This window comes from Streptomyces sp. NPDC051684, assembly GCF_044453445.1.
GTDB lineage: Bacteria > Actinomycetota > Actinomycetes > Streptomycetales > Streptomycetaceae > Streptomyces.
The window spans coordinates 168,888-273,494 of the sequence record NZ_JBITCS010000008.1 but is presented as its reverse complement, the minus strand read 5'-3'; the positions used below and the strand labels follow the sequence as shown (position 1 = coordinate 273,494).

Annotated in this window: 97 protein-coding genes, 1 tRNA gene and 5 pseudogenes (1 of these 103 cut by a window edge); 55 read left to right on the top strand and 48 right to left on the bottom strand. The window is 71.8% G+C overall.

From position 1 onward, the window contains the following. Positions 1 to 87: 87 nt before the first annotated feature. Positions 88 to 1,005 (bottom strand): lytic polysaccharide monooxygenase, encoded by a 918-nt coding sequence (locus tag ACIA8D_RS13115; RefSeq protein WP_399231510.1) that lies wholly within the window; start codon positions 1,003 to 1,005, stop codon positions 88 to 90. Positions 1,006 to 1,185: 180 nt separating this feature from the next. Then, positions 1,186 to 1,875, bottom strand: a complete 690-nt coding sequence (locus tag ACIA8D_RS13110; protein ID WP_399231529.1) for a response regulator — start codon at positions 1,873 to 1,875, stop codon at positions 1,186 to 1,188. Positions 1,876 to 2,030: 155 nt separating this feature from the next. On the opposite strand from ACIA8D_RS13110, the gene ACIA8D_RS13105 reads away from it, so the two are divergent. The 4 genes from ACIA8D_RS13105 to ACIA8D_RS13090 are packed head-to-tail and all read left to right on the top strand — an operon-like array spanning position 2,031 to position 5,545. Next, positions 2,031 to 3,014 carry a Bug family tripartite tricarboxylate transporter substrate binding protein gene (locus tag ACIA8D_RS13105; RefSeq protein ID WP_399231527.1) on the top strand — a complete coding sequence of 328 codons (984 nt, stop codon included), beginning with the start codon at positions 2,031 to 2,033 and terminating at the stop codon, positions 3,012 to 3,014. Next, positions 3,011 to 3,559 (top strand): tripartite tricarboxylate transporter TctB family protein, encoded by a 549-nt coding sequence (locus ACIA8D_RS13100; RefSeq protein WP_399231508.1) that lies wholly within the window; start codon positions 3,011 to 3,013, stop codon positions 3,557 to 3,559. The genes ACIA8D_RS13105 and ACIA8D_RS13100 overlap by 4 nt, the downstream gene beginning before the upstream one ends. Before the next feature lie 4 nt (positions 3,560 to 3,563). Then, positions 3,564 to 5,072, top strand: a complete 1,509-nt coding sequence (locus tag ACIA8D_RS13095; protein ID WP_399231506.1) for a tripartite tricarboxylate transporter permease — start codon at positions 3,564 to 3,566, stop codon at positions 5,070 to 5,072. Then, complete coding sequence (locus ACIA8D_RS13090) at positions 5,069 to 5,545, top strand: GNAT family N-acetyltransferase (protein ID WP_399231505.1); 477 nt, start codon at positions 5,069 to 5,071, stop codon at positions 5,543 to 5,545. Before ACIA8D_RS13095 ends, ACIA8D_RS13090 begins: the two co-directional genes overlap by 4 nt. Positions 5,546 to 5,555: 10 nt before the next feature. Here the strand turns inward: ACIA8D_RS13090 and ACIA8D_RS13085 are convergent, their stop codons facing one another. After that, positions 5,556 to 5,693, bottom strand: a complete 138-nt coding sequence (locus ACIA8D_RS13085) for a hypothetical protein (protein WP_399231503.1) — start codon at positions 5,691 to 5,693, stop codon at positions 5,556 to 5,558. A 108-nt stretch (positions 5,694 to 5,801) separates the two neighbouring features. Here ACIA8D_RS13085 and ACIA8D_RS13080 point away from each other — a divergent pair, with 108 nt between their 5' ends. Next, on the top strand, positions 5,802 to 6,413 hold the full coding sequence (locus tag ACIA8D_RS13080) for a class I SAM-dependent methyltransferase (protein ID WP_399231501.1): 612 nt from the start codon (positions 5,802 to 5,804) through the stop codon (positions 6,411 to 6,413). 4 nt (positions 6,414 to 6,417) lie between these two features. Here the strand turns inward: ACIA8D_RS13080 and ACIA8D_RS13075 are convergent. Further along, positions 6,418 to 6,953, bottom strand: a pseudogene (locus ACIA8D_RS13075) (DUF402 domain-containing protein). Then, entirely contained in the window at positions 6,931 to 7,866 is a 936-nt protein-coding gene (locus tag ACIA8D_RS13070) for a GNAT family N-acetyltransferase (protein ID WP_399231499.1), read from the bottom strand. The pseudogene ACIA8D_RS13075 and the gene ACIA8D_RS13070 overlap by 23 nt, the downstream one beginning before the upstream one ends. Before the next feature lie 76 nt (positions 7,867 to 7,942). Between ACIA8D_RS13070 and ACIA8D_RS13065 the strand changes: the two genes are divergently transcribed. Further along, the gene (locus ACIA8D_RS13065) at positions 7,943 to 8,308 is read left to right on the top strand and encodes a GntR family transcriptional regulator (protein WP_399231525.1); all 366 of its coding nucleotides are present in this window, start codon (positions 7,943 to 7,945) and stop codon (positions 8,306 to 8,308) included. Between the two features lie 196 nt (positions 8,309 to 8,504). Here ACIA8D_RS13065 and ACIA8D_RS13060 read toward each other — a convergent pair whose 3' ends face one another. Next, positions 8,505 to 9,599, bottom strand: coding sequence for a DUF5925 domain-containing protein (locus tag ACIA8D_RS13060; RefSeq protein ID WP_399231497.1), 1,095 nt, complete (start codon positions 9,597 to 9,599; stop codon positions 8,505 to 8,507). Positions 9,600 to 9,761: 162 nt separating this feature from the next. On the opposite strand from ACIA8D_RS13060, the gene ACIA8D_RS13055 reads away from it, so the two are divergent. Beyond that, complete coding sequence (locus ACIA8D_RS13055; protein WP_399231495.1) at positions 9,762 to 11,183, top strand: xylan 1,4-beta-xylosidase; 1,422 nt, start codon at positions 9,762 to 9,764, stop codon at positions 11,181 to 11,183. Between the two features lie 104 nt (positions 11,184 to 11,287). On the opposite strand, the gene ACIA8D_RS13050 is transcribed toward ACIA8D_RS13055, so the two are convergent. The 5 genes from ACIA8D_RS13050 to ACIA8D_RS13030 form a co-directional block, all read right to left on the bottom strand. Further along, positions 11,288 to 15,235, bottom strand: coding sequence for a lipopolysaccharide biosynthesis protein (locus ACIA8D_RS13050; RefSeq protein WP_399231493.1), 3,948 nt, complete (start codon positions 15,233 to 15,235; stop codon positions 11,288 to 11,290). Then, positions 15,228 to 16,040 (bottom strand): polysaccharide deacetylase family protein, encoded by an 813-nt coding sequence (locus tag ACIA8D_RS13045; RefSeq protein WP_399231523.1) that lies wholly within the window; start codon positions 16,038 to 16,040, stop codon positions 15,228 to 15,230. Before ACIA8D_RS13045 ends, ACIA8D_RS13050 begins: the two co-directional genes overlap by 8 nt. Positions 16,041 to 16,084: 44 nt before the next feature. Continuing rightward, complete coding sequence (locus ACIA8D_RS13040) at positions 16,085 to 17,077, bottom strand: glycosyltransferase family 2 protein (protein WP_399231492.1); 993 nt, start codon at positions 17,075 to 17,077, stop codon at positions 16,085 to 16,087. Positions 17,078 to 17,169: 92 nt separating this feature from the next. Next, on the bottom strand, positions 17,170 to 18,000 hold the full coding sequence (locus ACIA8D_RS13035; RefSeq protein WP_399231489.1) for a glycosyltransferase family 2 protein: 831 nt from the start codon (positions 17,998 to 18,000) through the stop codon (positions 17,170 to 17,172). A gap of 395 nt (positions 18,001 to 18,395) precedes the next feature. After that, entirely contained in the window at positions 18,396 to 18,806 is a 411-nt protein-coding gene (locus tag ACIA8D_RS13030; protein WP_399231488.1) for a hypothetical protein, read from the bottom strand. A gap of 224 nt (positions 18,807 to 19,030) precedes the next feature. On the opposite strand from ACIA8D_RS13030, the gene ACIA8D_RS13025 reads away from it, so the two are divergent. Next, positions 19,031 to 19,840 (top strand): SGNH/GDSL hydrolase family protein, encoded by an 810-nt coding sequence (locus ACIA8D_RS13025; RefSeq protein ID WP_399231486.1) that lies wholly within the window; start codon positions 19,031 to 19,033, stop codon positions 19,838 to 19,840. Between the two features lie 22 nt (positions 19,841 to 19,862). Here the strand turns inward: ACIA8D_RS13025 and ACIA8D_RS13020 are convergent, their stop codons facing one another. Continuing rightward, entirely contained in the window at positions 19,863 to 21,557 is a 1,695-nt protein-coding gene (locus ACIA8D_RS13020) for a serine/threonine-protein kinase (RefSeq protein WP_399231484.1), read from the bottom strand. A 49-nt stretch (positions 21,558 to 21,606) separates the two neighbouring features. Then, complete coding sequence (locus ACIA8D_RS13015) at positions 21,607 to 21,843, bottom strand: hypothetical protein (RefSeq protein ID WP_399231482.1); 237 nt, start codon at positions 21,841 to 21,843, stop codon at positions 21,607 to 21,609. Between ACIA8D_RS13015 and ACIA8D_RS13010 the strand changes: the two are divergent. From ACIA8D_RS13010 to ACIA8D_RS12995, 4 genes and pseudogenes are all read left to right on the top strand, one after another. After that, positions 21,843 to 22,133: pseudogene (locus ACIA8D_RS13010) on the top strand (sigma-70 family RNA polymerase sigma factor); the annotation flags it as partial. The gene ACIA8D_RS13015 and the pseudogene ACIA8D_RS13010 sit on opposite strands and share 1 nt — an antisense overlap. Further along, positions 22,130 to 22,800 (top strand): annotated as a pseudogene (locus ACIA8D_RS13005) (anti-sigma factor domain-containing protein). The pseudogenes ACIA8D_RS13010 and ACIA8D_RS13005, both read left to right, overlap by 4 nt. A 126-nt stretch (positions 22,801 to 22,926) precedes the next feature. After that, positions 22,927 to 23,196, top strand: a complete 270-nt coding sequence (locus ACIA8D_RS13000; protein WP_399231480.1) for a hypothetical protein — start codon at positions 22,927 to 22,929, stop codon at positions 23,194 to 23,196. Between the two features lie 272 nt (positions 23,197 to 23,468). Next, the gene (locus ACIA8D_RS12995; RefSeq protein ID WP_399231478.1) at positions 23,469 to 25,208 is read left to right on the top strand and encodes an amidohydrolase; all 1,740 of its coding nucleotides are present in this window, start codon (positions 23,469 to 23,471) and stop codon (positions 25,206 to 25,208) included. 15 nt (positions 25,209 to 25,223) lie between these two features. Here the strand turns inward: ACIA8D_RS12995 and ACIA8D_RS12990 are convergent, their stop codons facing one another. Then, entirely contained in the window at positions 25,224 to 26,009 is a 786-nt protein-coding gene (locus ACIA8D_RS12990) for an ABC transporter permease (protein ID WP_399231477.1), read from the bottom strand. Further along, positions 26,006 to 26,983: an ATP-binding cassette domain-containing protein gene (locus ACIA8D_RS12985; RefSeq protein ID WP_399231474.1), complete on the bottom strand. Its 978-nt coding sequence runs from the start codon at positions 26,981 to 26,983 to the stop codon at positions 26,006 to 26,008. The genes ACIA8D_RS12990 and ACIA8D_RS12985 overlap by 4 nt, the downstream gene beginning before the upstream one ends. Before the next feature lie 63 nt (positions 26,984 to 27,046). Here ACIA8D_RS12985 and ACIA8D_RS12980 point away from each other — a divergent pair, with 63 nt between their 5' ends. Continuing rightward, on the top strand, positions 27,047 to 27,757 hold the full coding sequence (locus tag ACIA8D_RS12980) for a TetR/AcrR family transcriptional regulator (RefSeq protein WP_399231472.1): 711 nt from the start codon (positions 27,047 to 27,049) through the stop codon (positions 27,755 to 27,757). A 48-nt stretch (positions 27,758 to 27,805) separates the two neighbouring features. On the opposite strand, the gene ACIA8D_RS12975 is transcribed toward ACIA8D_RS12980, so the two are convergent. From ACIA8D_RS12975 to hmgA, 3 genes are all read right to left on the bottom strand, one after another. Then, positions 27,806 to 29,008: a type ISP restriction/modification enzyme gene (locus ACIA8D_RS12975; RefSeq protein ID WP_399231470.1), complete on the bottom strand. Its 1,203-nt coding sequence runs from the start codon at positions 29,006 to 29,008 to the stop codon at positions 27,806 to 27,808. Positions 29,009 to 29,225: 217 nt separating this feature from the next. Further along, positions 29,226 to 29,975 carry a GntR family transcriptional regulator gene (locus tag ACIA8D_RS12970; RefSeq protein WP_399231468.1) on the bottom strand — a complete coding sequence of 250 codons (750 nt, stop codon included), beginning with the start codon at positions 29,973 to 29,975 and terminating at the stop codon, positions 29,226 to 29,228. A gap of 53 nt (positions 29,976 to 30,028) precedes the next feature. Continuing rightward, the gene (gene hmgA, locus ACIA8D_RS12965; protein WP_399231467.1) at positions 30,029 to 31,366 is read right to left on the bottom strand and encodes a homogentisate 1,2-dioxygenase; all 1,338 of its coding nucleotides are present in this window, start codon (positions 31,364 to 31,366) and stop codon (positions 30,029 to 30,031) included. A gap of 176 nt (positions 31,367 to 31,542) precedes the next feature. Between hmgA and ACIA8D_RS12960 the strand changes: the two genes are divergently transcribed. The 6 genes from ACIA8D_RS12960 to ACIA8D_RS12935 all read left to right on the top strand — a co-directional run bounded on the left by ACIA8D_RS12960 (position 31,543) and on the right by ACIA8D_RS12935 (position 37,278). Next, the gene (locus ACIA8D_RS12960; protein ID WP_399231465.1) at positions 31,543 to 32,028 is read left to right on the top strand and encodes a hypothetical protein; all 486 of its coding nucleotides are present in this window, start codon (positions 31,543 to 31,545) and stop codon (positions 32,026 to 32,028) included. Positions 32,029 to 32,038: 10 nt separating this feature from the next. Continuing rightward, positions 32,039 to 32,650 carry a TetR family transcriptional regulator gene (locus ACIA8D_RS12955; protein ID WP_399231463.1) on the top strand — a complete coding sequence of 204 codons (612 nt, stop codon included), beginning with the start codon at positions 32,039 to 32,041 and terminating at the stop codon, positions 32,648 to 32,650. A 156-nt stretch (positions 32,651 to 32,806) separates the two neighbouring features. Next, positions 32,807 to 34,210 carry a CitMHS family transporter gene (locus tag ACIA8D_RS12950; protein ID WP_399231461.1) on the top strand — a complete coding sequence of 468 codons (1,404 nt, stop codon included), beginning with the start codon at positions 32,807 to 32,809 and terminating at the stop codon, positions 34,208 to 34,210. 42 nt (positions 34,211 to 34,252) lie between these two features. After that, on the top strand, positions 34,253 to 35,467 hold the full coding sequence (locus ACIA8D_RS12945) for an MFS transporter (protein WP_399231460.1): 1,215 nt from the start codon (positions 34,253 to 34,255) through the stop codon (positions 35,465 to 35,467). Positions 35,468 to 35,587: 120 nt separating this feature from the next. Next, a complete protein-coding gene (locus ACIA8D_RS12940; RefSeq protein WP_399231458.1) occupies positions 35,588 to 36,670 on the top strand; it encodes a Zn-dependent alcohol dehydrogenase in 1,083 nt (360 codons plus the stop codon). 122 nt (positions 36,671 to 36,792) lie between these two features. Next, the gene (locus ACIA8D_RS12935; RefSeq protein WP_399231456.1) at positions 36,793 to 37,278 is read left to right on the top strand and encodes a VOC family protein; all 486 of its coding nucleotides are present in this window, start codon (positions 36,793 to 36,795) and stop codon (positions 37,276 to 37,278) included. Between the two features lie 110 nt (positions 37,279 to 37,388). Here the strand turns inward: ACIA8D_RS12935 and ACIA8D_RS12930 are convergent, their stop codons facing one another. The 3 genes from ACIA8D_RS12930 to ACIA8D_RS12920 form a co-directional block, all read right to left on the bottom strand. After that, positions 37,389 to 38,375: an urea transporter gene (locus ACIA8D_RS12930; protein ID WP_399231454.1), complete on the bottom strand. Its 987-nt coding sequence runs from the start codon at positions 38,373 to 38,375 to the stop codon at positions 37,389 to 37,391. 105 nt (positions 38,376 to 38,480) lie between these two features. Beyond that, entirely contained in the window at positions 38,481 to 39,203 is a 723-nt protein-coding gene (locus tag ACIA8D_RS12925) for an ArsR/SmtB family transcription factor (RefSeq protein WP_399231452.1), read from the bottom strand. Positions 39,204 to 39,264: 61 nt separating this feature from the next. Then, the gene (locus ACIA8D_RS12920; RefSeq protein WP_399231451.1) at positions 39,265 to 39,930 is read right to left on the bottom strand and encodes a TetR/AcrR family transcriptional regulator; all 666 of its coding nucleotides are present in this window, start codon (positions 39,928 to 39,930) and stop codon (positions 39,265 to 39,267) included. A gap of 80 nt (positions 39,931 to 40,010) precedes the next feature. Here ACIA8D_RS12920 and ACIA8D_RS12915 point away from each other — a divergent pair, with 80 nt between their 5' ends. Together ACIA8D_RS12915 and ACIA8D_RS12910 are read left to right on the top strand one after the other, a co-directional pair. Further along, positions 40,011 to 41,171, top strand: coding sequence for an acyl-CoA dehydrogenase family protein (locus ACIA8D_RS12915; protein WP_399231449.1), 1,161 nt, complete (start codon positions 40,011 to 40,013; stop codon positions 41,169 to 41,171). A 69-nt stretch (positions 41,172 to 41,240) separates the two neighbouring features. Beyond that, entirely contained in the window at positions 41,241 to 41,531 is a 291-nt protein-coding gene (locus ACIA8D_RS12910; protein WP_399231448.1) for a YiaA/YiaB family inner membrane protein, read from the top strand. 26 nt (positions 41,532 to 41,557) lie between these two features. On the opposite strand, the gene ACIA8D_RS12905 is transcribed toward ACIA8D_RS12910, so the two are convergent. Further along, positions 41,558 to 42,907 carry a M20 family metallopeptidase gene (locus ACIA8D_RS12905; protein ID WP_399231446.1) on the bottom strand — a complete coding sequence of 450 codons (1,350 nt, stop codon included), beginning with the start codon at positions 42,905 to 42,907 and terminating at the stop codon, positions 41,558 to 41,560. Further along, positions 42,904 to 44,292, bottom strand: a complete 1,389-nt coding sequence (locus ACIA8D_RS12900; RefSeq protein WP_399231444.1) for an MFS transporter — start codon at positions 44,290 to 44,292, stop codon at positions 42,904 to 42,906. Before ACIA8D_RS12900 ends, ACIA8D_RS12905 begins: the two co-directional genes overlap by 4 nt. 241 nt (positions 44,293 to 44,533) lie before the next feature. Between ACIA8D_RS12900 and ACIA8D_RS12895 the strand changes: the two genes are divergently transcribed. From ACIA8D_RS12895 to ACIA8D_RS12885, 3 genes are all read left to right on the top strand, one after another. Next, positions 44,534 to 45,310: a FadR/GntR family transcriptional regulator gene (locus tag ACIA8D_RS12895; RefSeq protein WP_399231443.1), complete on the top strand. Its 777-nt coding sequence runs from the start codon at positions 44,534 to 44,536 to the stop codon at positions 45,308 to 45,310. Between the two features lie 141 nt (positions 45,311 to 45,451). Next, entirely contained in the window at positions 45,452 to 46,810 is a 1,359-nt protein-coding gene (locus ACIA8D_RS12890; RefSeq protein ID WP_399231441.1) for a pyridoxal phosphate-dependent decarboxylase family protein, read from the top strand. Between the two features lie 95 nt (positions 46,811 to 46,905). Beyond that, positions 46,906 to 47,544 carry a TetR/AcrR family transcriptional regulator gene (locus ACIA8D_RS12885; protein ID WP_399231439.1) on the top strand — a complete coding sequence of 213 codons (639 nt, stop codon included), beginning with the start codon at positions 46,906 to 46,908 and terminating at the stop codon, positions 47,542 to 47,544. Between the two features lie 3 nt (positions 47,545 to 47,547). On the opposite strand, the gene ACIA8D_RS12880 is transcribed toward ACIA8D_RS12885, so the two are convergent. Continuing rightward, entirely contained in the window at positions 47,548 to 48,009 is a 462-nt protein-coding gene (locus ACIA8D_RS12880) for a MaoC family dehydratase (protein WP_399231437.1), read from the bottom strand. Between the two features lie 102 nt (positions 48,010 to 48,111). Here ACIA8D_RS12880 and soxR point away from each other — a divergent pair, with 102 nt between their 5' ends. After that, entirely contained in the window at positions 48,112 to 48,585 is a 474-nt protein-coding gene (soxR, locus tag ACIA8D_RS12875) for a redox-sensitive transcriptional activator SoxR (protein ID WP_399231435.1), read from the top strand. Here the strand turns inward: soxR and ACIA8D_RS12870 are convergent. Both ACIA8D_RS12870 and ACIA8D_RS12865 read right to left on the bottom strand, forming a co-directional pair. Beyond that, positions 48,536 to 49,843: a uracil-xanthine permease family protein gene (locus tag ACIA8D_RS12870; RefSeq protein ID WP_399231433.1), complete on the bottom strand. Its 1,308-nt coding sequence runs from the start codon at positions 49,841 to 49,843 to the stop codon at positions 48,536 to 48,538. The two genes, soxR and ACIA8D_RS12870, sit on opposite strands and share 50 nt — an antisense overlap. 20 nt (positions 49,844 to 49,863) lie before the next feature. Further along, positions 49,864 to 50,982, bottom strand: coding sequence for an aryl-sulfate sulfotransferase (locus ACIA8D_RS12865; protein WP_399231431.1), 1,119 nt, complete (start codon positions 50,980 to 50,982; stop codon positions 49,864 to 49,866). A gap of 132 nt (positions 50,983 to 51,114) precedes the next feature. On the opposite strand from ACIA8D_RS12865, the gene ACIA8D_RS12860 reads away from it, so the two are divergent. From ACIA8D_RS12860 to ACIA8D_RS12850, 3 genes are all read left to right on the top strand, one after another. Then, positions 51,115 to 51,627, top strand: a complete 513-nt coding sequence (locus ACIA8D_RS12860; RefSeq protein ID WP_399231429.1) for a helix-turn-helix domain-containing protein — start codon at positions 51,115 to 51,117, stop codon at positions 51,625 to 51,627. 77 nt (positions 51,628 to 51,704) lie between these two features. Then, entirely contained in the window at positions 51,705 to 52,217 is a 513-nt protein-coding gene (locus ACIA8D_RS12855) for a hypothetical protein (protein WP_399231427.1), read from the top strand. A 91-nt stretch (positions 52,218 to 52,308) separates the two neighbouring features. Then, positions 52,309 to 53,961: an Imm49 family immunity protein gene (locus tag ACIA8D_RS12850; RefSeq protein WP_399231426.1), complete on the top strand. Its 1,653-nt coding sequence runs from the start codon at positions 52,309 to 52,311 to the stop codon at positions 53,959 to 53,961. Between the two features lie 82 nt (positions 53,962 to 54,043). Here ACIA8D_RS12850 and ACIA8D_RS12845 read toward each other — a convergent pair whose 3' ends face one another. Then, positions 54,044 to 54,646, bottom strand: a complete 603-nt coding sequence (locus ACIA8D_RS12845; RefSeq protein WP_399231424.1) for a hypothetical protein — start codon at positions 54,644 to 54,646, stop codon at positions 54,044 to 54,046. 258 nt (positions 54,647 to 54,904) lie between these two features. On the opposite strand from ACIA8D_RS12845, the gene ACIA8D_RS12840 reads away from it, so the two are divergent. Beyond that, on the top strand, positions 54,905 to 57,739 hold the full coding sequence (locus ACIA8D_RS12840; RefSeq protein ID WP_399231422.1) for a penicillin acylase family protein: 2,835 nt from the start codon (positions 54,905 to 54,907) through the stop codon (positions 57,737 to 57,739). A 27-nt stretch (positions 57,740 to 57,766) separates the two neighbouring features. On the opposite strand, the gene ACIA8D_RS12835 is transcribed toward ACIA8D_RS12840, so the two are convergent. From ACIA8D_RS12835 to ACIA8D_RS12825, 3 genes are all read right to left on the bottom strand, one after another. Further along, positions 57,767 to 59,059 carry a serine-threonine protein kinase gene (locus tag ACIA8D_RS12835; RefSeq protein ID WP_399231421.1) on the bottom strand — a complete coding sequence of 431 codons (1,293 nt, stop codon included), beginning with the start codon at positions 59,057 to 59,059 and terminating at the stop codon, positions 57,767 to 57,769. A gap of 101 nt (positions 59,060 to 59,160) precedes the next feature. Further along, entirely contained in the window at positions 59,161 to 60,486 is a 1,326-nt protein-coding gene (locus ACIA8D_RS12830) for an MFS transporter (RefSeq protein WP_399231419.1), read from the bottom strand. Between the two features lie 84 nt (positions 60,487 to 60,570). Beyond that, positions 60,571 to 61,821, bottom strand: coding sequence for an exo-beta-N-acetylmuramidase NamZ domain-containing protein (locus ACIA8D_RS12825; RefSeq protein WP_399231417.1), 1,251 nt, complete (start codon positions 61,819 to 61,821; stop codon positions 60,571 to 60,573). A 163-nt stretch (positions 61,822 to 61,984) separates the two neighbouring features. Here ACIA8D_RS12825 and ACIA8D_RS12820 point away from each other — a divergent pair, with 163 nt between their 5' ends. Next, a complete protein-coding gene (locus ACIA8D_RS12820; protein WP_399231415.1) occupies positions 61,985 to 63,673 on the top strand; it encodes a class I adenylate-forming enzyme family protein in 1,689 nt (562 codons plus the stop codon). 26 nt (positions 63,674 to 63,699) lie between these two features. After that, the gene (locus ACIA8D_RS12815; RefSeq protein ID WP_399231414.1) at positions 63,700 to 64,293 is read left to right on the top strand and encodes a TetR/AcrR family transcriptional regulator; all 594 of its coding nucleotides are present in this window, start codon (positions 63,700 to 63,702) and stop codon (positions 64,291 to 64,293) included. Between the two features lie 13 nt (positions 64,294 to 64,306). Here the strand turns inward: ACIA8D_RS12815 and ACIA8D_RS12810 are convergent, their stop codons facing one another. Further along, entirely contained in the window at positions 64,307 to 65,335 is a 1,029-nt protein-coding gene (locus tag ACIA8D_RS12810; protein ID WP_399231412.1) for a phosphotransferase family protein, read from the bottom strand. 201 nt (positions 65,336 to 65,536) lie between these two features. Here ACIA8D_RS12810 and ACIA8D_RS12805 point away from each other — a divergent pair, with 201 nt between their 5' ends. After that, entirely contained in the window at positions 65,537 to 66,472 is a 936-nt protein-coding gene (locus tag ACIA8D_RS12805) for an NADP-dependent oxidoreductase (RefSeq protein ID WP_399231411.1), read from the top strand. 27 nt (positions 66,473 to 66,499) lie between these two features. On the opposite strand, the gene ACIA8D_RS12800 is transcribed toward ACIA8D_RS12805, so the two are convergent. From ACIA8D_RS12800 to ACIA8D_RS12785, 4 genes are read right to left on the bottom strand one after another with little or no spacing between them, the layout of a single operon-like run. After that, positions 66,500 to 66,826, bottom strand: a complete 327-nt coding sequence (locus ACIA8D_RS12800) for a DUF202 domain-containing protein (protein ID WP_399231409.1) — start codon at positions 66,824 to 66,826, stop codon at positions 66,500 to 66,502. Then, positions 66,823 to 67,215, bottom strand: a complete 393-nt coding sequence (locus ACIA8D_RS12795; protein ID WP_399231407.1) for a YidH family protein — start codon at positions 67,213 to 67,215, stop codon at positions 66,823 to 66,825. The genes ACIA8D_RS12800 and ACIA8D_RS12795 overlap by 4 nt, the downstream gene beginning before the upstream one ends. A 39-nt stretch (positions 67,216 to 67,254) precedes the next feature. Further along, positions 67,255 to 67,776, bottom strand: a complete 522-nt coding sequence (locus ACIA8D_RS12790; RefSeq protein WP_399231405.1) for an NUDIX hydrolase — start codon at positions 67,774 to 67,776, stop codon at positions 67,255 to 67,257. 22 nt (positions 67,777 to 67,798) lie between these two features. Beyond that, entirely contained in the window at positions 67,799 to 68,689 is an 891-nt protein-coding gene (locus tag ACIA8D_RS12785; RefSeq protein ID WP_399231403.1) for a DMT family transporter, read from the bottom strand. 218 nt (positions 68,690 to 68,907) lie between these two features. Here ACIA8D_RS12785 and ACIA8D_RS12780 point away from each other — a divergent pair, with 218 nt between their 5' ends. The 4 genes from ACIA8D_RS12780 (at position 68,908) to ACIA8D_RS12765 (ending at position 73,044) form a co-directional block, all read left to right on the top strand. Continuing rightward, positions 68,908 to 69,885, top strand: coding sequence for a hypothetical protein (locus ACIA8D_RS12780; RefSeq protein ID WP_399231401.1), 978 nt, complete (start codon positions 68,908 to 68,910; stop codon positions 69,883 to 69,885). A gap of 91 nt (positions 69,886 to 69,976) precedes the next feature. Then, positions 69,977 to 71,530 (top strand): APC family permease, encoded by a 1,554-nt coding sequence (locus ACIA8D_RS12775; RefSeq protein WP_399231399.1) that lies wholly within the window; start codon positions 69,977 to 69,979, stop codon positions 71,528 to 71,530. A 259-nt stretch (positions 71,531 to 71,789) separates the two neighbouring features. Continuing rightward, a complete protein-coding gene (locus ACIA8D_RS12770) occupies positions 71,790 to 72,443 on the top strand; it encodes a molybdopterin-dependent oxidoreductase (protein ID WP_399231522.1) in 654 nt (217 codons plus the stop codon). After that, on the top strand, positions 72,427 to 73,044 hold the full coding sequence (locus tag ACIA8D_RS12765) for a cytochrome b/b6 domain-containing protein (RefSeq protein ID WP_399231397.1): 618 nt from the start codon (positions 72,427 to 72,429) through the stop codon (positions 73,042 to 73,044). The genes ACIA8D_RS12770 and ACIA8D_RS12765 overlap by 17 nt, the downstream gene beginning before the upstream one ends. Positions 73,045 to 73,122: 78 nt before the next feature. On the opposite strand, the gene ACIA8D_RS12760 is transcribed toward ACIA8D_RS12765, so the two are convergent. Continuing rightward, a complete protein-coding gene (locus ACIA8D_RS12760; protein WP_399231396.1) occupies positions 73,123 to 74,529 on the bottom strand; it encodes a gluconate:H+ symporter in 1,407 nt (468 codons plus the stop codon). Between the two features lie 54 nt (positions 74,530 to 74,583). Then, positions 74,584 to 75,108, bottom strand: coding sequence for a gluconokinase (locus ACIA8D_RS12755; protein WP_399231395.1), 525 nt, complete (start codon positions 75,106 to 75,108; stop codon positions 74,584 to 74,586). A gap of 130 nt (positions 75,109 to 75,238) precedes the next feature. Here ACIA8D_RS12755 and ACIA8D_RS12750 point away from each other — a divergent pair, with 130 nt between their 5' ends. Then, a complete protein-coding gene (locus ACIA8D_RS12750; protein ID WP_399231393.1) occupies positions 75,239 to 75,940 on the top strand; it encodes a FadR/GntR family transcriptional regulator in 702 nt (233 codons plus the stop codon). Between the two features lie 50 nt (positions 75,941 to 75,990). On the opposite strand, the gene ACIA8D_RS12745 is transcribed toward ACIA8D_RS12750, so the two are convergent. The 5 genes and pseudogenes from ACIA8D_RS12745 to ACIA8D_RS12725 form a co-directional block, all read right to left on the bottom strand. Further along, a complete protein-coding gene (locus ACIA8D_RS12745) occupies positions 75,991 to 76,371 on the bottom strand; it encodes a YchJ family protein (protein WP_399231391.1) in 381 nt (126 codons plus the stop codon). Between the two features lie 41 nt (positions 76,372 to 76,412). Continuing rightward, positions 76,413 to 76,916: an amino acid permease gene (locus ACIA8D_RS12740; protein ID WP_399231390.1), complete on the bottom strand. Its 504-nt coding sequence runs from the start codon at positions 76,914 to 76,916 to the stop codon at positions 76,413 to 76,415. Further along, the gene (locus ACIA8D_RS12735; protein WP_399231520.1) at positions 76,886 to 77,002 is read right to left on the bottom strand and encodes a hypothetical protein; all 117 of its coding nucleotides are present in this window, start codon (positions 77,000 to 77,002) and stop codon (positions 76,886 to 76,888) included. Before ACIA8D_RS12735 ends, ACIA8D_RS12740 begins: the two co-directional genes overlap by 31 nt. A 33-nt stretch (positions 77,003 to 77,035) precedes the next feature. Further along, positions 77,036 to 77,733: pseudogene (locus tag ACIA8D_RS12730) on the bottom strand (amino acid permease). 83 nt (positions 77,734 to 77,816) lie between these two features. Next, complete coding sequence (locus tag ACIA8D_RS12725; protein WP_399231388.1) at positions 77,817 to 78,554, bottom strand: gamma-glutamyl-gamma-aminobutyrate hydrolase family protein; 738 nt, start codon at positions 78,552 to 78,554, stop codon at positions 77,817 to 77,819. 90 nt (positions 78,555 to 78,644) lie between these two features. On the opposite strand from ACIA8D_RS12725, the gene ACIA8D_RS12720 reads away from it, so the two are divergent. After that, positions 78,645 to 79,376: a FadR/GntR family transcriptional regulator gene (locus ACIA8D_RS12720; protein WP_399231386.1), complete on the top strand. Its 732-nt coding sequence runs from the start codon at positions 78,645 to 78,647 to the stop codon at positions 79,374 to 79,376. 16 nt (positions 79,377 to 79,392) lie between these two features. On the opposite strand, the gene ACIA8D_RS12715 is transcribed toward ACIA8D_RS12720, so the two are convergent. After that, positions 79,393 to 80,322: a helix-turn-helix domain-containing protein gene (locus ACIA8D_RS12715; RefSeq protein ID WP_399231384.1), complete on the bottom strand. Its 930-nt coding sequence runs from the start codon at positions 80,320 to 80,322 to the stop codon at positions 79,393 to 79,395. A gap of 184 nt (positions 80,323 to 80,506) precedes the next feature. On the opposite strand from ACIA8D_RS12715, the gene tkt reads away from it, so the two are divergent. Genes tkt through gnd form a run of 6 tightly spaced genes read left to right on the top strand, consistent with a single transcriptional unit; the run spans position 80,507 to position 88,797 of the window. After that, positions 80,507 to 82,603: a transketolase gene (gene tkt, locus ACIA8D_RS12710; protein WP_399231383.1), complete on the top strand. Its 2,097-nt coding sequence runs from the start codon at positions 80,507 to 80,509 to the stop codon at positions 82,601 to 82,603. Between the two features lie 58 nt (positions 82,604 to 82,661). Beyond that, positions 82,662 to 83,783, top strand: coding sequence for a transaldolase (gene tal / locus ACIA8D_RS12705; RefSeq protein ID WP_399231381.1), 1,122 nt, complete (start codon positions 82,662 to 82,664; stop codon positions 83,781 to 83,783). Continuing rightward, positions 83,780 to 85,312: a glucose-6-phosphate dehydrogenase gene (gene zwf, locus ACIA8D_RS12700; protein ID WP_399231379.1), complete on the top strand. Its 1,533-nt coding sequence runs from the start codon at positions 83,780 to 83,782 to the stop codon at positions 85,310 to 85,312. Before tal ends, zwf begins: the two co-directional genes overlap by 4 nt. After that, a complete protein-coding gene (gene opcA / locus ACIA8D_RS12695; protein ID WP_399231377.1) occupies positions 85,309 to 86,256 on the top strand; it encodes a glucose-6-phosphate dehydrogenase assembly protein OpcA in 948 nt (315 codons plus the stop codon). The genes zwf and opcA overlap by 4 nt, the downstream gene beginning before the upstream one ends. Further along, positions 86,249 to 87,901 carry a glucose-6-phosphate isomerase gene (gene pgi, locus ACIA8D_RS12690; RefSeq protein WP_399231376.1) on the top strand — a complete coding sequence of 551 codons (1,653 nt, stop codon included), beginning with the start codon at positions 86,249 to 86,251 and terminating at the stop codon, positions 87,899 to 87,901. Before opcA ends, pgi begins: the two co-directional genes overlap by 8 nt. A gap of 20 nt (positions 87,902 to 87,921) precedes the next feature. Further along, on the top strand, positions 87,922 to 88,797 hold the full coding sequence (gnd, locus tag ACIA8D_RS12685) for a phosphogluconate dehydrogenase (NAD(+)-dependent, decarboxylating) (protein ID WP_399231374.1): 876 nt from the start codon (positions 87,922 to 87,924) through the stop codon (positions 88,795 to 88,797). Between the two features lie 66 nt (positions 88,798 to 88,863). Here gnd and ACIA8D_RS12680 read toward each other — a convergent pair whose 3' ends face one another. Continuing rightward, the gene (locus tag ACIA8D_RS12680; RefSeq protein ID WP_399231373.1) at positions 88,864 to 90,684 is read right to left on the bottom strand and encodes a serine/threonine protein kinase; all 1,821 of its coding nucleotides are present in this window, start codon (positions 90,682 to 90,684) and stop codon (positions 88,864 to 88,866) included. A 216-nt stretch (positions 90,685 to 90,900) separates the two neighbouring features. Between ACIA8D_RS12680 and ACIA8D_RS12675 the strand changes: the two genes are divergently transcribed. The 5 genes and pseudogenes from ACIA8D_RS12675 to ACIA8D_RS12655 all read left to right on the top strand — a co-directional run bounded on the left by ACIA8D_RS12675 (position 90,901) and on the right by ACIA8D_RS12655 (position 95,211). Continuing rightward, a complete protein-coding gene (locus ACIA8D_RS12675) occupies positions 90,901 to 91,764 on the top strand; it encodes an ROK family protein (RefSeq protein ID WP_399231371.1) in 864 nt (287 codons plus the stop codon). Between the two features lie 96 nt (positions 91,765 to 91,860). Beyond that, positions 91,861 to 92,037, top strand: a complete 177-nt coding sequence (locus ACIA8D_RS12670) for a hypothetical protein (RefSeq protein WP_399231369.1) — start codon at positions 91,861 to 91,863, stop codon at positions 92,035 to 92,037. After that, positions 92,030 to 92,906 (top strand): annotated as a pseudogene (locus ACIA8D_RS12665) (ABC transporter ATP-binding protein); the annotation flags it as partial. The gene ACIA8D_RS12670 and the pseudogene ACIA8D_RS12665, both read left to right, overlap by 8 nt. 95 nt (positions 92,907 to 93,001) lie before the next feature. Then, the gene (locus ACIA8D_RS12660) at positions 93,002 to 93,991 is read left to right on the top strand and encodes an ABC transporter ATP-binding protein (RefSeq protein ID WP_399231518.1); all 990 of its coding nucleotides are present in this window, start codon (positions 93,002 to 93,004) and stop codon (positions 93,989 to 93,991) included. After that, positions 93,988 to 95,211 (top strand): ROK family protein, encoded by a 1,224-nt coding sequence (locus ACIA8D_RS12655; RefSeq protein ID WP_399231367.1) that lies wholly within the window; start codon positions 93,988 to 93,990, stop codon positions 95,209 to 95,211. Before ACIA8D_RS12660 ends, ACIA8D_RS12655 begins: the two co-directional genes overlap by 4 nt. 17 nt (positions 95,212 to 95,228) lie before the next feature. On the opposite strand, the gene ACIA8D_RS12650 is transcribed toward ACIA8D_RS12655, so the two are convergent. Beyond that, positions 95,229 to 95,313 (bottom strand) — tRNA-Leu (locus ACIA8D_RS12650). Between the two features lie 196 nt (positions 95,314 to 95,509). Between ACIA8D_RS12650 and ACIA8D_RS12645 the strand changes: the two genes are divergently transcribed. From ACIA8D_RS12645 to ACIA8D_RS12635, 3 genes are all read left to right on the top strand, one after another. Further along, complete coding sequence (locus tag ACIA8D_RS12645) at positions 95,510 to 96,835, top strand: M20/M25/M40 family metallo-hydrolase (protein ID WP_399231365.1); 1,326 nt, start codon at positions 95,510 to 95,512, stop codon at positions 96,833 to 96,835. 151 nt (positions 96,836 to 96,986) lie between these two features. After that, positions 96,987 to 97,220: a chaplin ChpH gene (gene chpH, locus ACIA8D_RS12640; protein ID WP_399231363.1), complete on the top strand. Its 234-nt coding sequence runs from the start codon at positions 96,987 to 96,989 to the stop codon at positions 97,218 to 97,220. A gap of 136 nt (positions 97,221 to 97,356) precedes the next feature. Further along, a complete protein-coding gene (locus ACIA8D_RS12635; protein WP_399231361.1) occupies positions 97,357 to 98,076 on the top strand; it encodes a chaplin family protein in 720 nt (239 codons plus the stop codon). A gap of 85 nt (positions 98,077 to 98,161) precedes the next feature. Here ACIA8D_RS12635 and ACIA8D_RS12630 read toward each other — a convergent pair whose 3' ends face one another. Then, on the bottom strand, positions 98,162 to 98,350 hold the full coding sequence (locus tag ACIA8D_RS12630) for a DUF5703 family protein (RefSeq protein ID WP_399231360.1): 189 nt from the start codon (positions 98,348 to 98,350) through the stop codon (positions 98,162 to 98,164). A gap of 47 nt (positions 98,351 to 98,397) precedes the next feature. Here ACIA8D_RS12630 and ACIA8D_RS12625 point away from each other — a divergent pair, with 47 nt between their 5' ends. Continuing rightward, a complete protein-coding gene (locus ACIA8D_RS12625; protein WP_399231358.1) occupies positions 98,398 to 99,075 on the top strand; it encodes a hypothetical protein in 678 nt (225 codons plus the stop codon). A gap of 601 nt (positions 99,076 to 99,676) precedes the next feature. Here ACIA8D_RS12625 and ACIA8D_RS12620 read toward each other — a convergent pair. Both ACIA8D_RS12620 and ACIA8D_RS12615 read right to left on the bottom strand, forming a co-directional pair. Further along, complete coding sequence (locus ACIA8D_RS12620; protein ID WP_399231356.1) at positions 99,677 to 101,980, bottom strand: helix-hairpin-helix domain-containing protein; 2,304 nt, start codon at positions 101,978 to 101,980, stop codon at positions 99,677 to 99,679. Further along, on the bottom strand, positions 101,977 to 102,960 hold the full coding sequence (locus ACIA8D_RS12615; protein ID WP_399231354.1) for an aldo/keto reductase: 984 nt from the start codon (positions 102,958 to 102,960) through the stop codon (positions 101,977 to 101,979). The genes ACIA8D_RS12620 and ACIA8D_RS12615 overlap by 4 nt, the downstream gene beginning before the upstream one ends. A 144-nt stretch (positions 102,961 to 103,104) precedes the next feature. Here ACIA8D_RS12615 and ACIA8D_RS12610 point away from each other — a divergent pair, with 144 nt between their 5' ends. Both ACIA8D_RS12610 and ACIA8D_RS12605 read left to right on the top strand, forming a co-directional pair. Next, the gene (locus ACIA8D_RS12610; RefSeq protein ID WP_399231353.1) at positions 103,105 to 104,166 is read left to right on the top strand and encodes an LLM class F420-dependent oxidoreductase; all 1,062 of its coding nucleotides are present in this window, start codon (positions 103,105 to 103,107) and stop codon (positions 104,164 to 104,166) included. Positions 104,167 to 104,394: 228 nt separating this feature from the next. Then, positions 104,395 to 104,607 carry the beginning of a ferritin-like domain-containing protein gene (locus ACIA8D_RS12605; protein ID WP_399231351.1) on the top strand. 576 nt of this gene lie beyond the right edge of the window, so the window shows 213 of its 789 coding nt (coding positions 1–213); it begins with the start codon at positions 104,395 to 104,397; its stop codon lies off the right edge, out of view.

The window sequence follows — 104,607 nt, the reverse complement described above, 5'->3', positions numbered from 1 at the left end:
GACGCTCCGCGTCGCCTCCCTCCTCCGCCTTGCGATCGCACGCACCAGGCCCCGCTCCCTGATCCGGCCTGATCCAAACGACAAGCCCTAGCGGCCGTGGCGGCCAGCCGTCGCGCGGCGGCGCATCGAGGCGAACAGGCCCGCCGCGCCGATCGCCAGGGCGGCCGCGCCGCCCATCGCGATGTACGGGGTGGTGGAGTCGCCGCCCGTCTCCGCCAGGTTCTGCGAATGCCCCTGCGCGGCGGGCGAGTTGGTGTGGTCGCCCATGTCCATGCCGCTGTGGTCGACCGTCGACTTGTCGGCGTCCGCGGCGATCTGCTCGTCGGACGGCTCGGAGGGTTCGGACGCCGCGCCGGAGGCGGCCGCGCCGCCGTACGTCACGTCCGAACAGGAGTAGAACGCCTCCGGGCTGTCCGAACGCTGCCAGATCCCGTAGACCAGCTGGCGGCCCGTGCGGTCCGGGAGCTTGCCGGAGAACGTGTAGTAGCCGCCCGAGGCCGTCGGGTCCGTCTTCGTCGCGACCGGGTTCTCCAGGTCCAGGTCGGACCACTTCAGCGGCTTCGACGGGTCGTAGCCCTGCTTCGTCATGTAGAGGTTGAAGGTGCCCTTGTGCTGGGCCGTCACCTTGTACTTGAAGGTGTACGAGCCCGCCGAGACCTTCGTCGCGGGCCAGTCGTCGCGGGCCAGGTCCATGCCCTTGAACTCCTCGGAGTTCGCCGAGCACAGCTTGCCGTCCGGGATGTTCTCCTGGTGCTTGCCGGCCGCCTCGCCGTCCCGGATGCCGTTCCAGTCGTACAGGGCCTGCGGGCCGCCCTCGGCGACCGCCGCCTTGCACGCCGCCGACGTGGGGCTCTCGGCGCCCTCCGCGTAACAGGCGGCGACCCGGCTGGCCGGATCGCCGAGCGTGCCGTGCGCAGCCGCCGGCGTCGCGGACAGGGCGGTCAGGGCGAGGGGGATCGCGCCGACCGTGGTGAGCGCGGCGATCTTGCGGCGCGTTGCGGACATGAGGGTGCTCCTTGCTCGAGTGCGTTGGGGGGTTCGGCAAGGAAGTTAGCCCGAAAAAACGCCCTGTTCGGCGCCTGGGAGCGCTCCGAGTGGATCTTTATGGCCCCCTTAAGACGCCACTCAGACTCCGCTCAGGACACCCCCGCGTACGCCCCTCGGGACGCCCTTTCGTCGCCTCCCTCAGGACACCCACCGGTACCGCCGCTCGGGGCGCCCCGTCCCGCCGTACCGGAGCGTCACCCGCGCCCGGCCCGTGTCCGTGAAGAACTCCAGATAGCGGCGCGCGCTCACCCGCGACAGCGTGCCCGCCTCCTGGGCGCACTCCGTCGCCGAGAGCCCCGCCGGATGCGCCCGCAGCGTCCGCTCCACCAGGTCCGCGGTGTGCGCGGCGAGCCCCTTCGGCAGTTCCCGCGAACCCGGCGGACGGGCGCCGAAGATCTGGTCGACGTCCTCCTGACGGGCCTCGTCGAGATCGTCGAGGCGGGTCCGCAGCGCCGCCACATGCCGCAACTGCTCCTGGAGCGCCGCCTGGTTGAACGGCTTGATCAGATAGTGCAGCGCCCCCGCCCGCAGCGCCGCCCGCACCACCTCCGCGTCCCGCGCCGCCGTGATGAACAGCGCGTCCACCGGCGACCGAGTCGGATCCCGCTCCTCCGCGGCCCGCAGCGCACGCAGCACCTCGATGCCGTCCATGTCCGGCAAGTACACGTCGAGCAGCACCAGATCGGGACGCAGCGCCTCGGCCGCCCGCAGCGCCTCCGCGCCGCTGTGCGCCACCCCGGCCACCACGAACCCGTCCATCGCGGACACGAACCGGCTGTGCAGCTTCGCGACCATGAAGTCGTCGTCCACGATCAAGACTTTGATCAAGACCTTTGTCACGGGCGCAGGTTAGGCGCGCGACCACAACGACCACAACGTTCGTTGCTTGCGGAAGGGAGACAGCTTGTTAACGCGTGGGCAACATGTGGGCCACCTCACAACCAAACCGCCGTCAAGACGAACACAAGAAGTAGGTGGCACACGTGCGCCTGCGCACACCCCTCGCCCCGCTCGGGGCCGCACTGCTCGTCCTGGTGGGGCCGCCGCTGCTCACCACGGGCAGCGGCGCCGATACCGGCACCCAGATCCCCGGCCTGCGCCTCATGGTCCCCAACACCCCCGGCGGCGGCTACGACATCACCGCGCGCACCGCCGCCAAGAACGCCGAGGACGCCGGACTCACCCACAACATCGAGGTGTTCAACCTGCCGGGCGCCGGCGGCACCGTCGGCCTCACCCGCCTCGTCGGCGAACACGGCAACGGCAAGCTCGCCATGTCCATGGGCCTCGGCGTCGTCGGAGCCGCCCGCTCCAACCACTCCCCGAAGACCCTCGCCGACACCACGCCCATCGCCCGGCTCACCGAGGAGCCCGATGTCGTCGTGGTCGCGAAGGACTCCCCGTACAAGAACATCAAGCAGCTCATCGACGCCTGGAAGAAGAACCCCGGCAAGCTGCCCGTCGGCGGCGGCTCCTCGCCCGGCGGCCCCGACCACCTGGCGCCCATGCTGATGGCGCGCGCCGCCGGCATCCAGCCCAAGGCGGTCAACTACGTCCCGTTCGACGGCGGCGGCGAACTCCTCGCCTCCATCCTCGGCAACAAGGTCGCCTTCGGCGTCTCCGGCGTCGGCGAGTACCTCGACCAGATCAAGAGCGGCGAACTGCGCCTCCTCGCCGTCACCGGCCCCGAACGCGCCGCGGGACTCGACGGGCCCACCCTCAAGGAGTCCGGCTACGACGTCGACTTCACCAACTGGCGCGGCATCGTCGCCCCGCCCGGCCTCTCCGGCACCCAGCGCGACAAACTCACCCACCTCGTACGGAAGTTGCACGCCTCCAAGGAGTGGAAGAAGTCGCTGAGGACGAACGGCTGGGGCGACGCCTTCCTCGTCGGCGACGACTTCGGGACCTTCCTCGACGCCGAGGACAAGCGCGTCGTGTCCGTACTGAAGGAGCTTGGCCTGTGAACCCGGTAGAGCCCGCGACCGCCACCGACACCCGCCCCGACGAGGGCACCCGCACGTCCTGGCTGCGCGCGCACTCCGAACTCGGCGTCTGTGTCCTCCTGTTGGTCCTCGGGGTGCTCGTCCTCACCGACGCGCTCACCATGGACGTCGACATCACCCAGCGCGGACCCGTCGGACCGAAGACCGTGCCGATCGTCGTCGGCATCGGGCTCCTCGCCGTCGCCGTCCTGCTCGCCGTCGACGTGCTGCGCGGCGGCAGGGGAGAGGCCGAGGCGGGCGAGGACATCGACCTGTCCGAACCCGCCGACTGGCGCACCGTGCTGCTGCTCGCCGGCGTCTTCCTCGCCACTGCCGTCCTCATCGAACCGCTCGGCTTCCCGCTCGCGGGCGCCCTGCTGTTCTGGGGCGCGGCCTACGCGCTCGGCAGCCGCCACCTCACCCGCGACCCCCTGATCGCCGCGGGCCTCTCCCTGCTCACCTTCGTTCTCTTCAACAACCTGCTCGGCGTTCCCCTGCCGGGCGGCCCCCTGATGGGAGTGCTGTGACCCGATGAACGCCCTCAACTCCCTCCTCGACGGCTTCGGCACGGCCCTCACGCCCGTCAACCTGCTCTGGGCGGCGATCGGCGTCCTGCTCGGCACGGCCATCGGCGTGCTCCCCGGCATCGGCCCCGCCATGGCCGTCGCCCTGCTGCTCCCGGTGACGTACGGACTCGAACCCACCGGCGCGTTCATCATGTTCGCGGGCATCTACTACGGCGCCATGTTCGGCGGCTCGACGACCTCGATCCTGCTCAACACCCCCGGCGAGAGCGCCGCCGTGGTCGCCGCCATGGAGGGCAACCCCATGGCGAAGGCCGGACGCGGCGCACAGGCCCTCGCGGCCGCCGCCGTCGGACACTTCGCCGGCGGCATGATCGGCACGATCCTGCTGGTGGCGCTGGCCCCCAAGGTCGCCTCGCTCGCCGTCGACATCGGCGCGCCCGACTACTTCGCCATCATGGTCCTCGCGTTCATCGCGGTGACCTCGGTGCTCGGCTCGTCCCGCGTACGGGGCCTCGCGTCCTTGCTCATCGGCCTCACCATCGGCCTGGTGGGGTTGGACCAGGTGACGGGCCAACAGCGGCTCACCTTCGGCTCGTTGCAGCTCGCCGACGGCATCGACGTCGTCATCGTCGCGGTCGGCCTCTTCGCCATCGGCGAAGCCCTGTGGGTGGCCGCCCATCTGCGCCGCACGAGCGGCGAGGCGATCCCCGTCGGCCGCCCCTGGCTCGGCGGCTCCGACGTGAAGCGCACCTGGAAGTCCTGGCTGCGCGGCCCGCTCATCGGCTTCCCGTTCGGCGCGATCCCCGCGGGCGGCGCCGAGATCCCCACGTTCCTCTCCTACGTCACCGAGAAGCGCCTGTCCAAGCACAAGGACGAATGGGGCAAGGGCGCCATCGAGGGCGTGGCGGGCCCCGAGTCGGCGGCCTCGGCATCGGCCGCGGGCACGCTGGTCTCGATGCTCACCCTCGGCCTGCCGACCACGGCCGTCGCCGCCGTCATGCTCGCGGCCTTCCAGCAGTACGGCATCCAGCCCGGCCCGCTGCTCTTCGAACGCGAACCGGAGCTGGTCTGGGGCCTCATCGCGTCCCTCTTCGTCGGCATGGTGCTGCTCCTGGCGCTGAACCTCCCCCTGGCCCCCGTCTGGGCGAAGCTGCTGCGCATCCCCCGCCCGTACCTCTACGCCGGCATCCTCTTCTTCGCGGCGGTCGGCGCGTACGCGGTGGGCGGCGAGGCCATCGACCTCGTCATCCTGCTGATCATCGGCCTCATCGGCTTCGGCATGCGCCGCTACGGACTGCCCGTGCTGCCCGCCGTCATCGGTGTCATCCTCGGGCCGAACGCCGAGCAACAGCTGCGCCGCGCCCTCCAGATCAGCGACGGCAGCGTCAGCGGCCTGGTCAACACGCCGTTCTCCGTCACGGTCTACGCGGTGGTCCTGCTCATCGTGGCGTGGCCGCTGCTGAAGAAGTTGGTGGTGCGCGGGAGGGGAAGTGACGTAGACAGGACGGTATGACCAACAAGAGCGGAGAACCCGCGATCCGCCGGGCGACGGCCGCCGACGTGCCCACCGTCAAGGCGGTCACGGACGCGGCGTACCACCACTACATCGCCCGCATCGGCGTCGTACCGGCACCCATGGAGGCAGACCACGCGGCGAACGTGGCGGCGGGCCTGGTGCACGTCACGGGCGACCCGGACGTGACCGGCCTGGTCGTCGTCGAGGCGCGCCCCGACCATCTCTTCCTCGACAGCATCGCGGTCCACCCCGACGCCCACGGGCAGGGGGTGGGCCGCCGCCTGCTCGCTTTCGTGGACGAGCACGCGCGCGTACTGGGCCTCCCCGAGGTGCGGCTCTACACGAACGCACTCATGTGGGAGAACCAGGAGCTGTACCCGCGGTACGGATACGAGGTCGTGGAGCGTCGCGCGGACGGCCCCTACGACCGGGTCCACTACCGCAAGCGGCTGGGTCTGAGCGGCATCTGACCGGCCCCGCTCACTCGTCGGGCCACCAGGTCCTGCGGACGTCCTTGCGCACTTCCGGACGCTCGCGCTTGAGGTCGGCCGCGTCCTCGCGCAGCCGACGCCCGATGCTGCTCGATCCGGTCGGCTTGTGCATGGTCACTCGGCGCATGATGCCTCCTGTACCTACACGGGTTCCAACGTGGTGCCGTTGTAGACCTGTTCCCGGAGGGTCCCCCTTCGAAGCGCAATTGTCAGTGGTGCTTGTCACGATGGGGGCATGACGACATTTGGGGGAACGGCCTCGGAGCCGGTCGACTGGGACGCGGCGGCGGGGGACTTCGACGACGAGCCGGATCACGGGCTGCGGGATCCGGAAGTCCGTGCGGCGTGGGCCGTGCGGCTTGCGGGATGGCTGCCGGAGAGAGCCTGTGACGTGCTCGACCTCGGGTGCGGGACGGGCAGTCTGTCACTCCTCGCGGCCGAGCGGGGGCACCGGGTGACCGGGGTGGACAGCGCGCCGCGGATGCTGGAGCTCGCCCGGCGCAAGCTGGCCGGGCGTGACGCGGAGTTCCTGCTCGGGGACGCGGCGGAGCCGCCGGTGGAGCAGGGGGCGTACGACGTGGTGCTCGCCCGGCATGTGCTGTGGATGCTGCCGGACACGGGGGCCGTGCTGCGGCGCTGGGTGTCGCTGTTGCGGCCCGGCGGGCGGCTCGTCCTGGTGGAGGGGGTGTGGGGCGAGCTGAGCCCGGTCGGGATACCGGCGGCGCGCCTGACGGACGCGCTCGCGCCGCTCGTCGCAGACGTCCGGCGGGAGCCACTGTCGGACGACGCCCGGCTGTGGGGGCGGGAGGTCGCGGACGAGCGGTACGCGGTCGTCGCCGTCACGTGAGCGGTCAGTGGGCCAGGAGGGCGGTCAACCCGCCCTGCTTGGCGAGGCGTTCGAGGTCGTCGAGGGCCCGGACCGCGTTCCGCGCGGCCTCCGGGTCCCGCTCGGCGAGGCCGCTCTCGGCGAACTCGTCCTCGTCCAGGCGGATCACCTGCTCGCCGTCCGCCGACACCCACAGATCGAGGTCGAGGTCCTCGCAGCGGATGTCGCCGTCGGTGGTGCGCACGGCGGGGCGGGCGATGTCGCAGTACCAGCCCTTGAGCGAGCCGTCCGCCGCGCGGACCTCCTTCACGGAGTACGAGGGGGTACCCCCTGCTCCTTAAGAGCTTGGGGGAGGTCCCGCCAGTAGTGCTCGGTGAAGACGTCGCCGGGGGCGAACCGGACGAAGCCGAAGTCCCGTACGCCGTCGCCCGCCCAGGGGCCGCGGACCGTGACGCGCGTGCCGTCGTCGTGGAGGAGCTCCACCGGGTAACTGATCTTCGTACGGCCCGCCTTGATCAGGTGGACGTGGAGGGCGCCGTCAGTGGGCGAGGGTGCGGACATGGCGGATCTCCGTCGCGTCGAGTACGTAGCCTAACCACTTGTTGATCGCGAGCATCGGCTCGTTGCCGGTGTCGTTTCCCGTGTACGCGACCGTGATGCCGGCGGCGCGGGCCCGGTGCAGGGAGTCGTTCTTGGCGAGCTTGGCGAGGCCGCGGCCGCGGAAGGCGCGGGCCGTGCCGGTCATGCCCGACACATAGCGTCCTTCGCCGTCCGTGAGGGCCGCGGTGAACGCCGCGGGGGCGCCGTCCACGAGCGCCACCGTGGTCAGTTCGTGGTTCAGCAGGGGCTGGCGCCAGGTGTCGCGCAACCACTGGTCGTAGTCGGCGAGTTCGGCCTGGATGTCGCCCGGTTCGTCGGACGTGGCCTCCGCGTCCAGGCCGAAGAGGGGGCGCGGGTCCGCCGCGTAGGCGGAGGCGGGGCGCAACTCCACGTGCGGCGGAGGCGGTTGGCGGGGCGGCAGGGCGGCGCTCGTGAGGTCGAGGCGCAGGAAGTGCGCGCTGCGGCTCGACCGGTAGCCGCGGGCGGCGGCCCAGGCGACGTTGCGCGGGGCGTCCAGGGCCCAGCAGTGCACCTCCGTCGCGCCGTGCTGGGCGAGGTGCTCCTCGGCCGTGCGCAGGAGGAGGGTGCCGGCGCCGCGACCGGTGTGCTCGGGGTGTACGTATACGTTCGCGTAGCCCTGGCCCGGCTGCGGGCTGTCGTACGCGAGGCCCACCTGCGCGGTGCCGATCACCTCGCCGGCGCCGGTCTGGGCGATCAGCTGGCGGTAGTGGGCGTCGGGGTGGGCGTGTGCGGCGTCGTACGCGACGGAGGCCGGGGTCGCGAGCATGGCGGGCAGGCAGGCGCGGCGGACGCGGGCGAAGGCCTCGGTGTCGGCCGGGTCGCCGAGGTGCAGCGCGCGCACGATGACGGTCATGGGGGCGCACGCTACGCGCCGCACGCTACCGGGTGCCTCTCATTTTTGGGCGCTGCGGGAGAATCGACGCGTGACGATGAAGATCGATATCCGCATTGACGACAGCGCGGCGCCGTTCGAACAGGTGCGGGCCCAGATCTCCGAGCTGGCCCGGTCGGGGGTGCTGCCCGTCGGGTACAAGCTGCCTACGGTGCGTGGGCTCGCGGAGGAACTCGGGCTCGCCGCGAACACGGTGGCCAAGGCGTACCGGGCGCTCGAGACGGACGGGGTGATCGAGACGCGGGGGCGCAATGGAACGTTGATCGCGGCGGCGGGGGACGCGGCGGAACGGGAGGCGGTGGCGGCGGCGCAGGCGTATGCGGAGCGGGTCCGGCGCCTGGGCCTGTCCGAGTCCGCGGCGCTCTCCGCGGCACGGGACGCCCTGCGCGCGGCGTACGCGTAGCCACGCCGTGGCCGGAGCCGTCGTCCCTGTTGCGCGGCACCGGGGGCCGCCTTGCCCACCCTGCCCCCAAGGCGGCAGATTGCCCAAGGCGGGGCGGCACCTGCAAGCCCCGCCGCGGACGGGCCAATCAAGCCCCGCTCTTGGACGAGACACGCGGGGGCCGGGGCGGAGCCCCGTGGCGTAGGGGCGGGAGGCGCTACAGGTACAGGCCCGCCTCCGACCCACCCCGCGGGTCCGGGACAGACGTGGGGGAGATGCCGCGGCGCAGCGCGTACAGCTCCGCCAGCGTCGCACCCTCGCGGCCCACCCCCTCCTCCGTCCCCAGCCAGTCCGTGGCCTCGCGGCGCGTCAAAGGGGAGACCTCGATGCGGGCGAGGCAGCGGCCGGGCCGGACAACGGCCGGGTGGAGGCGTTCCAGGTCCTCGTTCGTCGTGACACCGACCAGGACGTTGCGCCCCTGGCCGAGCAGGCCGTCCGTCAGGTTCAGCAACCGCGACAACGCCTGCCCCGCCGTGTGCTTCGCCTCCCCGCGGATCAGTTCGTCGCAGTCCTCCAGGAGGAGCAGCCGCCACCGGCCGTTCGCCGAACCGTCGTCCTCGCCGATCGCGATGTCCATCAGGTAGCCGACGTCCGAGAAGAGCCGCTCGGGGTCCAGCACGCAGTCGACCTGGCACCAGTCCCGCCACGAACGCGCCAGCGTCCGCAGCGCCGACGTCTTGCCCGTCCCCGGCGGCCCGTGCAGCAGGAGCAGCCGGCCCGCGATGTCCTCGGGCCGGGTCTTCATCAGCTCGTCCATCGCCTCGGCGACCGGCGCCGTGTAGTTGGGCCGCACCTCCTCCCACGTACCCGCCGAGATCTGGCGCGTCGTGCGATGCGGGCCGCGGCGCGGGGACACGTACCAAAAGCCCATCGGCACGTTCTCCGGCTGCGGCTCGGGCTCGTCCGCCGCACCGTCCGTGGCCTGCCCCAGGACCTTCTCCGCCAGCTCCGCCGTCGTTGCCGTCACGGTGACGTCCGCGCCCCTGCTCCACCGGGAGATGAGCAGCGTCCACCCGTCGCCCTCGGCGAGCGTCGCGCTGCGGTCGTCGTCGCGCGCCGAGCGCAGCACCCGCGCGTCCGGCGGCAGCAGCGTCGCGCTGGAGCGCACCCGGTCGATGTTGGCCGCGTGCGAGAAGGGCTGCTCGCCCGTGGCGAAGCGGCCGAGGAACAGCGCGTCGACGACGTCGGAAGGTGAGTCGCTGTCGTCGACGCCCAGCCGGACCGGCAGCACGTCGAAGGGGTTGGCAGACATGCCGCCATGATCCGGCACGAACGGGCCTCCCGCACGCAATTTCCGCAGTGCGCCCCCGCTTCGTACCGGCCGACACGCCCACCCCGGCTGTCGAACCTCGTTACGAGTCCGTGGCAACGGAGCTGGTCCTTCCGCCAACTCCCCTCGTTACCCTTGTCCTTGATGGGACGTCATGGGTGGGAATCGGGGGCGCGGCGATGGCGACTCATCGCCCTGCTCGGCGTGGGTATGGCCGTACTGGCCCTGGTGCTGACCGTGATCAGCACGCTTCCGGACGGCAAGCACAGCACCGCGGGCACCACCCCCGACGGTGACCGGGTGCACGGCACGCCGGGCGAGCCGCCGAAGGAGCTGGGGCCGCAGGTCGGCTGGGGGTTCACGCACACGCAGTTCTCCGCCGACGAGGGCTCGTCCGCCGCGACCGAGCGCGCCGAGAAGCTGCTTGGGGAGCGGCCGATGCCGCAGAACCAGCACATCATGGGCTGGGGCGCGAGCAACCCGGAGCCGGTGAAGGGGCGTTACCAGTTCGAGGAGATGGACCGCCGGATCGACTTCATCCGCAAGTCCGGCGGCACGCCCGTGGTCACGCTGTGCTGCGCGCCCGACTGGATGAAGGGCGGCAAGGCGGGCGTCGGCAACACCGACTGGAGTAAGGCGAGTCTGGAGACCGCGCCGTCCCCCGAGCACTACAAGGACTACGCGAAGCTCGCGGCGACGGTCGCCAAGCGGTACCCGTACGTCCGGCACTTCATCGTCTGGAACGAGTTCAAGGGCTTCTGGAACGACGACGAGGGCCGCTGGGACTACGAGGGCTACACGAAGCTCTACAACCTCGTCTACAAGGCGCTGAAGGACGTCCGTAAGGACATCATGGTCGGCGGCCCGTACCTCGTCATGGACAGCCTCCATCCGAAGCAGACCGACGGTGGATCCGATGCCGTCAAGGGCGCCTGGGGGCGGATGGACCAGCGGATCGTCGACGCCTTCGAGTACTGGAACAAGAACAAGGCGGGCGCCGACTTCGTCGTCGTCGACGGGTCGAGCTACACGAACGACGACGAGATGCTGCCCGACGAGTTCGCCGCCACCGACAAGTTCACCGACGTCGGCAAGTGGATCGAGCGGCAGACCGGCGATCTGCCGTTGTGGTGGTCCGAGTACTACGTGGAGCCCGCCGACAGCAGGGACGAGCGGCAGGGCTGGAGCGAGCCGCACCGCGTCGCCGTGCAGGCCTCCGGGATGATCGCGATGGCCATGGGAGGGGCGACGTCCGGGTTCTACTGGAACCCCGAGGACGAGAAGGGCAGGGACTGCGCCGGCTGCCTGTGGCAGCCCACCGACCGCGCCTCCGGCGGGGGCGCGCTGCCGATGTACGACCTGGTGTCGCGGTTCAACGAGGAGTTCGGGCCGGGCACGAAGTTCGAGCGGGTGTCGGTGGCCCGGGACGACGTGCCGAATGTGCGGGTCCTTGCTGACGACAAGGCGGTGCTTGTCGTGAATACGTTGGAGCGGTCGATCAGCGCGAAGGTCGATGGCAGGCGGTTCGAGATGGCGGCCTACGAGGTGAAGTGGCTGCGGCGGTAGTGCCTCCCTGCGGCGACGGCGTTGCGGGCGCGGGGCTCTGCCCCGGACCCCGCTGCTCAATCGCCGCAGGGGCTTGATTTGCTGCACCGGCTTGACGGAGTGGCTCAGTTGAGTCCCATCGTGATGAAGCGTTGGATCAGGGACGCGAGGACCACCGCGAGCAGTGGCAGTGAGAACCAGAACGTGCTTTGCAGCCAACGGAGTTGACGCACGCTCGGCCGCAGCGCGACCCGCACCACCTCGCGCGCCGTGAGCAGCAGGATCAGGGCGACCGCCGCGAGTGCGCCCACCAGGGACCACGGCGTCCAGGTGATCTGCGGCCCGATCGGCCCCGGATCGGCCTTGGCGACCGGGCCCGTGGGCTCCTTGCGCAGCTGGTACATGGTCACGTCCGCGTTGACGTAGACCTTCTTCAGCTCCTCGCGCCGGTCCAGGTTCTCGACGAGGCGCGTGGGCCAGGCCTTGGAGTAGCCGACGTCCATCTGGAGATACACGACCTGGCTCTTGTTGAGCATCAGGTACGAGTTGGGCCCCGCGTCCTTGAGCGCCTTGACCAGGCCCCCGACCAGCACCGGGTCGACGGGCGCGAGCGTCGGGACGTAGTTGACCTTCTCCATGTCGCGGACGCCCCACGGCAGCGCGGGCGTGACGTTGTTGACCGTGTCGTTGCTCATCCACAGCAGCCGCACGGTCGGATCGTCGTGCGCGTAGACGTAGTCCATCGCCGCGACCTCGCCGGGCCGGATCCGCTCGAAGGGCTCGTTGCCCCAGCGGGCCACCAGGAACCCGCCCATGAGCACCAGGCCCGCCATGAGCGCGGCCAGCGGGGCGAGGCTGATGCGGTCCTTGTCGCGTTCCTTCGCCGTGGCGCCGGTGCGCGGGAAGAGCGCGAGCCCCGCGAGGAGCGCGACACCGGGCAGGGCGAACATGAAGACCCGCAGCGCCATCTCGCCGCCGTAGGACTGCATGCCGAAGCCCAGGAACGGGACGAAGGCCAGCACGATCAGCGAGCGCTCGCGGTACTTCCAGTCGCGGCGGCGCCACCAGCCGTAGCAGGCGAAGGCCAGCACGGCGCCGGCGAGCAGTACGCGCGTGTAGAGGACGAGCTTGTGGGACGAACTGCCGTCCTGGATACGGCCGGAGACCGAGGACGTGACGTTGCCGCCGACGCCGCCGACCCCGCCGAACAGCTCGTTGAAGTGCCCCGACCAGTACGGCTCGGCGAGGAAGCCCAGCCAGACGACGACGATGACGCCGAACAGCAGTGGCAGGCCGCGCAGTTCGGACCTGCCGACGAGGACGAGGACCGCGAGGACGCCCAGCATCACGAACGGGGTCAGCTGGTGCGCCGGGACCGTCGCGGCGAACAGGGCGATCAGGACGACGAGCAGCACCGCGCGCTGGCGTCGGTCGGTCGGCGCGACCTCGGTCTCGCCGGGGCGCCGCTTCCCCCACAGCATGCGGGGCGCCCGGAAGTAGACCAGCAGGATCGCCACGAAGACCAGATAGAGGAGGTACGTGAAGCCTTGCGGCGAGAAGTAGTCCTGGCCCACCCAGCCGCTCAGGACGAAGATCCAGACGCCGGACCACTTGGCCCGCCAGCTCGCCCGTACCGAGCGCAGCAGCAGGAACATGGGTGCCAGGTAGAGGAGTTGGATGACCGTCGGCCACCAGCGGATGAGCTCGGTCAGGTCGTGGACGCCGCAGGCCTTCGCGAGGAACGCGGCTGCGGCGAAGAAGCCCGGCCAGCTCCAGCGGGCGTCGAGGTCGGGGACCGCGGAGCCGGTGCGGTCGATGTAGTCCATGAAGCCCAGGTGCTGCCAGGCCGTCGCGAACCGCGGATCCGCCTCGATGACGGCGGGCAGCGCGTGCAGCGACACGACGGTCGCGAGCAGGGTCAGCATCAGCAGCCGCTTGTGCGGGCGTTCGAGCCACAGCAGCGAGGCGAAGACGCCGATGAGCAGGGCGGCCCCGAGCAGTGTCACGGGCGAAAGGACCGAGATCAGTCCGAGCCCGCCCATCCGGTCCAGATCGGCCTCGCCCATCCCGAGGACGGGCCCCCAGTAGAGTCCGACGGCCGCCACGAGCAGCAGTGCGAGGACGACGACGCTGGGGGTGAGCCGGGCGCGACGGCCGGGCACCGCGGGGCCGGCCGGGTGCGCGGGGTCGGCCGGGTCCGGCTCGGGCTGCGCGCTCGGTCCGGTGCTGGTGCCAGGGTCGACGGGGTCAGGATCGAGATCGAGATCGAGGTCGGATGCGGGTCCGGGGCCGGATCCGCGACCGGTGTCGGTGTCGGGTTCGGGCTCGAAGGCCAGGTCGACGGCCTCCGGGTACGGGTCGGGACGAAGGGCCGAGTCGTCCTCCCCGTGGATGTCGCTCGACGCCTGCGAGGCGGAGGCGGAGGGGGACGCGGACGCAGGGTCCGGTGGCTTGGTCGCCCACCCGGGCACGTGGGTCCCGGCCGACGGTGTCACGGGGCCCGGGCGGACGTCGGGGCGGCGCTCCTGGTGGTCCAGGTTCAGCTGCACCGCGAGCTTCAGCGTGTCCGAGTCCATCGCGTCGCGCAGCGCCCACTTGGGTCCTTCCTCCTTGCCGGTCTGTGCCTTCGGCGTGCCCAGGTCGGCCAGGTCGCCGTCGGGCGGCGCGTCCACGGGCGCCGACTCGGCGGGCGCGGCGCGCACCACACGCCACAGCTTCGGCGCGGCGATCGCCACGATCACGGCGAGCGAGGAGATCTCGGCGACGCCCGCGCCGGTGAGCCCCATCCGGGGCAGGAGCAGCAGGGTCAGGCCGAGCACGAGCACGCACAGCAGGCCCTGGAGCCAGGCGAGGCCGGAGGTGCGGCTCTGCGCGCGCAGCACCGCGAAGTACGTCTCCATGACGACCCGCAGCGCCGCCCCGACCGCGAACCAGCGCAGCAGTGGGGTCGCCGCGTCCGAGTAGTCCTGCCCGAACACGTGCAGCACGTACGGGGCGAGGAGGAAGAGCAGGCCGCAGATCGGGAGCATGATGCGGGCCATGCGGCGCAGCGCCGCCCGGGTGTTCGCCGCGAGCTGCGCCGGGTCGTGCGAGCCCTCCACGGTCAGCGAGGCGCCCATGTTGATGGCCAGCAGGTTGACCGTGCCGCCGATCGTGGTCGTGATGTAGAAGTACGCGTTGTCCGCCGAGCTGACCTGCGAGGCGATGAGCACCGGCACCAGGTAGACGACGGCGAGCGAGAACAGCGAGCCGGTGTAGTCGCCGGCGAGGAACCGGCCCATCTCGCGCAGCGACGGCGGTTCGGTCTTGCCGTCCGTGGCCTCGATGTGCCGCGGCACGAGCCGCCGGAACACGAGCAGGCCGAGCGGGATCACCGAGAACGCGATCGCGACGACCCACGAGACGAACACCCCGGTCGTCGCGAGCGCCGTCGCGAACGCGACGAGCAGCCCCAGCTTCACCAGCGAGAACACCGTGTTGCCCACCGGCACCCACAGCGCACTGCGCAGCCCGGTCAGTACCCCGTCCTGCAGCGTGAGCAGCGACCAGGCGATGACGGCCGCGATGAAGCCCAGGCCGTGCAGCGTCCCGTGCAGGAACCGGTAGGAGGGCCCCCACACGTCGAGCGTGAGCAGGAAGATGAGCGCGGCGAACGCGACGGCCGCCGAACTCCCCGCGTACGTACGGAAGATGAGCCGACCCGTGGCGCGCCCGGCGATCGGAATGAAGCGGGCGAGCGCGCCGGTCAGGGTCACGGCGGTGAGCCCCGCGAGGAACTTCATCGCCGCGATCGCCGCCGAGCCCTGCCCGACCGCGTCCGCCGTGTAGTAGTGCGCGGCGGCCAGCCAGAAGCCGACGCCGAGGACGCCGGAGATGCCGGTGTTCAGCATCAGCGCATAGGCGTTCCGGAACAGCTGGCTCCCGCCCCCCGAACCGCCCATGCCGTCTTCTGTGCCCTTCTTGCCGCGCCGTATGCCGGGCAGCCTGAGCCGGCGGCCGGCAGCGGCCGGGGAACCGGCGTCGGTCGTGGTGGCCGGGTCGGCCTTGGCGCGGGTGGTCGTCGTGTCAGACACGGGTGCTCGGGCCCTTCTGGCGGATCTGGCCGGGCAGCAGGGCGGCCGCCCTCCGGCGGACCTGCCGGGCCCTGCGGACCACGGCGTAGCCCTTGGTGAGGGTGCGGTCCCCGGCGAACGTGCGGCCGATGGCGCGGCCGTCGACGAGCCGCTCGAACTCGGTGACACCGGTCGAGCGGCGCACGGTGACCCGGCGCAGCGCGTAAGGGCCCTGGCGGCGCGCGGCGAGCGCGTTGCCGACGGCCAGCGACTGGGTGAAGTGGGCCGCGCGCACCGCCTGGCGCACCCGCCGGTCGGAGTGGCCGTACGGGTACGCGAAGGAGACCGGCGCCCGGCCGAGCTCGCCGGTGACGATCTCCCGGCAGCGCAGCAGCTCGAACTCCAGGTCCGCGTCGTCGAGTTGGTCGAGCTGCGGATGTGTGTGGCTGTGCCCGCCGATCTCCACACGCTGTCCGGCGAGCGCCCGCACCTGGTTCCAGTCGAGCATCGTGTCGAGCCCGCCCCCGGTGTCGTACGCGCCGCGCAGCCACCCCGTCGAGACGAACAGGGTGGCCGCGAAGCCGTGCTTGGCGAGGCTGGGGAGGGCGTGCGTGTGGACGCCCTCGTAGCCGTCGTCGAAGGTGATCAGGACGGGCCGGTCCGGGAGCGCCCGGCCGCCGCCGCGCCAGATCCCGGCGAGCTCGGCGGTGGTCAGCGGGGTGCAGCCGCGGTCGGCGAGCAGTTCCATCTGCTCGGCGAACTGGCTGGGGGAGACCGACAGTTGACGCGTCCGCGTGTTCGGCTCCGAGGACACGGCGTGGTACATGAGGATCGGCACGGGCCCGCCGTCGGACCGTGGCTGCTGCGTGCTCACGCCGCCGCCTCCGTTCTCCCGACATCCTTCGCGGGCGCGTCGATCTCCGCCACGGTGAACGTCGCGCCCGCGCCGCGTGCCCGCCAGCTGCCGAGCGCGTAGCCCCCGGCCGCCGTCAGTACCCCGGCCACGATCGCCCCGGCGCGGCCCGCCCCGCCGGCCCGGCCGAGCGCGAAGTCCCGTACGCCGCGCGCCGCTCCGGCCGGCAGCACCCGCGTCGAGTAGGCGCGTTCGGTCTCAAGTCCCTTGTAGGCGCCGACACTTCGGGCGACCAGTGCCTTGGAAAGGCCCTCGGCGTACGTGCGCGTACGGAAGTAGGCGAAGCGCTCACGCCCTGCCGGCACCCGGTGGTGGATGACGGCGCGGTCGTCGATCAGGAGCACCGCGTCCGGTCTCGCCCGCGTGATCCGGATGCACAGCTCCGTCTCCTCGCAGCCCAGCGGGCGCTTGTCGCCGTCCCGGCCGATGCCGGTCGCGAAGCCGCCCGCGATGTCGAAGGCGTCGCGCCGGAAGGAGGCGTTGCCGCCGAGCACGTTGCGGACCTCGACCTTGCCGCGCGGCAGGCCCTTGTACGAGCAGCCCACCACCCAGTCGAACTCCTCCGGGAACCACAGGGGCCTGCGCCCCGAGGCCCAGATCGGCTCGGTGCGCCCGCCGACCGCGAGGACGCGCGGGTCGGCGTAGCCGTCGGCGAACCAGTGCAGCCAGTCGCGCTCGGCGACGGCGTCGTCGTCGAGGAACGCGACGATCTCGCCGCGCGCGACGGCGATCCCCGTGTTGCGCCCTGCGGACAGACCGCGCGGCCCGGCGTTCGCCAGCACCGTGACGTCCCTCGCGGCCTGGAACTCCGCGGCGAGTCGCTCCCGCAGAGCCGGGTTGTGGTCGACGACGAGGAGCGTCTCCAGGGCGGCGTACGACTGTGCGCGCACGGAACCGACGGCGGCGAGGATGTCGCCCCAGCGCTCTTCGGTATAGACGCAGATGACCACCGAGAACGTTGTGGCACGCCGGGGCGCGCTCTCGGGGCTGTGCCCCGAACCCCGCTGCTCAATCGCCGCAGGGGCTTGAGGCCGGTGGCCCGTCAAGACTCCTCCCCCCGAACCAGGTTGAGCCGCGGCGTGGCCGGCCGCCGGCGAAGATCCCGCCGGTTGGAGCGCTCCCGCACGATGACCTTGAGCACGCGCAGCCCGTCCCGGACGGCCCGCAAGTTACTGGCCCCGTGTATCCGCAGGTACTCGTGGCTCGGTATCTCCTGGACCTTCAGGCCCGCCTTGACGACCCGGATGTTCATCAGGGTCTCCACCTCGAACCCGGTGCAGTCGAGCTCGATCTCCTCCAGGCAGTGCCGCCAGAACGCGTTGTACCCGTAGCAGAGGTCGGTGTAGCGGGCCCCGAACTTGGCGTTGACGGCCGAGCACAGCGCCCAGTTGCCGAGCTTGCGGATGGGTGTCATGTCGTCCGTGCCGCCGCCGTTGGCGAACCGCGAGCCCTTGGCGAAGTCGGCGCCCGAGACGAGCGCGGAGACGTAGGAGACGATCTCCTGGCCGTCGGCGGAGCCGTCCGCGTCGACCATGACGATGATGTCTCCGGTACAGGCCGTGAAGCCGGTGATCAGGGCATCCCCCTTGCCCTTTCCGCGCTGCGGTACGACCACGACTTCCGGCCACAATTCCCTGGCCACTTCCACGGTGTTGTCGGTGGAATTTCCGTCCACCAGAACGACCTCGTGGATCCAGTCGGGAAGGGTCTTGAAGACGTACGGAAGATTCTCCGCCTCGTTCATGGCCGGAATGACCACGCTGACCCGCGGCGCGATCGCCAGGTGCGTGGAGATGGCCCGGTAACGGGCGGGAATTCGGCCTTCCGGAGGTGTCCCCTCGGGTATCACCGGAGGCACAACGGAACTGCTCATGAGTCTGGTCCCTCTCGTCCGGTGGACCGCCCGCCCCCGGGCAGTCCGGCTTCGTGTCCGGTTCGAAAGGGGGGTTCTCACTGACGGCCGTGCCGGAAGAGCTCTCCGAGCGGGCCGGGTGAGCTGGCTGTACACACCGGTTTGTCGGACCGGTCGCGCGGCACGCGACCCGGCGACCCAGGACGCCGAAGCGAGCGGCTCACCGGAACGCGGCACCCCCCTGCCGCGCCCCGCCCCGGACCTTCGCGACCTCGGTCCCTCCCCTAGATCGCATTTCGTGCCGGTCCGATGCGGGTGGATGTACGACGGTATTGATGATTGAGACTGTATGGCAAGACCTGGAACGAGGCCTCACGTTTTTATTGTTTTGGCCATTCCCTTAACTTCCGTCCCCATTAGTGGATTTTCCCGATCCGCTTGCGGATCTCCGCGGCCGCGCCCCCACGCAGCCTCCGGACGATCCATTGCACAAGAAAAGCGGAAGCGCTGATCACCGCCACCGCGAGCACTCCGCCGGTCACCGACCAGCGGTGCACGGTGAGCATGCCCTGGGCGACCAGCATGACGACCGCGACCGCGCCGGCCACGGACGTCAGCGTCCGGGCCCACGGGTCGAGCCCGCGCAGGGCGGCCGCGAACGCGGAGCCGGGCGCGGCGAGCAGGAAGAAGAGCGCGAGCGGTGCGCGCAGCGGGGAATCGGCGTGCGAGAGCGCGAGCACGAGACCCGCGCCCGCCGCGACGACGCCCGCCCCCGCGAGCAGATGTGAGCCGTCCGATGACGACGGCTTGATGCCGATGGTCTGCATTGGCGACTTTGCCCCCCGAAGCGCCGGATGCCGGGCTTCAATGTGACGCAGTCCGCGGCCCGGCGTCAAGGTGTAGACGGGGCAACTCCGGTCCCGTGCGGTCCAGTTGGTGCGTGCTCTACGGGCGTAGCGCAGAGCGGGCGAGGGTATGTCATACCCCTGACATGAACCTGCAACAACGGTGGGCGGCAGAGACCCTGCTGATCCTGCTAAAGGGAGGTTCCATGAGATCTTTCCGGATTGCGGCCTACGTCTCCTCTCTCGCTCTTGCCGCGGTGGCAGCCCTGACCGGGGCGACGGCCGCGCAAGCCTCCGACTCCGCGGCCGCCACGGGCTATGTGGCGCTCGGCGACTCCTACTCCTCCGGTGTCGGCGCCGGCAGCTACGACTCCGGCAGCGGTGCCTGCAAGCGCTCCACGAAGGCGTACCCGGCCTTGTGGGCGGCGGCCCATTCACCCTCAAGCTTTAATTTCACCGCGTGCTCGGGCGCTCGTACGGGTGATGTCATCGCCAACCAGCTCGGTCCGCTCGGCGCGGGGACCGGGCTCGTGTCGATCTCCGTCGGCGGCAATGACGCGGGCTTCGCGGACGTCATGACGACCTGCGTCCTGTACTCCGAGTCCACCTGTATCAAACGCGTCAACGAGGCGCGGGCGTACGTCACTTCGACCCTTCCGAGCAAGCTCTCCGACGTCTACTCGGCCATCAGCACGAAGGCCCCCGCCGCCCGTGTGGTGGTCCTCGGCTACCCCCGCTTCTACAAGCTCAGCGGAACGTGCGTGGCCGGCCTCTCCGAGAACGAGCGCTCGGCCATCAACGGCGCCGCGGACCTCCTCAACTCGACCATCAAGCAGAACGCCGCGACCCGGGGCTTCGCCTTCGGCGACGTGACGAGCACGTTCACCGGGCACGAGATCTGCTCCGGCGCCTCCTGGCTGCACAGCGTCAACTGGTCGAACATCGGCGAGTCGTACCACCCCACGGCCGCCGGACAGTCGGGCGGCTACCTGCCCGTCTTCGCGTCCGCCGCGTAACGCGGATCCCGAGGCACGGCCCTCAGTACGTGGGCGAACCGGTGGTGGCCCCGCTCGTCGGGGTCACCACCTTGCATGTGGTCTCGTACGAGACGTAGTTGGACGTCGCCGCGACCGGGCTGCGCACCTCGACGCCGATCCGGTCGCGCAGCGTCCCGCCCTCCTCGTAGCGCGTCTGCGTGGTGGTGACCGTACGGGCCTTGTTCGCGGCGCCCTTGGGGACGTTCAGCGTCTTCCAGCCGGGGTCGGAGGCCTCGCCGTCCCGCACCACCCAGCGGTACTGCACGGAGGCGGGGACGCGGCCCACCGTGATCGTCGCGGAGAAGGCGGGCGCGGCCGCGGCCGGTGGCGGGCACGGGCCCGAGTAACTGCCGCGCACCGCGTGGACGCCGACCCGGACGGACTGCGCCGGAGTGGTCGTGTGGCCGCCGCTTCCGGAACCGCCGTTGCCACCGCCGCCGCCTCCATTGCCCGAGCCGCCGTCGCCCCCGTTGTTGTCGCCGGTCGTTCCGCCGCCCCCGCTGCCGCCGTTGTTTCCGCCACTGCCGCCGTTGTCGCCGCCCGTGCTGTTCCCGCCGTTCCCGCCGCCGGACGTGCCGCCGCCGTTGTTCGTGCTCCCGCCCGGGGTCGAGTCGCGGTTCATCAGGGCGTACGTGAGTCCTGCGATGGCGAGAAGGAGGACCACGATGCCCGCGATCATGGCCATCGAGGCGCGGCGCGGGTAGCGGGGGTCGGGCTCGGCCGTGACGGGCGTCGTGGCGGCCGTTCCCCCTGTGCCCGCCGTGCCCGTACCCGTCGGGACGGGCGTCGGGCGAGGCGTGGGGGACCGCATCGAGGTCACCGTCTGCTGCGACGCGAGCGGGGAGGCCTGCACCGGGCCCGCGCGCAGGGTGCCGCCCGAGCCGATGATGCGCAGGTCCCGCTCGGCGTCGGACACCGGGGTCCGCTCGGCCGGATCCTTGCGCAGCAGACCCTCGATCACGGGCGCCAGCGGACCCGCGTGCAGTGGCGGCGGCAACTCCTCGTCCACGATGGCCCGCAGTGTGCTGAGCGGGGTGTCCTGGCGGAACGGCGAGTGCCCCTCCACGGCCGCGTACAGCAGCACACCGAGCGACCACAGGTCCGACTCGGGTCCCGGGGTGCGTCCCAACGCCCGTTCAGGGGCCAGGAATTCGGGCGACCCGATGACCTCGCCCGTCATGGTGAGGGCCTGCGTCCCCTCGACCATGGCGATGCCGAAGTCCGTGAGCACGACTCTGCCGTCGTTCGACAGCAGGACGTTGGCGGGCTTCACGTCGCGGTGCAGCACGCCCACGCCGTGGGCGGCGCGCAGCGCGGCGAGCACCTCGGCGCCGATGTGCGCCGCGCGCGCCGGGGGCATCGGGCCCTCCGCGTCCAGCTGCTCGGCGAGGGAGACGCCGCGGACCAACTCCATGACGACCCACGGCCGTTGTTCGTCGGTGGCCACGTCGTACACCGTCACGACGTTGCGGTGCGTGACCCGCGCGGACGCCCACGCCTCCCGCTCCAGACGCGTGTACATGCGCTGCACCTCGGCGTCCGGGAGCCCGGCGGGCGCGCGCACCTCCTTCACGGCGACCTCGCGCCCGAGCACCTCGTCGCGGGCCCGCCACACGGTGCCCATGCCGCCTTCACCGAGGGGGTCGAGCAGCCGGTACCGTCCGGCGACCACACGCTCAACCACGGGCGCCCCCATTCGTGGGAAGACAAGCAAGCGCGGCACGACAAGTCTGAACAAAAGTAGCTCAACCGAGCGCCGTTGCCGCCCCCCTGAACACCAATCCGCAGCCGAGGGCCACGACGACGAAGGCGGAGCCGAACGGCACCGCGCGGCTCATCCCACGGCGTACGAGCCCGGTGAGCGGTCCGCTTCCGGGCTGCGGCAGATCGGTGGGCGCCTGTGCGATCCGGCCACCGACGCACACCACCGTGAAGCCGACGGCGGTGAGGGTGAGCGCGAGCCCGGCACCGTAGCCGAACACGAGCAGCAGGCCGAACCACGCCTTGCCGAGCGCGGAGGCGCCGACCAGGACGACGACGGCCGAGGGGCGAGGTCGCCGAGGAGGTCGAGACGAACCTGGACCGCGAGTGGGTGCGCCGCTGCCTCGATGGCCTCACCGAACTCCAGCGCCGCTCCGTGACCCTCGCCTACTACGAGGGCTACACCTACCGGGAGGTCGCCCAACGCCTCTCGGTCCCGCTCGGCACCGTCAAGACGCGGATGCGCGACGGTCTCACCCGGCTGCGCGCCTGCCTGGGGGACGCCGCATGAACCCGAGGACTCCGTTCACGCACCGGCCGCGCTCCCTCGTGGCGCCCTACGCCCTCGACCCCTGGCGGACCGCGAACGGGCCCGCTTCGAGCGGCACTTGAAGCGCTGCGACGCGTGCGCCGAGGAGGTCCGCTCGCTCACCGAGAGCTCCGTGCGGCTCGCCTGCTCGGCCGCCGTCGCCCCGCCCGCCGAACTGCGCGAGCGGGTCCTGACCGCCGTACGGCGTACCGAGCAGGTCGCGGTGGAGCCGCCGCCCCGCGTCGCACCACGCGCGCGTGGACTGCTGATTCCGCTCGGCGTGGCCACCGGGGCGGCCGCGCAGGAAGTGGCGCGGGTGCTCGCGGCGCCGGACGCCGGCGCCGCGCGCGCGGACGGCCTGAACGTGGTCGCCTCGGCGGAGCGGGGCAGCGCGGTGATCACTGTCACAGGTCTCGAGGCGCCGCCCCGCGGCCGGGTCCACCAGTTGTGGCTGATGGAGCCCTCGGACCCGCCCCGTTCCCTCGGTCTGCTGCCCGACGGCGGCTCCGACACGCCCGTGGTGGCCACCGGCTTGACTCCGGACGCTTCCTCACTCGCTGTCACAACCGAGCCGGACGGCGGCTCGGAACGGCCCACAGGAGCCCCACTTGTCCAACTCGCCCTGGATTCGGCCGGATTCGGAGAGTGATCGCTTTCGAACCGTCAACCCCCTTACGAGGGAGGTGAATACTGCGACCGGGATACACGAGTGTCGCGCTGGGGCGATAGGGTTAACCTGCCCGGGCCGGGTGCCCTCGTACGGGTGGGGAGTGACATGGAACAGATAACAGTGCGCAGCAGGCCGCGAGTGCCTGCGATCACCTGCGGGAACAGTGCGACCAGTTCGCGTCTCGACCGCCATCTCTCGGTGCTCGGCGGCCCTGCCGTCCCGCAGCGCGAGACGATGGAGGCGACGTCACTGATGCGCGAGCTGACCACGCGTGACACGGCGCACGAGCGCAGCGGCAGTCGCGCACGCGTGCGGAGGGTCTCCCTCTTCGCACCGCTGCGGCGGCTTCGCCGCTCGCTTTTCGGCGGCCACTAGAAAGCGGCCGACCCAGCAAGAGGCAAGGCCCGCATCGCGCCTCCGCGCCGTCCGGTGTACCGCCGCGCATCACAGCGACCGTCATCCCCACGGCACGCGGCGGACACTCCGGCAAGGAGGACGTTGCGGGCCTTTGTCGTGCCCCTATGTCCGTACGTCGCGTAACGCCCTTGTCACGCACGGATGTTGACGGGGCAACCTCCAGGGTTCAGTGTGGCGCGTGATCGTCGTTGGCAGTTACAGCTACACCCACCTCACCCCCGGAGGTTCGCGTGTGTGACCTGCACGACCACCACGAGCACGAGTTGCCCCAGGCCATGTCCGGGCCCCAGATCAGCAGACGCCGCATCATGCAGATGCTCGGCGCCGCCGGAGTGACCACCGCCGCGATGACCGCCCAGGCGGACCCGGCGATGGCCGCCGCCTCGGACGGCGCGGACGCGGCGCCCCTCGAGTACAAGGCCCCCGAGGGGCTCGCCGAGGACAGTCCGGCCAAGTCCGCCGCCCTCGGCTGGATCGGCGCCAACGCCTCCCGCATCACCGGCCTGAACGAGGAGATCTGGGAGCACGCCGAACTGTCGCTGCGCGAGTGGAACTCCTCGCTCGCCGAGGCAGGCTTTCTCGAACAGGCCGGATTCGACGTGAAGTTCGGCACGGCCGGCTTCCCGACCGCGTTCACCGCGACCTACTCGTACGGCAGCGGCGGTCCGGTACTCGGCTTCAGCGGCGAGTACGACGCGCTGCCCGGCCTCTCGCAGAACAAGGGCGTCGGACACCACGACCCGCGCGAGTACATCCACGACCCCTTCACCCCGAGCTACGGCCCCGGCCACGGCTGCGGGCACAGCGCCCTCGGCACCGCGGCGGCGGCCGCTGCCGCCGCCGTCGCCCAGGCCGCGAAGAAGCACAAGCTGCCCGTCACCGTGAAGTTCTTCGGCTCCACCGCCGAGGAGGCCCTGATCGGCAAGACGTACGCCGTCAGTAAGGGCGTGTACGAGGGGCTCGACGCCTTCCTCGACTGGCATCCCTCCACCGCCAACGCCACCGGCTGGGGCACCACGAACGCGATGACCGCCGTGACCTTCACCTTCCTCGGCGTGGCCGGGCACGGCGGCACCCCGCTCGGCAACAAGTCCGCGCTCGACGCCGCCGTGATGATGGCGACCATGTCGGAGTTCCTGCGCGAGGAGAACATGGCGCCGAGCGCCCGACTGCACTGGGTGATCAACAACGGCGGCGACATACCGAACGTCACACCCGAGATCGCCGAGATCAGCTACTACGTGCGCGAAGGCAGTACCGCCCGTGTCCAGGTGCTGCTCGACAAGGTGATCGCGATCTCCGAGGCCGCCGCCAAGGCCTCGCAGACGAAGGTGCAGCACCGCATCACGTCGGCCTGCTGGAACCAGCTGCCGTCCAAGTCCTTCGCGGAGCTGCTGCACGACAACATGCAGCAGATCGGACCGCCCAAGTTCAGTGCTGAAGCACACCAGTTGGCGAAGGGCCTCCAGAAGTCCCTGGGGCTTCCCGAGGCCGGCATGCACGACAAGGTCGCCGAGCTCAAGCCGCCGGACCCGGTGTTCCTCGGCGGTGGCTCGACCGACGTCGCTGACATCAGCTGGAACGTGCCGACCGTGTCGATGGGCGCCGCGCTCGCCCCGATCGGCGGCAAGTTCCACACCTGGTCCACGGCCGCCTGCGCGGCGGCGGCGCCCGGACAGGCCGCGGTGCTCGCCGCCGCGAAGTACCTGGCCGCCACCGCGATCGACCTGATCACCCAGCCGGAGCGGCTCAAGGCCATCAAGGACGAGTTCAAGGACCGCACGAAGGACGTCGAGTGGAAGACGGCGATCCCCGACGGCTATGAGCCGCCCATGTACGAGCCGCCGGAGTGGTTCCTGAAGAAGACCGGGCAGAAGTGGCCGCCCAGCAACATCACCTGGCCGCCGAAGCGGGTCGTGTCCCAGGAGAAGTTCTCCTCGCTCGGCCCGGCCCTGGAGCCGCAGAAGTAGCGACGGCGGGCGCGTTCACCGTCCGCCGCGCGCGCAGCGGCGGACGGCGAGCGGCACGCACAGCGCGAGCAGTACGGCGCACCACGCCAGCGAGCCCGCCACCGGGTGCGTCACGGGCCACGCGGCGCCGTGCGGCACCGGCGCGTTGCCGAAGAGGTCGCGGACGGCCGTGGCCACCGCGCTGATCGGGTTCCACTCGGCGAGGGTGCGCACCCACCCCGGCATCCCGTCGGTGGGGATGTACGCGTTGGACAGCAGCGGCAGCATGAAGGTCGCGCTGCCGAGCTGTCCCGCGGCCTCCTCGCTCTGCGAGGCGAGGCCGAGCAGGATCCCCACCCAGGTCGTCGCGGACCGGAAGAGCAGGAGCAGCCCGAAGGCGCCGAGCGCGCCCGGTAGACCGCCTTCGATCCGCCAGCCCATCGCGAGCCCCACGAGCACCAGTGGCACGAGCCCGGCCGCCGTCGTCAGCAGGTCGGCGACGGCCTGCCCGAGCGGCACCGCGGCCCGGCTCATCGGCAGCGTGCGGAAGCGGTCCATCACGCCCCGGTGCGCGTCCTGGGCGGCGCCGAACATCCCGTTCATGATCCCGCCCGCCGCGGTGGCGACGAGCATGCCCGGCACCAGGAACGCCCGGTAGTCCGAACCCGGCATGGCGAGCGCCGAACCGAAGACGTAGCCGAAGAACAGCAGGAACACGATCGGCATCGTCTGCGTCATGATCAGGATCGCCGGGGCGTGCCGGACGCGCTGGAGGTGCCGGCCGAGCATGGCCGTTCCGTCGTAGAGGACGGCGGTGCTCATGCGGCAACCTCCTGGGTCTCGTGGCCGGTGACGGTGAGGCGCAGGAACACCTCGTCGAGCGTGGGCGGGCGCAGCGTCGCGTCGAGCAACGGGACGCCGGAAGCGTCGAGTTCGCGCACGATGCGGGGGAGGGTGACGGTCGGGTCGAGGACGACGGCGCCCACGGTGCGGCGTTCGGTGTCCACCTGGGGGCGGGCCCCGGTGAGCTGGTCGAGGACCACGGCGGCCGCGTGCAGCGCCTGTTCGCCCGCGTCGTGGGCCACGACCACCTCCGCGTAGTGGCCGATCTGCGCCTTGAGCTCGGCGGGAGTGCCCGAGTGGGCGGCGCGGCCCCCGTCGATCAGCACGATGTCGTCGGCGAGCTGGTCGGCCTCCTCCAGGTACTGCGTGGTGAGGACGACGGTCGTGCCCTCGCGGGACAGCTCGCGCACGGCTTCCCAGATGCCGTTCCTGCTGTGCGGGTCGAGGCCGGTCGTCGGCTCGTCGAGGAAGAGCACGGCGGGCCGGGTGATCAGGCTCGCGGCCAGGTCGAGGCGGCGGCGCATGCCTCCGGAGTACGTACGGGCCGGGCGGTCGGCGGCGTTCGTCAGCTCGAAGCGTTCGATCAGCTCGTCGGCGCGGGAGCGGGCGCCCGGCGCGCGCAGCAGGCGGGCGAACAGGCGCAGGTTCTCGCGGCCCGTGAGGTCCCCGTCGACCGAGGCGTACTGGCCGGTGACGCCGATGCGGCGGCGTACTTCGTGCGGCTCTGCGGTGATGTCGTGCCCGGCGACACGCGCCGTGCCGGCGTCGGGGCGAAGGAGCGTCGTGAGCAGCCGGACCGCGGTCGTCTTGCCGGCCCCGTTCGGCCCGAGCAGACCGCACACCGTGCCCTCGCGGACCGCCAGATCCAGGCCGCGCACGGCGTGCACGGCCTTCGGCCCCTTGCCGAAGCGCTTCTCCAGACCCTCACTTAGTACGGCGTACGTAGAAGTCATGGCCCCACCGTAGCGCACTTCGTACGGTGTACGTAACTAGGATGGTGCGCGAGGTGATGATCAATGGCGGGCCGAGCGGCCGAACCCGAAGTGATCTGGGCGCGCCCCGAGCGGGCGGGGCGGGGGCCGAGGCCCGCGCACAGCAGGGCCGACATCGCGGCGACGGCGGTCCGCGTCGCCGACGCCGAGGGCATCGACGCGGTGTCCATGCGGAAGGTCGCCGCCGAGCTGGGCATGGGCACGATGTCGCTTTACAACTACGTGCCGCGCAAGGAGGACCTGTACGAGCTGATGGTCGACGCCGTCGGCGCCGAGTACGAGTACCCCGAGCCGAGCGGCGACTGGCGGGCGGACGTCCTCGGACTCGCCCGGCAGTCGCGGGCCGCGATGCACCGGCACCCGTGGCTGCCGGGCCTGATGTCACCGGTCTACGGGTTCAGTCCGAACGCGCTGGCGTACCTGGAGTACTGCCTGACCTGCCTCGACCCGCTCGATCTGCCGTACGGCACGAAGATGGAGCTGGTCGCGGCGGTGACCGGCGTGGTCACGACGTACGTGGCCAACGAGATCGCCACCGCCGAGCGGACCCGTTCCCTGCCGTGGAGCGCCGAGAAGGAGCAGGCGGTGCGCATCGCGTACCTGGGGGAGCAGGTGGCCTCGGGCCGGTACCCGCGGCTCGCGGCGTCGTTCGCCCAGGACGCGGGGCCGATCGACCTGGAGGCGGTGTTCGAGCGGGCGTTGCGGCGGACCCTTGAGGGGTTCGCGGCGGAGTGAGGGGGCCCGCCGGGGTCGGGAGTGCTTGCCGCCCCCGTCTCCCGGGCTTCACAGGATCGCGAACTGGCCGCCAGGGCCCTCTTCCTGGTGGTCGAGGACCGAAGCGGGGCGGCCGGCCGCGTCCGGCACCGGGAGCACGCCCACCCGTTCCAGATCCTTCGTGGTGAGAGGGTCCGCGAGCACGGCTTTGCGCAACTCTTCCTGTCGCGGGCCGAGTTCCGCGAGCAGCGTCAGGATCGTGACGAGTTCCAGGAGCTGCGAGGTCCACGGCTGCGGCCAGGTGGCCGGGCGCAGCGCCGCGAGCGTGCCGGGCTCGGCGGGCCCGGTGCGGCGCGCGAACCACTGCTCCAGGACCCGGACCCCGCTGACGTGGAAGTCCCAGGCCGCCGCGGGGACCGGGGAGACCCGCCCGTCGCCGATGAGCAGGGCCTCCTCCTCGCGGTCGTAGTGGATCTCCGTGGGGCGGGCCGGCAGCGGGGCGCGCACGTACGGGCGGCGGCCGCCCGGCAGCTTCGGGCGGTCGGTCTCCGTGCCGCGCCGCTCCAGCCACAGCATACGGCCGCCGAGTTCGACGCCGCGCGCCCACATGTCGGGGTCGTCCGGCAGTGGCACGCGGATGTCGCGGGAGCCGTCGCGGGCGCCCGCCGCCAGGATCCACGCGAACAGGTCGGCCGCCGTCACCTCCCGGTCGTACGCTCCGGACAGGTGAGTGAGCAGGCCCGGCGCGACGTTCGGCTCCGTGCCGCCGGGGCGGCGGTACAGCGGGCGAATGCGGCCGGGCCGGCCGGCGGGGGAGCGGCCCTCCGGGAGCACGGCGGACGCGAGCAGTGCGGGGCCGCCGGCGTCGGGCACGTACCCCTGCTCGACCAGGAACAGTTGCCGCTCGTCCGCGACGCGCCACAGCTCGGGCCGGGCCGCGTCGATCAGCCGCTGGTCCGGGATGAGCCACTGCTCGTCGAACGGGCCGTGCAGCAGGGGGACGGGGGCCGGGCAGGGGCCCTCCGCGTGCGCGAGCGGCTCGGTGCCGGTGCGTTGGCCGGGGAGCTGTGCGGCGGCGGTGTGCAGGGTGCGGGAGCGGGAGGGTTCGAGGAGCGCCGCCCGCTCGGCCTGCTCGGCCCGCACGAACGTGTCCCAACGGGCCTTCAGGGACGCGGTGTCCGGTGCGACGGGCCAGGCGCGGCCCGTGCGCAGGGGCGCGACGGACCAGGGCATGAGCTCCGCGAGGAGCGGGTCGTTCGTCACGACCGGCATGGTACGTCCCCCCTCTTGCGCGGCACCGGTGTTGCGGACTCGGGGCTCCGCCCCGGACCCCGCGCCTCAATCGCCGGCGGGGCTTGATCTGTCAATCCCCGCCGGCGACTGACAGATCAAGTCCCGCGGTGCTTGCCATTCAAGCCCCTGCGGCGATTGAGCAGCGGGGTCCGGGGCGGAGCCCCGTGACCGTGACGCCGTCGCCGCGACAGGGACCTCAATCCGCGTCCAACGTCACCGTGAACGAGAAGCGGTCCCCCCGGTAGTGGATGACCGCCACGTCCAGCACCCTGCCCTCCTCGTCGTACGTCACACCCGTGTAGTGCAGGATCGGGCTGAGCAGGGGGACTTCGAGCAGGCGGGCCGTCTCCGGGTCCGCGAGCCGCGCCTGCACCGAGTCCGTGATCCGGCTGATGCGCACGCCGACCACGTCCCGCAGCACCTTCGTCATCGGCCACCGCTCCAGGTCCGCGAGGTCGACGCGGGCGCCGAGGTCGGGCCGCAGGTAGTTGCGGGCGTGGTTGGTCGGCTCGCCGGTCTTCTCGTCGCTGCGCAGCCGGTGGTACGTGGGGACGGAACCGGCCCCCGGGAAGTGCTCGGCGAAGGCTAAGGGCACCGGCACCGTGTCGTGGTCGAGCAGCCGCGTCGTCATGCCGGACTGCTGCGCGACGATCGCGTCGACCGAGCCGAGCAGGCGCACCGGCGCGCCCCGCAGGGCATCGGGCTCGATGAACGTGCCGCGGCGCCGGTGCCGCGTGATGAGCCCCTCGTCCTCCAGTTCCTTGAGCGCCTGACGCATGGTGAGCACGGAGACCCCGTAGTGCCCCGCGAGTTGTTCCTCGGTGGGCAGGCGCAGCGGGTCCTGCGGCGATCTTCCGAGTATCGAGGCGCGCAGGGACTGCGACACCTGATACCAGAGCGGCAATTTGCGGTTCAGGACGATCGAGTCCGGGGCGAATGACGTCACGGGTTATCCGTACCGGTCGTGGGGGGCGTGGTGCAATGCGGCGACCACGGGGTCTATCCGTGGAAGTGGCGTTCCAGCCCCCGCCACACGTCGTCGTAGCCGCGCTGCAGATGCCCCGCCGTCGAGGCCTGCGGGGCGAGGGTGACGGGCCAGCGCGTCTCGAACATGAAGGCCAGGCCGTCGTCCACCTTCTGCGGCTTCAGCTCGGCGGCGCTCGCCTTGTCGAACGTGTCCCGGTCCGGCCCATGCGCGGACATCATGTTGTGCAGCGAGCCGCCGCCCGGCACGAAGCCCTCGGCCTTCGCGTCGTAGGCGCCCTCGATGAGCCCCATGTACTCGCTCATCACGTTCCGGTGGAAGTACGGCGGCCGGAACGTGTCCTCGCCCACCAGCCAGCGCGGCGCGAACACGACGAAGTCGACGCCCGCGAGGCCCGGGGTGTCGGACGGCGACGTGAGCACCGTGAAGATCGACGGGTCCGGGTGGTCGTAGGAGATGGTCCCGATGACGTTGAAGCGGCGCAGATCGTACACGTACGGGACGTGGTTGCCGTGCCAGGCGACGACGTCGAGCGGGGAGTGGTCGTACGTCGCCGTCCAGAGGTTTCCGCAGAACTTGTTGACGACCTCGACGGGGCCCTCGGTGTCCTCGTACGCGGCGACCGGCGCCCTGAAGTCCCGTGCGTTCGCGAGGCCGTTGGCGCCGATCGGGCCGAGGTCCGGCAGCCGGAACGGGGCGCCGTAGTTCTCGCACACGTACCCGCGCGCGGTCGGGCTCTGTCCGCCGTCGGACACAGCGTCGAGGAGCTCCACCCGGAAGCGGACACCGCGCGGGATCAGCGCGACCTCGCCCGGCTCGACGGCGAGCACCCCGAACTCCGTGCGCAGCAGCAGCCCGCCGCGCTCCGGGACGATCAGCAGCTCGCCGTCCGCGTCGCTGAACACCCGGTCGTTCATGGGGGAGTTGGCGTGGTAAAGGTGCACGGCCATGCCGGTGCGCTGCGTCGCGTCGCCGTTGCCGCCGAGCGTCCACAGACCGGCCAGCCAGTCCGTGCCGGGCGCCGGCTCCGGCAGCGGGTTCCAGCGGCGGCGGTTGGGATCGGGCACGGCCTCCGTGAACGGGGCCGTGCGCACCGCCCCGTTGTCCACCCGGGTGAACTCCGGGTGCGCCGCAGACGGGCGGATCCGGTACAGCCACGAGCGGCGGTTGTGGGCCCGCGGCTCGGTGAACGCGGTGCCGCTGAGCTGCTCCGCGTACAGGCCGAGCGGCGCGCGCTGCGGCGAGTTGCGCCCCTCGGGCAGGGCTCCCGGCACGGCCTGCGAACCGTGCTCGTTCCCGAAGCCGGAGAGGTAGGTCAGCCCCTCGGCAGTCTTGCGTACGTCCCCGCTCATCATCGCTCCCTGGTCAATGATTCCTATGCAACACCGTAGGATTCGCGGGGGTGCGGCGCAAGACACCACGGTCCTTCGGATGGCTGACGCGCGGCGGTACAGCGGCCGAGCGGAGGTCCGCGGCGTCCTCCCCGCGAGGGATCCGCCGACGCCAACGGTCCTCTACCGTCCGGAACATGCCCAGCTTCCCGTCGCTCCGTCCGGCCGCCGCGGCGCTGCTGACCTGTGCCCTGCTCGCGGGCGCCACCGGCTGCGGGGAGAGCGGCGACCGGCGGCCCGTCGGAGAGGTCCTCTCCCGCACCGACGGAGCCGGCCACCACTACCGCCGCATCCCCAAGGAGGGCGCGCCCGAGATCGGCCTGATCGTAAAGCCGCAGACGGGCCCCGCGGGCGGCTGGGAGGTCCGCATCTGGGTACGCCGCTTCCGCCTCAGCCCGCACGGCACCCCGGCCCGCGCAGTCGAGGGCCGCGGCTACGCCCGGCTCTACCTCGACGGCCGCTGTCTCGCCCGGCTGCGCACCGTCGACTACCGCCTCCCCGCCGGCCGCCTGCACCGCGGCACCCACCAGCTCACCGCCCGTCTCTACGCCGACGACGACACGGTGTGGGCCGTCGCGAACAAGCCCCTCCAGGCCACCGCGGACCTGACCGCGTCCCCGTAGGGTGGTTTGCATGGCCCACCCAACGTCCCTGCGCCGCAAGCCCGTTCAGCGGCGCAGCGCCGAGCGTCTGACCCGGATCCTCGACGCCTGCGCCGAACTCCTCGACGAGACGGGCTACGACGAGCTGAGCACCCGCGCCGTCGCGCACCGCGCCGAGGTCCCCATCGGCTCGGTCTACCGCTTCTTCGGCAACAAGCGGGCCCTGGTCGACGCGCTGGCGGAGCGCAACCTGGAGCGGTACGTGCGGCGGGTCACCGCGCGCCTCAGGGAGGTCCCGCAGGGCGACTGGCAGGCCGCCATGGACGCCGTGCTCGACGAGTACCTCGCGATGAAGCGCACGGCGCCGGGCTTCTCCCTGGTCGACTTCGGCACCCAGCTCCCCGTGGGCGCCCCGGACGCAGAGCCCAACCAACGCGTCGCCGACACCCTCACCGACCTCCTCGCCCCGCGCCTCGAGCGGACCCCCGACGCGGCCCTGCGCCGCGCGTTCCTGGTGGCCGTGGAGTCCGCCGACGCCCTGGTGCGGCTCGCCTTCCGGATCGACCCGGAGCGCGGCGACGCGGCGATCATCGCGGAGGTACGGGAGCTGCTGCGGGCGTACCTGGCGCGGGTGCTCGACTGAGGTCTCGGCGCGAGACGGCTGTGACCTGGAGTTTTGCGCTTATTGCTCGCGTGTCAATGTCTTGTTAACGCTTGTTCGGCCCCCCTAGCGTCTCGCTGGCTGCCTCCCCCACGGCGGCTGTTCGAAGGCGAACGTAGACGTGAGAGGGCCCTCCCCATGCTGACCATCCTCGGATTCGGGATGATCGCCACCTTCCTGGTGCTGATCATGATGAAGAAGGTGTCGCCCATCGCGGCGCTCGTGCTCATACCGGCGCTGTTCTGCGTCCTGGTGGGCCAGGGCGCCAAGCTGGGCGACTACGTGATCGCCGGCATCGGTGACCTGGCGCCCACCGCCGCCATGCTGATGTTCGCGATCGTCTACTTCGGCGTGATGATCGACGTCGGCCTCTTCGACCCGATCGTGCGCGGCATCCTGAAGTTCGCGAAGGCCGACCCCGTACGCATCGTCGTCGGAACGGCCGTGCTCGCCGCGATCGTCTCGCTCGACGGCGACGGCTCCACCACCTTCATGATCACCGTCTCGGCGATGTACCCGCTGTACAAGCGCCTGAAGATGAGCCTCGTCGTGATGACGGGTGTCGCCGCGACGGCCAACGGCGTGATGAACACGCTGCCGTGGGGCGGCCCGACGGCCCGCGCCGCCACCGCGCTGAAGGTGGACGCCAGCGACATCTTCGTGCCGATGATCCCGGCGCTCGGCGTCGGACTGCTCTTCGTCTTCGCGCTCTCGTACGTGCTCGGGCGCCGGGAGCGCAAGCGGCTCGGCCACCTCTCCCTGGACGAGGACGTCACGGTCACCGAGACCGTCGAGGAGAAGGTGCTCGTCGGCGCCGGCAGCGGCACCAAGGGCACGAACACCGGTGGCGGTGGCGGTTCCGCGCCCACCCCCTCGTACGAGAACGAGGAGGGCGAGACGTTCTCCGGGCTCGACCCGAACCGGGCCACCCTGCGCCCCAAGCTCTACTGGTTCAACGCGCTGCTCACCGTGGTGCTCCTGGCCTCCATGATCATGGAGCTGCTGCCGATCCCGGTCCTGTTCATGCTCGGCGCCGCGCTCGCGCTCTCGGTCAACTACCCGCACATGGCCGACCAGAAGGCCCGGATCGGCGCGCACGCCGAGAACGTCCTCAACGTCGCGGGCATGGTCTTCGCCGCCGCCGTCTTCACGGGTGTGCTGCAGGGCACCGGCATGGTCGACCACATGGCGAAGTGGGTCGTGGGCGGCATCCCCGACTGGATGGGCCCGCACATGGCGCTCGTGACGGGCGTGCTGTCCATCCCCTTCACGTACTTCATGTCCAACGACGGCTTCTACTTCGGCATCCTTCCGGTGCTCGCCGAGGCCGGACACGCGCACGGCGTCTCGACCCTCGAGATCGCCCGCGCCTCGCTCGCCGGACAGCCGCTGCACATGTCGAGCCCGCTGGTCCCGGCGGTCTACGTGCTCGTGGGCATGGCTAAGGTCGAGTTCGGCGACCACACCAAGTTCACCGTGAAATGGGCGGCGTTGACCGCGCTGGTCGTCCTCGGCGCCGGTCTGCTGTTCGGAATCGTGTGACCCGACCGATGAATCCCGAGAACCGATGAATCCCGTGACCTCATGAGCCGTGCCTGGCTGCTCCGCCTCGTCATCGCCTTCAGCTTCGCGCAGGGGGCGGTGTCGATGGCGCGGCCCGCGGTCTCCTACCGGGCCCTCGCGCTCGGCGCCGACGAGCGTGCCGTCGGCGTCATCGCGGGGGTCTACGCGCTGCTCCCGCTGTTCGCCGCCGTGCCGCTCGGCCGGCGCACGGACCACGGCAGGTGCGCGCCGCTGCTCCCGGTGGGCGTCGTCCTCATCGCGGGCGGGTGCGCGATGAGCGGACTCGCGAACTCCCTTGTGGGGATGGCTGCTTGGAGCGGTGTCATGGGGCTCGGGCATCTGTGCTTCGTCATCGGCGCCCAGTCGATCGTGGCCCGGCAGTCCGCGCCCGAGGACCAGGACCGCAACTTCGGCCACTTCACCATCGGCGCCTCCCTCGGCCAGCTTGTCGGGCCGATCGCCGCGGGTGCCCTGATCGACGGCCACGACATGGCGGCCACGAGCGCCCTCGCGCTCCTCGTGTCGGCGGGCGTCTGCGCACTGGCCGTGACCTCGCTGTGGCGCATCGAGTCCCGTCGTACGCGGACGGGTTCGCGCGCGAAGGAGGCCTCCAGGATCCCCGTGCACCGCATCCTGCGCACCCGCGGCGTGCCCGGCGGCATCTTCATCAGCCTCGCCGTCCTGTCGGCCACCGACATCCTCACGGCGTACCTGCCGGTGGTGGGCGAGCACCGGGGCATCGCGCCCTCCGTGGTCGGCGTGCTGCTCAGCCTGCGCGCGGGCGCGACGGTCGCCTGCCGCCTCGTCATGACCCCGCTCATCAACTGGCTGGGCAGGACCGCCCTGATCGCCACCACGTGCCTGCTCGCGGCGCTGCTGTGCGCGGGCATCGCGCTGCCCGTGCCGGTGTGGGCGCTCGGCGCGATGCTGGTCGTCCTCGGCTTCTGCCTCGGGGTGGGCCAGCCGCTCTCCATGACCACGGTCGTCCAGGCCGCCCCCGCCGAGGCCCGCTCCACCGCCCTGGCGCTCCGGCTGACCGGCAACCGTCTCGGCCAGGTCGCGGCCCCGGCGTCGGCGGGGCTGATCGCGGGCGTGGCGGGGACGGCGGCGCCGTTCGTGATGTTGGGCGGGCTGCTGTTCGTGGCGGCGGGGCTCGGGGCCAGGGGCGGCGCCACGCGGTCCCGAGGGCGGCGCCGAGCAGGGCAGAGCACGGGCGCCCCGGCTCCGTCGACGTGAGAAGGACCACCAGCGGCACTGACCCGGCACCGGCACCCCCTGGACCCCCGAAACTAGCGACGCTAGTTTGGCTGGGCACGTACGTGACACCCCGCACTCGCTCAGGGAGTTGTGCTCACCATGGTCCGCGCCGCTGTACTGCCCGCCGTCGGCTCCCCGCTGGAGATCGCCGACATCGACCTGCCCGAACCGGGCCCCGGCCAGGTCCGGGTGCGGCTGGCCGCCGCCGGGGTCTGCCACTCCGACCTGTCCCTGACCAACGGCACCATGCGCGTCCCGGTCCCCGCGGTCCTCGGCCACGAGGGCGCGGGCACCGTCGTCTCCGTCGGCGAGGGCGTGACGCACGTGGCGCCCGGCGACGGCGTCGTCCTCAACTGGGCGCCCTCCTGCGGCAACTGCCACGCCTGCGGGCTCGGCGAGGTCTGGCTGTGCGCCAACGCCCTCGCGGGCGCGGCGGACATCCACGCGAAGCGCGCGTCCGACGGCAGCGACCTCCACCCCGGCCTGAACGTCGCCGCGTTCGCCGAGGAGACGGTCGTCGCCGCGAACTGCGTCCTGCCCGTGCCGGACGGCGTCCCGCTCACCGACGCGGCCCTGCTCGGCTGCGCGGTGCTCACCGGATACGGCGCCGTGCACCACTCCGCGCGCGTACGGGAGGGGGAGACGGTCGCGGTGTACGGCGTCGGCGGCGTCGGCCTCGCCACGCTCCAGGCCGCGCGGATCGCGGGCGCCTCGAAGATCGTCGCGGTCGACGTCTCCCCGGAGAAGGAGGCGCTGGCGCGGGCGGCGGGCGCCACGGACTACGTGGTCGCGTCGGAGAACACGGCCCGCGAGATCCGGGGCCTCACGGGCAAGCAGGGCGTCGACGTGGCGGTGGAGTGCGTGGGCCGCGCCGTCACGATCCGTACCGCCTGGGAGTCCACCCGGCGCGGCGGCCGCACCACCGTCGTCGGCATCGGCGGCAAGGACCAGCAGGTCACCTTCAACGCCCTGGAGATCTTCCACTGGGGCCGCACGCTGTCCGGCTGCGTCTACGGCAACTGCGACCCGGCCCAGGACCTCCCGGTGCTCGCCGAGCACATCCGCGCGGGCCGCCTCGACCTGAGCACGCTCGTGACCGAGCGGATCGCCCTGGACGGGATCCCGGCGGCGTTCGACAACATGGTGGCGGGCAAGGGCGGCAGGGCGCTCGTCGTGTTCTAGCGGGGCTTCGGGCGATGCCCTGCCGATGAGTTCCCGGCTGGCGGCCGGTCTGTATGAGGAGAGACCTGATGCGGACCGGCGCGACCGGCACCGGCACCGGAACGGGAACCAGGAGGCACACCATGTCCGCCACCATCGCCCAGAAGATCCGCCCCTGCCTGTGGTTCGACGGCAAGTCCGAGGAAGCCGCAGACTTCTACATCTCGCTGTTCCCCGACTCCGACTCCAAGGTCCTGGACGTCCAGCACTTCGGCGAGGAGGGGTCCCAGGAGCCCGGCTCGGGCGTCATCGTGTCGTTCCGCCTCGCGGGCACCGAGTACCAGGCGCTGGACGGCGGCCCCGAGTTCACGTTCAACGAAGCGGTCTCGTTCTCCGTCGACTGCGAGGACCAGGCCGAGGTCGACCGGCTCTGGGAGCGCCTCACGGCGGACGGCGGCGAGCCGGGTCCGTGCGGCTGGTGCAAGGACAAGTACGGCCTGTCCTGGCAGATCGTGCCGCGCCGCCTCCCCGACCTCCTCGCCGACCCCGACAAGGACCGGGCCGGCCGGGTCCTGGCGGCGATGATGAAGATGAGCAAGATCGACGTGGCGACCCTCGAATCGGCCTGATGCATCAGGGTGCCTGCGGCGGGGGTATTTCAAGCCCTTGCGGCGATTGAGCAGCGGGGTCCGGCGCGGAGCCCCGTGACCGCAACCCCGGTCGGCTGCGAACGAACCGCTCAGCCCGACGACGTCAGCCGCGGAAACGACCTCGCCGCCACCAGAAACACCAACGTGGTCAACGCGAACGGCCACGTGAACATGTGCCCACCGACCGGCGCCGCCAACGCCCCGAACGCCGGAGCACAGACGGTCGCGGCCACCGCCCCCGCGACGGCGTACGCCACCGTGCGGGGCGTGGCCTTCAGGAACACGCCGCACAGGGCGAGCGAGACCAGTACCGCGTTGTACGCGGACGTCCCGTCGGCGAGCTGCGCGGCAGGCTCGCCGAGGGCCCACGCGGTCGCCATGCCCGCGACGTTGCCGAGGCAGGCCACGCCCGCGACCCGCGGCCCGGCCACCAGTAGCCCGGCGAGCACCAGCGCCCCCGCGTACCACTGCGGCATCAGGAAGATCTGGCCGAAACCGGCGAAGAACCCCCGTACGGCGTCGTCGAGTTGGATCCCGGTCCTGGCCCCGGACACCGCCCGGGGGAACGCGGCGATGCCGCCCCCGCCGGTCCACACCCGCGCGAACCCGGGCGCGGCCAGCGTGACGACGCTCGCCACGAGGCAGAACGGCAGTGTCAGGGCGGGCAGCCCCCACGCCCCGAGGGCCCGCCCCGCGGCGGCGGTGGCCACGGTCGCGGCGGCGCAGCCGAGCAGGGCCACGAGCACCGAGGACAGCTGGTCCGGGTTGAGGAAGACGGCGCAACTCACGCCCACGAGGCAGGCGTTGAAGCCCTCCATGCCGATCGTGAGCCGCTCCTTGTCCACGCCGAGCAGCGCCGCGACCAGCGTGCCGACGGCCGCGCCCCCGATCCCGTAGAGCCCGTACTCCCACCCGGCGGAGAACAGGGCGGCGGCGAACAGCGCGCCGGTCAGGGCCCGCGGCAGGAACGTCACCTGTCCGATCCCGCGCAGCACGCGCAGCGCGAACCGGCCGCAGTCGGCCGTCCACCTCCGGGCGGCGTCCTGCTGAATCGCGGCATCCGCCGTCTGCGCCATGCGCCGCTCCCGTGTGACGAAGGTGTTTCCCGGACGGAAAATGTACGTTACAGCTACTTCCGGTAAACGCCCTGGCCGGGGGCGGGATCGCGCCACGGCCTCCGCTCAGCGCGGCGCCGTCACGCCCAGTTCGGCCCGCAGCGCCCGCTCCCCGGCCCCGGTCACCCGCACCGCCCGCTCGGAGCCGATCCGCTCGACCCACCCGGCCGCGAAGGCGTGGGCGCACAGCGCGGCGCCCGCCCGTCCGGCGAGGTGCGGCCGGCGCTCCGTCCAGTCGAGGCAGCCGCGCGCGAGCGGTCGCCGCGAGCCGGGGTCGAGCGGCGTCCCGAGGGCGCGGAACCAGCCGTGCCCCGCGTCCGTGAGCGCGAGGGTCGGGGCGTCGGCGCCGGCGTCGGCCCGCAGCAGCCCCCGTTCGACCATCGCGTCGGTGACCGTGATCCCGAGCCGGCCCGCCAGGTGGTCGTAGCAGGTCCGCCCGCGGGCCATCGCGGTCCGCGCCGACGCCGCCCGCAGGGTGGCGGGCCGCTCCCCGCCGCCCGGCACGGCGTACCCGGCGAGGCCCTCCAGGAGCTGCGCGGTCCGCGCGTCGGCGAGCCGCAGATAGCGGTGGCGGCCCTGCCGCTCCTCGGCGAGCAGCCCGCCCGCGACGAGCTTGCCGAGGTGCTCGCTCGCGGTCGACGCCGCGACGCCCGCGTGCCGCGCCAGCTCGCCCGCCGTCCACGCCCGGCCGTCGAGCAGCGCGAGCAGGCAGGCGGCCCGCGTCTCGTCGGCGATCAGCGAGGCGAGGGCGGCGAGGCGCGGAGCGCCGGGTTCCTTGGAGGCGGCCATGGCTCCAGCATGCCCCCGGCACACTTCGGCGGCGGCCGAAGAGTGCGGGGCCGCCGGATCGTCAGCGGTCGGTGGCCGCTGCAGGGGCCGTGGCCACCTGCTCGTACTGCACGGCGAGCCCGTCGAGCAGCGCCGTGAGCCCCGTCTCGAAGGCCCGGTCGTCGACGATCTCCTGCCGCTCGGCGAGCAGGTGCGCCTGCCCGAGGTGCGGATAGTCGGCGGGGTCGTACGCCGCCTCGTCGTCGGGGAAGCCGCCGGCGAACGAGCCGAGCGCGGACCCCGTGACGAAGTACCGCATGAGCGCGCCGATCGACGTGGCCTGCGGCGGCGGCCACCCGGCGTCGACCATCGCGCCGAACACCGCGTCGGCCAGTCGCAGGCCCGCCGGGCGGTGCCCCGGGCCCCGCGCGAGCACCGGGACGATGTTCGGGTGCGCGCGCAGCGCCGACCGGTAGGAGACGCCCCAGTCGTGCAGGGCGGTGCGCCAGTCCCGCTCGTCGTCGGCGTCGAACATCGACAGGTCGACCTGGGCGCTCACCGAGTCCGCGACCGCCTCCAGGATCTGGTCCTTCGTGCGGAAGTGGTTGTAGAGCGAGGGTCCGCTCACCCCGAGCTCGGCGGCGAGCCGCCGCGTCGAGACGGCCGCGAGGCCCTCGGTGTCGACGAGCGTGCGGGCCGTGTCGACGATGCGATCTCTGCTCAGGAGGGGCTTGCGCGGTCGGGCCATGCGGCACATAGTAGGGCTGCAAGCCAAAAACTAGCAGTGCTAATTAACTGCTTTACGATTCGATGCGCGCGGGAGTGGCCATGAACCTGGAGCTGAGCGAGGAGCAGACGGCGGTGCGCCGGCTCGCCAAGGACTTCGTGGACCGGGAGATCGCGCCCAACGTGGTGGCGTGGGACCGGGCCGAGGAGGTCGACCGGGGCATCGTCAAGAAGCTCGGCGAGGTCGGCTTCCTGGGGCTGACGATCGACGAGGAGTACGGCGGCTCGGGCGGCGACCACCTCGCGTACACGCTGGTCACGGAGGAGCTGGGGCGCGGCGACTCGTCGGTGCGCGGCATCGTCTCGGTCTCCCTCGGCCTGGTCACCAAGCCGATCCAGCAGTGGGCGAGCGAGGAGCAGAAGCGGCACTGGATCCCGAAGCTGACGGCCGGCGAGGCGCTCGGCTGCTTCGGCCTGACCGAGCCGGGGCACGGCTCGAACCCGGCGGACCTCCAGACCCGCGCCGTGCGCGACGGCGGTGCCGATGGGGATTGGGTGATCAACGGCACGAAGATCTTCATCACCAACGGCACCTGGGCCGATGTCGTCCTCCTCTTCGCCCGCACCAATGACACCCCGGGCCACAAGGGCATCTCCGCCTTCCTGGTCCCTACCGACACCCCCGGCCTGACCCGGAACACCATCCACGGCAAGCTCGGTCTGCGCGGCCAGACCACCGCCGAGCTGGTCCTGGAGGACGTCCGCGTGCCTGCCTCGGCGATGATGGGCCCGGAGGGCAAGGGCTTCTCGATCGCCATGTCCGCGCTCGCCAAGGGCCGGATGTCGGTGGCCGCGGGCTGCGTGGGCATCGCCCAGGCCGCCCTCGACGCGGCCGTCGGATACGCGGGGGAGCGCGAGCAGTTCGGCAAGTCCATCGCCTCGTACCAGCTGGTGCAGGAGCTGATCTCCGACATCTCCGTCGACGTGGACGCGGCCCGCCTGCTGACGTGGCGCGTCGCCGATCTCATCGACCGCGGCGAGGAGTTCGCGACGGCGGCGTCCAAGGCGAAACTGTTCGCGTCGGAGGCGGCGGTCCGCGCGGCGAACAACGCGCTCCAGGTCTTCGGCGGGTACGGCTACATCGATGAGTACCCGGTCGGCAAGCTGCTGCGCGACGCCCGCGTCATGACCCTCTACGAGGGCACGAGCCAGATCCAGAAGCTGATCATCGGGCGCGCGCTGACAGGAGTATCGGCGTTCTGAGTACGCGGTCGAGCAGGTGAGTACCGGAGCGGATGGGGGCGCGTCCCCATCCGCTCCATGCTGTGCGGCATGAGTGAGACACCGGTCAAGCAGCAGAACACCGTGGCCTTCTACGGACAGGCCGTCGCATCCTTCGTCGTCGCTCTCGCCGCGACGGCCATCGGCATCTACAGCCTCGACGTCAGCGGCTGGATCCGCGCGTTCCTGGCGATCGCCGTCCTCTACCTCACGACTTCGGCCTTCACGCTGGCCAAGGTGATCCGGGACCGCCAGGAGGCGGGCCAGATCGTCAGCCGGGTCGACCAGGCCCGCCTGGAGAAGATCCTGGCGGACCACGATCCGTTCAAGCCGGTGGCGTAAGGACGTCGGGGGACGTCGGGAGTACGTCAGGAGGACGCGGGGGTGGACAGCAGCTTCGGTACGTCGAGTGCGCCGCCCGCCTCCGTGAACTCCCTTTCCACCGCTGCCCGCAGGGCGCCGTCCGACAGATGGTCCGCGGCCGTGCGGGCGAGGGCGGCCGCGCCGTCGAGCACCGCCCGGTCGGCCTCCGGGCCCCGCGCGCAGGCCGCGAAGTCGGCGGTGTGCAGGGCCGTTCCGGCCGGGGCGACGGACAGCATGGGATGGATGGCGGGGCGGCGGACGCTGACGTTGCCCAGGTCCGTGGAGCCGAGCGCGGAGTCGGGTGCGGCGCTGCCGGGCAGCACCGTGCGGCCCCGGCCGGTCAGGTGCTGGGCGAAACGTGCCGCGAGGACGCCGTTGTGCCGGACGGGGACGCAGGGCGGGCAGTCGTCCCAGCGGGTGGTGGCGGTCGTGCCGGTCATCGCCGCGGCGCCCTCGAAGATCCGCTGTACCCGCTCGGACAGCTCCGCGAGCCCCTCCACGGTGGCGGACCTCAGGTAGAAGTGCGCCGCCGTGCGCTCGGGCACGACGTTGGGGCGCGAGCCGCCGTCGGTGATCACGCCGTGCACACGGTCGTCCGGGAGCATGTGCTGGCGCAGCGCGGAGACCCCCTGGTAGGCGGCGACCACCGCGTCCAGGGCGTTGCGGCCCATGAACGGCGCGGCCGAGGCGTGGGCGGCGAGCCCCGTGTACTCGACCACCACCTCGCGCAGCCCCAGGAACGGTGCGTCCGAGAGGTCGGGTCCCGACGAGGGGTGGATCATCACGGCGGCGTCGATCCCGTCGAACGCCCCGGCGCGGGCGAGGAGTTCCTTGCCGGTGCCGTTCTCCTCGGCAGGCGTCCCGAGCAGTACCGCCGTGCCGCCGGTGCGTTCCAGGACGGGCACCAGGGAGAGGAAGGCGCCGACGGCCGCGGCGCAGATGATGTGGTGGCCGCAGCCGTGACCGATGCCGGGCAGCGCGTCGTACTCGGCGAGCACGGCCACGGTCGGCCCTTCGCCGGAACCGGCCGACGCCCGCAGCGCGGTGGGGAGTCCGTGCACCCCGGTCCGCGCCGTGACGCCGTGGGCCCGCAGCAGTTCGGCGACGCGGGCGACGGCGCGGTGCTCCTCGAAGCCCGGCTCGGGGTCCGCGTGCAGGGCGCGGGCGAGCCCGAGCAGTTCCTCGCCGAGACCCTCGACCGCGGCGTCGATCCGCGCGTGCACCTCGGACTCCGCGCCTTCGTACGGGGAGGACCAGGCGGGCGCCGTGGCCGCGGCGTCGGACGCCCGCCGGGCGATCCGCTCCAGGTGGGCGCGCCCGGCGTTCGAGCTCGAAGGGGTGGTGGTCTCGGTCATCGGGTCTCCTGCGGCACGGTGGCGGTGCCGATGGCGGCGGCGGACGAGGCGGAATCCGGCGCGGTCATCCGCCGGTGGAGGGCGACGCAGCCGATGCTGACCAGCGCCATCACGATGAACAGGACCGCGACGGGGGTCCAGGAGGCGCCCGAGGAGCCGGCCAGCCACTGCGCCAGCGGCGGGATCGCGCCGCCGCCGATCAGGCCGGCGATCTGGTACCCGAGCGAGAGCCCGGTGTAGCGCACGCGCGGCGGGAACCACTCGGTGATCATCGTGCCGACGGTGGCGTACGCGATGGTGCTGGCGAGCATGCCGAGCCCCATGCCCGCCCACAGGCCCACGACGCTGTGCGAACCGGCGAGCCAGAACATCGGGAACGCCACGACCGGATGGGCTGCCATCCCGACGAGCGTGACGCGCCGGACGCCGAACCGGTCGCCGAGCAGCGCGGTGAGCGGGGTGAAGACGATCACGACGACCGAGGCGAACATGCCGGCTGCCGAGGTCTGGGCGTCGGTGAAGCCCAGGTGGGACACGGCGTAGGCGGACATGAACGTGACGATCACGTAGAAGCCGCCGATGGTGACGAGGAAGGCGCCCGTCGCGAGCAGCCAGCTGCGCCAGGAGCTGCGCGCCACGTCGAGCAGCGGAAGCTTCGCGGCGACGCCGTCCCCCTCCCGCTCCTCGCGCAGCGCCTCCTTGATCTCGGGCGACTCCTCGAGGCGGCTGCGGATGACAAGGCCGGTGAGCACGAGCACGCTCGACAGCAGGAAGGGGACGCGCCAGGCCCACGCGAGCAGCGCCTCGTGGCCCGGCATCGAGGCCAGCGTGAAGACACCGGTGGCGAGGAAGAAGCCGATGCCGTCGCCGATCTGCGGGAACGATCCGTACAGGGCCTTGCGGTGCGGGGGCGCGTTCTCCACCGCGTACAGGACGGCCCCGCCCCATTCACCGCCGACCGCGAGCGACTGCAGGACGCGGATGACCAGCAGCAGCGCCGGGGCGAGGGCGCCGGCCACCGCGTAGCTGGGCAGCAGGCCGATCAGGAACGTGGAAAGACCCATGAGGAGCAGCGAGCCGATGAGGGCGTGCTTGCGGCCGTAGCGGTCGCCGATGTGGCCGAAGAGGATGGCGCCGAGCGGGCGGCCCAGGGAGCCCACGGCCAGGGTGGCGAAGGAGCTGAGCAGTCCGAGCGCGGGGCTCATCTCGGGGAAGAACAGCTTGGGGAAGACGAGGGCGGCCGCGGTGCTGTAGATGCCGAAGTCGTACCACTCGACGCTGGTGCCGATCAGGGTGGCGGTGGCGATGCTCAGCGGGCTGCGCCGGGCCGCGGCCGCGGGTGGGGCGTCCGCGTCCGTGGCCGGTCGGACTGGGGGAGTCGTCATGGAGCGGGGCTCCTTCTGAGGGCAGGACGGCGGGCCCGCGGGGGTGAGCGGGGGCGGGGGTGGCCGACCGGAGAACAAGGGCCGAGGAGTATGGGTTCGAGTGGACCCATAAAGTGGTATCGGGACGCTACGAGCGGGGAAGAAGTCCTGTCAATAGGGTTCGCAGTGAATCCAATAGGGTTTCGGGGCGGGCGAGTTCGCGCCCGCGGGACCAGCCGCGACGGGACGACCGGGAGGACGCGTGGTGAAGGCGGGAGCCGGGAGCGGGGCCGATCCGCTGGAGCGGCCGCCGGGGCAGCGCAGGCCCTCGCGCGACATGGTCACCGAGATCCTGCGCAAGCGCATCGCCCTGGGCGGCTTCGCCCCGGGCAGCAGGCTGCCCGCCGAGCGCGAGCTCGCCGCGTCGCTCGGCGTCGGGCGCAACACCGTCCGCCAGGCGGTGCGCAGGCTGGCCGACGAGGGGCTCGTCGTCACGACGCTCGGCCGCTCCGGCGGGACCCGGGTGCGCCCCGCCCCCGCGGTCGAGGGCGAACGGGCCGCGGTGGCCGCCGACTTCAGGGCCACCATCCGCGACTACATGGAGTACCGGACGGCGGTCGAACCGTTCGCGGCGGGGCTCGCGGCGCGCCGCGGCTCCACCGCCGACCGGCGGGCCCTCGTGCGGATGCTCGACGAGGAGGTCGCCGACCTCGCCGCCTACCACCAGGTCGACTCGCGCTTCCATCTGGCGGTCGCCGCCGCGGCCGGCAACGAGGTGCTCGGTGAGGCGGTCGAGCGGGCCCGCGCCGAGCTGTTCGTGCGCGGCAACGCGCTCTGGCTGGACTGCGACTGGACCCTCGTCTACCCGCCGGACCAGGACCTCTCGCGGGTGTTCTGCGAGGAGCACCGGGCCATCGCGCTCGCCGTCCTCGCCGGTGACGCGGAGACCGCCGAGGCCCGGATGCGCGAGCACCTGGAGGACTCGGGCCGGCAGTTCCTCGCGCTGCTCGACCACTTCGAGTCGGGCGGCGGGGGCTGAGGGCCCCGCGGGGCGAACTCGTTGACCAGTGAGGTGGGTTGTGGTTAGCCTCCGAAATGGGTCCGGACGAATCCAAATACGAACCGTGCCCACCGGGAATCCCTGACACCCCTGGCGCCCCGTCCCTGGAGGTACGGCACCTTGCACAGTCATGACGAAGCCCTCGCCCGCACGGTCCTCGACCACGTCGAGCGGCGGCTGCGCCTCGATCCGGTGCCGCTCGGCAGGCTCGGTGACGCGGCCGAGCTCGACGTCGCCCTCAAGGGCGCCCTGGGCAGCGGCCCATCCGTCGCCGGCGACGTGCTGCGGCTGTTCACCGAGCACATAGAACCGACCGTCGTCTCCTGCGACAGCCCGGGCTTCCTCTCGTTCATCCCCGGCGCCCCGACCAAGGCCGCCGCCCTCTTCGACATGGTGCTGTCGGCCTCCTCGCTGCACGGCGTCTCCTGGCTGGAGGCGTCCGGCGCCGTGGCCGCCGAGAACCAGGTGCTGCGGCTGCTCGCCGACCTCGCGGGGATGCCGGGTGGGGCGGGCGGCTGCTTCGTCAGCGGCGGGTCCGCGGGCAACCTGTCCGGGCTCCTGGTGGCCCGGGACACCGCACGTACCGCCGAAGGACGTCCCGTGGACCGGCCCCGGGTCGCGGTCAGCGACCAGGCCCATTCGTCGATCGGCAGCACGCTGCGGATCATGGGCGTCGGCGCGCTCGTGGTGCCCACCGACGACCACCGGCTGACCGGGGACGCGGTGCGCGCCGCGCTGGCGGCCGACGGCGATCCCGGGAGCGTGGTCGCGGTCGTCGCGACCGCCGGCACCACCAACGCGGGCATCGTCGACGACCTCGCGGGCATCGCCGACGCGGCCCGCGACCACGGCCTGTGGTTCCACGTCGACGCGGCCTACGGCGGCGGCGCCCTGTTCTCGCCCCGGCTGCGCGAGCAGCTCGTCGGCATCGAGCACGCCGACTCCCTCGTCATCGACCCGCACAAGTGGCTGTTCACGCCGTTCGACTGCGGCGCCGTGCTGTACCGGAACCCGGCACTCGCCCGCGTCGTCCACACCCAGGACGCCTCCTACCTGGACTGCATCCACACCGACGCCCCGCAGGAATGGAACCCGAGCGACTACGCGTACCACCTCACGCGCCGCCCCCGGGGCCTGCCGCTCTGGTTCTCGCTCGCGGTGCACGGGACGGAGGCCTACCGGGAGGCCGTCGAGGCCGGGCACCGGCTCGCCCAGGAGACCGCCGAGCTGATCCGCGCCACCGACGGCCTGGAGCTGCTGCGCGAGCCCGAGCTCTCGGTGGTGCTGCTGCGCCGCACGGGCTGGGGCTCCGCGGACTACGACGCCTGGTCGCGGCGGCTCCTCGAGCGGCAGCTCGCCTTCGTGGTGCCGACGGTCTGGGAGGGCGAGACGGTGGCCCGCTTCGCCTTCCTCCACCCGGACCTCGGCCTGGACACGGTGCGCGCGATCCTGGCCGACATGATGGCGGACTCCGAGTGAGTCGCGTGGCGTTCCTCGAAACCGGGCTCTAAGCGCTCGCTCACCCCGGAGGGTAGGGTGTGCCACCAGCCCCACGGGAGGATGTGAGTGCAGCGATGACGCAGGACGAGCGCGGTATCGACGAGGCCGCGGACGAGATGCCGTGGGCCGACGTCACGCCCGACGCGGCCCGGCGGCTGCTCGTCGCGGCGGTGCAGGCGTTCGCCGAGCGCGGCTATCACGCGACCACGACCCGCGACATCGCGAGCCGCGCCGGGATGAGCCCGGCCGCGCTCTACATCCACTACAAGACCAAGGAAGAACTGCTTCTCAAGATCAGCCGGATCGGCCACGACAAGGCCCTCGCGATCCTGCGCCGGGCGGTCGAGAGTGACGGCACGGCCGCCGAGCGGCTCGCGGAGGCCGTCCGCTCGTTCGTCCGCTGGCACGCGGGGCACCACATGACCGCGCGCGTCGTCCAGTACGAGCTGGACTCGCTGGGCGAGGAGAACCGGCCCGAGATCGTGGCGCTGCGCCGGAAGAGCGACGCCTCGGTGCGGGAGATCATCAACGACGGTGTGAAGGCGGGCGAGTTCGACGTCCCCGACGTGCCGGGCACCACGGTCGCCGTGCTCTCGCTCTGCATCGACGTGGCCCGCTGGTTCAACGCCGAGGGGAAGCGGACACCGGACGAGGTCGGCGCGCTCTACGCCGACCTCGTGCTGCGCATGGTGGGTGCGGCTCCGGCCGCGTAGGGCTCAGAGGTAGTACCGCGACACCGACTCCGCGACGCACACCGGCTTGTCGCCGCCCTCGCGCTCCACGCTGAACGCCACGGTGACCTGTACGCCGCCGGCCACGTCCTCGACGTTCGTGACCTTCGCGGTGGCGCGCAGCCGGGAGCCCACCGGGACGGGGGCCGGGAAGCGCACCTTGTTCGTCCCGTAGTTGACGCCCATCTTCATGCCCTCGACCTTCATCAGCTGCGGGCCGAAGAGGGGCAGCAGCGACAGGGTGAGGTAGCCGTGCGCGATGGTCGTCTTGAACGGACCCTCCTTCGCGCGCTCCGGGTCGACGTGGATCCACTGGTGGTCGCCCGTGGCGTCGGCGAACGTGTCGATGCGGCTCTGCTCGATCTCGACCCAGTCGCTGTACCCGAGCTGCTCGCCCACGGCGCCCTTCAGGTCGTCGACGTCCTTGAAAACGCGCGGCTCCGCCATGTTCAGTGACCTCCCAGGAATCTTGTCTAAGCGCTTGCTCAGACCTCTGGGCACTCTAACAACGCGGCCCCGCCCGCACTAGGGTCGTCTACTCTCGGGCGGGTGCCACAGATTCCGGAGAAGATCCACGAGCTCACCGTCGGCCAGGTGTCGGCGCGCAGCGGCGCCGCCGTCTCCGCGCTCCACTTCTACGAGTCCAAGGGACTGATCAGCAGCCGCCGCACCTCCGGCAACCAGCGGCGCTACGGCCGCGACACCCTGCGCCGCGTCGCCTTCATCCGGGCCGCCCAGCGCGTCGGCATCCCGCTCGCCACGATCCGGGACGCCCTCGCCGAGCTCCCCGAGGAGCGCACCCCGAACCGGGACGACTGGGCGCGCCTCTCGGAGGTCTGGCGCTCCGAACTGGACGAGCGGATCAAGCAGTTGGGGCGGCTGCGGGATCATCTGACCGACTGCATCGGGTGCGGGTGCCTGTCCCTGGAAACGTGCGTCCTGTCCAACCCGGACGACGTCTTCGGCGAGCGCCTCACGGGCTCCCGTCTGATGGGGGAGCGCCGGGAGCGTCCGGCGTCGTAGGCGCGAGCCCAGGTCCGAGGGTCCGGAACACCGCGCTGAGCACCACCGCCGCGATCGCCCCGGCCGCGACCCCGCTGCCGAACAGGGTGCGGGCCCACGTCGGCAGCTCCGCGTACATCTCCGGGGACACGATCGGCAGCATGCCGATCACCAGGGCGAGCGCGATGACGACGCTGTCCGTCCCGTGCGAGAGGTCCGTACGGGAGAGCATGCCGAAGCCCATCACCGCGATGACGGCGTAGATGACCAGGCCCGCCGCGCCCACCACCGGCTCCGGGATCGCCGCCAGGACCCGGGTCAGCGGCGTGATCAGGCCGCACACGACCAGCAGCACACCGGCCGCCGCCGTCACGAATCGGCTGCGTACGCGGGTGAGTTGGACGATGCCGATGTTCTCGGCGCTGGTCACCATCAGCGACGTACCGAAGAGGCCGGAGAAGAGCGAGACGAGCGCGTCGGCGCGGGCGATGCGCGGCACGTCGCGGCCCGCGTCGGGGGTGCGGCCCACGGCCTCGCTGTTGAGGACGGTCTGCCCGGTGGCCTCGGCGAGCGAGGCGAGGGCGAAGACCAGGAGCGGGATCGCGGCGAGCAGGTCGAAGTGCGGGGCGCCGTACGGGAAGGGGTCGGGCAGCGCGAAGATGCCGCCGTGCGCCACCTCGATGTCGGTGCCGACGACCGCGGCGAGCACCGTGCCGCAGACCAGGCCGAGCAGCACCGCCATCTGCCGCCACACGCCCCGCAGGACGAGGAAGAACACCGCGATCACACCGAGCGTCGCGAAGCCGAGGCCAGGACCCGAGGCGACCATCGGCGCGGTCACCTTGATCATGTTGATGCCGATGAGGACGACCGTCGTGCCCATGACCAGGGGCGGGAACAGCCGGACCAGGCGCCCGTAGAAGGGGAGCACGCAGAGCAGGAAGGCGGCCGCGACCAGGACGGAGCCCGAGGCCGTCGCCGGGCCGTACTCCTGCGCGATCTGAAGGAAGATCGCCACCGCGGCGCCGCCCGGCAGCATCAGGAACGGCAGCCGGGCGCCGACCCGCAGCGCCGCGACGCCGAGCGACTGGAGCAGCGCGCCCACCCCGCACAGCACGAGGGTCGCGCTGAGCAGCGAGGCTGTCTGCGCCGTCGAAAGCTTCAGCGTCGTCGCGATGAGGATGACGGAGGAGACCGGCGCCGCCACGCCTGCCAGCACGTGCTGGCAGGCGAGGGGGACGAGCCGCTTCAGGGGCAGCCGCTCGTCGACAGGTGCCACGGATGGTGCGACGGTCGCGGTCACCGGTTCAGCCACGGCAGCTCGGCCGCGGAGTAACGGTAGGAGCGGAACACGGCGTTGGGCTCCGACGGGAAGAGCTTGCGCACCTCTTCCTCGGAGTAGCCGCCGAAGAACGGCACGATGTACTCCCAGCAGAGGTAGCCGTCCTCGGTCACCTCGAAGAGGCGGCCGGCGGGGGAGTCGGTGACCAGCGTGTTGCCGTTCGGGAGGCGCTGGGCGCTGCCCATGAACGGCGCGAAGAAGGACTCGCGCGCCGGGTCGTGGTACTCCCAGGCGATCTTGCCGCTGGAGCGCTCGATCTCGATGACGCGGCTGAACGGCACGTCCCAGTGCGGCCGGAAGACGCCGTTGTCGAAGACGAGGAAGTTGCCGTTCTCCAGCTCGGTCGGGCAGTGCTGCTGAGACACCACTCCCGGCTCGGAGCGCCAGACGATGTCACCCGTGGCGCGCTCGATGACGACGACGGCCGACACGGAGCGGAAGCTCGCGAGGATGTTCCCGTCGGCGAGCGGCAGCACGCTGTTGATCAGCGGGTAGTGCTCGCGGGCGTAGTCCGGGTGCAGCGGGAAGTCCGTGCGGCCGAGGCGCTCGGAGACCTTCCACTCCCAGGTCGTGTTCCCCTCGGCGTCGACCTCGACGATCGTGTCCGCCCAAATCGTGTCGCCGCCCGCTTCCGACCCCGGTACGCCACCGCGCACGCCGGCCGCCGCGTCCCCGGTCAGGGCTTCGAGGGCGGTGTAGAGGATCCGGCCGTCGCCGTAGTGATGGGCGTCGTGGTGCTGGAGCGGGTCGCGGTGCTCGCGCACGACCGTGCCGTCCGGGGTGATCTCCTGCATGAGGCCGCCGCGGTACTTGTGCCACATGGGGAACAGGGCGGGCTCGTCGGGCAGGACGCCGTTGTAGGCGAGGTTGCCGTTGGCGAGGATGCGGGCGTGCCGGCCCGGCCGGTTCGGCAGGTTCCACTGGTGGACGACCTCGCCGTGCAGGTCGATCAGATACACCTCGCCGGTGCCGGTCAGCGGGGCGAAGAGCGTGTAGCCGCCGAACGCCGCGTCCTCGTCGAGGGCGAGGAGTCCGGTGCCGCGGCGGCGGCGCTGGTTCTGGTCCACACGAGCCATGGAGGCCCTCCATCCAGTGGTGAGGTCGGTGATGACACCGGTGGTTAACTTTTTTAAGTGCTGGTTAAGGAGTTAACCACGGCGGTAGGGTGCTGGGGAACAGGGGCCGAGGCGAAAGGGCGTTACAAGTTCATGAACGTGGGACCGGGCATTCGACGCAGGCGGCGCGGCCTGGAGCTGACGCTCGCCGAGGTGGCCCGCCGTGCCGGCGTCTCCGTCCCGTTCCTCAGCCAGGTGGAGAACGGTCGCTCGCGCCCGAGCATGGGCTCGCTGCAACGCATCGCCGACGCCCTCGACACCACCGCCGTCGAACTCCTCGCCTCCGCCGAGCCGCCCCGCCCGGTCGACGTGGTGCGCGCGGCGGAGAAGCCCGCGATGGCCGACGGCGCGCGCCCGCTCGTCCGCGGCGAACAGCGGCTGCACGCCCTGGAGTTCACCGGCGACCACGACTGGGAGCGCGTCTTCCGGCACGCCGGGGACGAGGTCATGTACGTCGCCGACGGCTCGATCGAGACCGAGGTGGACGACACCCACTACGTCCTGGAGCGCGGCGACACGCTGTACTGCGCCGCCGGACTCGCCCACCGCTGGCGCCCGTTGGAGCCGGGCACCCGGGTCCTCGTCGTGGGCGTCGCCGCACCGTAGTGCGCGACACCCCTTGTCGGCGGCCGTACTTGGCGCGACCATGCGTCGCACCAGTCACCACGGGGAGGCCGAACGGCATGGCAGTGGCGATCAGTTCACTCAAGTACGAGTCCGCCCGCACGGGCGCGCAGTCCCTCGTCTACGACGACGACGGCTACCACCTCGTGCGTTTCCCGTACGAGGACGCCGAGGAGTCCTACGACCCCTGGGCCATGCACGACCCGGCGGGCGGCGGCGGCACGTCGCGGTACCCGGACGCCCGCTCGGGGCTGATCTGGCCCAGCCACGACGGCTGGGGCACGCTGTCCGCGCTGGTCTTCTGGGGCGCGGACACCCGCGCGACCGAGTACCGGGCCCGTTTCGTGCGCGACCCGCTGGGCCTCGGCACCGGCTACGACTCCACCGCCACCACCGACATCTCGCCCACGGGCGGCGGGCAGTTCCGCTCGTACACCTGGCAGATGTTCGTGCATCCAGGCACCCCGGTCGGCTTCAAGGTCTCCGCCCGCTCGGGCGGCACCCCGCTGAAGGTGCCGATCACGCTGGCCGAGTTCAAGCTGGCGATCCAGACGGACGTCCTCAGCCCCTGACGGGGCCCGGTGGCGGGCCGCCGCCCCCGGTTCGGGGCGGTCTTCCGGATTGGCCCGCTTCGGGCGCCCCATGCCTCGTAGAGTCGCCACCGTGACTGAGAACGAGGCTCTGGATTCGCACCTGCCCATGCTCGCGACGCCGCAGGCCGAGCGGCTCCGGGCGCTCGTGGCCGCCTGTGTGCGGGCGCGATACGGGGCGGAATCGGGCTACGTCCTCGTCGGTGACGCGGTCAAGCGCGAGGGGCACCTCTTCCCGCTGGCGAACCTCGCGCGGCGGTGCGAAGGGGCGCCCGAGGGCGACTGGCCCGCGCTCGTCGACGCGCACGTCGCGGCGCTCGCGGACGCCTCGCAGGGCGGCGAGGACGCCGAGGAGCTGCTGGCGGGGACGTGTCTGCGGCTCGTGCCCGCGGACGCCGTCGGCCCGGCGACGCCGGTGCACGCGCGCGAGGTCGCCGACGGGCTGCGGCTCGCGCTCGCCCTCGAAGGGGCCGATTCCGTACGTCTGTTGACCGACGAGGACGTGGCGCGGGCCGGGGCCGACGAGCTGTGGGCCGCCGCGCGCCGCGCCCTGACCCGGGCGCCGATGCGGCACGAGGAGGTGCGGCTCGACGGGCACCCCGTCCTCTACTCCGTGTACGGCGACGCGCACTCCGTGGCAACCAGGGCCGTCGCGCTGCCCGAGGTGGTCGCGGAGGTCACCGGGCGGCGGATGCCGGACGCGGGCGCCCTCGTGGCCGTGCCCACCCGGCACCTGCTCGCCTTCCACCCGATCGTCGACGGGAGCGCGGCCGACGCGGTCGACGACCTGGCCACGTACGCCGTCCGGGCCCACGACGAAGGGCCGGGACCGCTCTCGCCCCGCGTCTACTGGTGGCACGACGGGCGCCTCACCTCGCTCACCGCCGTCGACGACGCGGCCGGCACCGTCGAGCAGCGGCCGCCGCGCGAACTCGTCGACGTGATGCGGGCGTTGCGCGCGCTCGACCGGGCGGGTCGGCTCGCCTCCGCCGGGCCCGCCGGGCCCGCCGTGCCCGAGGCCGAGCGGGAGCCCTTCGCCGCCGCGCTCGTCGACGCCCTCGCGCACGCGGAGGGCGACCCCGACGGCGCCCGCGTCGAGACGTGGGACGCGTGGCTCGCGGCGCAGCGGCACGGATGCGCCCTGTTCTCCGACGGCAAGGACGACGAACCCGCGCACGACGGCGGGGAGTTGGCGGCCAGTGGCGACGCCGCCCGCGCCTGGCTCGACGCCTTCTACCTCACCCTCGTCACCCGCGACCGCGAGCGCACCACGCGCCTGTGCCAGGTGCCGCTCGACTCGCTGCGCGGCGGCGTGCCCGTGGACGACTACGTGTCGCACTGGATCGACGTGTTGCAGAGCCACTGGCTGCGCCGCCCGGTCGACGACGTCGTGGACCGGCTCGTCACCACCATCAAGGCCTCGCACCCCGACACCACGACGCTCGCGCCGAAGGACTTCCTCAACCTCGTCGACTACCAGCCCGTCGCGCTGTTCCACCGGCTGCTCACGCACGACCACGAGGCCTTCGGCGAGGCGCTCGCGGAATCCCTTGTGCAGCACGCCGGTTACTGGGGCGAGTCGGCCGCGCCGCGCGCCCGTGTGGCGCTCGGCCCGCTCGCGCTGGCATGCCTCGCGTACGACATGGACTTCCCGGTCCGCACGGACCTGCCGTACCTGCCCAGGTACCTGCTCAACCGGCAGCGCCTGGAGGTCGCGCCGGACTAGGGCCCCTTCGTGCCCGGGGGTGCGCCGAGGTCAGGGCCGCACCCCCGTCGCGCTGTACGTCACCTGGTGGTGGCGGGCCGGCCTACGCGGAGACGAGCACCCGCGCCAGCCTGGCCTCCGCCAGTGCCATGGGAGTCAGGACGGGCCGCGGCACGACGATGCCGCAGTGGGTGCACACGGGGCCCGAGGAGGGTTCGTGCGCCAGATCGTGCTGCCAGACCAGGCGGGTGCCCGTGCACACGGGGCAGCACGCGCCGGGGTCGCGCTCAAGTGCGGTGATGAGCCTGCGCAGCACTTCGGCCAGCGGCTCCGTGGGATGCACGGACGGGTCGTCGCACCAGGCGACTCCGAATCCGCCCCAGGTCAGCCGGTGCCAGTCGTCCACGCTGCCCGGGCTGCGCAGCCCGTCGTGCTTCTCCTTGCGCCTGCGCTCCGCGAAGGCGACTTCGTACGCGAGCCAGACGGCCCGCGCCTCCTCCAGCTCCTCCAGCGCCGCGACCAGGCGGGCCGGGTCCGGGGAGCGGTCCTCGGGGTCGAACCCCGCCCGGGAGCAGAGGTGGTCCCAGGTCGCTCGGTGCCCGTAAGGGGCAAATCTCTCAAGGCACTTGCGCAGTGAATAGCGCCGCAGTGCCAGATCGCTCAGCGGATCACGCACCTGTCTCGCCAGACTTCGGAATCCGGCCATCGCCCTGCACCTCCGTCACACGTACGTCGGCGTCGTCGCAGCCATGAAACGACGTCGCCGAGTAGACGTATCGACACGCGATTCGGATCCCCTCGAAGGCCGGTGGATCCCATCTGATTTCGGATGGGGGCCATCATGGTTGTCTTCTGAGGCTTGGGAGTACCTGAGCGGCACCTGTGCCGATTCCGAAAACGTGACGCATGTTCATCTTCTGTCCCCGGCTAACCGTCGGTAACCTCCGGTGCCATGGGAAGCCTTATGGGAAGCCTGACGAAGAGAGTTACGGCCCTGGCGGCACTTGTGCTCACCGCCGGACTGCTCTCTCCAGCGTCGACCGCGAACGCCGCCGACGAACCCGCCCAGGAGACCGCCGCCGACTACTGCAAGGGTCAGTGCGCGGACATCCTGCCGCCCGGTGCGAACGGCAGCGCCACACTCGCCCAGATCCTCGGCAACAAATTGCTGGGCACCCAACCTCCGCATGCCGACGATCAACTCGGTCCTTATGACGCGCTGTCGTCCGGGTATCCGTCTCTCACCGACGACACACTCACGAACTTCTTCAACGATTCCTCCTTCGGCGTCAAGGATGATCAGGTCGCTTCGGTCACCCGTCCCCGCGAGGACGTCACGATCACCCGTGACAAGAAGAACGGCGTACCCCACATCAAAGGTTCCTCGCGCTACGGAACAGAATTCGGCGCCGGCTTCGCCGCAGGTCAGGACCGCCTCTGGTTGATCGACCTGTTCCGTCACATAGGCCGCGGCGAATTGACGTCGTTCGCGGGCGGCGCACTCGCGAACAAGGGGCTCGAGCAGGAGTTCTGGCCGCAGGCCCCGTACACCGAAAAGGACCTCGAACAGCAGGTCGACTACATCAAGAGCACCGGCGGGGCCCGTGGCAAGCAGGCCATGGACGACGCGCAGGCCTATATCGACGGCCTCAACGCCTATCGGGAGAAGTCGAAGAAGGGCCGCTACTTCCCCGGCGAGTACGTGCTCACCGGCAAGGTCGACGCGATCACGAACGTGGGCGAGATCCAGCCGTTCAAGGTGACCGACATGATCGCGCTGGCCTCTGTGGTCGGCGGACTCTTCGGCAACGGCGGCGGCGGGGAGGTCGACGCTGCGCTCTCGCTGCTCAAGGCGCAGGAGAAGTACGGCGTCGAGAAGGGCACCGAGGTCTGGGAGTCCTTCCGCGGCCGCGAGGACCCGGAGGCCGTCACCACGATCCACGACGGCACCCGCTTCCCGTACGGCGAGAAGCCGAAGAACGCCCGCGGGCAGGCGCTCCCCGACAAGGGCTCGGTCGAGAAGGAGCCCCTCGTCTACGACCGGCAGGGCTCGGCCGCGACGAAGTCGACGGAGGTCAAGAAGGATCCCGTCAAGGCGCCCGCCAAGCTCAAGCCCTTGCAGGGCATGAACGACGACGGGGTGCTGCCCTCCGACCTGTTCACGCGCTCGGCGTCCAAGAAGGGCATGTCGAACGCTCTCCTCGTCTCCGGCAAGCACACCGCGTCCGGCAACCCGGTCGCCGTGTTCGGCCCGCAGACCGGCTACTTCGCGCCGCAGCTGCTGATGATGCAGGAGCTCCAGGGTCCGGGCATCAGCGCGCGCGGCGTCTCCTTCGCGGGCGTCGGCATGTACGTCCAGCTCGGCCGCGGCCAGGACTACGCGTGGTCCGCGACCTCCGCGACCCAGGACATCACCGACACGTACGCGGTCCCGCTGTGCGAGGCCGACGGCTCCACGCCCACCCGGCAGTCGACCTCGTACATGTACCGCGGCACCTGCACGCCGATGGAGAAGATGGAGAAGAAGAACGCCTGGAAGCCGACGATCGCCGACTCCACGGCCGCCGGTTCCTACCGGATGCAGATCTTCCGAACGAAGTACGGGGTCGTCAGTCACCGCGCCACCGTGGACGGAAAACCCGTCGCCTACACGGCACTTCGCTCCACGTACCGCCACGAGGCCGACTCGATCCTCGGCTTCCAGATGCTGAACGACCCGTCCTACGTCACGGACGCCGCGTCGTTCCAGAAGGCGGCGCAGCACATCAACTACGCGTTCAACTGGTTCTACGCCGACTCGCGCGACATCGCGTACTACAACAGCGGCACCAACCCGGTGCGCGCCAAGGACGTCGACATGTCGCTGCCGGTGCGGGGCGAACAGGCCTATGAGTGGAAGGACTTCGACCCGGCCGACAACACGTCCGCCGAGACGCCGCCGTCCCAGCATCCGAACTCGGTCGGCCAGGACTACTACGTCTCCTGGAACAACAAGCAGGCCAAGGGCTTCTCCTCGCCCAACTTCAGCATGGGTGCGGTGCACCGGGCCGACCTGCTGAACGACCGGGTGAAGAAGCTCACCGAGCGCGGCGGGGTGACCCGGGCCGCGCTCACCCGGGCCATGGAGGAGGCCGCCGTGACCGACCTGCGCGGTGAGCAGGTGCTGCCGGAGATGCTCAAGGTCATCCGCAGCAAGCCGCTGGGCGACCTCGACAACCCGCAACTGACCAAGGCCGTCCAGCAGTTGGAGGCCTGGGAGAAGGCGGGCGCGCAGCGCAACCAGACGTCCGCGGGGTCCAAGACCTACGCCCACCCCGACGCCGTACGGATCATGGACGCCTGGTGGCCGCGGATGATCGAGGCCGAGTTCAAGCCCGGCCTCGGCGAGGACCTCTACAAGTCCCTCACCTCGCAACTGGCCGTCGACGAGGCGCCGTCCGCGGGCCACGGGCCCACCGGCTCGCACGCCGGATCGGCTTTCCAGTACGGCTGGTGGGGCTACGCCGACAAGGACCTGCGCTCCGTGCTCGGCGAACCGGTGAAGGGGAAGCTCGGCGCCACGTACTGCGGCTCCGGCGACCTCTCGGCCTGCCGGGACGTCCTCCTCGCCACGCTGGCCGAGGCCGCCGCCAAGCCGGCGACCGAGGTCTACCCCGGCGACGACACCTGCAAGGCGGGCGACCAGTGGTGCGCCGACAGCATCGGCCATCGCGCCGTCGGCGGCATCACCCACCGCAACATCCAGTGGCAGAACCGCCCCACGTACCAGCAGGTCGTGGAGTTCCCGGCGCACAGGTAGGCACAGACAGGCACAGGGGCGGGCCGCCTACGTGGTGACCCGCCCCGCGCCCAGCACCACCCGGGCCAGCTCCGCGTGGCAGATGTCGCTGTGGGCCCCCGAAGGCGGGGACCCATTGCGCACCACCTGTGCCGCGTCCACGCTCACGCAGCCCGCGCCCGGTACGCCGGCGCGCAGCACGTCGGCCAGGGTGAAGCGCACCGCGCCGTCGACGTCCTGGAAGCCGTCGTGGCCGAGCGCGCCCCAGCGTTCGCCGAGGTCGACCAGCGCCCTGTCGTCGCCCGCGAGCCGCGACGCCAGTGGGTACATCACGCTCAGCGCGGTGTCGTGCCGCGAGAAGCACGCCACCAGCGGTCCGTCCACGCGTGCCTGGCGGCCCTTCAGTGCGCCCCGGCCCGCGAACGCGTAGTGCGAGAAGGCGCCCTGAAGGAGCGTCACCGACTTGACGTTGCGGACCGAGTTCGGCATTCCGGCGAGGGCGAAGGAGACGAGTCGCGCGCCGAAGCTGTGTCCCACCAGGTGCACCCGCACCAGCGGCGCCTCCTCGGCGAGCCGGCCGAGCGCGGGACCGAGACCGGACTTGCCGACCTTGCCCGCCCTGCGCTTCATCGCGAAGTACGTCGCCTGGCGCAGCAGCTCGTGCGCGCCCTTCCACGCCTTCGCGAGCCCGCCGGGCAGCTTGAAGGCCGTCGCGGCGCCCGGCCCCGCCGCCGTCTCCAGGGCCGCCGCGAACTCCAGGCACATGGCCCTGGTGTCCTCGTGGAGCATCGCGGGCGTGCTGTGCGGGCCGTCGTCCTCCGAGGTGTCGGCGCCGGACACCGTGGGCCCGACCCCGACCAACTGCCGTACGAGACCGCCGAACTCGTCGAAGGCGGACGCCGCGTCCCGCTGCTCCTCCAGGCGCCGCGCCAGCAGGTCCACGACGGGCTCGCTGCGCGGGAACGCCTCGACGAGCCCCTGCCGGGTGCCTTTGTCGAGCGTGGTCCGCGGGATCACGGACGTGGTGGTGGCGGTGTGCTCGAAGTCCGGGATCCGTTCGTCCGTGAAGCGCATGGACGGCCACAGCACCCCCACGTAGCCGAGGGAGGCCCGGGGCGCCAGGGCGGGGAACGGTGCGAAGAAGCGGTCGTAGAGGCGGGTCGCGATGGAGCGGTCGTTGTTCCAGCCGTGCGCGAAGACCACCAGATCGCGCACCTGGGGCGCTTCGCGCAGGAGCGTGGCGAGCTGCCCGGGATCCGGATCGCCGTCGGCGTCGAACCTCAGCTCCCAGTAGGGCCTGACGTGGACTTCAGGTGCTTGGCGTGCCTTGGGTGCGGACATGGCGAACCCCCGTGGTAGGCGTCGTGCGGCAACGCGTGCCGCGCATCGTCCCGCCGTACCCGGGGGTTGGCCAGATGTTCCGTCGTCAATTGACGGACTGCTCAGGCGAGTTGGCGCTCCCGTGTCTCCGGAAGGGTCAGCACGCACAGCAGTGACACGACCGCCATGGCGCTGACGTACCAGCCCACCGACGAAGAGCCCAGCGCGCTCTGCAGCCGCGTCGCGATGAGCGGGGAGACCGCGCCGCCGAGGACGCCGCCCAGGTTGTACGCGAAGGAGGCACCGGAGTAGCGCACCTTCGCCCCGAACAGCTCCGGCAGGTACGCGCCCATCGGCCCGTACACCACACCCATGCAGAACAGGGCGCCGCCGAGCGCGAGCGCGATGAGCACCGGCTTCTCGGTGTCCATCAGCGGGAACAGGGCCAGGCCCCACACGATCGCGAGGCTGGAGCCGATGAGCACCATCTTGCGGCGGCCGCCCGCGTCGGAGCGGGTCGCCGCGAGCCAGGTGCCGGCCGCGAGGAACAGGCACGCCACGAGCGACACGGCGAGCATCGTGGAGCGCGGGACGCCGAGCGTCGTGGTGCCGTAGGCGAGGCAGTACGTCGTGGCGGTGTAGAAGAGCCCGTACGCGATGATCATGCCGCCGGCGCCGAGCAGGATCTCCTTCGGGTGGCGCTTGAAGACCTCCAACGCCGGTGCCCTGCTGGCCTCCTGCTCCGCCATCACCTTGGCGAAGACCGGGGTCTCACTGATCTTCAGCCGGACGAACAGACCGACCGCCACGAGCAGGAACGACAGCAGGAATGGGATGCGCCAGCCCCAACTCTTGAACGCCTCGTCCGAGAGGGACTCCGAGAGCAGCCAGAAGATTCCGGTGGCGGCGAAGAAGCCCACGGACGGGCCGAGTTGGGGGAACGCCGCGAACAGTCCGCGTTTGCCCTTCGGCGCGTGCTCGACCGCGAGCAGCGCCGCGCCGCCCCACTCGCCGCCGAGCCCGACGCCCTGGAGGAAGCGCAGCAGCACGAGCAGGACCGGCGCCCACAGGCCGAGGGTGCTGTACCCGGGGAGCAGGCCGACGAACGCCGTCGACAGGCCCATCAGGAGCAGCGAGGCCACCAGGACCGACTTGCGGCCGATCCGGTCGCCGAAGTGACCGAAGATCAGCGAGCCGATCGGGCGGGTCGCGAACGCGACGGCGTACGTCGAGAACGAGGCGAGGGTGGCGTTGATCGGGGTGAGGTTCGGGAAGAACGCGGCGTTCAGGACGAGCGCGGCGGCCGTTCCGTAGACGTAGAAGTCGTAGAACTCGATGGCCGTGCCGATGAAGCTGGCCACGGCCACGCGGCGCAGGCTCTCCGGTTCGGAGGCCTGCGGCGTCGTGGCCGTGGCGGCGTCTTCCCTGGTCGATTCGTCTTTGAGCACGAGCAGACTGTCGTTGTCCGTGTACGGTCCAGTCAATATCTCGGAATGCCCGTCCCGGATACCGAGATGACGGTTACTTGGCGGTCACTTGTATGCGAGGTACTTGCGCCGAACGCCCCGGAACGCGGCCAGTTCCTGCTGCCACGCCCCGACGATCTCGTCCGTGGACGCGCCCGCGTCGACCATCGTGCGCACCCGGGTCGAGCCGGTGAGCCGGTCGATCGCGTTGTCGGGCCGCCAGCCGAAGTCCTTCCAGGACTTCTTGGCCGTCACCAGCAGACCGATGCCGGTGCGCACGGGCTCGAAGGCCTCGCGGTCGTCGACGTGGATCTGGACGCCGCCGATCGTCTTGCCCTGGAACTTGGAGAACGTCGGCGCGAAGTACGCCTCCCTGAAGTGCACGCCGGGCAGCCCGAGTTCATTGGCGGCCGCCGCCCACCGCGCGTCGATGCCCTCCGCGCCGAGCAGTTCGAAGGGGCGGGTGGTGCCGCGGCCCTCGGAGAGCAGCGTGCCCTCGAACATGCAGGTGCCGGAGTAGACGAGGGCCGTGTCGGGCGTCGGCATGTTGGGGCTCGGCGGCACCCACGGCAGCCCCGACGCGTCGTAGAAGTCGCGCCGCTTCCAGCCGGACATGGTGACCGTCTCCAGCTCGACCGGGTGCTCCAGGTACTCGCCGTTGAACAGGCGGGCCAGCTCGGTGACGGTCATGCCGTGCGCCTGCGCGATCTCGCGGCGGCCCACGAAGCTCGCGAACTTCCGGTCCAGGATGGGCCCGTAGGCGTTCCGGCCGGTGACCGGGTTCGGGCGGTCGAGCACCACGAACCGCTTCCCGGCGAGCTGCGCCGCCTCCATGCAGTCGTAGAGAGTCCAGATGTACGTGTAGAAGCGCGCGCCCACGTCCTGGATGTCGAAGACGATCGTGTCGACGCCGGACTCCGTGAAGATGTCGGCGAGCGCCTGACCGCTCTTCAAGTACGTGTCGTAGACGGGGAGCTTCGTCGCCGGGTCCTCGGTCTTCCCCTCTGAACCGCCCGCCTGCGCGGTGCCGCGGAAGCCGTGCTCGGGCCCGAACACGGCCCGCAGGTCGACCTGTTCGTCTGCGTGCATCACGTCGACGATGTGCCGTACGTCGCGGGTGACCCCGGTCGGGTTGGTGACCATGCCGACCTTCTGGCCCGCGAGGACCGCGTAGCCGCTGTCCACCAGGCGCTCGAAGCCGGTGCGAAGGCGGGGACCGCCGAGGCCGGGGGCGGCGCTCGCCGTCCCGCCGCCGACGCCCAAGCCACCCGCGACGCCCGCACTCGCCGCGAGCAGCCCTCGTCTCGACACGTTCATGGGTGAACCTCCGTGATCTTGGGGACTGGCGTGGTCACGCACGCTAGTCGCGGAATCCCCCGCGCGGAACGAACCGACACCACGAAGCTCTTTCGCCACGACATACCGACTGGTTAGTCTGCCCGGCAGGCCGGAGCTTTCGGGGAGCATTCGAAGGAGACCGATGGTGCACGATTCGCAGGGACAGACCGGTTCGAGGTACGCGGCCAGGCCCTGGCTCGGCGTCCTCAAAGAGGCGCAGAAGGCCCCGGTCGACCCGGCCGCCAGCGTCGTGCACGCCTTCGCCGACGCGGTGCGCCGCGCCCCGGACCGCACGGCCCTCGCCTACTTCGACGGCCGCCTCTCGTACGCCGACGTGGACGCGCTCTCCGACTCCGTGGCCGGGCATCTCGCTGCCCGCGGCCTGGAGCGCGGCGAGCGCGTCGCGATCGTGCTGCAGAACTCGCCGCACTTCGTGCTAGCGCTGCTCGGCGCGTTCAAGGCGGGCGCGATCGTGGTCCCGGTGAACCCGATGTACAAGGCGGGGGAGGTGCGGCACGTCCTGCACGACGCCGAGGTGTCCGGGATCGTCTGCTCGGACCGGGCCTGGGAGTCGTATCTGCGCGAGTGCGCGGCCGACTCTCCCGTCCGCATCGCGCTGACCGCCTGCGAGCTGGACCTCCAGACGCGCGGCGACGAGCGGGTGCTGAACTTCGAGCGGGTCGCACCGGCGGCCTCGGACGCCGACGACCTCGTCGCGGTCGCGTACGCGGGCCACAAGGCGCCCGACACGCGCGAACTCACCGGCGACGACATTGCGTTGATCAGCTACACCTCGGGCACCAGCGGCACCCCGAAGGGCGCCACCAACCTGCACCGCAACATCACCTTCAACGCGGAGCGCCAGCGCACGGGCCTCGGCCTCCCGGAGGGCGCCGTCTACTTCGCGCTCGCGCCGCTCTTCCACATCACCGGCATGGTCTGCGAACTCGTCGCCTCTTTCGCCAACGCGGGCACGCTCGCGCTCGCCTACCGCTTCGAGCCGGGCGTCGTCCTCGACGCGTTCACCGAGCACCGGCCCGCGTACACGGTCGGTCCCTCGACGGCCTTCATGGCGCTCGGCGCGCAGCCGCAGGCGACGCGCGAGCACTTCGCGTCGTTCCACTCGATCTCCTCGGGCGGCGCGCCCGTGCCGCCCGCCCTGGTGGAGAAGTTCCGCGCCGACTTCGGCCCGTACATCCACAACGGCTACGGGCTCACCGAGTGCACCGCTCCCTGCGCGTCCGTGCCGCCGGGCGTCGAGGCGCCGGTCGACCCGGCATCGGGGACGCTCGCGGTCGGCGTGCCGGGGCCCGACGCGGTGGTCCGCATCGTCGACGACAGCGGCGCGGACGTCCCCTTCGGCGAACACGGCGAGATAGCGGTCCGCGGCCCGCAGGTCGTGCCCGGGTACTGGCGCCGCCCGGAGGCCACACAAGAGGGCTTCCCCGACGGGGAGTTGCGCACCGGCGACATCGGCTTCATGGACGAGGACGGCTGGCTGTACGTCGTCGACCGCAAGAAGGACATGATCAACGCGTCCGGGTTCAAGGTGTGGCCGCGCGAGGTCGAGGACGTCCTCTACGGCCACCCCGCCGTGCGCGAGGCGGCGGTCGTCGGCATCCCCGACGCGTACCGGGGCGAGAGCGTGAAGGCGTACGTCAGCCTCCGGCCGGGCGCCGGGGCGAGCCCCGAGGAGCTGTCCGCGTACTGCAAGGAACGCCTCGCGGCGTACAAGTACCCCCGCGAGGTGGAAGTCCTGGGCGAGCTGCCGAAGACCGCGAGTGGGAAGATCCTCCGGCGGGAACTGCGTTCCCCGTCAGTGCAAGGCTGAGAACTACGGAAAGGCAGGTGGCGGCAGTGCCCAGGACGACCGACGGCGACGGCGCGCCCGTCCCCAGACGACTCCTCGCGGCCGCCACCCGGCTGTTCGCCGACCGCGGCTACGACCGCACGTCGGTGCAGGAGATCGTGGAGGCGGCGGGCGTCACAAAGGGCGCCCTCTACCACTACTTCGGCTCGAAGGACGATCTGCTGCACGAGGTGTACGCGCGCGTGCTGCGCCTCCAGCAGGAGCGGCTCGACGCGTTCGCCGACCGGGACGAGCCGGTCGAGAAGAGGCTGCGGGACGCCGCGGCGGACGTCGTCGTCACGACCATCGACAACCTCGACGACGCCTCGATCTTCTTCCGGTCCATGCACTATCTGAGCCCGGAGAAGAACAAGCAGGTCCGGGCCGAGCGGCGCCGCTACCACGAGCGCTTCCGGGCACTGATCGAGGAGGGGCAGCGGGCCGGCGTCTTCACCACCGGGACGCCGGCCGATCTGGTGGTCGACTACCACTTCGGCTCGATCCACCACCTGTCCACGTGGTACCGCCCCGACGGGCCGCTGACCCCGCAGGAGCTGGCCGACCAGTTGGCCGACCTGCTGCTGCGGGCGCTGCGGCCGTAGGACCGGCCCCGGCTCAGCCCTCCTTGAGGGTGTTCAGGCCGTGGTCGATGAAGACCGGGACCAGCTCGCCGATGCGGTCGAAGCCCGCGCCGACGGTCTGGCCGAGCGTGTAGCGGTAGTGGATGCCCTCCAGGATCACGGCCAGCTTGAACCAGGCGAACGCCGTGTACCAGGAGATCGCCGACACGTCGCGGCCCGAGCGCTCGGCGTAGCGTTCGATCAGCTCGGCGGGGGAGGGGTGGCCGGGCGCCGAAGCGGTCGTGGAGATCGGCGAGTCCGGCATGTCGAGCTGCGCGCTGTACATCGCCAGTAGGCCCACGTCCGTGAGCGGGTCGCCGAGCGTCGACATCTCCCAGTCGAGGATCGCCTTGATCCGGTCGACCCCGTCGGGGTCCTGGCGTACGAGCACGTTGTCGAGCCGGTAGTCGCCGTGCACGATCGTCGGCGCAGGCGAGACCGGCAGCTCGCGGCCGAGCGCCGCCTGCAACTGGTCGATCCCGGCCAGCTCCCGGTTGCGGGACGCGTCCAGCTGCTTGCCCCAGCGGCGCAGCTGCCGCTCCAGGAAGCCCTCCGGCCGCCCGAAGTCGCCGAGGCCCGCGGCCGCGGGGTCCACGGCGTGCAGGTCGACCAGCGTGTCCACGAGCCCGAGCACGGCGGCCCGGGTCCGCTCGGGGCCGAGCGGGGCGAGCTGGTCGGAGGTCCGGTACGGCGTCCCGTCCACGAACTCCATGACGTAGAACGGCGCCCCGATGACGTCCTCGTCCTCACAGAGCAGCACCGGCTCGGGCACCGGCACGTTCGTCGGGTGCAGCCCCGCGATCACCCGGTGCTCGCGCTTCATGTCGTGCGCGGTCGCGAGCACGTGCCCCAGCGGCGGCCTGCGCACCACCCACTTCGTGCTGCCGTCGCTCACCTGGTACGTCAGGTTCGAGCGCCCGCCCTCGATGAGCCGCCCGGTCAGCGGCCCGGCGACCAGGCCGGGGCGCTCCCGGTCGAGATGGGCGCGCAGCCGGTCGAGGTCGAGGCCTTGGGGGTGACTCATCGCGGTCCTCCGAGAATCCGGGCAGTATGTGGGCCGTAGCCGGGCAACAGTGGCTGCCATCATGCCGACCAGTCGGTATGGCGTCCAGAGGCTCCCGGAAACGTGATCGTTCTTACGGCGCAACGGGTAGGCGCCGACGGCGACGACCCGCCCGGACCCGCTCCGCATGCCCCGGCCGGCCGCCCGTGGGAGCCTCCGGCCATGAAGGCGATCAGCTACCGCTCGTACGGCGGCCCCGAAGTCCTCGAGTACGGCGAGGTCCGCGACCCCAAGGTGGGACCCGACTCGGTCCTGGTGAAGGTGCGCGCCGCCGCCGTGAACCCCGTGGACCGGCACTGCCGCGCCGGGCACCTGGACGCGCTGCTCGACCCGGTCTTCCCGGTGATCCCCGGCTGGGACGTGTCCGGCGTGGTCGTGCAGCCCGGCGTCGCCGTCACCGAGTTCGCGCCGGGCGACGAGGTCATCGGCTACGTACGTGAGGACTTCCTGTCCCGCGGTACCTTCGCCGAGTACGTGGCCGCGCCCGTGCGCACTCTGGCCCGCAAGCCCCGCAACCTCACGTTCGAGGAGGCGGCAGGGCTGCCGCTCGCCGGGCTCACCGCGTACCAGGTGCTGACCGGTGGCCTCGAGGTGAAGGAGGGCGACGTGGTCCTCGTGCACGCGGCGGCGGGCGGCGTCGGCTCGTTCGCGGTGCAGCTCGCGCGGCACTTCGGCGCGCGCGTCATCGGCACCGCGAGCGAGCGCAACCACGAGTACGTGCGGGAACTCGGCGGGGAGCCGGTCGCCTACGGGGACGGCCTCGCCGAACGGGTCCGGGCACTGGTCCCGGAGGGCGTCGACGCGGCGTTCGACACGGTGGGCGGCGAGACGCTGCGGGTCTCGGCGGAGCTGCTGGCACCGGGCGGCCGGCTCGCGTCCATCGCCGACGGCGACGTGATCGGGCTCGGCGGCCGCTACTGCTGGGTCCGCCCGGATGCCGCCGATCTCAACCGGCTCTCGGAGCTCGCCGAGGCCGACGTGGTGACGGTGCACGTCGACGAGGCGCTGCCGCTGGAGGAGGCGGCGCGTGCCCACGAGTTGAGCGAGACGGGCCGCACGCGCGGGAAAGTCGTGGTCACGGTCGACTGGGGCGAGTGACCTCGCACCCCGAACGACCTCCCGCCCTCATGTGATGAGCACCGCCGCGCACAGCGTGATCGCCACGGTGCACAGCGCCGCGGCCGCCGCCTGCCGCCGGGTCATGACGGGCGGCGCGGCCTCGTTCCGGGCGAGCCCGGTGATCCGCTGGTGGGCGACCGCCACGAAGCCCAGCCACAGCAGCAGGCACAGCGCCGTGGCCACGAACCGCGCGGGCCCGACACCGCTGTTCAGCGTCGCCTTCACCGCGAGCACCGCGGCGACCGTGCCCGACAGCGTCGTACGCCGCCACGCGAGCCGCGTCCGGGCGGGCTGGAGACCGGGGTCGCGTACGGGAGCGTCCGCCCCGCTCACCCCTCCCACCCCACGAACACGATGACGACCATGGCCACCGAGACCAGCGCCACCACCACGCCGAGCACCGCGGGGAACTTCGACACCGGCAGGTCCTCGCCGCGCCGCATCGCCAGCTCGCAGCGCACCCAGTGCCCCACGGCCCGCAGCGAGCACAGGGCGCCCGCCCCGAGCAGCGCGAGCGCGAGTCCGACGCGCCAACCCCAGCGCAGGTCCGGCAGGAACTGGTCCACGGCGAAACCGCCACCGATCAGCGCGAGCGCCGTGCGCACCCACGCCAGGAAGGTGCGTTCGTTGGCGAGCGAGAAGCGGTAGTCGGGAGTGTCGCCCTCGTCCCTGATCCGCTCCGGGGCGAACCAGAGCCGGATACTGCGTGCAAATTCGATCACCCGCGGCACATTACCCGCGACGCTCCCGCGACCCGCGGGTCACCTGTGCGCCTTCCACCGCTCGTACGCCGCGAGCCCGTCGGGCGTCCAGTCCCACTCGCCGATCCGCCGCTCCAGCTCCTCCGGGCTCAGGAACGCGTGCCAGTCGATCTCCTCGGCCTGCGGGGACACCGGCAGGTCGAACGTGACCTCGTAGACGTACGACCACCAGGACTGCCCGGCGTCGCCCTCGTACAGGAACTTGAACAGCGGGGTGGGCCGCGGCAGTCCGCTCACCCCCAGCTCCTCCTCCGCCTCGCGCAGCGCCGCCTCGTCGTACGTCTCGCCGGCGCCGACGACCCCGCCGACGAACATGTCGTGGTGGGAGGGGAAGACGAGCTTGGTGGGGGTGCGGCGGTGCACGAAGATCTCGCCGGCCGGGTTCCTGGCGAGGATGAAGGCGCAGCGGTGGCGCAGGTGCCGGGCGTAGGCCTCGCCTCGCGGCGCCTGGCGCACGACGTGGTCGTGCTCGTCGACGATGTCGAGGATCTCCTCGGCAGGATTCACTTCAGCGGGGTTCATGAACGGCAGGCTAGGCGCGTGGCTACAGCGGGGCCCCCACCCGGTCCCGCCCGGCCGCGGCCGTCCCCGGCATCGCGGGGTGCAGCCCGAGCAGGACGACGCCCAGCACGATCCCGGCCAGGCCCACCGCCTCCCACGCGAGCGCCCCCGTGTCCATCCGCAGCCGGTCGCCCAGGAAGCCCACGCCGCACGCGATCCCGGCCAGCGGCTGCGCCGCCGTGAGTGCGGGCAGCGACATCCGCAGCGGCGCCGTCTCGAACGCGCTCTGCACCAGGACGAGCCCCGTGACCCCGAGGGCGAGCACGGCGTACGGCTGCCAGCCGGTGAACAGCTCGGGGCAGCCGCCCGCGGAGAACCGCTGACCGCTCACCCGCGTCAACGCGTCCTGCACTCCGTACAGCAGCCCCGCCGCCACCGCGAGCAGCGCCGGTCCCGCGGTCAGCCGGGAACGCTTGGCGAGGGCCGCGAGGGACAGTGCCCCGCCGACCATCACCCCGACGATCAGCCAGTGCCGCAGCGGATCGGTGACCGCGCTGCCGCCCTGCGGCTGCCCGGCGACGATGAACGCCGTGACACCGCCCGCGAGCAGCAGCAGCCCCGCCCAGCCCTGCCGGCCGAGCGGCTGTCTCGTCTGGCGGCGGGAGAGCAGCAGGGCGAAGAGGAGGTTCGTGGCGAGCAGCGGTTCGACGAGGGTCACCTCGCCGTGGCCGAGGGCCAGCGCGCCGAGCACCATCCCGCACACCATGAGGCCGATCCCGCCGAGCCAGCGCGGCACGCGCATCAGGTCGAGCAGCAGCCGGGGAGAGAGGAAGTCGCCGAGCGGGGCCCTGACCGCCGCGTTCTGCTGGAGGACGAAGCCGATGCCCAGACAGAAGGCCGCGCTCACGGCGAGGACGAGGACGAGAACGGACACCCTGTCGACGATAGCGGCCCGCGCGGCCACCCGCGCGCGAGTGAGCGGGCGGCGTCCGTTCCGCGGCCGAACTCACCAGCCCTTTCCGTCAGTTGGTGAGGTGCGTCACCGGCCTCCCTTGACGCGGACACCTCCGTACCGGTTTGCTGTGCCTGATCGATCATCGACCCTCTCGCCCATCTCATCCACATCTGAACAGTCGTAAGGACCCCGCCGCGGTGCCCCCACCCCCGCCTCCGCTAGGGCGCTCCCGCAAGAAGCCCGCGCACACCCCTCCCTTCGGCGACCCCGCACTCGACGACGCCGAACTCGTCGCGGCCCGCTCCGCCCTGGCCCGGGGCCGCTGGACCGAGGCCAGATCCCTGCTCCGCGCCACCGGCACCGACTGGGACCTGCGCGGTCACCGGATGCTCGGCCTCGCGGGCGAACCCACCGCGCGGGTCTGGGCCCGCGACTGGCTGCTCGCCGAACCCGACTCCACCGACGCCGTCGTCCTGCTCGCCTGCGCGGGCGTACTGCGCGCTGTCGAGGGCCGCGGCCGCCCCGAGAAGGTGCGCGCGGCCTGCGCGCAGGCGGCCGAGCTCGTGCCCGACGATCCGACCCCGCTGCTCGGACTCATGCTTCTGGAGCGGGAGTTGGGGAGCGAGGAGGATGTCGTGCGGCTCTTCGACGAGGTGCGCCTGCGACATCCCGGCCACCACCACGCGCACCATCTGATGGTCGCGCGGCTCGCCGAGCGGCGCGCCGACGTCGGACAGGACCCGCTGCACGAGGTCTACGACTTCGCGTCCTGGGCCTGTGAACAGGCCCCGCCGGACTCGCCGTTGGCGGTCCTTCCGGTGGTCGCGCACGCCGAGCGCTACCGGGTTCTCGCGCGCGCCGGTGTGCTGTCCGACGACCCGAAGGCGTCCGGGCACTGGACGGGGCGGCGCGCCCGGCTCGTCCTGAAGGCCGCGTTCGACTGGTGGCTGGAGTGGGGCGCCGCGCGTGAACGGCCCGGTGCGCCGCACCCGCGCGGCCGCGTCGACCTCAACTACCTGGCGCACGCGAAGTACTGCGAGGGTCGCCCCGCCGAGGCCGCCGCCCTGTTCCACCGCATCGGCCGGCACAGCACACCGCACCCCTGGTCGTACCCGGACCGGGACCCGTACGAAGCGTTCCGGATCGCGCGGGGCGCCGCGCTCGGCTCGGCGTAGCGCACGAACGCGGAACGCACCCCCAGGCCCCCACCTCAACCTCCCCTCAAACTCACCTCACTTCACCGCACGAAGGAAGGGACGTCACCCCATGAGCGCGAGCGAGCGACCGCCCGAGGCCGCGGCGGATCCGGCCATTCACACGTATCTGGGCGAGACGAGCGCGTTGCGCGCCGGGCGGCTCGGTACGGCTGGGCTGCTGCTCTCCGTGCTCGCCGCGACGGGGCCGCTGCTCGTCGTCGCGGGCGTCATGCCGACGACGTTCGCGGTGATGGGGGTGGTCGGCCAGCCGCTGCTCTTCCTCGTGCTCGGCGTCGTGCTCGCCCTCTTCAGCGTCGGCTACGCGGAGTTGAGCCGGCACGTGCACAACGCGGGCGCGTTCTACGCGTACATCGCCCGCGGCCTCGGCCCGACGGCCGGCGCCGCGGCGGCCCTCGTCGCGCTCGTCGCCTACAGCTCGCTCCAGGTCGGCATCTTCGGCCTGTTCGGCTACGAGGTCGCGGGCCTCGCCGAGCAGTATCTGAACCTCGAACTCGCCTGGTGGATACCGGCGTTGATCGCCGTGCTCGCCGTCGGCGCGCTCGGCCTGCTGAAGATCGACGTCAACGCGAAGGTCCTCGGCGTGCTGCTCCTCATCGAGGTCGCCGTCGTGGTCGTCTTCGACATCGCGGCCATCGGCGACCCCGGCGCCCAGGGACTGTCCCTGCACGCCTTCAACCCGGAGACGCTCTCGGGCGTCGGGCTCGGCACGGCGCTGTGCTTCTGCATCGCCGCGTTCACCGGCTTCGAGCAGGCGCCGGTGTACGCGGAGGAGACCAGCAGGCCGCACGTCCTGGTGCCGCGCGTGATGTACCTCGCCGTCGGCGGCGTCGCCCTGTTCTTCGCGTTCAGCTCGTGGGCGATGACGGTGGCGACAGGGCCCTCCGGCATCGTCGGCGCGGCCCGCAAGCAGTCGGCGGGCCTGCTCTTCGGCCTCACCGAGGACCGCCTCGGCGGCGCGTTCACGGACGTCGTCCATGTCCTGTTCGTGACGGGCATGTTCGCGGCGCTGCTCAGCTTCCACAACGTGGTGGCGCGGTACGCCTTCGCGATGGGCCGCGAGGGGCTGCTGCCCGCCGGGTTCGGGCGGACGAACACGGCGACCGGCGCGCCCGGCAAGGGCTCGGTGCTGCAATCGGTGATCGCGCTGATCGCGGTCGCCGGCTTCGCGATCGCCGACGACGGACCGTTCGGCGACCCGACGGCGCCGGTGCTGCACCTGTTCACCTGGGGCGGCAACGTGGGCGCGCTCGGCGTCATCGTCCTCATGGCCACGGCGTCCCTCGCCGTCATCGTGTTCTTCGCGCGCCGCGGGGCCGCGGCGGCGCAGGCCTGGCGCCTGACGGCGTCCGCGGTGGCGGGCCTGGCCCTCCTCGTGATCGCCGTCTACACGATCAAGGACTTCGACGTCCTGGTCGGCTCGGGCCCCGACTCCGCGCTCAACTGGATCCTCCCCGGCATCATCGTCCTGGCCGCGCTGGCGGGCGCGGTGCACGGCGTGCTCCTCCGCAACAAGAACCCCCAGTCCCACGCCCGCATCGGCCTGGGCAACGAGGCCTTTCAACTGGATCAACGGGCGGGCAAATCAAGCCCCTGCGGCGATTGAGCAGTGGGGTCCGGGGCAGAGCCCCGATCTTTTGAAGCCCCGTCGGCGATTGAGGCGCGGGATCCGGAGCAGAGCCCCAAATCAAGCCCCGCCGGCGATTGAGGCGCGGGGTCCGGGGCGGAGCCCCGCGACCGCGACCACAAGTGACGAAACCCTGACGGGGGGCCGGAACCCCTGGATCCCGGCCCCCCGTGGTGCTGCAATCAGAAACGTGACACCGAACCAAGGCCCCCCGGTGGGCCGCCGCCTGGTCCTCGGAATGCTGGGCGCCGGCGCCCTGACCGTCGCCGCGGCCCCCACCCTCCAGCACGCCCTGGAAGGCATCGCTCAGAAGGACCCCACCGGCCTCACGGGCGTCCTGCCCAACGGCGGCGGCTTCCGCTACTACTCGGTCGCCGCCTCCGTACCCCACAAGAGCGCGGAGACCTACCGCCTCACCGTCGACGGCCTGGTCGCACACCCGTCGACGTACACGCTCCCCGAACTGAGGGCGCTGCCGCAGACCCGCCTCGTCCGTGACGTCCAGTGCGTCACGGGCTGGCGGGTCCCGCACACGCCCTTCGAAGGCGTACGGCTCTCGCGGATCCTGGACGCCGCGGGGGTGCGCCCCACCGCGAAAGCCGTACGCCTCACCTGCTTCGACGGCACGTACAGCGAGAGCCTCACGCTGCGCCAGGCGCGCCGCGCCGACGTCCTGGTGGCGCTGCGCATGCGGGACAAGGACCTCACGCACGCGCACGGCGGCCCGGTCCGCCTCTACGCGGCGCCCATGTACTTCTACAAGTCGGCCAAGTGGCTCTCCGGGATCACCGTCACCGACGACGTACAGCCGGGTTACTGGGAGGAGCGCGGCTACGACATCGACGCCTGGGTCGGCCGCTCGAACGGACGCGACGATGAGCCCACGAACTGAGCGACTCACCGCGACCGTTCGCCGGTTCACGCGCGCCGAACGCCGGGTGCACCGCGCCACGGCCGCCTTGATGGGCGTGTGCGTCGCGACGGCCGCCTGCCTCTACGTACCGCAGCTCGCCGAACTCGTGGGCCGCCGCGCCCTCGTGGTGACGCTCCACGAATGGTCGGGCCTCCTGTTGCCTGTGCCCTTCCTCCTCGGCCTGGTCTCCCGGGCCTTCCGCGCCGACCTGACCCGCCTCAACCGCTTCGCCCCGTACGACAGGGCCTGGCTGAGCGCGGCTCTGCGCCGGCGCCCCGGCCACCGCCCCGCGGGCAAGTTCAACGCCGGGCAGAAGCTGTGGGCGGCCTGGCTCGCGGGAGCTGTCCTCGTGATGCTCGGCACGGGCCTGCTCATGTGGTTCACGCACCTCGCCCCGCTCGCCGTGCGCACCGGCAGCACCTTCGTGCACGACTGGCTGGCGCTCGCCCTCGGCATCGTGCTCGCCGGGCACATCGGCATGGCGGTCGGCGACCCCGAGGCGCGCCGCGGGCTGCGGACCGGCTTCGTGGACCGGGACTGGGCCGCGCGGGAACACGGCGAGTGGCTCGACGCACCCTGAACACACGACGAGGGCGCCCCGCCGAACGGCGGGGGCGCCCTCATGACCAGTCGTCGACCGGTCCTCGGCTAGCCTCGGCTAGATCACCAAGGACAGCAGCAGCACCAGCGCGCCGGCGACCACGGAGATGATCGTCTCCATGAGCGACCAGGTCTTCACGGTCTGGCCGACGCTGAGCCCGAAGTACTCCTTGACCAGCCAGAAACCGGCGTCGTTGACGTGGCTGAAGAACAGCGAACCCGCGCCGATGACCAGGACGAGCAGCGCCGTGTGCGTGTCGCTCATGTGGGCCGCGAGGGGCGCGACCAGACCGGCGGCGGAGACCGTGGCGACCGTCGCCGAACCCGTGGCGACGCGGATGACGACCGCGATGAGCCAGGCGAGCAGCAGCGTCGGGAGCCCCCAGTCCTTGGAGATCTCCATGATCATCTCGCCGACGCCGGAGTCGACCAGGGTGCCCTTGAAGCCACCGCCCGCGCCCACGATCAGCAGCACGCCGGCGATCGGGCCGAGGGACTTCTCGGTGGTCGAGAGGATCTTGCCCTTGGTGAAGCCGGCCGGGCGGCCGAGGGTGAACATGGCGACGACGACGGCGAAGAGCAGCGCGATCATCGGGTTGCCGACCACGTCGAACACGCGCTGGACGGTGGCGTCCGGGTTGTCCACGATGACGTCGACCAGGGCCTTGGACAGCATCATCGCGACGGGCAGCAGGATCGTCGAGACGGCGGCACCGAAGCTCGGACGCTTCTCCAGCTCGTCGGAGGCGCGCGACGGGATCATCTTCTCGGGGGCCGGGACGTCGACCCACTTGGCCGCGTACTTCGAGAAGACCGGGCCGGCGATGATCACCGTCGGGATGGCGACGAGGATGCCGAGCGCGAGCGTGAGCCCGAGGTTGGCGTCGACCGCGTCGATCGCGACGAGCGGGCCGGGGTGCGGCGGGATCAGACCGTGCATGACGGACAGGCCCGCCAGGGCCGGGATGCCGATCCGCATCAGCGAGTAGTTGCCGCGCTTGGCGACCATCAGGACGACGGGGATCAGCAGGACGATGCCGACCTCGAAGAAGAGCGGCAGGCCGATCACGGCCGCGATGAGCACCATGGCCCACGGCATGGCCCTGCCGCCGGACTTGCCGGCCTTGGCGAGGATCGTGTCGACGATCTGGTCGGCGCCGCCGGAGTCGGCGAGCAGCTTGCCGAGGATCGCGCCGAGCGCGATCAGCACGCCGACACCGGCGACGGTGTCGCCGAGCCCGCCGCTGAAGCTTTCGATCACCTTGTCCAGCGGGGCCCCGGCGAACGCGCCGAGCGCGAGCGAGCCGATGGTCAGCGCCAGGAAGGCGTGCATCTTGAACTTGGTGATGAGCAGGACGATGACGGCGATGCCCGCGAGCACGGCGATCCCGAGCTGGGCATGGCCCGCGGACGTGATCGGCTCGACGGTGTCCGCTGCCAGCATCTCGACGCTGAGTCTGGTCACGGTCTAATCCCTAGAACGAGTGGGGGGACGGGGGAGAACTTGCCGGTGTGGGGGTTACGGGGTAGCGGCGGGGGAGTCGAGCCCGGCCAGGGCCGCGACGGCCCGGTCCGCGATCTCCTCCGGCGATCCCGCGACATCGACGGCCACGCCCGCCTCGTCCGCCGCGAGCGGCTGGAGCGTGGCGAACTGCGAGTCGAGCAGCGAGGTGGGCATGAAGTGCCCCTCCCGATGCCCCATGCGGTCCTCGATCAGCTCGCGCGAGCCGGTGAGGTGGACGAAGACGGCGTCGGGGGCCTCGGCCCGCAGGCGGTCGCGGTAGCTGCGCTTGAGGGCGGAGCTGGAGACCACCCCGCCGAGTCCCGCACGGCCGTGTGCCCAGCGGCCGATGGCATCGAGCCAGGGCCAGCGGTCCTCGTCCGTCAGGGGCGTGCCGGCCGACATCTTCTCGATGTTGGCCTCGGGGTGGAAGTCGTCGCCCTCGGCGTACGGAACGCCGAGCCGTTCGGCGAGCAGGGGACCGATCGTTGTCTTGCCGGTTCCTGCGACGCCCATGACCACGACGACGTGGGGGGTGCTCATCGGGTACTGCCTCGCTTCGCTGTCTTCGTCGACATCGCTGTGACACCACACTGAAACCCAATAGGTCTGATTAATTCAAGAGGGTGTGACGTAAAAGTCAGACCATTGGACTCGGGGCTAGGGTTGTCCCATGACCACAATGGGCCGGGGCCTGCATGCCCGCGTACTGGAAAGCCTCGGTCCCGCGATCACGGCGGGCGAGTACCCGGCGGGCAGCGTGCTGCGCACGGATGAACTCGCCCAGCGCTTCGAGGTGTCCCGTTCGGTCATGCGGGAGGCGGTGCGCGTCCTGGAGTCGATGCACCTCGTGGCCTCGCGACGCCGGGTCGGCGTGACGGTGCGGCCCGCCGAGGAGTGGAACGTCTACGACCCGCAGGTCATCCGCTGGCGCCTGGCGGGCGCCGACCGCCCGCGCCAGCTGCGCTCGCTCACGGTGCTGCGCTCGGCGGTCGAGCCGGTCGCCGCTGGTCTGGCGGCGCGCAGCGCGAGCGCGGAGCAGTGCGCGGCGCTGACCGAGTGCGCGCTCGGCATGGTGGCGACGTCACGCGGCCAGCAGTTGGAGGCGTATCTCGGTCACGACGTCGAGTTCCACCGGATCGTCCTCAACGCATCGGGCAACGAGATGTTCGCCCACCTGGGTGACCTGGTGGCGGAGGTCCTCGCGGGCCGCACCCACCACCAGGTCATGTTCGAGGACCCGGACCCGGCGGCGGTCAGCCTGCACGTCAAGGTCGCGGAGGCGATACGGGAGCGGGACGCGGAGCGCGCGGAGGAACTCACGCGCGAGATCGCGGTGGGCGCGCTCCACGAGCTGGACATCCTGGCGCCCTGAACTCCGCTCCCTGAACTCCGCTCCCTGAACTCCCTTACCGGGCCTCGGAGTTACTCGATGAAGTCGCCGTCGACGTACACCCACGCCCCGCCCACCCGGGAGAACCGGCTGCGTTCGTGCAGCTCGCCGCCCTGGTAGCGGGCGCGGAAGGTGACGGTGCCCTGTTGGTGGAACGCCGAGCCGTCGGTCGCCTCGACGATCTCCAGGCCCGTCCACTTCGGCGCGTCGGTGAAGTCGATGCCGGGCGGCCGGGTGTCGGGGTGCCAGGTGCGCAGCAGGTACGCCGCGTCCTGCCGGACGAACGCGGCGTACCGGGAGCGCATCAGGGCCTCGGCGGAGGGGGCGGCGGCGCTGCCCGAGTGGTAGCGGCCGCAGCACTCCTCGTACGCGGCGGGGAGCCCGCAGGGGCAGGTGGGGGAGGTGCGAGACATGGGCTCATTCTGCCTCGTGGCGCCCCCACCGCCCGACCCGGCTACGTCCCGGAAGGTGCGGGCTTGGGGAAGAGGAACGAGAACCCGGCCAACGCCACCGTCAGCAGCAGCGCCCCCAGCGCGTCCACCCGCGAGTCCGGCAGCACGATCAGCGAGACGAACATCGCGCCGACCGCGAGCAGCACGGCCCAGCTCAGCCAGGGGAACAGCCACATCCCGGTCCCCGGTTCGGGCAGCTGCCCCGCCCTCCGGGACCGGCGGCCCAGCACGATCTGCGCCCCGGCCACACTCATCCACGTGACGAACATCGTGTCGCCCGCCATGCTCACCAGCCGGTCGAACGCCGTGGTGGGGTGCACGACTTGGAGCAGTACGCAGCACACGGCCAGCGCCACGGTGAACAGGATCGCGTTGCGCGGCGCCGACGTCCGGGACACCCGGCCGAGTGCCGCGGGGGCGTCCCGGTCCCGGGAGAGTGCGAAGAGCATCCGCGAACTCGCGTACACCTGCGAGTTCATGGTGGACACCGTCGCGGCGAAGAGCACGATCTGCAGCCCCGGATCGCGCGCGCCGGGTCCTTCGTCTCGCCGGCCGCGATGGTCACGATCTCGGTTCCGGAGAAGGAGAACATCGCCCCGGTCATGGCTAGGGCCTGTCGTTTGGATCAGGCCGGGCTCGCGGGGCCTGGCACGCACGCTCGCGGCGTTGTCGTCGGTCGACGACGCTCCGCGTCGCCTCCCTCCTCCGCCTTGCGATCGCACGCACCAGGCCCCGCTCCCTGATCCGGCCTGATCCAAACGACAAGCCCTAGCAGCACCCCGGCCATCCCGTGCGGCAGGAAGCCGCCGTGCCCGAGCAGGTTGGCGGTTCCCGGCGCCTCGGTGCCCGGCAGCAGGCCGCCCACCGCGACGAGCCCGATCCCGATGAAGGCCACGATCACCGCGACCTTCAGCCACACCACCCAGAACTCCATCTCCCCGTACGCCCGCACCGAGGTCGGATTGACCACGGTGACGAGGGCGACGAGCACAAGTGCCGCCACCCACACGGGAATCGACGGCAGCCAGCCGTGCACGATGGTGCCGGAGGCGATGGCGTCGATCGCGAGCCCCAGCGGCCAGCCCACCCAGTACATCCAGCCGCCCGCGAAACCGGCCCAGCGCCCGAACGCGAGCCGCGCGTACACGGCGAACGCCCCGTGTCGGGCCTGGCCACCGCGAGCTCCGCGAGCATCCGCATGATCAGGACGACGATCAGCGAGGTCAGCGCGTACGTCAGCAGGATGCCGGGCCCCGCCTGCCGGATCCCGGCGCCGGAGCCGACGAACAGGCCCGCGCCGATCGCCCCGCCGATGCTGATCATCGTCATGTGCCGGCTGTGCAGGCCCTGGGCCAGGCCGCCGGTACGGGTGCCCGCCGAGCTGTCGAGCCCGGGGCGCCCGTCGGTCAGCACGCGATCTCCGCCGGCGCCGCCGCCCGGCTCAGCGCCTCGAACAGCGGGGCCCGCAGGGCCGGTTCGGGGACCTCGGCCTCGGGGTGCCACTGCACGGCGACGGTCCAGGTGTCGTCCGTGCCTTCGAGCCCCTCCACGCAGCCGTCGGCCGCCCGCGCCGTGACCCGCAGCCCCGCGCCGACCCGGTCGACGGCCTGATGGTGGCCGGAGGCGATCGGCAGCGCTTCCTTGCCGAAGGCCTGCGCGCTCCGGCTGTCCGGCTCCAGGACCACGTCGTGCAGCGCCCAGTCCTCCCCGGTCTCCGCGGGCGGGTCGTGCACCACGGGCCCGGGGGCCAGGTCGACGTGCAGGGTGCCGCCGCGGACGACGTTGAGCAGTTGCAGGCCGCGGCAGATGCCGAGCAGCGGGAGCCGGGCGTCGAGCGCGTGCCGCAGCACGGCCAGGTCGAGCAGGTCCTGCTCCTGGTTGACGTCGTACAGGGCGGGGTGGTCGGCGGGCCCGCCGTACAGGGCGGGGTCCACGTCGCCGCCGCCGGGGACGACGAAGCCGTCGCACCCGTCCAACGGGTCGCCGGGCGCCAGGAGTTGAGGGCGGGCTCCCGAGGTCCGTACGAGGTCCACGACGGCGTCGAAGACGCGGGCCGCCCCGGCCACACGCGGATCGGTGTCGGGGGCGTCGATGGCGCTCAACCGGACAGGTATGCCGATCACGGGCACACGGGTGCTGCTCATAAGCTCTCCGCGAGGATTGAGAAGATCACAGAAGACGATGCAGTGAAATCTAGAGGTTAGAGTTCATGGAAGGCAAGGGTGTAGTGGCCGATGGATGACAACGACTGGGGCACGCACATCCGCCCCGTGCGCGCGGGCGGCGCGGCCGAGGCCATCGCGCGGCGCCTCAGTGAGCTGATCGGGGCGCGGATGCTGGTCGCGGGCGACCGCTTCCCGTCCGAGAAGGCGCTGGCCGAGATGTTCGGCGTCGCCCCGATGACGGTGCGCCACTCCATGGCCGTGCTGCGCTCGGAGGGCCTTGTCGAGACGCGGCGGGGCTACAAGGGGGGCACGTACGTCACCGGGGACGTGCTGAACCGTGTGAAGGAACTCGTCGGCCTGCACCCCTACACCGTGGCGGAGATCGAGGAGCTGACGGCGTGGCGGCAGGCGATCTCCGGTGAGGCCTCCGCGCGCGCGGCCCGCCGCTCCGATGCCGACGCGCACGCGCGGCTGCGGGAACTGTCCGACCGCACCCACGAGTTGCTCTCCGAGGCGGACGCCTATCGCACCGCCGACGCGGCGTTCCACCTGTGCATCGCCGAAATGTCCGGCTCCCGGCGCCTGTTGGAGGCCGAGCAGGGCATCCAGGACGAGCTGACCCGGCTCCTGGCCACCCACCCCGGCGCCGCCGAGGCCCGCTCCACCCCCGGCGAGCTGCACGATCCGCTGACCCGGGCGATCGTCGAGGGCAACGAGGCGCGGGCCCGCGAGGAGTTCCGCATCCACGCGCAGGCCACGGCGGACATGTGCCTGATCTTCACGTCGGAGGGCGAGGGCTGAGCCCCGGGAGGCCGGCTCAGACCTGTTCCGCCCGGAACGCCGCCGGTGTCGCGCCCGTGTGCTGCTGGAAGAACTTGGAGAAGTTCGCCGAGTCCGCGAAGCCGACCGCGACGCCGATCCGGCCGACCGGCAACTCCGTGTGCGCGAGCATCCGTTTGGCCTCAAGGATCACCCGCCGGTCGATGAAGGCCTTCGGGGTGAGGCCCGTCGCGGCGCGCACCGCACGGACGAGCGTGCGGCGCGAGTAGCCCAGTTCGTCGGCGTACGCGCTGACGCTGTGGTTGGACGTGAACCCCTGCTCGACCGCCGTACGGAACCGGGTGAACGTCGTGTCCTGCTGCGGCGTCCCGTCGTCCTCCGCCACGGCCTGCGCCGACACATGCGCCACCCGCAGCATCAGGGCGGTGAGGGCGTGCCGCAGCACCGAGGTGTGCAGGCTCAGCGGCAGCGTCGTCGTGTCCAGGTACTCGCGCCGTAGTTGCGCCAACGAGGCATCGATCGCGGCGAGTTGCTCCGGGTCGGGGTGGAGCAGCGGCGGCCGGTCGTAGCGGTAGAGCCCGGTCGCCTCGACGATCGCGCGGGGGAGGAATCCCGGCTGCATGGTCAGGGCGGTGCCGACGTACGCGTCCCGCGTCGAGAACCCGTGCACCTGGCCCGGCCGGATCCACAGGATGTCCCCGGCCCCCACCTCGTACTCGGTGAAGTCGATCATGTGGCGGACCGGACCCTCGCGGAAGAAGAGCAGCACGTGGAAGTCGATGCGGTGCACGCGCCGCGACAGGCCGACGCCGCCCGCCCACGGGCCCTCGGAACCCATCGGTCCGACCTGGATCCCGACGCCGGACAGGCTCGCGCTCGGGTCGAACGGATAGGTCCGGATCTGCGCTCGATTTTCAGTGGCCGCCCGCAGATGTGCGCTCGTCTGTGAGGGGTCCTGCTCCGTCATCCACTTTCCTCGGGGTCGACTCCGCTGGGTGTCCCATTTTCACCGAACGCTGGCACGGGGGCACCTGTCGAGCCAAAAGTATGACCTTTACATTCGTAGGTGGTTCGACCTGGGACTTTGGTCCTGGTCGGGCGGTGCCTTTCGGCACCTCGGCAGGACAACGGATGCGAAGGAAGCTGTACAGATGAGCACGCAGACACCGGACGGACTCGACCCCTTCGAGCGCCCCTTCGAGTGGACCGAACGCGACCAGCGTGCCGTCGACACCGCACGCCTGCTGGCGGCGGACGCCGTGCAGAAGGTCGGCAACGGTCACCCCGGCACCGCGATGAGCCTGGCCCCGGCCGCGTACACGATCTTCCAGAAGGCCATGCGGCACGATCCGGCCGACCCGGAGTGGACCGGCCGCGACCGCTTCGTCCTGTCGCCCGGCCACACCAGCCTCACCCTCTACACCCAGCTCTTCCTCTCCGGCTACGAGCTGGAGCTCGACGACCTGAAGGCGTTCCGCACGCAGGGTTCGAAGACGCCGGGCCACCCCGAGTACGGCCACACCGCCGGTGTCGAGACCACGACGGGACCGCTCGGCCAGGGCGTCGCCAACGCCGTGGGCATGGCGATGGCCGCCCGCTACGAGCGCGGCCTGTTCGACCCGGAGGCCGCCGAGGGCGCCTCCCCGTTCGACCACACCATCTGGGCGATCGTCTCCGACGGCGACCTGGAGGAGGGCGTCTCCGCCGAGGCGTCGTCCATGGCAGGCCACCAGAAGCTCGGCAACCTCGTCTTCGTCTACGACGACAACCACATCTCCATCGAGGGCGACACCGCCACCGCGTTCTCCGAGGACGTGGAGAAGCGCTACGAGGCGTACGGCTGGCACGTCCAGCGCATCGAGCCCACCGCCGACGGCGACGTCGACCCGAAGGCCCTTTACGAGGCGCTCGCCGCCGCCAAGGCCGTCACCGACAAGCCGTCCCTCATCGCGATGCGCACGATCATCGCCTGGCCGGCCCCGACCAAGCAGAACACCGAGGGCTCGCACGGCTCCGCGCTCGGCGACGAGGAGATCGCCGCCACGAAGAAGGTCCTCGGCTTCGACCCCGAGCAGTCCTTCATCGTCGAGGACGAGGTCATCGCCCACACGCGCGGCGCCCTCGACCGCGGCGCCGAGGCGCACGCCGCCTGGGACAAGAAGCTCGCCGAGTGGCGCAACACCAACCCGGAGCGCTCCGCGACCCTCGACCGCGTGCTCGCGGGCCGCCTCCCCGAGGGCTGGGAGGACGCCCTGCCGTCCTTCGAGACCGGCACGAAGGTCGCCACCCGCGCCGCGTCCGGCAAGACCCTCCAGGCGCTCGGCGGTGTGATCCCCGAGCTGTGGGGAGGCTCCGCCGACCTCGCAGGGTCGAACAACACCACCATCGACAAGACCAGCTCCTTCCTCCCGAAGGGCAACCCGCTCCCGGAGGCCGACCCGTACGGCCGCACCGTGCACTTCGGCATCCGCGAGTTCTCGATGGCCGCCGAGATGAACGGCATCGCGCTGCACGGCAACACCCGCATCTACGGCGGCACCTTCCTGGTGTTCTCCGACTACATGCGCAACGCCGTCCGCATGTCGGCCCTCATGCAGCTCCCGGTCACCTACGTGTGGACCCACGACTCCATCGGTCTGGGCGAGGACGGCCCGACCCACCAGCCCGTCGAGCACCTCGCCGCGCTGCGCGCCATCCCCGGCCTGAACATCGTCCGCCCGGCCGACGCCAACGAGACCGCCATCGCCTGGCGCGAGATCCTCAAGCGCGGCACCGACAAGCCGGCCCCGCACGGCCTGGCGCTGTCCCGCCAGGGCCTGCCGACCTACGAGGCCAACGAGGACGCCGCCAAGGGCGGTTACGTCCTGGCCGAGGCGTCGAAGTCCACCCCGGACGTCGTCCTGATCGCCACCGGCTCCGAGGTCGAGGTCGCCGTCGCCGCCCGCGAGCAGCTGGAGGCCGAGGGCATCGCCACCCGCGTCGTGTCGATGCCGTCCGTCGAGTGGTTCGAGGAGCAGGACGCCGAGTACCGCGCGTCCGTCCTGCCGCCGTCGGTGAAGGCCCGTGTGGCGGTCGAGGCCGGCATCGGTCTGACCTGGTACCGCTACGTCGGTGACGCCGGGCGCATCGTCTCCCTGGAGCACTTCGGCGCCTCCGCCGACGCCGGGACGCTGTTCGCCGAGTTCGGCTTCACCGCCGAGAATGTGGCCGCGAAGGCGAAGGAATCCCTCACCGCCGCCCGCGCCTGAACCTCCCCCTCACCCACGTCTTTGTAGCAAGCACAGCCGAAAGAAGATGAAGCAGAACATGAGCAACGCCGTCGCACCCCTCAAGGCCCTGTCCGACGAAGGCGTTTCCATCTGGCTGGACGACCTGTCCCGCACCCGCATCGAGTCCGGCAACCTCGCCGAGCTCGTCGCGGACAGTCACGTCGTGGGCGTCACCACGAACCCCTCGATCTTCCAGGCCGCCATCGGCAAGGGCGAGGGCTACGAGGAGCAGCTCGCCGACCTGGCCGTCCGCAAGGTCACCGTCGACGAGGCCGTCCGCATGATGACCACCCAGGACGTGCGCGCCGCCGCCGACATCCTGCGCCCGGTGTACGACGCCACGCAGGGCCGTGACGGCCGCGTCTCCATCGAGGTCGACCCGCGCCTGGCCCACAACACCGAGGCCACCATCGCCGAGGCCAAGCAGCTCGCCTGGCTCGTGGACCGCCCCAACGTGATGATCAAGATCCCGGCCACCCTCGCGGGCCTCCCGGCGATCACCGAGGTCATCGGCCTCGGCATCTCGGTCAACGTCACGCTGATCTTCTCCCTCGACCGCTACCAGGCCGTCATGGACGCCTACCTGGCCGGCCTGGAGAAGGCCCACGAGCGCGGCATCGACCTCTCCTCGATCCACTCCGTCGCCTCGTTCTTCGTCTCGCGCGTCGACGCCGAGATCGACAAGCGTCTCGACAAGATCGGCACCGACGCGGCCAAGGACGCCAAGGGCAAGGCCGCCCTCGCCAACGCCCGGCTCGCCTACGAGGCGTACGAGCAGGTCTTCGGCTCCGAGCGCGCCACCAAGCTGGAGGCAGCCGGCGCCAACAAGCAGCGCCCGCTGTGGGCCTCCACCGGCGTCAAGGACCCCGCGTACAAGGACACCCTGTACGTCGACGAGCTGGTCGCGCCCGGCACCGTCAACACGATGCCCGAGGGCACCCTGAAGGCGACCGCCGACCACGGCGAGATCACCGGTGACACCATCACCGGCCGCTACGAGCAGGCCCGCGCCGAGCTCAAGGCCGTCGACGCGCTCGGCATCTCGCTCGACGAGGTCACCCAGCAGCTCGAGGACGAGGCCGTCTCCAAGTTCGAGATCGCCTGGACCGACCTGCTCTCCACCGTCTCCTCCCGTCTGACGGAGGCTGAGTCCAAGTGAGCTCCACCGCTTGGCAGAACCCGCTGAGGGACCCCCGCGACCGCCGTCTGCCGCGCGTCGCGGGCCCCTCCGGGCTCGTCATCTTCGGCGTCACGGGCGACCTGTCCCGCAAGAAGCTGATGCCGGCCGTCTACGACCTCGCCAACCGCGGCCTGCTGCCGCCGGGCTTCTCGCTCCTCGGCTTCGCCCGCCGCGAGTGGGAGGACCAGGACTTCGCGCAGGTCGTCCACGACTCGGTCAAGGAGCACGCCCGCACCCCCTTCCGCGAAGAGGTCTGGCAGCAGCTCGCCGAGGGCATGCGCTTCATCCCCGGCGACTTCGACGACGACACCGCGTTCTCGCAGCTGCGCAGCGCCGTCGACGAGCTCGACGAGAAGCGCGGCACCAGCGGCAACTACGCGTTCTACCTCTCGGTGCCGCCGAAGTTCTTCCCCAAGGTCGTCCAGCAGCTCAAGAAGCACGGTCTCGCGGACGCCGCCGAGGGCTCCTGGCGGCGCGCCGTCATCGAGAAGCCGTTCGGCCACGACAGCGAGTCGGCCCGCGAGCTGAACGCGATCGTGCACGACGTGTTCTCGCCCGAGCAGGTCTTCCGCATCGACCACTACCTCGGCAAGGAGACCGTCCAGAACATCCTGGCGCTCCGCTTCGCCAACCAGATGTACGAGCCGATCTGGAACCGGTCCTACGTCGACCACGTGCAGATCACGATGGCCGAGGACATCGGCATCGGCGGCCGCGCCGGCTATTACGACGGCATCGGCGCCGCCCGCGACGTCATCCAGAACCACCTGCTCCAGCTGCTCGCCCTCACGGCGATGGAGGAGCCGGCCGCGTTCGACGCCGAGTCGCTGGTCAACGAGAAGCTCAAGGTCCTCAAGTCCGTGCGGCTCCCCGCCGAACTCGACAGGTCCACGGTCCGCGCGCAGTACGCCGGTGGCTGGCAGGGCGGCGAGAAGGTCCCCGGCTACCTCCAGGAAGACGGCATCGACCCCAAGTCGAAGACCGACACCTACGCGGCCGTGAAGCTGGGCATCGACAACCGCCGCTGGGCGGGCGTCCCGTTCTACCTGCGCACCGGCAAGCGCCTCGGCCGCCGCGTCACCGAGATCGCGGTCGTCTTCCAGCGCGCCCCGCACTCCCCGTTCGACCACACCGCAACCGAGGAACTCGGCCAGAACGCGATCGTCATCCGCGTTCAGCCGGACGAGGGCATGACGGTGCGCTTCGGATCCAAGGTGCCGGGTACGTCGATGGAGATCCGCGACGTGTCCATGGACTTCGCCTACGGCGAGTCGTTCACCGAGTCCAGCCCGGAAGCGTACGAGCGGCTGATCCTGGACGTGTTGCTGGGCGACGCGAACCTCTTCCCGCGCACGGAGGAGGTCGAGGAGTCCTGGCGCATCCTGGACCCCATCGAGGAGCACTGGGACAAGGTCGGCAAGCCCGCCCGGTACGCCTCGGGCAGCTGGGGCCCGAAGGAAGCGGACGAGATGCTCGCACGAGACGGACGGAGCTGGCGAAGGCCATGAGGATCGACCTGACCGACACCACGGCAAGCAAGGTCAACAAGGCGCTCGTCGAAGGGCGCCGCGCCATCGGAACCCCCGCGGTGGGCATGGTCCTGACGATGGTCATCGTCACGGACGAGGAGAACGCGTACGACGCGACGAAGGCCGCCCAGGAGGCGTCCCGCGAGCACCCCTCGCGCACCCTCGTCGTCATCCGGCGCACCAAGCGCCTGCCCCGCGACCGGCACGGCAACCGGCTCGACGCCGAGGTCCGCCTCGGCTCCGAGGCCGGCACCGGCGAGACGGTGATCCTGCGCCTGTACGGCGAGACCGGCCAGCACGCCGACTCCGTCGTCCTGCCGCTGCTGCTGCCCGACGCCCCGGTCGTCGTGTGGTGGCCGGTCGACGCCCCCGACGAGCCCTCCAAGGACCCGCTCGGCGCGCTCGCCGCCCGCCGCATCACCGACCTGTACGCCGACGAGGACGCGCTCGCCGCCCTCGACCGGCGCGCCGCGCACTACGCCCCCGGCGACACCGACCTGGCCTGGACCCGGCTCACGCCGTGGCGCTCCATGCTGGCCGCCGCGCTCGACCAGGCCCGTACCGACGTCGTCTCCGCGGCCGTCGAGTCCGAGGCCGGCAACCCCAGCGCCGAACTGCTCGCGCGCTGGCTCGGCGCCCGGCTCGACGTCCCGGTCGAGCGGGTCGTCACCGCGGGCCCGGTCGTCACCGCGGTCCGCCTGGGTACCCCGAACGGCGAGATCCGCATCGACCGCCCGGAAGGGCCGCTCGCCAAGCTGACCCTCCCCGGACAGCCCGAGCGCACCCTCGCCCTCAAGGTGCGCTCCACCGCCGAACTGATCGCCGAGGAACTGCGCCGCCTCGACGCCGACGAGATGTACGCCGTGGCCCTGCAGGCGGCCGCCCCCGGCAAAGTCACCAAGGAGTCCGTTCAACATGCCTGACAGCACCCCCCTCCTCACCCGTCGCCCGCAGTGGACGGCACTGGAGGACCACCGCGCGAAGTTCAACGGCACGCACCTGCGCGACCTGTTCGCGAAGGACGCGGCCCGCGCCGAGCGCTACACGGTCGACGTCGGTGACCTGCACATCGACTACTCCAAGCACCTGATCACGGACGAGACCCTCGCCCTGCTCCAGGAACTGGCCACCGCCACCGACGTGTTCGGGCAGCGCGACGCCATGTTCCGCGGCGAGAAGATCAACACGACCGAGGACCGCGCCGTGCTGCACACGGCCCTGCGCGCACCGGCCGACGCCGTGATCGAGGTCGACGGCGAGAACGTCGTGCCGAAGGTGCACGAGGTCCTCGACCAGATGGCCGTCTTCGCCGACAAGGTCCGTACGGGCGAGTGGACAGGACACACCGGCAAGCGGATCAAGAACGTCGTCAACGTCGGCATCGGCGGCTCGGACCTCGGCCCGGCGATGGCGTACGAGGCGCTGCGTCCGTTCACCGCCCGCGACCTGACGTTCCGTTTCGTCTCCAACGTCGACGGCGCCGACCTGCACGAGGCCGTCCGCGACCTCGACCCGGCCGAGACGCTGTTCATCATCGCGTCCAAGACCTTCACGACGATCGAGACGATCACCAACGCGAAGGCCGCCCGCTCCTGGCTCCTCGACGGGCTCGGCGGCGACGAGAAGGCTGTCGCCAAGCACTTCGTCGCGCTGTCGACCAACGCCGAGAAGGTCTCCGAGTTCGGCATCGACACGGCCAACATGTTCGCGTTCTGGGACTGGGTCGGCGGCCGCTACTCCTTCGACTCGGCCATCGGCCTGTCGCTGATGATCGCGATCGGTCCGGACGCCTTCCGCGAGATGCTCGACGGCTTCCGCCTCGTCGACGAGCACTTCCGCACGGCCCCGGCCGAGACGAACGCGCCGCTGCTGCTCGGCCTCCTCGGCGTCTGGTACGGCAACTTCCACGGCGCGCAGTCGCACGCGGTGCTCCCGTACAGCCACTACCTCTCCAAGTTCACGGCGTACCTCCAGCAGCTCGACATGGAGTCCAACGGCAAGTCCGTGGACCGCCAGGGCCGCGGCGTCGAGTGGCAGACGGGCCCGGTCGTCTGGGGCACCCCCGGCACCAACGGCCAGCACGCCTACTACCAGCTCATCCACCAGGGCACGAAGCTGATCCCTGCGGACCTCATCGGCTTCGCGAAGCCGGTCGACGAGCTGTCCGACACCCTCGCGGGCCAGCACGACCTGCTGATGGCCAACCTGTTCGCGCAGGGCCAGGCGCTCGCCTTCGGCAAGACGCCGGACGAGGTGCGCGCCGAGGGCGTGGCCGAGGACCTGGTCCCGCACAAGACCTTCAAGGGCAACCACCCGACGACGACGATCCTCGCCCGCGAGCTGACCCCGTCCGTCCTCGGCCAGCTCATCGCCCTCTACGAGCAGAAGGTCTTCGTCCAGGGCGCCGTCTGGAACATCGACTCCTTCGACCAGTGGGGCGTCGAACTGGGCAAGGTCCTCGCCAAGCGCGTGGAACCGGCCCTCACCGAAGGCGCGGAGGTCCCCGGCCTCGACGCGTCGACGCAGTCCCTGGTCAGCACGTACCGCGCCCTGCGCGGCCGCATCTAACACGGAAAGTAGTGAACGACATGCAGCTCGGTCTCATCGGTCTCGGCAAGATGGGCGGCAACATGCGCGAGCGCATCCGCCGCGCCGGCCACGAGGTCATCGGCTACGACCGCAACCCCGAGGTCTCGGACGTCGCCTCCCTCGCCGAACTCGTCGAGAAGCTCGAAGGCCCGCGCGTGGTGTGGGTGATGGTCCCGGCCGGCGCCGCGACCCAGTCCACCGTCGACGAGCTCGGCGGCCTGCTCTCCGAGGGCGACATCGTCGTCGACGGCGGCAACTCGCGCTGGACGGACGACGAGAAGCACGCGGAGGAGCTGGCGGCCAAGGGCATCGGCTTCGTCGACGCGGGCGTCTCCGGCGGCGTCTGGGGCCTGGAGAACGGCTACGCCCTGATGGTCGGTGGCTCCGAGGAGAACGTCGCGAAGGTCAAGCCGGTCTTCGACGCGCTCAAGCCCGAGGGCGACTTCGGCTACGTGCACGCCGGCAAGGTCGGCGCGGGCCACTTCTCCAAGATGGTCCACAACGGCATCGAGTACGCCATGATGCAGGCCTACGCCGAGGGCTGGGAGCTCCTGGAGAAGGTCGACTCCGTGGACAACGTCCGGGAGGTCTTCCGCTCCTGGCAGGAGGGCACGGTCATCCGCTCCTGGCTGCTCGACCTCGCCGTCAACGCCCTCGACGAGGACACCCACCTCGACAAGCTGCGCGGCTTCGCCGCCGACTCGGGCGAGGGCCGCTGGACCGTGGAGGCCGCGATCGACAACGCCGTCCCGCTGCCCGCGATCACCGCGTCGCTGTTCGCCCGCTTCTCCTCCCGCCAGGAGGACTCGCCGCAGATGAAGATGATCGCGGCGCTGCGCAACCAGTTCGGCGGCCACGCCGTCGAGTCCAAGTAAGCGACGCGCACGAAGCCCGCCGGACCGCACGGTCCGGCGGGCTTTTCCGTTCGCCCACAGGCCCGTCTACTGGTCGGAGGCCCGCCACACCTTCGCGTCCAGCGTCACGTTCTTGCCCTCCGTCTTGCCCTGGAGCGTCAGAAGACCGACGTCCCCCGACCCGCTGACCAGGCAGAGCCGCTGCCCCACGGACAGGTTGTAGACCCAGAAGAACTCCTGCGCCCCCTGCGCTTCACGGCACGCGTCGAGGGTGGCCGGCCGGTCCGCGGGCAGCGCCGCGAGCGTGCTCCCCGACCCGGTGCCGGGCGACAGCTTGGCGCCGTTCTCGTAGACGTCGTACGTCAGGTCCTCGCTCGGCTGCCCGTCGTCCGGCTTGGCCCCCACCGGATCGTCCGAGAGGAACAGGTCCTGGCCGTCCGTCATCACGATGCCGTTGTACGTCGACGGGGCGGGCGGCTCCGAGGTCTCCGGCTCGCTCGGGCCGGGGGACGGGGGAGCGGCCGTCGCGCCGTCGTCCGGCGCCCCCGACGGCGCGGGAGCCGCGGCGCCCCCGGACCTCCGCGGCGACGTGGACGCGTCCGGCGAGGCGGACTTCGAGGGCGAGGCCGACTTCGACGCGGACCCCGACGCCTCGGGCGAACTCGGGGCCGTCCGCCCTCCCGCCCGGTCGTCCCGCGGTCCGTCGCCCGGCACGAAGTACAGCGCAGCCGCCGCACCGCAAGCGACCAGCGCGACCCCGGCGGCCGCCAGCAGCCAGGCACGCGAACGCCCCCGTTCGGGGCCGGTGCGCACCGCGGCGGTCTCGACACCCGAGGGCGCGGCGGGGGAGCCGGGCGACGCATGGGCGAACGCGACGGGCGGCCCGAACTCGCCGGCGGGGACAGGGCTCCCGGGCGTCCCGGGCTCACTCGTGGTACCACGCGGCGGCGTCGCGCGCCCCGTCGGCTCCGCCCCGGTCACCCGGGCACCCTCCGCCCGCGCCGCGATCCCCTCCGCGACCTCACCGGGAAGCCAGGCGTCCGTCGCGGGCCCCGCCCCGCCGGGCTGCGCCTCACGAATCGTCTGGACCGTCTCGATGACCTCCGTCACCGTCGGCCGGTCCTCGGCCTCCTTGCTGAGACACCCGGATATCAACTCCCGCAGGGCCTCGGGGACCTTGGACAGATCCGGCTCCTCGTGCACGACCCGGTACAGCACCGCGTGCGGCTCGCCCTCCCCGTACGCGGTGCTCCCGGTGGCGGCGAACACCGCGGTCTGGCCGAGCGCGAACACATCGGCGGAGCCGCTCGCGGAACCGCCGAGCACCTGCTCCGGAGCCATGTACGCGACCGTGCCCACGGCCGCCCCGCTGCTCGTCACGGACGTCGCGTCCGCCGCCCGCGCTACCCCGAAGTCGATGACGCGCGGCCCGTCCGAGGCCAGCAGCACGTTCGAGGGCTTCAGGTCGCGGTGCACGATCCCCGCGTCGTGCACCGCTTGCAGCGCCTCCGCGATCCCGGCCGTCATCCGCAGCACCGTGTCCACCGGCAGCGGCCCGTGCTCGCGCACCGCCTGCGCGAGCGAGGGGCCGGGCACGTACGCGGTCGCGCACCACGGCACCGGGCTCTCCGTGTCACTGTCGACGACCGGCGCCGTGTAGAGCCCGTGCACCTTGCTGGCAGCGGCGACCTCCGTGCGGAACCTGCGCCGGAACTCGGGGTCCTCGGCCAGTTCGGGTCTGATCACCTTGACCGCGACGGCCCGGCCGCCCGGCGTGTGCGACAGGTAGACGCGCCCCATGCCTCCGGAGCCGAGGCCCGCGACCAGGCGGTATCCGCCCGCCGTCCGTGGATCGCGGTCGTCCAGCGGCCGGAAATTCTCCGCATCGGGCCCACCGTTCGCCAACACGCCGCACTCCACCCCTGTTCCGTCTCGTGGCAGACCATTGCATCACGCGCCGCTCGGGCGCCTCCGGGCCAGCCCTTCGCGGGGCCCCGGATCCCGTGTGGGCGCGGGGACTTACGCCCGGCCGCCGCCGCGCGTACATTCTCGTAGCACCTCGTTTAGTTACGTAACTTTATCGACGGTTCCACGGGCGCTCGCCTCCGACGTGAGGAGCTCCACGTGCCATCTGCGCAAGGTCCAGTCGTTCTCGCCCTCGATTTCGGCGGTACCAAGACAGCACTCACCGTCGCCGACCCGCACGGCACCCGGCTGCGCGACCGCACCGTCCAGACCGCCGCGGGACAGGGCGCCCGCGCCGGTCTGGAACGGGCCGTCGCCGCCGCCCGGACCCTCCTCGACGGCCGCGAACCGCTCGCCGTCGGCGTCTCCACCATCGGCATCCCCGGCGCCGACGGCGTCGCTCTCGCCCCGAACATCCCCGGCTGGGGCGAGCTCGCCCTCGGCCGTGAACTCGCCCTGGAATTCCCCGGATCGGCGCTGCGCCTGACCACCGACGTGAAGGCAGCCGCCCGCTACGAGCACGCCGCCGGGGCACTGAAGGGCTGCGACCCCGGCCTGTACGTGAACCTCGGCACCGGCCTCGCCGTGGCCCTGGTCGTGGGCGGCGCCGTGGTCGCCGGACGCAACGGCGCGTCCGGCGAGATCGGATACAGCCTGCGGGCGCGCGCCGACGTCGGCCGGATGGCGGCCGACCGGATCCCGCTGGAAGACGTCGTCAGCGGCAGGGCCCTGAGCCGCGCCGCCCGCTCCGCAGGCTCCCGCCAACTTGCCGACCACATAGGGGAGTTCATCGACGAACTGGCCTTCCACCTCGTCAACCTCAGCATCGCCCTCGATCCCCAGCGGATCGTCGTCGGCGGTGGCATGGTCCGCTCCTGGGGCGCCCTGCACGACAGGCTGCGCACCGCCCTGGACGCCGCCGTGCCCTACCCGCCGGAGCTCGAAGCCGCCGCGCATCCGTACGACGCGCCCCTGCTCGGGGCACTCGCGCTGGCCGTCGAGGCCGCGCGCACCGGAACCTGACGCATCCGGCCCACGAAGGGACTGGCAGGACATGTCAGCGCCGCCGGCCTGCAATTCCTCGGCCTCGGCGACCCGAACTCGCAGAGCTGGGGCACGATGCTCTACTGGGCGCAGAACCAGCAGGCCCTCCGGACCGGCACCCCGCTCTGGTCGATCGCCCCCGGCCTCTGCGTCGCCCTCCTCGGCGTCGCCTTCGCCCTCGTCAACTACGCCTTCGACGAGATCGGCAACCCGGCCCTGCGCCCCGTACGAAGGGGGCGCTCCCGTGCCTGACACCCCGGACGCCCTGCTGACGGTCACCGACCTCAGCGTCGCCTACGACAGCCCGAACGGGCCCGTGACCGCGGTTGACCACGTCGAACTCACCGTGCGCAAAGGCGAGTTCGCGGCCGTCGTCGGAGAGTCCGGCTGCGGGAAGTCGACGCTCATGTTCGCCGTCGCGGGACTCCTCAACCCGCCCGCCCGGATCGCCGGGGGCGCCGTCCGCTTCCGCGGCGAGAACCTCGTCACGATGACCGACCGCGAACTGGCCGCCCTGCGCTGGCGCGACTTCTTCGTCGTCCTGCAGTCCGCCATGAACGCCCTCAATCCCGTGGCCACCCTCGCCGCCCGGTACAAGGACGCCATGGCGGCCCACGGCACGTACACGAAGGAGGAGATCCACGCCCGCTCCGTCGAGGTCCTCGGCCTCGTCGGCATCGACCCGGTCCATCTGCGCAGCTACCCGCACCAGCTCTCCGGCGTCATGCGCCAGCGCGCCATGATCGCCATGGCGCTGCTGCTCACCCCCGACCTCGTCGTCATGGACGAACCGACCTCCGCGCTCGACGTCGTCGCCCAGCGCTCCCTCATGGTCCAGATCAAGGAACTCCAGCAACTCCTCGGCTTCGCCGTCGTGTTCGTCACCCACGACATGTCCCTCGTCTCGCACTTCTCCGACCAGCTCCTCGTCATGTACGCGGGCCAGGTCGTCGAGGCGGGCCCCACCCGCACGGTCTTCGACCGTCCCTCGCACCCCTACAGCCGCGGCCTCCTTGAGGCGTTCCCCTCGATCCACGGCCCCCGCCATCCCCGGCAGCCCGCCCGACCTCGCCGCCCCGCCCACCGGCTGCCGCTTCCACCCGCGCTGCCCTGTCGTCATGCCGCGCTGCCACGACACGGAACCCGCCCTCTACGACGTCGCAGCGGCCCGCTCCCGCTGCCTCCTGCACGCCCCCGCCACCACGGAGGCCGCCCGGTGACCGCCGAACCGCTCCTCGAACTCTCCGGCCTCACCCGCCACTTCAAGGTCGGGACCGGACTGACCCGCCGCCTCCTGCACGCCGTCGACGACGTCGACCTCACCGTCGGCGCCCGCGAGATCGTCGCCCTCGTCGGCGAGAGCGGCAGCGGCAAGTCCACCCTCGCCCGCCTCGTCGCCCAGGTCCACAAGCCCACCCGCGGCGAGATCCGCTACGCGGGCCGCCCGCTGACCGCCCTGCGCGGCCGCCGCGAGAAACTCGCCTACCGAGGCGCCGTGCCCATGGTCTTCCAGGACCCGTTCGCCTCCCTCAACCCCGCCTACCGCGTCGCGCACGGCATCCTGCGCGGCCTCGTGCTGCACCGCCCCGAACTCTCCGCGGCCGAGCGCCGCACGGAAGCCGAACGGGTCGTCGAGGCGGTCGGCCTCACCCCCGCCGCCGACGTCCTGAGCCGCTACCCCTACGAACTCTCCGGCGGCCAGCGCCAGCGCATCGGCTTCGCCCAGGCCCTCGCCCACCGCCCCCGGCTGATCCTCGCCGACGAACCCGTCTCCATGCTGGACGTCTCGATCCGCATCGGGCTGCTCAACCTCATGGCGGACCTGCGCGAGCGCGAGGGCGTCTCGATCCTCTACATCACCCACGACATCGCGAGCGCCCGCTACCTCTCCGACCGGATCGCCGTCATGTACGGCGGCCACGTCGTCGAGACGGCCCCCACCGAAGAGGTCCTCGCCCACCCCCGCCACCCGTACACCGAACTCCTCCTCTCCGCCGTGCCCGACCCCCGCGCCGCCCTCGACATCGACGCGGCCGCCGCCAGGACCGACCCCCCGCGCGTCATCGACCCCGCCCCCGGCTGCCGCTTCCGCGCCCGCTGCCCGCTCGCCGTCGACCGCTGCCACCAGGTCACCCCGCGCCTCCAGCCGGTCGGCGCGGACCACGCCGCGGCCTGCCACGTCACGGCCCCCGGACCGGACGCATGAGCACACCCCCGTGGAACCGCCGACGGCTGCGCAGCAACAACGAATGGATGCTCCTGGAACGACTGCGCCTCGAAGGCCCAGCCTCCCGGGCCCAACTCGCCCGCGACAGCGGCCTGTCCAAACCCACCGTCTCCTCCGCCCTCGCCGTCCTGGAACGCGCGGGCCTCGTCCGCGAGGCAGGCACCCACGCCCGCGCCCGGGGCCGCGTCGCCGTCCTGTACGAACCCGAGCCCACCGCCGGACACGTCCTCGGCATCGACATCGGCCGCGCCCGCCTGCGCACGGCCGTCGCCGACCTGTCCGGCGCCATCGTGGCCCGCACCGAGACACGCAACCGCGGCCGCGCCGCCACCACCGTCGCCGACGCGGCCGTCGCCTGCGCCGCGCAGGCCCTCGGGGACGCCGGCCTCGCGCCCGCCGACATCGTCCACACGACCGTCGGCACCCCCGGCGTCTTCGACCGCCGCACCGGCCGCGTCCACTACGCCGTCAACCTGCCCGGCTGGGGCCGCCCCGGCCTCATCGAGCGGATGCGCGAGAGCCTCGGCACCCCGCTGTCCGCCCACAACGACGCCAACCTGGCCGCCCTCGGCGAGTACACCTCCCGCGCGGACGCGGACAGTCGCCTCTTCGTCTACGTCCTCATCGGCACGGGCCTCGGCATGGGCATCGTCGCCGACGGCGAACTCTTCCTCGGCGCGCACGGCGCCGCCGGCGAGATCGGTTTCCTGCCCCTGGACGGCGTACCCGCCTCGGGAGCCGCCCCCCGGCGCGGCATGCTGGAGGACGCCGTCTCCGCCGACGCCGTGGTCCGCGCGGCCCGCGCCCTCGGCGTACCTGGCCCGCTCACCGCCAAGCGCGTCTTCGACGCCGCACGCTCAGGCGACCGCGCCGCGTACGAAGCCGTACGACAGGAAGGCGAACGCCTCGCCCTCGCTGTCGCCGCCGTGAGCGCCGTGCTCGACCCCGATCTGGTGGTCCTCGGCGGGGGAGTGGGCCGCGGCGCCGACCTGCTGCTGGCCACCGTGAACGGGGCCCTGCACCGCCTCACCCCGCTGCGCCCCCGCGTCGAGGCGAGCGCGGCGGGCGACGACGCGGTGCTGCTCGGCGCCCTCACCACGGCGCTGCGGGTGGCCCGGCCCCTGGTCTTCGACCGACGCACCGCCGCTCCCGAAAGGGCCTCCGGCACAGTTCCCGACAACGCAAAAGACCCCAGATGAACTGGGGTCTTTCTCTGTGTCCGAGGGGGGACTTGAACCCCCACGCCCGATAAAGGGCACTAGCACCTCAAGCTAGCGCGTCTGCCATTCCGCCACCCGGACAAGGTGTCTGCCGCCTTCGTGCGGGTGTTCCCCGCGGCGACACAGAGAACATTACCAGGGATTCGGAGTGCCTCGATCAGCCCCCTCGTCGGGGCGGTCCCGCCTGTGAACGGCACGTGACGAGACGTGCCCGGCCTTGGGTCCCGAGGCCGGGGGAGGGAGGATGAGAGGCATCCACGGCAAGAGAGGAAGCAGCGTGAGCGAGCCGAGCACGGGCAGGGCGGTCTCCGGGCAGGACGAGGTCGTCGACCTCTGCCGCGAACTGATCCAGATCGACACCAGCAACTACGGCGACCACTCGGGCCCCGGCGAGCGCAAGGCCGCCGAGTGGACGGCGGAGAAGCTCGCCGAGGTCGGCCTCGAACCGAAGATCTTCGAGTCCCACCCCGGCCGCGCCTCCACGGTCGCCCGGATCGAGGGCGAGGACCCCTCGCGGCCCGCCCTCCTCATCCACGGTCACACCGACGTCGTCCCGGCGAACGCGGCGGACTGGACCCACCACCCGTTCTCCGGCGAGGTCGCCGACGGCTGCGTCTGGGGCCGCGGCGCCGTCGACATGAAGGACATGGACGCGATGACCCTCGCGGTCGTCCGCGACCGGCTGCGCAGCGGGCGCAAGCCCCCGCGCGACATCGTCCTCGCCTTCCTCGCCGACGAGGAGGCCGGCGGCGTCTTCGGCGCCCGCCACCTGGTGCGCAACCACCCGGACCTCTTCGAGGGCGTCACCGAGGCGATCAGCGAGGTCGGCGGCTTCTCGTTCACCGTCAACGAGCAGCGCCGGCTCTACCTCGTGCAGACCGCCGAGAAGGGCATGCACTGGATGAAGCTGTCCGTGGCCGGCACCGCCGGGCACGGCTCCATGATCCACCGGGACAACGCGATCACCGAGCTGTCCGAGGCCGTCGCCCGGCTCGGCCGCCACGAGTTCCCGGTCCGCGTCACCAAGACGACGCGCGCCTTCCTCGACGAACTCGGCGACGCGCTCGGCACCGAGCTCGACCCGGAGAACATGGAGGAGACCATCGCCAAGCTCGGCGGCATCGCCAAGCTGATCGGCGCCACGCTCTCCAACACCGCCAACCCCACGCAGCTGGGCGCCGGTTACAAGGTCAACGTGATCCCCGGCGAGGCCACCGCCAATGTCGACGGGCGCTTCCTGCCGGGACACGAGGACGAGTTCCTCGCCGACCTCGACCGGATCCTCGGCCCGAAGGTCAAGCGCGAGGACGTGCACGCGGACAAGGCCGTCGAGACCACCTTCGACGGGGCGCTCGTCGAGGCCATGAAGACCTCCATCGAGGCCGAGGACCCGATCGGCAAGGCCATCCCGTACATGCTCTCCGGCGGCACCGACGCCAAGTCCTTCGTGGAGCTCGGCATCCGCAACTTCGGCTTCGCGCCGCTCCAGCTCCCGCCCGAGCTGGACTTCGCCGGGATGTTCCACGGCGTCGACGAGCGGGTGCCGGTGGACGGCCTCAAGTTCGGCGTGCGGGTCCTGGACCGCTTCATCGACGCGTCCTGACGTCAACCCGGCGCCGGGCCGGGAATCGTTCGCACGTGCGCAATGGACCGGAAAGAGTGAAAGGGACTGTGTGCTCGTAGCCCCATCAGTTCTTCCTCGTTACAGGGAGTGCAGTCCGCGGCTGGGACTGCATTGCCAACAAGGAGGAATAATGCTCAAGAAGGTCGTCGCTGCTGCGGCTGCCACTGGTGGTCTGGTTCTCGCGGGTGCGGGCATGGCCGTCGCCGACTCCGGCGCTCAGGGTGCTGCCACGCAGTCCCCCGGCGTCATTTCGGGCAACGTCATCCAGGCCCCGATCCACGTGCCGGTGAACGTGTGCGGCAACACGGTCTCCGTGATCGGGCTGCTGAACCCTGCCTTCGGTAACACCTGCGCCAACGACTGACGTCGTTGTGCCTCACCCCTTGAGGGTTTGAGCCCACGGCCCCGGAGTGCGAGCCATGCACTCCGGGGCCGACGGGTTGGACAAGGTTCCACGGCAAGACTGACAAGGCAAGGCAGGGAAACCTATGCGACAGGTCATGCGGAAGGGCCTGATCACCGTGGCTGCCGCGGGCGGCGTGCTCGCCGTCACCGGTGGCTACGCGCACGCGGACTCGAGTGCGAACGGAAGCTCCTCGGACTCGCCGGGCGTCTTGTCCGGCAACTCCGTCGAGGCGCCCGTGGACGTCCCGGTGAACGTCTGCGGCAACACCATCAACGTCGTCGGACTGCTCAACCCGTCCTCCGGCAACGGCTGCGACAGCTCGGGCGGCGACGACAAGGCCGGCGGCCAGTCCTCGGACGGCGGCTCGCAGGCCGGCGGACACACCAGCGACTCACCCGGTGTCGGCTCCGGCAACCATGTGTCGGTCCCGGTGCACGTACCGGTCAACGGGTGCGGGAACTCCATCGGCGCCGGCTCGGTCGGCAACGGCACGACCGGCAACGGCTGCTCCGACGACGGCGGCGGCAGCAGCACCACGACGCCGCCGGCGGACTCGAACACCCCGCCCTCGCGCGCCGGTGACCCGCAGGGCTCCCCGGAGCACCGCGGCGGGAGCAACGAGCCGGGGACGCAGACCGTCGACATGCCCAAGGGCGAGTCCCAGCTCGGGCAGACCGGCAGCCCGCAGACGCGGGCGACCGGCACCCTCGCGGAGACCGGCAGCTCGGTGCCGATCGGCGCGGCCGTCCCGATCGCCGGGGGTGCGCTGCTCGCGGGCGCGCTGCTCTACCGGCGGGCGAACGCAGCGGCGTGACATCAGGCGGTACACAGCGGAGCGGGCCCCGCACGGACGGGGCCCGCTCCGTTGTTTCGCCTTGCCCTGGAGCCTGTCGCCCAGGTCACCATGTGGCCCGCACCTGGCGGATGATCCGTCGACGCAGACGCACGCGGCGACTGCCGTCGCGGCGCAGGCTCAAGCGGTCCAACTCCCAGTGTCCGTACTTGGCATGGTCCGTCAGCAGACGCGTCGCCTCCTTGCGGGAGACCCCGCGCGGTACGTACACGTCGACAAATTCGTATTCCGGCATCGCATCTATTGTGCGGGCAGAGGCCCGGTACGGATAGCGTCTGCACTATGTCTGATGCTGCGCAGCCCACCGCTGCCGAGGTACGCGCCGCCGCCGAGGCGGTCAAGGCTGCGCTCGACGCCCACTTGGCGGCTGTCGAGCGCCGGTCGGGAGAAGACGATCCGGCCGTCTACGAAGCGTTCAACGAACTGGCCGCCGCGGCCGAGGAGTACGACGAACTCCTCTACGACCGCTACGACGAGGTCACTCCCTTCGAGATCCCCGGCAGTGAGGACTCGCTGCCGCCGTACGCGGGACCGGCGGAGCCGAACGCGCTGAGCGTGCTGATCCGACGCGACTACGCCGTGGTCGAGCCGCAGCGTCTGCTCGCCCAGGCCGGGCGGGTCGCCGACCTGGACGCGGAGCCGGACTCGGATGCCGCGAACGGGGCGGGCAGCAGTGTGCACGCCGCGCTCGGTGTCCTCTTCGGCGAGTTCGAGCCCGACGAAATCGCCACCCGGCACAAGGAGTTCGGCCTGGAGGAGGGCGACTCCACGCTCTGGGTCACGGCATCGGACGACCCCACGGAACCCGGCGAATGGCTGGAGGCACCCTTCGAGCAGGTCGATCCGCAGCGGGTGGTGTGCCGCTTCGACGTGAGCGCGGTCTTCGACGACGACGAGTTCGAGCTCGACGAGGACGAGGGTGAGGGCGCGGATGAGGCGTTGGAGGAGGCGGACCACTGACACCCCGCTGCCGCGGACTCACCCGGGGGGCGTTCGCCGGGTGGTCCGCTCTGGGCGCTCGTCCGTCCCCCACCCACGGGGCTCCGCCCCGGGCCCCGCTGCTCAATCGCCGCAGGGGCTATACCTGGCCCACCCGCCCACGGGGGTCTGATGCCGTCCACCTGCCCGCGGGGCGTGATGCGACCACTAGGGCTTGATCTGCCCATCCGTCCTCAGGGACGTGATGCGCCCATCCGCCGCAGGCAAGGCCCGTGCCCCGTTTCCCCCCCGCCCATCTCCCACATACCCGCCCCCTCCGGGGGCGTCGGCCGCTGCCCGCAGCCACGGTGCCAGTCGCCTCCGGAACGGCTCCTCGCCCGGGGCGTCGGGCCGCCCCCGCCTTGGGCAACCCGGTGCCGCCCCGCCTTGGGCGGCAGAGTGGGCAAGGCGGCCCCCGATGCCGCGCGTCGATGCGCAGGGCCCCGGCCCCGGCAAGGCCGGGATGGTGCCGCGTAAGGAGGACGGGGTCCTGCCCCCGGCAGAGTCCCTGAAGGCCGGGGACAGGGTCGCGCGATGAGGACGAGCCCCGGCCGCGGCTGGGTTGCCGGAGCCCGGGGGCGGGCTATGAGCCCGGGACCTGGGCCCGGACAAGGCCGCGCAGGCGCGTCGTACGGGGCTTCGCGGGGATCTCGGACACGGCTCGCGGGAGGGCCGCATCCGCACCGTGCACCACCGAAAGATGGCGCTCACCGCGACCGAAGGCCGTGTAGACCCAGGGACGGCTGAGTGTCTGCGTCGCATCGCCCGGCAGCACCACCACGGCCGCGGGCCACCGAACCCCCACCGCCTGATGCCCGGTCACGGCCCACCCGTGCCGCACCGCGCCCTGCTCCACCTGCTCCTTCGGCACGAGGACCGGCTCGCCGTCACACTCGAGGCGCAGGCCCTCCGCGTCCGCCCCGACGACCAGCCCGGGCCGGATCCGCCCGCGCCCGGTCACGTACACCACCCGGTCCCCGGGATCGAAGCCGCCGAACCGCCCGGGCCCCGGATTGAGCCGCTCCTTCAGCGCCACGTTCAACGCCCGCGTCCCCGCGGCGCCCCCGTGCCCCGGCGTGATCACCTGCGTCTGCTCGGCCGGCACCCCGATCGCCCGCGGCACCGAGTCCGCGACGAGTTGCACGGTCCGGTGGATCGCCTCGGCCGGATCCCGCACCGGAACGATCACGACTTCCTTGCCCGGCGCCTCCACCTGGTTCAACTCGCCGATGCCGATGCCCGAGACCAGCTCGCCGATCGGCCCGAAGTCCGGCGTGCGGGACGCGATGCGCGGGCAGATCTCGGCCGCCGCGACGTCGCCGAAGACCCGGCCGGGCCCCGCCGACCACAGCGTCCCCGGGGCCCCGCTGAGCACCAGGCACGTCCCGTCGGCGAGCAGCTCCACGAGCATCGCGGCGTCGCCCACGTCCAGCTGCGGCGCGTCCAGGACGACCAGGACGTCGAGGGCGAACGCCCCGTCCCGGTCGAGCCCCGGCCCCTCCGCCCGCGCGAGCAGGCCCGCGACGGTCGCGGTGGCCGTTGCAGGGGCGTCGGGTCCGAGGAGTTCGGCCGCCCGGCGCCTGCCGTCCGCGCTGTGCGCGGCGACGCACACCCGCAGGCCCAGCCTGCCCGCGGCGGCGGCCGCGGCGACGGGCTCGGCGCGGGCCGCCTCCCCGCCGGTGTGCAGGACGAGGCGGTGCGCGGCGATCGCCCGGATCAGCTCGGCCGTCGTGCCCCGCTCCACCCCCGCGGCCTCCTCGAGCCCGGCGGCGGCCGAAGCCTCGTCCTTGGGCGCGGCGTTGAGCAGCCGGGCGAGACCGTCGGCGAGGCTCTCCTCGGCGAGCGCGTACCGCTCGAGCCCGACCAGGACCCGTACCGGCCGCTCCGCCTCTTCCTCCTCGCCGTCCTCCTCCGCGACGGGCGCGGGGGCGGGTGCGTCCTCCAGCGGGTCGTGGAAGATCAGGGCGTCGCCCTCCGCGACGGCGCTCTGCACGGCTTCCTCGGGATCGGGCACCCCGCGCTTTCCGAGCGCCTCCGCGAGCACCGGCAGATCGAGGGCCGTGTGCCCGGCGTCCGCGGCCTGTTCGAGCAGCCATACGGTGACGGCGCGGCCCCGCCGCTCGTCCTCGGGCCCGCACTCCGCGCCGAGCAGCGCCCGCGCGAACCCGTCGGCCTGCTCGGGCCGCACGCCGCTCACCCGCAGCAACAGCCAGGGATCCGCGCGCAGTTCGTCGCCCGCGCCCTCGCCCAGGGCCGCGGCGGCAGCGGCGGCCAGCGACTCGGGGGCCCCGCCCTCGACGAGCACGGCCCGCACCGCGGCGACGGACTCCGGGTCGGGCCCCGCCTGGCCGGTGGCCTGCGGCCGGCGCACGGGTTCGGCGGGGGAGGGGGCCGCGGACTCCCGCCGCGGCTCGGGCTCGGGCGGCGCGAGCACGGGGGCGGCGAGCGGCTTCTCGCCGCTCTCCACCGCGCGTACGGCGGCCAGCAGATCGGCGGCGGTACCGCTCAGCTTCGTCCCGGCGTCGATCGGGCCTTCCTTGGCCGCCTTGCGCTCCGCGATCCGGTCCCGGAACTCCCGCTGGGCCGCCAGCTCGGCCTCGGCCTCGGACACCTGGGCGCCCTTCTCGGCCCCGCCCGCGGCGTCGTCGGTGGAGCCTTCGGCGTCGCTGTCGGCATCGGCATCGGCATCGGCTTCGGCGTCGTCGGCCACGACCTCGGCTTCAACGCCGTCGCCGTCGCCGTCGCCGTCGCCGTCGCCGTCGCCGTCGCCCGAAACCGATACCGGCTCCGACTCGGGCGCGGGCGCCTCGGCAGGGTGCTCCGTGTCCGGCCCGGTGTCGGGGCGGGCCCCTGACTCGTTCTCCGCGGGAGCGGACTCCGTACTCACAACGTGCTCCAGTCCTGATCGGGATAGCGGTGCACGGGCGCCGACACGTCGTCGAGCGCCTGGCAGATCTCGTCAGGAAGACTAAGGGCCTCCACTGACAATGCCGCCGTGAGCTGCTGCGCGTTGCGCGCGCCGACGATCGGCGCGGTCACTCCCGGCCGGTCCCTGACCCACGCGAGCGCCACCTGCAACGGCGTCACGGCCAGCCCGTCCGCCGCCGTCGTGACCGCGTCCACGATGTGCCCGGCCGCCTCGTCGAGATACGGCTCGACGAACGGAGCCATGTGGTCCGAGCCGCCCCGCGAGTCGGCGGGCGTGCCCGAACGGTACTTGCCGGTCAGTACCCCGCGGCCCAGCGGCGACGAGGGCAGCAGGCCGATGCCGAGGTCGAGCGCCGCGGGCAGCACCTCGCGCTCCACGCCCCGCTGCAGCAGCGAGTACTCCATCTGCGTACTGGCGAGACGCGTGCGCGCGCCCGGCGCGGCCAGCTGCCACGTGCCCGCCTTGGCCAGCTGCCAGCCGCAGAAGTTCGAGACGCCCGCGTAGCGTGCACGGCCGCTGCTCACCGCTATGTCGAGCGCCTGAAGCGTCTCGTCGAGCGGTGTGCCGGGGTCCCAGGCGTGCACCTGCCACAGATCGACGTAGTCCGTGCCGAGCCGGGCGAGCGAGGCGTCCAGCGCCGAGAGCAGATGGCCGCGCGAGCAGTCGAAGCGCCGGTCCGGGTCGGGCACGCTGCCCGCCTTCGTGGAGATGACCAGGTCACGGCGCGGCACCAGGCCCTCGATGAGCCTGCCGAGCAGATACTCCGACTCCCCGTCCCCGTACACGTCGGCCGTGTCGACGAGCGTGCCGCCCGCTTCCCAGAAGGCCTTCAACAGGTCGGCGGCGTCGTGCTCGTCGGTGTCCCGGCCCCACAGGAGGGTGCCGAGCCCGATCCGGGACACACGCAGGCCGGTGCGGCCGAGATGCCTCTGCTCCATGGGCGCTGAGGTTACTGGCCGAAGGTCAGGAACGGGGCCCCTGTGGATATCTGCCGCCGGGGTCGCCGGGTTAGGGTGCCGGGCGAGGCACCTTACCCATGGGTAAATCACTGGATCCGGCAAGGCGTTAAGGGGATGTGGTCAATGAAGCTCGGCATCAACCTCGGCTACTGGGGCGCAGGCATGGACGCGGACAACCTGGCCGTCGCGAAGGAGGCCGACAGACTGGGCTACGCGGTGTGCTGGGCCGCCGAGGCCTATGGTTCCGACGCCGCCACCGTCCTCGCGTACGTCGCCGCGCAGACGGAGCGGATCGACGTCGGCTCGGCCATCTTCCAGATCCCGGCCCGCCAGCCCACGATGACGGCGATGACGGCCGCGACGCTGGACTCGCTGTCCGGGGGCCGTTTCCGGCTCGGCCTCGGTGTCTCGGGGCCGCAGGTCTCGGAGGGCTGGTACGGGGTCAAGTTCGACAAGCCGCTGGCGCGCACCCGCGAGTACGTCGAGATCATCCGCAAGGCGATGAGCCGGGAGCGGGTCAGCCACGAGGGCGCCCACTGGACGCTGCCGCTGCCCGACGGCCCCGGCAAGCCGCTCAAGCTGATCGTGCACCCGGAGCGCGAGCGGATCCCGCTCTACATCGCCGCGATCGGCCCGAAGAACCTGGAGCAGACCGGCGAGATCGCCGACGGCGCCCTGCTGATCTTCCCGGCCGCCGAGCACCTGGAGGAGACCGCCCTCCAGCACATCCGCGCGGGCCGCGAGAAGGCCGGCAAGACGATGGAGGGCTTCGACGTCTGCCCGACCGTTCCGCTCGCGCTCGGTGGGGACGACGACGCCTCGGTGAGCGCGCTCGCGGACATGTTCCGGCCGTACACCGCCCTCTACGTGGGCGGCATGGGAAGCCGCAAGCAGAACTTCTACAACCAGCTCGCGCAGCGCATGGGCTACGAGAAGGAGGCCGCCGAGATCCAGGACAAGTACCTGGCCGGCGACAAGGAGGGTGCCGCCGCGGCCGTCCCGCAGCAGCTCATCGACTCCACCACGCTGCTCGGCTCCGTGGACCGGATCGCCGACCGGATGCGGGCCTACTCCGAGGCCGGTGTCACCACGCTGACGGTCAACCCGGCCGGGCTCACGCTCGACGACCGTCTCGCCTCGCTGCGCGCGGGCACCGAGGCCATGGAGCGCGCCGGGCTGGCGTAGGTCTCTGGGGAGTTTTTCTGCGGCCGTGGTGGGGGCTCGGGGGGTCTTCCCCGCCACGGCCGTCACAGAGCACAACGCGTCACGAGGGGCCTGGTTACGGCTCGGCCCGCGCCCCGGGTCCTCCGTTCGGACGAGTTGACCCGCATACCTGTTGCCCTGCCCCATGTCCCGCATTTGACTCGGACTTTGCAGTACACGGAGTCCGGCGCGGTGAGGTGGAGGTAGCGGATGCTGTCGGCCAAGAGTCTGTTCCAGGAGATCATCGACAACGACGAGTCGTTCCGGCTGTTCTGCTCCATCGCCGCCGGCGGCGAGTCCCAGGGCGGCTGGGAGAACGGGCGGATCGCCGCGCTGATCCCCGAGAGCGAGCGCGGCCTCGCCCCCAAGGTCGCGCGGCACGGCGCGGACGAGGACAAGCACGGGCGGATCTTCAACGCCCTC

What these genes read in the sequence shown, in the direction of transcription:
- ACIA8D_RS12820 (WP_399231415.1), top strand. Translation starts at nt 61,985, where the DNA reads ATGGTGCACGATTCGCAGGGACAGACCGGTTCGAGGTACGCGGCCAGG.
- ACIA8D_RS12880 (WP_399231437.1), bottom strand. Translation starts at nt 48,009, where the DNA reads ATGGCGGAGCCGCGCGTTTTCAAGGACGTCGACGACCTGAAGGGCGCC.
- ACIA8D_RS12770 (WP_399231522.1), top strand. Translation starts at nt 71,790, where the DNA reads ATGCTGGGCGCCGGCGCCCTGACCGTCGCCGCGGCCCCCACCCTCCAG.
- ACIA8D_RS12615 (WP_399231354.1), bottom strand. Translation starts at nt 102,960, where the DNA reads ATGGAGCAGAGGCATCTCGGCCGCACCGGCCTGCGTGTGTCCCGGATC.
- ACIA8D_RS12720 (WP_399231386.1), top strand. Translation starts at nt 78,645, where the DNA reads ATGGATGACAACGACTGGGGCACGCACATCCGCCCCGTGCGCGCGGGC.
- ACIA8D_RS12915 (WP_399231449.1), top strand. Translation starts at nt 40,011, where the DNA reads ATGAACCTGGAGCTGAGCGAGGAGCAGACGGCGGTGCGCCGGCTCGCC.
- ACIA8D_RS12930 (WP_399231454.1), bottom strand. Translation starts at nt 38,375, where the DNA reads ATGGCGCAGACGGCGGATGCCGCGATTCAGCAGGACGCCGCCCGGAGG.
- ACIA8D_RS13080 (WP_399231501.1), top strand. Translation starts at nt 5,802, where the DNA reads ATGACGACATTTGGGGGAACGGCCTCGGAGCCGGTCGACTGGGACGCG.
- ACIA8D_RS13020 (WP_399231484.1), bottom strand. Translation starts at nt 21,557, where the DNA reads ATGGGGGCGCCCGTGGTTGAGCGTGTGGTCGCCGGACGGTACCGGCTG.
- ACIA8D_RS12715 (WP_399231384.1), bottom strand. Translation starts at nt 80,322, where the DNA reads ATGACGGAGCAGGACCCCTCACAGACGAGCGCACATCTGCGGGCGGCC.
- tkt (WP_399231383.1), top strand. Translation starts at nt 80,507, where the DNA reads ATGAGCACGCAGACACCGGACGGACTCGACCCCTTCGAGCGCCCCTTC.
- ACIA8D_RS12790 (WP_399231405.1), bottom strand. Translation starts at nt 67,776, where the DNA reads ATGAACCCCGCTGAAGTGAATCCTGCCGAGGAGATCCTCGACATCGTC.
- ACIA8D_RS12865 (WP_399231431.1), bottom strand. Translation starts at nt 50,982, where the DNA reads ATGGCTCGTGTGGACCAGAACCAGCGCCGCCGCCGCGGCACCGGACTC.
- ACIA8D_RS12955 (WP_399231463.1), top strand. Translation starts at nt 32,039, where the DNA reads ATGGCCCACCCAACGTCCCTGCGCCGCAAGCCCGTTCAGCGGCGCAGC.
- ACIA8D_RS12735 (WP_399231520.1), bottom strand. Translation starts at nt 77,002, where the DNA reads ATGTTCTCCTTCTCCGGAACCGAGATCGTGACCATCGCGGCCGGCGAG.
- ACIA8D_RS13090 (WP_399231505.1), top strand. Translation starts at nt 5,069, where the DNA reads ATGACCAACAAGAGCGGAGAACCCGCGATCCGCCGGGCGACGGCCGCC.
- ACIA8D_RS12885 (WP_399231439.1), top strand. Translation starts at nt 46,906, where the DNA reads ATGACGCAGGACGAGCGCGGTATCGACGAGGCCGCGGACGAGATGCCG.
- ACIA8D_RS13085 (WP_399231503.1), bottom strand. Translation starts at nt 5,693, where the DNA reads ATGCGCCGAGTGACCATGCACAAGCCGACCGGATCGAGCAGCATCGGG.
- ACIA8D_RS13060 (WP_399231497.1), bottom strand. Translation starts at nt 9,599, where the DNA reads ATGTCTGCCAACCCCTTCGACGTGCTGCCGGTCCGGCTGGGCGTCGAC.
- hmgA (WP_399231467.1), bottom strand. Translation starts at nt 31,366, where the DNA reads ATGAGCGGGGACGTACGCAAGACTGCCGAGGGGCTGACCTACCTCTCC.
- ACIA8D_RS12855 (WP_399231427.1), top strand. Translation starts at nt 51,705, where the DNA reads ATGGCAGTGGCGATCAGTTCACTCAAGTACGAGTCCGCCCGCACGGGC.
- gnd (WP_399231374.1), top strand. Translation starts at nt 87,922, where the DNA reads ATGCAGCTCGGTCTCATCGGTCTCGGCAAGATGGGCGGCAACATGCGC.
- ACIA8D_RS12825 (WP_399231417.1), bottom strand. Translation starts at nt 61,821, where the DNA reads ATGAACGTGTCGAGACGAGGGCTGCTCGCGGCGAGTGCGGGCGTCGCG.
- ACIA8D_RS12670 (WP_399231369.1), top strand. Translation starts at nt 91,861, where the DNA reads ATGCTCTACTGGGCGCAGAACCAGCAGGCCCTCCGGACCGGCACCCCG.
- opcA (WP_399231377.1), top strand. Translation starts at nt 85,309, where the DNA reads ATGAGGATCGACCTGACCGACACCACGGCAAGCAAGGTCAACAAGGCG.
- ACIA8D_RS13065 (WP_399231525.1), top strand. Translation starts at nt 7,943, where the DNA reads ATGAAGATCGATATCCGCATTGACGACAGCGCGGCGCCGTTCGAACAG.
- ACIA8D_RS12845 (WP_399231424.1), bottom strand. Translation starts at nt 54,646, where the DNA reads ATGGCCGGATTCCGAAGTCTGGCGAGACAGGTGCGTGATCCGCTGAGC.
- ACIA8D_RS12635 (WP_399231361.1), top strand. Translation starts at nt 97,357, where the DNA reads ATGCGGAAGGGCCTGATCACCGTGGCTGCCGCGGGCGGCGTGCTCGCC.
- ACIA8D_RS13035 (WP_399231489.1), bottom strand. Translation starts at nt 18,000, where the DNA reads ATGAGCAGTTCCGTTGTGCCTCCGGTGATACCCGAGGGGACACCTCCG.
- ACIA8D_RS12805 (WP_399231411.1), top strand. Translation starts at nt 65,537, where the DNA reads ATGAAGGCGATCAGCTACCGCTCGTACGGCGGCCCCGAAGTCCTCGAG.
- ACIA8D_RS12725 (WP_399231388.1), bottom strand. Translation starts at nt 78,554, where the DNA reads ATGAGCAGCACCCGTGTGCCCGTGATCGGCATACCTGTCCGGTTGAGC.
- ACIA8D_RS12925 (WP_399231452.1), bottom strand. Translation starts at nt 39,203, where the DNA reads ATGGCCGCCTCCAAGGAACCCGGCGCTCCGCGCCTCGCCGCCCTCGCC.
- ACIA8D_RS12755 (WP_399231395.1), bottom strand. Translation starts at nt 75,108, where the DNA reads ATGAGCACCCCCCACGTCGTCGTGGTCATGGGCGTCGCAGGAACCGGC.
- ACIA8D_RS12935 (WP_399231456.1), top strand. Translation starts at nt 36,793, where the DNA reads ATGTCCGCCACCATCGCCCAGAAGATCCGCCCCTGCCTGTGGTTCGAC.
- ACIA8D_RS12975 (WP_399231470.1), bottom strand. Translation starts at nt 29,008, where the DNA reads ATGCCGGTCGTGACGAACGACCCGCTCCTCGCGGAGCTCATGCCCTGG.
- ACIA8D_RS12950 (WP_399231461.1), top strand. Translation starts at nt 32,807, where the DNA reads ATGCTGACCATCCTCGGATTCGGGATGATCGCCACCTTCCTGGTGCTG.
- ACIA8D_RS13030 (WP_399231488.1), bottom strand. Translation starts at nt 18,806, where the DNA reads ATGCAGACCATCGGCATCAAGCCGTCGTCATCGGACGGCTCACATCTG.
- ACIA8D_RS12910 (WP_399231448.1), top strand. Translation starts at nt 41,241, where the DNA reads ATGAGTGAGACACCGGTCAAGCAGCAGAACACCGTGGCCTTCTACGGA.
- ACIA8D_RS12810 (WP_399231412.1), bottom strand. Translation starts at nt 65,335, where the DNA reads ATGAGTCACCCCCAAGGCCTCGACCTCGACCGGCTGCGCGCCCATCTC.
- ACIA8D_RS13045 (WP_399231523.1), bottom strand. Translation starts at nt 16,040, where the DNA reads ATGTACCACGCCGTGTCCTCGGAGCCGAACACGCGGACGCGTCAACTG.
- ACIA8D_RS13115 (WP_399231510.1), bottom strand. Translation starts at nt 1,005, where the DNA reads ATGTCCGCAACGCGCCGCAAGATCGCCGCGCTCACCACGGTCGGCGCG.
- ACIA8D_RS12945 (WP_399231460.1), top strand. Translation starts at nt 34,253, where the DNA reads ATGAGCCGTGCCTGGCTGCTCCGCCTCGTCATCGCCTTCAGCTTCGCG.
- ACIA8D_RS12625 (WP_399231358.1), top strand. Translation starts at nt 98,398, where the DNA reads ATGTCTGATGCTGCGCAGCCCACCGCTGCCGAGGTACGCGCCGCCGCC.
- ACIA8D_RS12980 (WP_399231472.1), top strand. Translation starts at nt 27,047, where the DNA reads ATGGCGGGCCGAGCGGCCGAACCCGAAGTGATCTGGGCGCGCCCCGAG.
- ACIA8D_RS12610 (WP_399231353.1), top strand. Translation starts at nt 103,105, where the DNA reads ATGAAGCTCGGCATCAACCTCGGCTACTGGGGCGCAGGCATGGACGCG.
- ACIA8D_RS12745 (WP_399231391.1), bottom strand. Translation starts at nt 76,371, where the DNA reads ATGTCTCGCACCTCCCCCACCTGCCCCTGCGGGCTCCCCGCCGCGTAC.
- ACIA8D_RS12840 (WP_399231422.1), top strand. Translation starts at nt 54,905, where the DNA reads ATGGGAAGCCTGACGAAGAGAGTTACGGCCCTGGCGGCACTTGTGCTC.
- ACIA8D_RS13095 (WP_399231506.1), top strand. Translation starts at nt 3,564, where the DNA reads ATGAACGCCCTCAACTCCCTCCTCGACGGCTTCGGCACGGCCCTCACG.
- ACIA8D_RS13000 (WP_399231480.1), top strand. Translation starts at nt 22,927, where the DNA reads ATGGAACAGATAACAGTGCGCAGCAGGCCGCGAGTGCCTGCGATCACC.
- ACIA8D_RS12775 (WP_399231399.1), top strand. Translation starts at nt 69,977, where the DNA reads ATGAGCGCGAGCGAGCGACCGCCCGAGGCCGCGGCGGATCCGGCCATT.
- ACIA8D_RS12900 (WP_399231444.1), bottom strand. Translation starts at nt 44,292, where the DNA reads ATGACGACTCCCCCAGTCCGACCGGCCACGGACGCGGACGCCCCACCC.
- ACIA8D_RS13055 (WP_399231495.1), top strand. Translation starts at nt 9,762, where the DNA reads ATGGGACGTCATGGGTGGGAATCGGGGGCGCGGCGATGGCGACTCATC.
- ACIA8D_RS12990 (WP_399231477.1), bottom strand. Translation starts at nt 26,009, where the DNA reads ATGAGCACCGCCGTCCTCTACGACGGAACGGCCATGCTCGGCCGGCAC.
- ACIA8D_RS12630 (WP_399231360.1), bottom strand. Translation starts at nt 98,350, where the DNA reads ATGCCGGAATACGAATTTGTCGACGTGTACGTACCGCGCGGGGTCTCC.
- ACIA8D_RS12985 (WP_399231474.1), bottom strand. Translation starts at nt 26,983, where the DNA reads ATGACTTCTACGTACGCCGTACTAAGTGAGGGTCTGGAGAAGCGCTTC.
- ACIA8D_RS12920 (WP_399231451.1), bottom strand. Translation starts at nt 39,930, where the DNA reads ATGGCCCGACCGCGCAAGCCCCTCCTGAGCAGAGATCGCATCGTCGAC.
- chpH (WP_399231363.1), top strand. Translation starts at nt 96,987, where the DNA reads ATGCTCAAGAAGGTCGTCGCTGCTGCGGCTGCCACTGGTGGTCTGGTT.
- ACIA8D_RS12960 (WP_399231465.1), top strand. Translation starts at nt 31,543, where the DNA reads ATGCCCAGCTTCCCGTCGCTCCGTCCGGCCGCCGCGGCGCTGCTGACC.
- ACIA8D_RS13025 (WP_399231486.1), top strand. Translation starts at nt 19,031, where the DNA reads ATGAGATCTTTCCGGATTGCGGCCTACGTCTCCTCTCTCGCTCTTGCC.
- ACIA8D_RS12940 (WP_399231458.1), top strand. Translation starts at nt 35,588, where the DNA reads ATGGTCCGCGCCGCTGTACTGCCCGCCGTCGGCTCCCCGCTGGAGATC.
- ACIA8D_RS12655 (WP_399231367.1), top strand. Translation starts at nt 93,988, where the DNA reads ATGAGCACACCCCCGTGGAACCGCCGACGGCTGCGCAGCAACAACGAA.
- ACIA8D_RS12835 (WP_399231421.1), bottom strand. Translation starts at nt 59,059, where the DNA reads ATGTCCGCACCCAAGGCACGCCAAGCACCTGAAGTCCACGTCAGGCCC.
- ACIA8D_RS12765 (WP_399231397.1), top strand. Translation starts at nt 72,427, where the DNA reads ATGAGCCCACGAACTGAGCGACTCACCGCGACCGTTCGCCGGTTCACG.
- ACIA8D_RS13070 (WP_399231499.1), bottom strand. Translation starts at nt 7,866, where the DNA reads ATGACCGTCATCGTGCGCGCGCTGCACCTCGGCGACCCGGCCGACACC.
- tal (WP_399231381.1), top strand. Translation starts at nt 82,662, where the DNA reads ATGAGCAACGCCGTCGCACCCCTCAAGGCCCTGTCCGACGAAGGCGTT.
- pgi (WP_399231376.1), top strand. Translation starts at nt 86,249, where the DNA reads ATGCCTGACAGCACCCCCCTCCTCACCCGTCGCCCGCAGTGGACGGCA.
- ACIA8D_RS12750 (WP_399231393.1), top strand. Translation starts at nt 75,239, where the DNA reads ATGACCACAATGGGCCGGGGCCTGCATGCCCGCGTACTGGAAAGCCTC.
- ACIA8D_RS12905 (WP_399231446.1), bottom strand. Translation starts at nt 42,907, where the DNA reads ATGACCGAGACCACCACCCCTTCGAGCTCGAACGCCGGGCGCGCCCAC.
- ACIA8D_RS12860 (WP_399231429.1), top strand. Translation starts at nt 51,115, where the DNA reads ATGAACGTGGGACCGGGCATTCGACGCAGGCGGCGCGGCCTGGAGCTG.